Raw genomic sequence first — 115343 nt, forward strand, 5'->3', positions numbered from 1 at the left:
GCCTGCCTGCGCTGATGGTACTGCCCTTTTGAGGGTGGGAGAGTAAGTCGATGCCACTTTTTAAAAGCCCATACATTCAGTTGTGTGGGCTTTTTTTCGTTTATATTGGTTCATATACCCTCAAAAGGAGCCCTTTAGTACGCCAGAATTACGGCGCAAGATCGCCATTCCTCCTCTTCACAAACTGTGTTATCCCTTGAACGAATGATGAAATAGTTGAAAGTACTGCTTATGTGATACACCTCAGAAAGTTGATTTTAATTGCTTAACCGGTTTAAATCCAATCTTCCCGTATTGTTTTTATTCAATATCTCTTTTCCCCGCTCTGATGATTTGTTGAATGTATCTTTGACAACAATGATACGGCAGTCATGAGAATATTGTTATACTGTTTTGATTTCTAAAGGCACTCTTACCATAGAAAAATGGATTTGCAGGAACAAAACAGATGAGATGAACCAATTTTATTATTTGTGCTCGCGATACAAAAAAGCCTGGAGAGAATAATCACCGAAGCATATGACCTTTCGTGAATTCAATGAAAGGAATGCGAATGAAATTCTAAATAAGCACTGTATATCCTGCTTAAAAGAAGTCTATTTTACTTCTATTTTTTGATTGTAAATGATCTCTTGTGCGCTATTTCTAATGACTAATACATAGATTCCGGTCGAAACAGTGTTTATGTCAACGCGTGTTTCCTGCAGGCTACTTGCTTTTGTTGTCAGGATCTCTTTACCGACTACATCTATAAGAGAAATTGCAATATCAGAAGAAGAACCGGAAAAAGAGGAGATTGTGAGCTGATCACTGGCAGGATTGGGGTACACAACGATTTCCAGGTTGTTCCCTACTGTCTCAATTGAAACCAATGGATTGGTGCTAAAGTCATCATTGGAACTAATGTAGGGTTGATCTTTACCCATTCGGATAGCAAAAATACTTGATCCACCTGGACCAATATCTTCATTGTATCCAACGGCAATCGCACCATTATTGTAAGTTGTGATGATTTCTCCCAATACCTGAGTGGATATGTATTGCACTGTACCTAACGTTGAGAAGTAGTCTCCGTTATAGGTAAAAGAAAAGAAAAACAAGTCTTCTTTTCCATAAGAAAATTCACCGCTATTGGACGTACAAACGGCAAAACGCCCGGAGGAATTGTGCGTGGTAATACCGACTCCTGCTTCTTTATTATTGTTCTGAGTTGTTGAGTGAATGATAGCTCCGGATGCATCTGTAATAAGTACATATAATTGAGATTGATCAAGAGAAGCATTTATTTTTCCTCCCACTCCATAAATTTTTTGACTGGATAAGTCTATTTCAAGATCTGCTATTTCGTAATGATAGTTATCACCCGATATATGATTCCATAATTGCGTACCATCGTCTTGCATTCTGGTTAACCAAGCCTGTTTGAAATTCGTGAGATTATTATAGAAATAACCGCCGATAATGAATGTCGAGTCGTCAAACATTTGAATGGTTAAAGCATTATCGTTCCCCGGATTTTCAATCTGTTCTTCCCAAAGGACAGTTCCGTTATAGTCGATCCTTACAATATAAATATCCGTTAGCCCGTCAGCGGTATTATTGGTTTCTCCAACAAGAATCAGCCCGTTGTCAGCTGTTAATGCCATGTCGTGCATCCGTTCCCAACCACTTGTCCCATAGGTGTTAAACCATTCTTCTGTTCCATTCTCACTAATTTTCCATAGCGCAAAATCATAGGCTCCGTTTCCGGATGAATTGGTATACCCGCCTACAAAAAATCCATCGTTTGCGATGTGTTTTACCCTTCTTCCCCAATCCGTTTCAGATCCGCCGTAATGGTGTGACCAGACATAATCTCCCAGGCTATCAAGCTTCAGTAAAAACATCTGGGAAGGACCATCCTGAAAACCGGAAGAGGCCCCGGTAATAACGTAGCTGGAATCTGGTAATTCAACGATTCCTTGTCCGAAGTCATATCCGTTACTTGAATATTGCTTGTAGAAATTAGATTGACTGTATCCCGATCCGGAAAGCAGTAAAATGATTAAAAGCACTGATAATTTCATGATCTCATTTTTTTAGTTGTTAAAACGATAGCTCAAACTCAGTGAACCTCCATAGCCTTTTCCTAAACCAATTGCTCCGACAACGTCACTTGTTGCCAAACCAATGTTGAACTGTTTCCAGGCCCCTTGTGCATATAGATTTGCCCGGAAACCAGTGTAGCCTCCATATGAGACACCAATTCCCATCCGGAACCATTTTTTACTTCTGTAATGTGCACCGGCATACAGCATCGGAATAGCCCCGTTTTGAATATAGACTCTCCCTCCGTAAAAAAACTGGAACATTTTGGTGTTGTGTTCATCAATGATTTTTCCGATTTGTACAGTAAAAGGAAGCGCGATGGTTTTAGAGACCGTATCTCGTTTAAGCCCCAATTCATCGCCGATATTTTTTCCTTCTCCAAAGATTGTTTCTCCGTTTGTTAAATTGGATATTGTATATCCATCGTACTGAATAAGTGTATCCATGGAGTAGCGGACAATATTCTTGTTGATAAAACCGACACCTAAATTCTGGATGGAAAATTGTAGGAAAGAAGGTTTTTCTTCAGGCCCGAGTTTAAAAAAGAAGTTTGCATCTACCCCTACACCAATTCCTTTATAATAAGGCCCCGTTGAAGTAATATCTGCACGACCACCGGTTAAAAGTAATTCGGCTGCAAAACCGGACTCATCCTGCTTAAAGGAAGCATCGCCGAGGTAAGCACCGATGTAATTTGTGATTCCATAGATATTGAGTGAAACACTTGATTTACTTTTTCCGTCAATCAAACCGAATCCTATTTTATGTGCGGTAGTTGTTCCCACAACCATATTCGACAAATCTATTTCCGACCCCAGGTAAGGTTCATTCCCACGAAACATGAGTCCGAACAAGCCATTTGTATAGCGCGCAGCACCACTGGAAAACATACCCGCTTTTACTATAATCCCCCAATTTTTGGTTTTAAAAGGTTGGATACTGTAATTTATATATTCCAGTGTCGGTTCTGCATAAAACCCGATTCTGTTCAAGGATCGCTGTTTCCCGTCTAACCGAGTAATCAGATCATTCGGAATTTCTCCTCCGAAAATGAAATAATTTGTGAGTTTATTTGAAACAGACGATGCTGCAAATTCTCCGGATCCAACCAGATTGATTTCATGTTTTCGCTGTAATGTATCGTAATTCAGGGGTAAAAAATTTTGTGCTGTTGAGGAAAACAGTACAAAAAATAAAAAGATAAAGCCAGCAAACAGACGCATCATCATATCAATTCTCAAAAAGGTTGTATTCAATGGTTAACAAATTGTTTTATATGAAAACTATTTACTCAAATGACAGATGATACAAGTTTTCATAGTTTAAACGTATTCCGGATTTAATCCGTTGGCTAAAATAGTTATTTTTTGTTCATCTGATTGTGGGGATATAAAACAAAAAAGGGGACACATCGTCCCCTTGTACTTATTGCTAATATTGGATTACCTGATTAGGTTGACATGTCCGGTAAATTGTGATTGCTGACTTGAAGTCCGTCCTTTCACATCAATTTTCCAGGTGTATGTTCCGTCCTGACATAATTTGCCGTCAATACCATACTTTCCGTTCCATCCTACATTCGTATCGTGTGACTCGAAAATAACCTCTCCCCATCGGTTAAAGATCAGTAATGTATAATTGTACGGATCAAATCCTGTTGTGAAGATTGGTTTGAATGTTTCATTGTAATCATCTCCATCCGGTGTAAATGTATTCGGAACGTAGAATAACAACTCTTCTTTCAATGTTACAGTCGCGTAAGCCGTATCCACACATCCCGCAGGAGTTGATGCAACCAGCATTACCTGGTAAACACCGGCAAAATCATTCGGGTATTCGTGGTATGGAGAATGTTCATAGCCAGGTGCTGTTCCATCTCCGAAATCCCAATAATAAGAGGTTGCACCGGATGATTCATTAATCATTTGCGTTTCCCAGTCATAAGTTGTCAACTCTGCCGGCTTAGGGTAGAAATCTGCGATAGGATTCGCTTCGACACAAACATAGTTATTGATTGTTAAGCTATTGGTACATCCTTCCGGTGTGCTAACAACCAGTGTTACATCGAAGCAACCAGGGACATCGAATACCGAAGAAACAGATCCACAACCTTGCAGTACTTCACCATTCCCCAGATACCATGTACAGTTTGTCAGGTTTCCGGTAGAATTATTGGTAAAGGTTGGTATAACAGGGCTACAGCCATATAAATTGATTCCGTCGATATCCATTACCGGGATCGGCACGACATTTACAGTAATCTGATCGGTGTTACGACAACCATTGTGATCCGTTCCGATTACAGTATACGTAGTTGTATCAGTAGGGGTGAACGGGACGCCGTTTGTCACTCCGTTGTCCCACTGATATGTTTGCGCACCCGAACCTGTCAGTACGATTGGAACACCTGCACACACCGGGAAGTCATTTCCTGCGGAAACGTTCGGCAAAGCATGAATGGTAACAATGGTCGATACATTTTGTGTTTGTTGACAGCCCAATGCACTTCCCTCCTGGATATTGGTAATTGTATAAATAAATGTACCCGTGGTCCCTGTAGAAACAGGGAATGTAACCGTTGAACCGGTAGAAGTAGCATACTGTGTTGCTCCTCCGTTGATGTTGTAGGCGAATGTATATGGTGCAGTACCTACAGAACCGGTAAATACAACTTCAGGAAGAACAGCATCCATGTGACATGCCTGAACAGGGTTCGAAATAGATGCAACAGGAAGCGGATTAACAGTAATTGTTTCCGTTAAATTTAAATCCTGGTTACATAAACTTGCAGGATCCATCACGTTTGTCAGCGTATAGACGTACGTTCCCGGAACAGCTGTTGATTGAGTAACTGTTGCACTATTGGACCCTGAAGTGGTAATCGTCTGTGTCGGACCTCCGTTGATCGTGTAGCTGTAGGTATACTCTCCGGAACTGTTCTGACCGGTAAATGTGATCACAGGCGCTGCCGCATCCTGACAAACCGTTACGGTACCTCCTATTGTTGCAGTTGGCATCAGATTCACAACAACGGTTGCAGTACCGGATTGTGTCTGGAAACATCCTGTTGTAACATCCATTACAGAGATCAATTCATATACATAAGTTCCTCCGACACTTGTAGGAACGTTAACCGTTACACTCGGAGAACCGGAAGTCATAATCGTTTCATGAACACCCCCGTTGATGGTATAAGTAAACTCATAATCGGAAGTGCCGTAATCACCGGTGAATGTGATTTGAGGCTGTGCATCGTTCTGACAAACAGTCGTTGACCCGTAGATTGTTGCTGCAGGCAATGGGTTGACAGTGATTGTCTGTGTTTCATTGATGTTCTGATTACAACCTGTTGCAGGGTCAGCAACGTTCAACAGTTCGTAAACATACGTTCCCGGAACATTTGTAGGAGCGTTTACAGTGGCTTGATTGCTTCCTCCTGTTGTTGTAATTGTTTGAGAAGACCCTCCGTTGATTGCATAGGAAAATGTATAATTCCCGCTGCTTCCGGTTCCTGTGAATGTAATCACTGGTTGTGCATCGTTCTGACAAACAACAGTTGTTCCGGTAATACCGGCATCCGGCAACGGGTTTACAACAACCGTAGACGTGTGTCCCGGACCAGTAAACGTTTGAGAACATCCGGTAGTTACATCTTCAACAGATAATAAAGTGTATTGGAATGTTCCCGGAGTCGTGGTCGCCACAGTAATTGTTGCTGTGTTTGTACCGCTGGTAGAAATTGTTTGGCTGGCTCCTCCGTTTAATGAGTAAGTAAACTGATAATCGGAAGTTCCGTTAGATCCTGTGAATGTAATAACAGGAGCGGCAGCACCCTGACAAACAATCGCATCTGTTGCAATGGTTGCGTTTGGTATCGGATTAACGACAATTGTAACGGCTCCTGTCTGATCTTGCTCACACATAGCGGAGCTGGAGGAGGAAACATGTGTCAGGTTGTATGTATAACTACCTGGAGTGGTAGTTGGTACAGGAACTGTTACCGAGTTTCCGGAAGACGTGGTTACTGTTTGAGCGGGGCCTCCGTTAATGTTGTATGTAAATGTAAATGGCGGAGGAGTCTGGCTTCCTGTAAACGTCACCTCGGGAGGAGTCGTACCGGAACAGACAACGGTATTTCCGCCTATGGTTGCTTCCGGTCCTTGTATGACTGTTATTGGGACCTGACTTGTGTTTGTACATCCGTCTGATGTTTGCATTGTGAGTGTAGCGTTGAAGGTACCCAATGAATTATAGGTATGGTTATTTGCCGTATAGGTTCCTGTAGTTTGAGGTACACCTGTTATTGTACCGGTGGAAGCGGGGGTACTTATTCCATCTCCGTAATTCCATTGATAGGAGGTAATGGTACCGCCGGTTTCTACAGTAGAGTTATTTGTAAAATTCACATTCCCCCCAATACAAATAGAGGTATTGTCTACTGAAAAATCAGCTGTCGGAACAGGGTAGATAGAAGCATTATAAGTCAATGTTGCAGAACAAATAGATCCAATTGGTAATATATTCACGGTATAAACCCCCGGAGTTGTTACCACAATCTGCTGCGTTGTTTCTCCTGTACTCCACTGATATGCCTGAATACCTTCAGAAGGAGCAGATAAAACCGTAGATGATCCTTCGCAGAATTGTTCAACCTCCATATTTTCACAGCTTACATCCACATAAGCATAGCCCCAGTGACCGGATTGAGAACAGTCTCCGACAGTGATTTCAAGTGTGATGGTTTGACCGATATAAGATTCCAACGGAACAAAAACGGAAGTCCAGTCGCGGTAAGCAACTCCTCCACCGGTAACCCACCCCGGGGCTCCGTCTCCAAAATACGAAAAGTATTGTGCACAGGAAATTTCCGACCCGCCAACAAAGACACGGGCACTGAAGAATGGTCTTTGCGGGTTTGTATGTCCCGTTCCGGGATCTTGTAAAACAGCCATATAGCTATAGGTAATAGCAGGATTACTGGCAGCTACAACAAATGTTTTCCGTAAACGGGCATACCTTGAACCTGTTCCTGTTCCATCTCCCAACATAGCAGAATTACCCCCCTGAAAAACTCTTGAAGATCCGGTATATGCATCCGTACCTCCCGATACAATAGCATGTTGACCTCCACAGGCTGTTCCTTCACTGGTTGTTCCCCCCATAGTTGCCCCCGTTACAGTTCCACAAAATGCGGTCCATCCGGTATAATCACCTGTCTCAAAGTCTGCGTTCAGACAGGCAGCTGTTTTAGGAGTGTTATCTGTATTCGGCTCTTTCTTAGGAATGAATACACCCTTACTAACCTGATCCATTTCAGAGTTGCTTGTAACTACAGGCTTTTCAAACCAATAATTGTCTTTTGTTTTTTCAATCAGTTCAATGAAAATGGTACCCAACTCATTTGTACTTCTGTTTTTGAAACACACTTCATTCACCAGGTAATTGATAAATTTTTCTTTTTCATACGAGTTCAGTTGCATGAATTCTGAAAAATCAATTTGAAAATGACGCGTGAAGTCTTTTTTGAATGAGGTATTCCTCTCAAGCTTGTCAAAAGCAACTTTCACATCCTTTGTACAACTTACTTCATGACTGGATACACATGAAGCGGTATGTACATGCTCCTGAGAAAATGAAAAATTCATTACAAAAACCGTAAGAATTATACTCAACCAGAAGTTAAGCTTCCCCCCTTTATTGACCTTGTAGTTAGTAGCCATAGTATAAAGTATTAATGAGTGTTAAAAATAGCATTATTATAAAAGTTCCCTATAATTAATACGTTAAAATATCCACCAGGTAGGTTTCAAACCTACTCTATTTAATAACTGGTATGTTCGTGGTAAATTATGGTTTAAATTTCGACGAATTAGGAGTTGCTGATAAAAGCTGTCAACTCATCCCGTTTCCTTCTGGAGACAGGAATTGATGTATTGTCCATGAGGATGATATTCCAATTTTCCCCTTTTTGGATGTAGAGTATAAAATTGATATTCACAACGTAGGAATTGTGAACGCGTATAAACAAATGCTCGGGAAGATGATGACTTCCGATGTTGGAAGAGCTGGTTACTCTCCGCTTATTGGAGGTAACAAAGGTCGTGTATTTTCCACTTGATTGGATATACATAATTTCTGCATAACTAATCATATCAATCCTGTCCACAGAATTAATAATAATTCTATTTCTATTCATTGGTAGTAAGTATTGATGGTTTGTAAGTTAACTTAAACGTCTCGTTTTAAAAGGTATTCACTGATTTGATTTAACAGTAATTTATTTTTGTCCGGAACACTTACTTTATTCATTTCTTGCTGAGCCAGAAAAAAGTAATGGTTCATCATGTCAACACTCTTATTTTTCACACCTATTTCATCAAATAGCTGCCTGGTTTCGTGCACTTTTAGTTGTCCGTTTTGCTCAATCGATAACGCATTTAGTTTCTTCAACTGCTCATCACTGGCATTTTCCCTGGCCAAAAGATATAAAATTGTTTTTTTATTTGCAATTACATCTCCTCCTGTTTGCTTTCCGAATTTATCCGGGTCCGCGTACAAATCGAGGATATCGTCCTGAATTTGAAACGCCAGCCCGACGTAAACACCAAAGTTATAAATGTGTTTCCGGTCGTCTTCAGAAGCATTTGCGATAATTGCCGCAAGTTCCAACGCACATCCCAGTAATACAGATGTTTTTAACCGGATCATCTCAATGTAATCGCTGATACTGACTGCCGTTCGTTCCTGGTAGTCCATGTCCATTTGCTGCCCTTCACAAATTTCCACAGATGTTTTATTAAATGCTTCCAGTAATAAACGTAAATTACCTTCCTGTTGTTCAAGTAACTGGTACGCTTTGATCATCAGCATATCTCCGGACAAGATGGCGGTATTGGAATTCCATTTGATATGAACGGTTTCATACCCCCTTCTTAATGGTGCTGCATCCATTATATCGTCATGGATCAGTGTGAAATTATGAAATATTTCAACTGCTAAAGCGGCGTGAATTGCTCTTTCTTTTTCCAGACCAAACAATTCCGCACCAAGCAACGTTAACACAGGCCGCATCCGTTTTCCCCCGATTTGCAGAAAATACCGAATCGGATCATACAGTGTTAAAGGGAGATCAGGAATGCTTATTTTTTTTAATTCACGCTCAACATAGGAGGTGTACGCAGCGATAAATTCCATTAATTTTTGTTGATTAAATGAAGTAAATATTCACCGTACCCACTCTTTATAAGCGGTTGCGCAATTTTCCGAAGCTGCTCTTCATTGATATAGCCATTTCTGAATGCCACTTCTTCGATACAACCGATTTTTAGTCCTTGCCGTTCTTCGATGACTTGTACAAATTGCCCTGCCTGCATAAGTGAAGCGAACGTACCCGTATCTAACCATGCAGTTCCCCGGCTTAAAACCGCAACTTTTAATTGATTTCTTCTTAGATATTCAGCGTTTACATCCGTTATCTCATATTCACCTCTTGCCGAAGGTTGCAGATTCTTAGCTATTTCGACAACGGTGTTATCGTAAAAGTACAATCCCGGAACAGCATAATTGGATTTAGGAACAAGTGGTTTCTCTTCAATTGAAATCGCACGCATTGAGTCATCAAATTCGACTACTCCGTATCGTTTGGGGTCACTGACGTGATAAGCATACACAACACCGCCGGTCGGATCATTGTTTTCTTTGAGCAATTCATCCATTCCGACACCGTAGAAAATATTATCTCCCAGAATCAGTGCAACTTTTTCATTTCCGATGAATTCTTCTCCGATTACAAATGCCTGTGCCAGGCCGTTGGGTTTTTCCTGTACTTTATACTGAAAACTACATCCCAATGAGGATCCATCCCCCAATAAACGTTGAAAATGCGGTAAATCATGTGGTGTTGAGATGATTAATATGTCCCGTATTCCGGCATCCATCAGGATAGAAAGCGGATAATAAATCATCGGTTTGTCATAGACGGGCATAAGTTGTTTACTGACTGCTAATGTTAATGGATGCAAGCGGGTTCCGGAGCCACCTGCAAGAATAATCCCCTTCATGAATGTTCGTTTTGTTCAATAACCAAAGTAACGCATTTTTTTTCATATGGAAGATGCATCAATAACTTACAAGACAGAATAAACTTGTTAAAAAGTACCACGATTTAATGAGAAAAACAAGAATGTGTTATATTTGCTTTCAGGCAATATGGAAAATACTACTTTTTGACAGGTCTATTGCCCAAGCGAATTTTATAACTAAAACTTTCAGGAAATTATGAAAAAATGGGAACTTCACAGGAAATTCAAGGCAATCGTTTTGAATTCAAAATTTACTTTTTTTACTGGTGTTTTTTGTCTTACAACAAGTATTCATGCTCAAAACTGGGAGCAACTGGTCAAATTAACGGCAGGTGACAGAGCGGCAATGTCCCGCTTCGGCCACAGCGTTGATATTTCAGGAGATTATGCAGTTGTAGGAGCTCCATTTAGTGGGAATGATGAGAATGGCGGGAATTTCCTGGATCAGGCAGGCGCAGCTTATATTTTGCACAATAATTCAGGTACCTGGTCTGTTGTTCAGAAAATTGTTGCTTCAGACCGTGCTCAATATGATTTTTTTGGTGGATCTGTTGCCATTGATGACGATTACATTGTGGTCGGTGCAAACATGGAATCCCATGATGAGACAGGTGGAAATCTCCAAAACAGAGCAGGTTCCGCCTATATTTTTCGCAATAACGGAGGTACCTGGTCACAAGTTCAGAAAATTGTAGCATCGGACAGAGCCGCAGATGATTTCTTTGGTTATTCTGTCTCCATTGATGATGATTATATCCTTGTCGGGGCATATGGTGAAGATCACAATGTCGCAGGGGTATCGATGATGTCAAAGTCCGGTTCAGCCTATATCTTTAAAAATAACTCAGGTACCTGGTCACAGGTTCAGAAAATTGTAGCATCGGACAGAGCTGCAGATGATCAATTCGGATATGCAGTAAGTATCTCCAAAGATAAACTGATTGTCGGAGCGTATACGGAAGACCATGATGTAACAGGAGGAAATGCATTGCAAGGAGCCGGATCTGCATACATTTTTGTGGACAACGCCGGAACCTGGACAGAACAGCAGAAAATTGTTGCTTCAGACAGAGGATTTGACGATAACTTTGGCTATTCGGTAGCAATCAATAACACAACAGTTGTTGTAGGTGCTTTTAAAGAGTCTGAAGATGCAACCGGAGGAAATACCATGCAGAATTCCGGGTCCGCTTATGTATTCGATTACCAATCCGGTACCTGGTCACAGACACAAAAAATAGTAGCGAGTGACAGAGATGCGATGGATTATTTTGGTGCTTCAGTTGATCTGTCTGATAACTATATTGTTGTAGGGGCTTATTCAGAAACAGAAGATGAGCAAGGACAGGATAGCTTGTTTATGGCAGGATCGGCATACATCTTTAAAAATGAATCTGGTGTCTGGCAACAAGAACAAAAGATCGTTGCAGCCGACAGAACGGCTGATGATTATTATGGATTTGATGTAGCAATTACAAATACCTTTGTGTTGGTAGGGGCAGCAAGAGATTCTGAAAATGCAACAGGAGGAAGTCCGTTGAATCAGGCCGGTTCGGTATATCTTTACCGAATAGCGTGTACAACAGACAATACGGTTTCTGTGAGCGGTGGTACCATCACTGCAAACCTGGCAGGTGCAACCTATCAGTGGATTGATTGTAATTCAAACACACCTGTTGCGGGAGAGACATCCCAATCATTTACACCGACAATTACAGGAGACTATGCGGTAGAAGTTACGGCAAATGGTTGTACAACAACTTCCGTGTGTACAGCAATCAGTGTCGTTGGATTGGATGGATTAGAACAAAATGGTCTTAGCATCTACCCGAATCCGAATAACGGGATGTTTACAATTACTTCAGAAAGTGGCTTGGAGAATACGGTGATCGAAGTTTACTCGATTGTTGGAACAGTTGTGTACACAAATGCAGCAATAACAGGGAACAGCCTGACCATTGATTTGCAAAATGAGCGCTCAGGTGTTTACTTCGTAAAAGTAAATGACAGATCGGTTATAAAACTGGTGAAGAATAATTAAGACAAATATTATACAATGGTAAAGCCCCGGAATTTATTTTCCGGGGCTTTTATTTTGATAATCATCACAACTTTAACGCGATGATGTGCTCTAAAAGTCAGGTGACGAAATGGTGTTGAAATAACTGCCTGAGTGAATCAGATGAACGGGTTGAAAGCTATTTTGTATGGTGCAATTCTTTTGTTCTATCACTACAGGTCTACGAATGGTTTGTTGCGTCTTGATCAAGGGCTATACTGATAATCAGAATCTAACAGGAATCATCATCCGGGAAATATGAATGAAAGCAAAAGACAGTTGTATGAACACATATACCGACTTCAGAACAGGAGGTAAAGAAATTGTCGGGGGAGCAGCCTTAAACAGATGCAGCAGGAGGTGTATTGTCTTCCTCTGTTTTACTGTCCTTGCTGTCATCCTCATCTTCTGCTTCTGATCTGTCTAATGAGAAATGCTCCACTTCTTTGTCGTCAATTTCTAAATTGCTCCAGTCAACATCATCATCGTCATCGTACACGTCAAAGAATGGTTCCTGGAATGTTTTGGTAGACAAGCGTTTCTCCAGGCTGAGCAATACAGACGGAACCAAAATCAGGTTGGTACTGATGGCGATTAACAAGGTCATGGAAACAAGTAGTCCCAATGCCTGCGTTCCTCCGAATTCGGAGAAAGTAAATACAGAAAATCCGAAGAAAAGAATAATGGAAGTATAGAACATCCCCAGACCTGCTTCGCGAAGTGATTCAATAACACTGTCTTTTAAGTCGTGTTTACCGCTCTTGAGCTCCTGACGGTATTTTGCCAGGAAGTGGATGGAGTCATCCGCAGTAATCCCAAACGAAATGTTGAACACCAGCAATGTGGAAGGCTTCAAAGGAATACCCAACCAACCCATGATTCCTCCGGTAATGACAAGTGGAATTAAATTCGGAACGAGTGATACAAATACCATTCCCCACGAACGGAACAATAATGCCATTAACAATCCAACGGTGATGACCGCGAAAACAATTCCCCCCAGCAAACTGTCAACCAGGTATTTTGTTCCTTCTGCTGCAACAACGGCGGTACCGGTAACTGTAGCATCCATGTATTCATAGTCAATCGCTTCCCGGAGTTGCTGATTGAAATTATCTTTTTTATAATATTCCCTTATTTTATCAAAATCAGAATCGAATGCGTACTGCAATTCGTCATCTCCTTTCGAAATAATTGTTGTAAGTGTATTGTATACTTCCGGGTACGATTCCAATAATGAGTCGATATACACCTGGTTACCGGCGATTATTTTAGAATAATATTTTTCGATCGCTCCCTTGTTCGGATTCAGTATCTGATCGATCTCTTTTTTAACCAGTTCTGCTTTGTCACTCAACTCATACGATCCCAAATCCTTAATTTGTGCACGAATACGCAAGGTCGTGTTGGTTGTATCAAGCAACTCCTTCATTTTCAAGGAGCTGTTCAGGTTCGTCAGATCAAAATTATCGATGTATGTCTTGAGTCGGACTTTGTCCCGGTTGTTGAATATTTCATATTTATCGGGATTGTTCCCGTAATAGGCCATATTGATGACTTTAATGAAATCAACCATGGAAATGCTTTTGGAGAATAGCGTGTCATCTGCATACCTCTGCTGGATAGCCTCTACTTTTTCCAGTGTCGACTTCTTAAACAAGCGGTTTTGCGCCTTGTAGTTGATCATTACTTCAAACGGGATGGATCCGCCAAAGTTATCTTCAATAAATAAGATGTCTTTTAAAATCTGGTGATCCTTGGACAAGTCGCCGGTAATGTTTCCGGTAGCACGGACTTTCATCATTCCCCAGAGGCTGAAAACCAATACAACCGCGGTTCCGATATACACCCACTTTCGTTGCTTTTCTACAAGGTAAACCATTCCGTTGAGGAATTTTACGGCTAATCCCCGATCCAGGTGGCGCAGGTGCTTGTTACTTGGTTTTTGTGTCAACGTAGATACAATCGGTAAGATACAGATCGACAAGACAAACAATACCATAATATTCAGTGCCGCGATCAAACCAAATTCCATTAATTTATCGGAATTGGTGAATACCAGCGTGAAAAACCCCAGTGCAGTGATGACGTTGGTAATAAATGTTGCGGTACCGACTTTCCCGATAACGCGGGTCAAAGCCTTAATTTTGTTACCGTGTGACTTGATCTCCTGGTGGAATTTGGTCATCAGGAACACACAGTTCGGCATTCCGATGACGATCATCAACGGAGGAATCAGGGCCATGAGAACGGAAATGTGGAATCCGAACAGGGCAATACTTCCCAGGGACCAGACAACGGCAACAGAAATAACAATGTTACAGATCAGAACGACTCTGAGTGACCGGAAAATTAAATAGGTTAAAAGTGATGTTGCAAAAATGGCCAGACCGATAAACAAGTACATTTCGGTAATGATCCGTTTACTGATCACAACACGGATGTGTGGAAGCCCTGCGAAGCGTATTTGCCCGAAATCTTTTTCGTACGATTGTGCGAGCTCTTCAATTTCCAGGATGACATTTGCCTTTTTCTGATCGGAAAGAAACTCTTCCTGGACATTGATCATCATCAGGGAAACATGCGTACTGTCATTATATAAAATGCCATTATAAATGGGCACACGCTTGACTTCTTCTTCTATCTGCTGAACCGATTTTTCCTGGAAACGGGTGTCTGAAAAGATTTTTCTGACTTCAAACTCTTGTTTTTCAATATTGTTTTCTACAGAATAAAGCGTCGCTTCTGAAATAACACCTTCAACACCGTCAAAGGTTAAAATGGAATCACCCAGTTTTTTCCATTTCAGTAAACGGTCTTCTGTATACAGTGAGTCTGTTTGAATGGCTAAAACCAATGCGCCACCGTCTTCCCCAAATTGTTCCTTGAATTTGACATAATCAATTTTTGCAGGAGATTCTTTGGGAAGAATAAAACCATACTTGTTATCTAACTTTAATCCTGTAGCTGCTTCATAACCGAAAAACACAGTCAATAAAGTAATGATTCCAATGATCAGGAATTTATTTCGTAAAATGATATTCGCAAGTAACTGCCACATATTACCTATTTCTTCATTTTTTTAACAGAGGGGGCAAAATTACTGAATAAGAAATTCGTATGCAACCCATCTTCGTTTTTATTTACAATTGACTCTTTTTACCCGCTTCGGTCAAGAGCGGTAAAAACGAAAAACCCCATAACAAACGTGTTGTTATGGGGCAAATATCTGATAGGATTACTGGCCTTGAGTACCTCCTGCTTGTTGTCCTTGCTGTCCTTGCTGACCGCTCTGTTGCGCCCCGTTTGCAGGTTGCTCCGTTTGATTTGTTTCAGCCGGAGGTGCCTGAGTAAAAGACTTTGTTCTCAACGTCATGATGATACTCAACACAGCGATTAAACCAGCCAATGACCACGTTGCTTTGTCAATAAAGTCATTTGTTTTCTGAACTCCTCCGATTTGTTGCGCCGCTCCGAAGTCCGAACTTAATCCTCCTCCTTTCGGATTTTGAATAAAGACAATAAAGATCAGCAAAACACTTGCGATAATGATCAGTATAGTTATTAAATCATTCATGGTATTATGTATTTAACTTTTTATTTAATTCTTCAATTTGGGTTGCAAAGAAAACCTTTTTTTCTGGAAAAATCAACATTAATTGTTGATAAGCATAAATTGCCTTTGGATAATTGCCCTGGACAGCAAAAATTTTCGCGAGTGTTTCACTGACAGGAAGCTGTGATTCATCTAAGCTTTCCTTTGCTTTCTTTGTTGGATTGAACAGTTCATTCTTGTCTGTTCTGTCCTCAAATAATTTTTCATTCGGAGCCGAAATTTTAGGCTCTTTAACAATGAATTGGTCAATTAATGACGTTGGTTCCGGTTGTTCTGTCTGTGCAGCATTGCTCTTTAACCAGGACGTAAAACTCCGGGCTGTTCCCGTTTGTTCTTCCGTTGTTTTTGGAGAAGGTAGTTTAGTTTGAGACAGTGCGGCAATCAGTTTTTGACGCTCCTGTTCCAACGCATCTTCTTCCGCTTTTTCTGATTGCTGAAGTTTGGCCTCCTCTGCTTCCAGTGAGTACATTTCTGCACCGATATTGAGTGATGTCAGTAATTCATCCGGCAGGGAAGGAAGTTCCGTAGATGCAGCTACTTCGGGCGTGCTGTCAGTAACCGGTATTTCTGCTTCCGGAAATGGTTTCTGCTGATCATTTTCTGTCTGTTCTTCGGATACTTCTGTTGAGGTAAGTTCCGAAATAATTTCTGAAACAGGGGGGATATGGGTAGATTCTGTTTCAGGAATGATTGTTGTTGTGGTAACGGTTTCCTGCTGTTTTTCGCGTGAATCATTTTCCGGAACAGCTGTTGCCGTTACGGATGGTGAATGGTGGAGCAGTTCGAAGAGCACTGCCCTGTCTGAAATGCGGTAAGCGAATTTTTGCAGTTCACTGTCCAGTCGCACATCATTGGTTTGTGCCAGTGTTTTCAAATACAGCAACGGGAACACCTGCGAATAAGGATACGTTTCACAAAGTATTTTAAGTGAATCAATATCTCCGGCAACGCAAAGCTCGGGTTGTTTAATTCGTGCTGCTATTTCGTTCAGGTTCAACATTACCAGTTGGATAGAATTTGGTTAATTACATCCTGTACAATTTGTGTATTGATTTCCGACAGAAGCTGTGATTCAATGGAAGAAATATCCTGACTTGAATTGTAATCAGCGAAACGCGTGCTGACGACTTTCATCTCATGTGTGTAATTGTCATTCGGACAATCGAAATAGATATCCATCGTAGCGGAGACCGTTAAGCGGTTTTGAGCGGCGTTATCTCCTTCCTGCAAGGCGATCGGGCTGACAACATAATTGGTAATCTTCCCGGTGATGGTCACCTGCGGTTTCGTATTTTCCCCGGAAAGTAACAAGCGTGTATTGTTTTGAATCCCGGATTTAATCGCCTCTGTTAGTTCAATCGGATAATTAATCGGTGCATTCGGAGCTGAATTTTCCAGCGGATCCATTTGAAAATGCTTTAAGCAGGCGTGAAGTGAACCGGTATCGTTGAAGGATACACTCGTTGGCCAGCAGGAAGTCAGGCCGGTAGTCAAGAGAAGTACTATGATACTTAAAACTCTCATTCTCCCAGGTTGTATTCTTTGATTTTCCGGTAGAGCGTACGTTCGGAAATACCCAATTCCTGCGCCGCATATTTGCGTTTCCCACGGTGCTTCTCCAATGCTTTCCGAATCAGGTCTTTTTCCTGATCTTCCAGTGAAAGAGATTCTTCCACGACTTCATGGACTTCAAATGCCTCATCTTCTTCTTCCGCGTGGTGATGTCCATAAGGAACTTCCTGTACAACCGGTTTTTCAACAACGGCAGGAGCAATCAGTTTTGCTGTTTCGTATGGAGCTGTTTCCACATCGGCATACAACCGATTGATCAACTCAGCCTGATCTCCGCTTACGGTGAAGTTTCCTCCCTTGTTGATGATTTCAACTACCAGTTTCTTCAATTCGGTCAGGTCCTTTTTCATGTCGAAGAGGAACTTGTACATCAATTCCCGTTCACTGATGCTTTCTTCCGATTCCCGCTGTGCAGGCATATTGGACTTCGGTTGAATCGATGGCAGGTATTGTTGTAATGTACGTGTGTCCAGTTCCCGCTCTGTTTCAATCACGGAAATTTGCTCCACCACATTCTTTAACTGACGAATATTGCCCGGCCACGCATAATGATTGACCATTGCAACGGCATCGCTTGTGAGGCGAATGGTTGGCATCCTGTACTTATCCGCAAAATCACTTGCAAATTTGCGAAATAATAAATGAATATCTTCTCCTCGTTCCCTCAAAGGGGGAAGCGATACGGGAACAGTGCTCAAGCGGTAATACAAATCTTCGCGAAATTTCCCCGAAGCAATGGCATTCTGCATATTCTCATTGGTTGCGGCGACAACCCGTACATTCGTCTTGAGTACTTTAGAAGAACCGACACGCAGAAATTCTCCCGTTTCCAGTACACGCAATAGCCGTACTTGTGTTTGCATAGGCAATTCCGCCACTTCATCCAGGAAAATAGTTCCGCCGTCTGCTACTTCAAAATACCCCTGGCGGTTTCCTGCTGCTCCTGTAAATGATCCTTTTTCGTGACCGAACAGTTCCGAATCAATCGTTCCTTCCGGGATTGCTCCGCAGTTGACAGCAATGTATTCTTTGTGTTTGCGCGCACTCAGGTTATGAATCACCTGGGGAATGATTTCTTTACCGGTTCCGCTTTCTCCTGTTACCAATACCGAAATATCAGTCGGAGCAACTTGTATAGCTACTTCCAGCGCACGATTGAGCATCGGAGCATTTCCAATGATCCCAAAGCGTTGTTTTACTTGTTGCAGCGTCATATTGAATGATGGGTTAGAAGTCAATAATTATGTGCCGGTTCGCACACCGAAACAACCTCGCCTTTCAGCGTTGCAGATGTACAATCGGTAATTTTCACCAGGATGTATTGTCCTTTTTCAAAAGCTCCTTTCGGGAAAATGACCATGGAATTTCTTCCGTCGCGGCCGCACCATTCTTCATCTGACCGCTTGGATTTTCCTTCTACCAGTACTTTTTTCACTTTTCCGATCTGCTGTTTGTGCCAGAAAAGCGAAGAAGCCAATTGCAGGTCAATGATTTCATTGAGGCGTTTTCCTTTCACATCTTCGGGAACATCGTCTTTAAAACGACGTTCAGCCAGTGTTTTTGGTCGCTCGGAATATTTAAACATGTACGCAAATTCGTACTGCACCTCTTTCATGAGGTTCACTGTATCCTGGTGTTCTTCGTCTGTCTCACCGCAGAATCCGGTAATGATGTCTGTTGAAATGGCACAGTCCGGTACAATGCGACGAATTGCTTCGATGCGCTCCAGGTACCATTCACGTGAATATCCTCTGTTCATACGTGCCAGTACTTCCGTATTCCCCGATTGAACGGGTAAGTGGATGTACTCACAGATGTTTTCGTATTTGGCCATTACTTCCAATACATCATCAGTCATATCTTTTGGATGGGACGTTGAGAACCGAACGCGCAGATCCGGAGATACCAATGCCACCATTTCCATTAGCTGTGCAAAATTAGTGGTGGGTTTTCCTTCTTCCTTCACTTCTCCTTTGGAGGTTAAATTCCACCGGTAACTATCTACATTCTGTCCCAGTAAAGTGACTTCGCGGTATCCTTTTTCAAATAAATCCCTGCATTCCTGTACAATCGTTTGCGGATCGCGTGAACGCTCACGTCCTCTGGTAAATGGAACAACGCAGAACGAACACATGTTGTCGCATCCGCGCATGATGGTAACAAACGCGCTTACTCCACCGGTATCCATTCGTACCGGAGAAATATCCGCATACGTTTCTTCCCGGGAAAGTAATACGTTGACGGCACGTTGTCCGGAGCCAACTTCTTCAACAAGATTCGGGAGATCACGGTAAGCATCAGGTCCGGCAACTAAGTCTACCAATTGCTCTTCCTCCAGCAATGATTTTTTCAATCGCTCGGCCATACAGCCCAGAATCCCGACGACCAGTTCGGGCTGATCTGATTTTCGTTTTTTAAATTCAGTCAGACGGTTTCGTACACGTGTTTCCGCATTTTCACGGATCGAACAGGTGTTGATCAATACAACATCTGCCTCTTCGATGTTACGAGTCGTGATATATCCTTCGTTGGTCATGATAGAAGCGACAACTTCACTGTCAGAAAAGTTCATCTGACAACCGTAGCTTTCTACATACAACCGCTTTCCGTTGGCAGCCGGTACAGCGGATTCAACAACCGTTGCTTCTCCCTGGCGACCTTCGTCAATTACTTTATTTTGTTCAAAATCCATTCTACAATCAAACTAGTGTGCAAAAATAGTAATAATACCCATCACTCTGCCAATTTGTCACACTTTTGTAGTGATTTAACGATTTTTTTGCAAAACGGGCCGACTGAATCAATGTGCAGTCCGGAAGTAGAAAAAATGCCTATTTTTTCAGGAAGCGAAGTTCTTTAAATACATCTGTGTATGCGCCGGCTTCCTTGTCAAGGCTATAGATATTGAGAAGAACGGTGTTCTCATTTTTCCACTTGATGCCATTGATCTGGTCTGTAATCATGTAGTCACCATCGGCAACTTCTTCAAAGAGAGCGATTTTGAATAATTCAGAGAAACCGTTTTCTGAAATGGAGTACAAGCACAATTGGTTACTGGTGAGCAGGATTAATTTTTTGTAATCCGGAGAAAGTACAGGAATCCCTTCCGCGAGTGCTTCGCTGTATGAATAGGACGCCCAGCTGATTTCCGTTCCGTTTTTTCTGCTTACCAGCATGTAGCCACTTGTTTGCTCGTAGGAATACTCTGATTCTGCTGGTGCGTCTTCCCAATAAATCAGGTAAGCGTCGATTGTTTTCAGGTATCCCTGGAACTGGTGTGATCTTCCTTTTAACTGGTAACCTGCAAGGTAGGCCATCATCGGACTCATTGCCTCAAAATAGTTAGAAGAAAAGTATGATTTCGTTGTTCCGTTGGACAAATTCACAGTAAGAGACGTATCGTTCTTAGAAAAATACTCCTGGTATTTTTTTTCAACAGCAGTTACTGATGAAGCGTCAAAAAGACCGTAACGAATTCCGGAATAGTCGGGATTAACCGGGAAACTATCACCGGGAGTAAGTGTGATCGTGTAGTTGTCTGTTGTGTATGTCTCCGCTAATTGCCGTGTTTCAATATCCGCATAATAATTGTAGTCGGACAGGTATTCATAATCTGATAGGTATTCTGATTCCCCGCTGTAATTCGGATAGAGCGACCCATCCTCCAGCAGCATGTAATCTGATTTGGAAACTTTGTAGTATTTTTTTGTTTGCTTTACTTTTTGCTGTGCAAATGAAGTTCCGGTTGTTAAGACCAATCCGGCAGTGACGGCAAATAGTGCAATTGCCGCTGTGAATGTTTGTTTAGGTTGTGTCATGTTTATTTAGGATAAAAAATTAGTATGCATCAATAATTTCAATGTCAAAGATCAGGATTGCATCTTCGGGAATTTCACCAATTGCTTGCTGTCCGTATCCCAATTGTGGCGGACAAATAATGGTTGCTTTTCCACCGGGTTTGAGGTAATAGGCGATTTCCCGCCATCCGTGAACCAGGTTTTTCAGAGTGAGTTCTGTCGGTTCTTTTTTCTCATCAAATACTTTTCCGTTGAGTAATTTCCCTTTGTAAATAGCAGAAATAACGTCCGTCGGCTTGATGAGATCTCCTTCCCCTTCGTTCTGAATGTTGTAGTAGAGCCCGGACTCGGAGCGGGTCATATCCAGGTTGTTTTTTTTAACGTATGCTGCGATTTTCTCATCAAATGTTTTTAGCTCATCATCGTTGTATCTCCCACAGGAGAAAAATGTAAGACCAACCAGCAATATCCAAAATAGATGCTTCATGTTATTTATTTTCGGGTACAAAGATAATGATCAGGAAGATTCGTAGTACTGAAAAGATCAGAAGTATACCGGTGTCAGGGTATATCCTTGTTTTTCCAGTAAACGCAAGACCCCCTCTTTTCCTCCCAGGTGCCCTGCACCAACGGCAATAAAGGTCTTTTTCTTTTTAATGAGTGCTTCAATTTGAGGGATCCAGTTGTGGTTGCGTTTGTCCAGCAATTCTTCCGAAGATTCCATCATGCTTCCTCCCTCGTTGATAATGTACTGGTACATTTCATCGACATTCTGTTTGAGGTAATAGTCAAACAAGGTATCAAAGGAGTTCGTGTCTGTTTTCTCTTCGCGGACCACATCCATTACCATTTCCCTCTGCTGTAAAGAATCCATGTTGTCGAACAGTGCTATTTGCTGGGCCACGGTTTCCAACCCTACCACCGGTATTTTTTGCCCGTTAGCAATTGCCTGAATGGTCAGGTCATAGGATTCAATTTCGGAGATCATTTCTTTTTGCGAAGCAATCTGAACCAATGCAAATGGTTTCATTTTACTGAATGCCATTTTAAATTGCTCCGGCTCCATGTCCAGTTTGGCTGTCGCCCACATCAAAATAGAGTCGGCCTGTTCAGGAGTGAAAAAGTCGAAGATAGTTCCCTTTTCCAACAGTAAATATTTCATGACTTCCATCTGATCTACATTTCCGATTTCCAGTACGACCTGCTCGCTGTTTTTTACGAGGTTGGTCAGTTGATCCGGGAAATAGAATTTTTCTTTGTAAATCAGGTGTACCGTACCGAAAATATAGCTGTCTTTTTTGACCTTCTTTCCTTCAATTTTCCACAATAACACATTGGATTGCGTCGGGAAAGAATCAAGGTATTGTCCGGAGACAAAACCGGTAAACAATCCGAAAAAAAGAATGAGCAGCGTTGATTGTATGTTATTCATGATTAGAGGCGTGTTAATTCAACCAGGTAATGATCGTCCTGTTCAAACAGGAGTTCCACAGAGAACCCTGTTTTTTCGGCAGCGTTTTTCAATCGTATAAAATCGACATACAGCCAATCGAACCATTCTGTCTGGTGATCCTTGTATGTCATCTGAAACTTAAAGTTGCCATAGTATTCTGCATTCAGGTCCATCCACATGGAACCGTCTTCCTCTTCATAGAGGTATTGAATATCTGTCGAATCACAAATGATTTTTCCTCCCGGATTGAGCAGTAATTTTGCATGTTCCAGAAAGGATTCCAACTGCTCTAACTTTCCCGCCAGTCCAACACCGTTCATCAGTAATAAAAGGGTATCGTATGTGGCATTTGTGTGTTCCTGAATGGTACCCTGAATGGTCGTGAGTCCGATCGAACGCATGTATTGAACAGCCCCTTCAGAGGGTTCGAGCGCGGTGACATCCAATCCTTTTTCTTTCAGTATTTTAGCGTGGGAACCTGCTCCTGCACCAACATCCAGTACTTTTCCTGCACATCTGTCTAGTGCTTTTTTTTCAAGAACAGGCATCTCTTTTCGCGAGCGGAATAAATAGCCCGATGCAATCACATCGTCTTCGCACAGATCGGAAGCGACAACAATATCCTGTGATGTTCCGGTTGCTGCAAAATCGAGGATCGCCGCACCGATCGGATCATGTTTTACCTGCATGGATTAATAGTCGTCGTACTCATTGAATGAAGAATAGTCTTCATCGTTGTAATCGTCATCAAAGTCGTTGAATCCGAATTCATCGTCTTCTTCATCTTCCCCGAATTCATCAAATTCTCCGGCAAACATACTGTCATTATCGTCTCCGGAACGGGAATCTTCCCTCGGGGCGTCACCTACCGCCAGCGCTACAAGAGGATGGGCAGGCGTTTCTTTTTCGTAACCGACTAATTCCAACAGGAAAATCCACATTTTGATGAAGTCGTAGACCAGGATGATTTTCTGGTCAGGTGCTTCGATGTATTCACGAACAAATGTTTTCGCCATGACCGGAGTTGCATTTTCTTCGTCTCCGAAACTCATGTCTTCCAGTGTGATTTCCTGACCCTTGTCCCATTCATCATTTGACATGTAAAACGATGCCATCTGATCGCCTTTGAATCCAAAAGCCTGAATGCTGATTTTATATAAATCTTCGAAACTTGCCGAATCAGGGATAATGATATCTCTGAATATTTCCGTATTTTCTTTGGAATCCAATAAAACTCTAAATTTCAATCCTGCCATGACATTAATCTGAATATTGGGATAAAAATAATCAAAAAACCGGAGAGGGACCGGAGAAAATGAATTGTTTTATATTTGTCCTTTGTATGCAGAAGCGAGTTGCCATATTGGAAATCGGAGGAAGTCACGATGAGTGTATTCTCTCTCAATTGATTGGATTGAAAGCCGCCAATTGCTGGATTGTTTTTTGCGGTACGCGTGAAATGCTGAAAAAAAACAGTCAGTTTGAGTACTATATTGATGCGTTCCATGAAGTGAAATTACCCCGTTCCACATTCGGGGATTTTTTTGAGATGGTCCGGTTGAATAAATGGTTTTCAGCCAATGCGATTGATATCGTGATTGCCAATACGGCACAGGGAGGACACATCCGCAACTTGTGTCTCACAGCACGACCAAAAGTGAAGTTCTTCGGGATTATCCACACCATCAAAATGTTGAACGGAAGCTTTACACAATCGCTGATTTCCCGGAAAATCAACCAGTATTTTGTATTGAATGATACACTCAAAAAACGCGTTAAAGAAAAGCCGGGCATACAGATTCATTCATTTTATCCGTTGAGTTATCCGCATTTTGACCAACAGGAAGCGAAGTCAGCGGGAGAATTTCGGGTAGCAATCATCGGGGGAGTGGAGAACAGACGCAAAGACCTGGCTGGTTTTTTAGCCATGGCTCAGACAACTCCGAAGCATGTTCAGTTTTATTTCCTGGGCAAAAGCAATCCCGGATCGGATGAGGTGAAGGTGTTTGAACAACGATTAGAAGAGCTGCAGTTAACCGATCGGGTGCAGTTGTTTCACGAGTTTGTATCGGAAGAATCATTTGATGCCTGTCTTCAACAAACAGATGCCATTTTTCCGTTGGTTCATCCCGGAACACCGAGTGCTGATGAATACTTTTCACGACAGATTTCAGGAGCAATCAATATCGCATTTTCGTACAAGATTCCAATGATGATCCACGAGCATTATCAGGATTGGGAAGACTTTCAGTCGGGAGTTGCCTTTTATAATTTAACCAATTTTCCGGGACAATTTTCTACTTTTTTATCAGATCACCAGGAATTGAAACAGCAGCTTGTGTCCAATCCGAAATTTTCTTCTGAAATTCAAAATCAACAGTTTGCAAGGGTCGTGTTGCAAGGCTGAGAAATTTAAAATCAGTATAAATTAATGGCATTTCCAAGAAAGTAGTGAAATTCTTTGCCGGATCGGATTATTTATATACTTTTACGGCAATTATTACTCAAAATAACACGAACATGAGCGTTTTTGGTATTGTATTGTTTTTGATTTTCGGAGGGATGGCATTTTGGTTGCTGTTATTCACATTGGGATTCATCGTTCCGCTTTGGATTACATTAGGAATCAGAGAAAAATTGCGTCCGAAACGAATTTTTGAAGACAACGACGAAGAATAATCTTCTGAGACAAAGATATAGTGAAGCCTGATTAGTACTAATCGGGCTTTTTTTGTGGAGAATAAATTGTAATTTCGTCTCCCATATAAAAAACAATAAATAGCGATTCATGATACATACTTATGTAAAGCAAACAATCATTCCTCTAACTCTTTTAATAATCATAATGATTGCTAATGATGTGTTTGGCTCTCCTATTATTGAACCTCAGAAATTATATACGAAGCAAGTATCAAATTTTGAAGAAAATAAAGGGCAGATAACAGGCGTAGATGCAGACAGAGTCAAATTTAGTTTCAATACAGAAAATCTGATGGTATTTTTACTTGATAATAGTATCGTATACCAATTTCGAAATGATCAGAAATATGATTCGCAGAAAAAACAGAAAAAAGAAGACGAATATTTAGGGCTATATGACTATGATCAGGAGTATTTGACTGAAACGTATCGAATGGATTTAGAGTTAGTGGGAGCTAATCCTAATGTATCTATTAGCGCAGAAGGGAAAAGTCATGACTACACTAACTATTACAATCGTGGTGTCATGAAGGTTCACAATTTCACAAAAGTTGTGTATAAAAATATTTATCCGCATATAGATTGGGTAATATATTCCTCTAATAACAAAATAAAGTATGACTTTATAGTACATCCGGGGGGGAATTTGAAAGACATTCAGTTTAAAACCAAATGGGTAGAAAAAATAGAGATCGATGAAATTGGGAATCTGATTCTGAGCAACAGATTAGGATCCATTATAGAAGAAAAACCAATTAGCTTTCAAGGATCAAATACGATAGCAACCAAGTTCATTTATATAAATGATGTAATTTCCTTTGGTGTGGCTGCTTATGATACACAACAATGTTTGACAATAGACCCTCTGGTAGACCATTGGGGGACTTATTATGGAGGTTCAGGAAATGAGTACGGAGGTACTTGTGTGGTCGATCACGAATCAAATGTTTACCTTGGAGGGAATACAATGTCAGTTACGAATATCTCTTCCGGTGGCTATCAGCAGTCATTGGGAGGAAATATAGATGCTTTTTTAGTTAAATTCAATTCAAATGGACAGCGATTATGGGCCACCTATTATGGAGGTGAGGGAAATGATACGGCGAGCTCATCCGTCATTGATCAGTTTAATAATGTATATATTGTTGGATCAACAAGTTCTACAAGTGGTATTGCAACAAGTGGGAGTCATCAATTGTCTTTTGGGGGGCAATTAGATTGTTTTTTAGCGGTATTTAACTCCGAAGGGGAGCGACTTTTGGGAACTTATTATGGAGGTAGCGGAGAAGACCGTGGATTAAGTTGTCGTTTGGATGGATCAGGAAATATCTATATAGCTGGATATACGATGTCGTTATCGGGTATTGCAAGCGGAGGTCACCAGAATAATCACATGGGAGGAGGTTATGATGCTTTTTTGGTTAAACTAAATTCTAGTGGAACAAGAATTTGGAGTACTTATTATGGAAATGTTGGAGGAGATTATGGATTCACATGTGATATTGATTCAAATGATGATATCTATTTGGCAGGAATGTCTTCGTCAGATAATATGGCAACATCAGGAAGTCACCAAAGTATAAGGATGGGGAATTCAGAAGGATTTCTGGTGAAATTTAATGCAAATGGTGTGCGCCAATGGGCCACCTATTATGGGGGAACAGGAACAGAACAAATCTATGGAAGTTTTATTGATCAATCAGACAATATATATATATCCGGAAATTCTGGCTCTTCGCAAAATATTTCTACTTCAGGATCCTATCAAGAGGTATTTGCAGATGGATTCAGAGATGCCTTTTTAGCAAAGTTTAATAGTGATGGTGTACGTCAATGGGGAACGTATTATGGAGGAACGGAATTAGATATGGGGACTTCTTGTACGGTTGATGTGTTCGGGAATGTCTATTTGACCGGTTATACAGCATCAACGCAGGGGATCGCATCATCGAATGCTTATGTTCAAACATCTGCAGGAAATACGGATTGCTTCTTGGCTAAATTTACATCAGATGGACAACGATTATGGGGTACCTACTATGGTGGGCCAGAAGGGGAGGATGCACGTTATTGTGAGGTAGATGATTTTGGACGTATTTTTATAGCAGGATATACTTCTTCAGAGTTGAATATTGCTTATTCAGGACACCAGAATACCTATGGAGGAGGTAGCAATGATGCCTTTTTAGTAAGATTGGAGGACTGTAATACAATTTCATATCTTACAGAGATAGCTTGTGAAAATTATTATTGGCCATTATCAGGATTGAATTATACAGAATCCGGAACCTATATGCATACAATTCCTAACATTGCCGGATGCGATTCTACTATTATTTTGAAACTAATCATTAAACATCCTTCATTCACAGAAGTTACAATTACAGAGTGTGATAGTTACTTATGGTCTGTAAGTGGTGAATCGTATACAAATTCTGGAATTTACACGGATACAATTGATGTTGGCGGATGTGATTCAATCGTAACACTAAATTTGACATTAGTCAATTCATCCTCATCAACTATTATTGAATCAGGATGTGATAGTTACTTATGGGAGCAAAATAATCAAACATACACTTTTTCAGGAATTTATACAGATACCATCGAAAATATGTTTGGATGTGATTCAATTATCTTTTTAGATTTGACTGTTAACTTGAGTGAGGAAATTGTAATTAACCAATACGCCTTGGATAGTTTTACTCTGAATGGACAAACGTATACACAATCGGGGACATATACACAATTACTGACGACTTCTGAAGGGTGTGACAGCACCATTGTATTGAACTTAACAATTGGTTATGTTGGTATGGATAATTTAATAGGAAATTCTATTTCTGTTTTTCCAATTCCGGTATCAGACTACCTTTTCGTTAAAAGTAGTTCAGAAATGCTTATAGAACAATATCAATTAATAGATATAAATGGAAGAATTATTCTTTCTGGGTTATTACAAGACTCTGAACAAATAATAGATACGAAGTCAATTACTCCAGGGTTTTATATCTTAATGATTAATGATATGGGGGGAATTCGAATAATAAAACAATAAAGAAGAGATTCCCTTTACTCTTCCGTAAACAAACGCTTCAGATTAACGGCATCCTTCGGTTTCATTTTTCCTGCAAGGATCAGACTAAGTTCTTTTCTTCGCAATGCACCCTCAAACCGGTGTTTTTCTTCTTCTGTTTCAGGAACCAATTCAGGAACCTGGATCGGACCGCCATTTTGATCCACGGCAACAAATGTGTAAATCGCCTCGTTGCTTTTGATACGTTTTCCGGTCACGTGATCTTCCACAAACACATCGACAAATACTTCCATCGAAGAGGAGAATGCTCTTGACACTTTGGCTTCCAATGTGACGATGGATGCATGCTGGATGGGTTGATTGAACGAAACATTGTTCACCGATGCCGTTACGACCACCCGACGACAATGACGGTGTGCGGAAACGCTTGCAATCACGTCCATCCACGCCAGTAACTGACCCCCGAATAGATTTCCAAGGGTATTGGTGTCGTTGGGCAGAACAATTTTTGTAGTGACAGACAGGGTTTCTTTTGCGGTACGTGCTTTCATCGGTTGGGAATTTGGTGCAAAAATAGTGATTCTTTAAACGATTGCGTTTCGTTTTAACAACATTTTTACAGGGAAATAACTTGCAAGAAAACTGAGTGAACTTACCAGGAACAAGATTAGCAATCCGTCTTTGACAGTAAGCATGATGGGAAATACTTCTCCGAATGAATTGGGCATTTCCAGTAATCCGAATTGCAGTTGAAGAAAACAGATCCCATAGCCCAGGATGAGTCCGAATATAATTCCTTTTGCAGCAATCAGTAATCCTTCATAGAAAAATATGCGGAAAATAAGTTGACCGTCTGCTCCCATACTTTTGAGAATGTGAATGTCTTCTTTTTTCTCGACAAACAACATGGTCAACGAAGCAACGAGGTTGAACGAAGCGAGAATGAAAATAAAGACCAGGATCACAATCACAATCAATCGCTCGGTTTTACTGGTTTGGAAGATGAGTTCATTTTTTTCGTCGTTGGTTTTTACCGTAAACTGGTTGCCCAATTGTTCTTGAATCGTCGTTTTGATCGCATGTTTCTTAGACGGGTCTGTCACATCGAGGTAGATTGCACTCAACTCATTTTCAGCATAACCCAACAATTCCCGTGATAGTTCAATCGGAACCACCATTGATTCTGCATTTACTTCGCGGTTGAAGTTCATTCTTCCGACAATCGGTACAATACGTGTTTGAAACGGATTTTTCCCCACACTCATTTTCATGTCCCGCTTGGGGCCGTATATCATAACGGATTCTCTGCCGAATGCCTGAGGAATGTACCCGCCCAATTTATCCAACAGGGACGCTCCGATGATACCTACGGGTTCCTGATTTTCATAAAGAGCCGGGAATCCGTCCACCATGTGCGCAGACATCCGGGACATCATCAAAAACGTGGAATCTACACCAAAAAGAGTGGCGTTTGCCCATTTGTCTTCGTGTTTGATCACAACGATTTCTTCTGTGGCTTTGGTGTATTGCTTCACTCCAGTTGTGGACCGTAACTGTTGAAAGTTGATCTCGTTCTCAAAAAAAGTCTTGGTTTGAGAAGAACGTATAGTAATCGGTGCGTCAAAGTCCGAATACAATTTTTCAATCATCTTTTCAATCCCGTTGAAAGCGGATAGCAAGATGACAAGAGATGCTGTGATAATGGTAATTCCAACAACGGAAATCCGCGTAATGATGTTGATTACGTTTTTCTTCCGTTTGGAAGACAGGTACCTTCTTGCTATGTAAAAAGATACGTTGATAACCTTATTTTTTCAACAGATCTTCGATCTTCATTGCATAATCCAGGGAATCATCAATGAAGTATGCAAATTCGGGAATTTTACGCATGTTTTTCAGGCGTTTTCCCAATTCTCCGCGAATCGTACCGGAATGCAACTGGATATTTGCCAGAACATCTTTTTTATCGGGACCGGCAAAAATGCTCAGGTAACAACGTGCCAATGATAAATCCGAAGTGATGCGTACCTGTGTTACGGAAACCATCGCCCCCAGACAAACTTCTCGTGCATTGCGTTGGAAAAATGTCGATAATTCTTCCTGAATTACCCCTTCAATTTTATTTTGTCGAATTGATGCCATGGTGCAAAGGTACAATTTGTTCCTTACATTAATGCATCTATTTCCCGAATAGAAAACCCGGTCAGTGAAATAAAATATCCGGCCGGTTTGTTCGATTTCATTACAGGAAGTTGTAATTTTGTTATTCAAGCAGTAGAGAATACGATGGAAGAAATAGTCAATAAAGTAAAAAACAGCGGGCTTCTTCAGAAAGATCTGGCGGCGTATAAACCGCGCATGCCGTTTTACGAAATTGATATCGCTGAGCAGCTGTGGCAGGGATTAATCCTCAAAGAAAAGGATTACAGGGCATGGTTGAAAGAGCACGATTGGTCAATGTATGACAACGGCGCTGTCTGGATTCATTGTAGCTCGGAAGCGATTGTTCCGGCGTGGGCATTCATGTTGATCGTCTCCAAACTCACTGAGAGAGGAATTCCTTCAATTGTCGGGAGCAAGCAGGAGTTAGAAAAAATGCTCATTAAAAAAGCAATCGAGCAGGAGGATCTGAGTCAATACCAGGATGCAATGATGATTGTGAAAGGCTGCTCTGACATCCATTCGATTGAATTTGCAATGTCAGAATTTGTTGCTCATTTTCAAAAAGCTGCCAAATCGATCATGTTTGGCGAACCGTGTTCAACCGTTCCGGTGTTTAAACGCAGTAAAAAGGCAGAATAAACCACATGTCTAAGGAGACAACTAAATTACAGAAAGAAGAAGCACGGGAAGCGTTCAAGAAGAAGGTGTATTCTATCATGTTCGAAACATCTACTCCCCAGGGAAAGAAGTTTGACCTGTTGCTATTGGCAATGATCGTTTTCTCGCTGTTTATTCTGATCATTGAGAGTCTTCCGAGTCTTTCACCGACAACCCGGTTGGTTTTTTACATCCTTGAGTGGATTTTATCGATCATTTTTGTAGGCGAATACCTGTTGCGGATTTATGTTTCTCCCAAACCGATGCAATATGTGCTGAGCGCATGGGGAATCATTGACTTACTGTCCATTCTTCCGGTATTGCTGCTGGCATTTACCGATTCTGTTATTTACTTCCGGATTATCCGGATTCTGCGCCTGATTCGTATTTTTCGCATTTTCAGGATCAATCAATTCACCCGGGAAGCTTACTCATTGTACAATTCACTCATCGCCAGTGTTTATAAGATTGCGGTGTTTATGTTTTTTGTGGTGATGCTTGCAATCATTATGGGTGGACTGATGTTCATGGTAGAAGGAAAAGAAAGTGGCTTCGATTCCATTCCGGAGAGCATTTATTGGGCGATTGTAACCATCACAACGGTTGGTTTCGGCGATATAACGCCGCTTACGGATGCAGGAAAAGCGCTGGCATCCGTCATGATGCTGCTCGGTTATGCGATCATTGCCGTTCCGACAGGGATTGTTTCGGTGGAAATGTTCAAGCAACGGGAACTTGAAAGTAAGCAGGGAAAGCAAAAATGTCCTCAGTGTGACGCGGAAAATAGCTCAAAAGCAGTTTATTGTAATCAGTGTGGGAATAAGTTGGTTAGTGGAGAGTTGAAAGTGAAGAGTTGAAAATTGAGAGTGATTTTAGGTGAGAATAGACAGTGAGAAAGTTGGGATGTAATAGTATTACGATGTACATCGTTAAATACGACCTAATTTTTGTTTGGTTGTTTTCACAATTGATGCAAGTATTTTTACTAATTCTTCTGCTTCCTGATATAACGAAGAAAATTTTTCTTCAGAAAGGTAATCGGTTTCTTTTAGTAAGATAAGCCAGTAGAGCGTTTCATTCGCTTCCTTGAGAGAGATGTTCATTTTGTTTAAGAAGTCTGCTTTTGATTGTGCATGTTCTGCCTCTCTGACCAATGCCCCGATAGCTGTACCACTTCTCAATAGTTGTTTTGAAAGTACAAACTCTTTGTATTCTTTCGTAATCTGTTGATACAATCTAATTATTGATACAGCAAAAGAGAGACTTTTATCCGAAATACCATTTTTCATGATATAACAACACTACTAAAATCTACTTAAAAAAAACAATTAAATATTTGATTTTCAGAAACAAAACAACTGACTTTTTAATTTTTAACTCCTCACTAACCCCCTTTCAAATAGTAACCCCACAATACGCCCGGTCCCAATCTTTCCACACAGGTTCGTATCCCCGTTCCGAGATAATTTTGGCAATTTCAACAGCCGGACGTTCGTCACTTACCTCGAATTGCTCCAATGATTCCGGTTCTGTTGAATATCCTCCCGGATTTGTCTTTGACCCGGCACTCATCGTTGTTACACCCAGTGGAATCACATTGTCTCTGAATGTTTCATTTTCACGTGTTGAAAGCGAAATTTCCAGGTCTTCATTCCAGATGCGATAGGCACAGATCAGTTGCAGTAAATCCCGGTCTTCCATAATGAAATTCGGTTCAATGATTCCTTCTGCGGGTCGCAGCCGCGGAAATGAAACTGAATATTTACTTTGCCAGTAGGTGCGTTGCAGGTAATCGATGTGCAGGGCGTTGAAAAAACTATCCGTGCGCCAATCTTCCAATCCCAGTAAAACCCCTAATCCCATTTTGTGAATCCCAGCTTTCCCGATGCGATCCGGAGTGTTGAGGCGAAAATCAAAATTCGACTTCTTTCCTTTCGGATGGTATGCTTTGTATACATCACGGTGATACGTTTCCTGGTAGACAAGAACAGAATAAACACCAGCGTCGTGTAATTGATTGTATTCTTCCTCCGAAAGCGGTTGTACCTCAATTGAAATATTGGAAAAATGTGCTTTGATTTGTTGAATGGACTTAATAAAGTAATGCATGTTCACTGTGTGATTCGCTTCTCCGGTCACCAGTAGAATGTGATCAAATCCTTCTTTTTTGATCACGGTAATTTCCTGTTCAATTTCAACCGGATTCAATGTTTTCCGGGGAATTTTGTTGTCCAGGCTAAAACCGCAATATGTACAGATATTGTTGCACTCATTGCTGAGGTACATCGGAGCGTACATCTGGATGGTTTTTCCGAAGCGTTTCTTGGTTAGTGCATGGCTCATCTGTGCCATCTGCTCCAGGTACGGAGCTGCGGCTGGGGAAATAAGTGTGGCGAAATCGTCTATGTTGCGTTTCCGTTTTGCCAATGCCCGTTCAACATCTGCAGCCGTCGACCGATAGATGCGGTTCTGTACCTCGTCCCAGTTGTAGGTGTCAAATAACTGTTGAAACGTTGTTTGCATACCAATTAATCGTTTAAGAAGGAAGTCAACGGACTGGAAGCGGATGCACCTGCAACAGTAGGAGCCAATTGTGCTTCGTATGCTTTTCTCCCGGCAATGACTGCCAGTTTGAAAGCCTCTGCCATTTCCCGCGGGTTTCCGGCAACAGCAATTGCTGTGTTGACCAAAACAGCGTCCGCACCCATTTCCATTGCTTTTGCTGCGTCTGAAGGAGCTCCGATTCCCGCATCGACAATCACCGGAACTTTGCTTTGCTCAATGATAATTTCCAGGAAATCAACTGTTTTTAATCCTTTGTTGCTACCAATCGGTGAACCCAACGGCATGACAGCTGCTGTTCCGACATCCTCCAATCGTTTGCACAAAACAGGGTCAGCGTGAATGTAGGGTAGTACAACAAATCCAGCTTTTGCCAGTTCTTCTGTCGCTTTCAGTGTTTCAATCGGGTCGGGGAGTAAGTATTTCGGGTCGGGATGGATTTCGAGCTTGACCCAGTTTGTTCCCAATGCTTCACGCGCTAACTCGGCAGCAAATACGGCTTCTTTTGCATTACGTGCTCCGGAGGTATTAGGTAGCAGGTGAATAAAATCATGCCCTAAATGCGCCAGTAAGTCATCGGTATCTGTTGTCAGGTCTACGCGTTTGAGCGCAACGGTTACCAATTCACTTCCGGAAGCTAAGACCGCTTCTTCCATTTGGTAGGAAGAACCGAATTTTCCTGTTCCCAGAAACAGGCGCGATTTGAATGTTTTGTCTGCAAATTTGAATGTATTCATCTCTTTTTTATTGTGGTAAAAGATCTTTTACCTGTATGTTCGTATGTGTTAATAATCCTGAAACGGCAATTCCGTAAACTCCGGTTTCGAGGATGAAGGGTATGTCTTCCGAACGGATTCCTCCGATGGCATAGATTTTTGCTTGTTTTTCTGCAACCTGCAACTGTTTGGAAATGGATGTATATCCTTCCAGTCCCAGAACAGGACTCAGGTTGTCTTTTGTTGAGGTAAACCGGAACGGACCCAATCCGATGTAATCACATTGCTCGTCGATGCGTTGCAATACATCCTGAAAAGTATTTGCTGTCCCCCCGATGATTTTATGTTCTCCCAGTATTTTTCTTGCTTCAGCAATACGGGTATCATCCAATCCGAGGTGAATGCCGTCTGCATCAATTGTTTTTGCCCATTCCACGTAATCATTGATGATGAACGTTGCTCCATGTCGCTTGCACAATTCTTTTACGCGCATCGCGACGGGCATGAATTCCTTTTCGGATACATTTTTCCACCGCAGTTGAATCCATTTGCAACCGTTTTCCAGCGCGTGCTGAATGTTCTTCAGTTGCTCTACGGATGTGTTTCCCTGAGATATGTATTGTAGTTTGTTCTGCATTCGCTATAATTTTTTATCGGATGACCGCTCTTCCAGATTGCTCCCAGTAAAGCAATAGCATCAAAGCCATTTTCCATAACGGGTTGTATATTTTCTTGCATAATTCCTCCTACTGCCACCAATCGTGTGTGGAAATTGGTTCGTTTATATACTTCTTTCATCAAATCCAGATCGGAACGATATCCTTCTTTCGAAATACTCGGGAAAACAGGACTCAGAAATGCATAACTGAATTGCTCCGAAAGTTGGTTAAATGCCTCGATGGAATGAATGGAGGTCGACAAAATAAACGGTGAACAGGTCTCCCACTTGGTTGTTTCCATCCGTTTTGTCTCAGGAAAATGCAAGCGATTGATTCCGTATGCCTGTGCCAATTCATGGAATTGGTGTAACACTAATCGATCCCGGTATTTGCTGTTGATTTGTTGAATCAAAGAACGATATCCTTCTTCCGTATAATCCGGTTTCCGAAGATGAAACAATTCCAATCCTTCATCAAACAAGTGGTTGATGATATCCGTTTCGTTAGCGACGAAAACAGGGCTGGAAATGATGATGGGAGTCATGCTGTGATCACTATTTATGGAAATCCTCCCCCTTTAGAGGGGGATCAAGGGGGGAGGACTGCCAAAAGTTACAAATAAAGCTGTTTTCCTTTCTCGATGAATTCTTCTGATTTTTCCAACATTCCTTGTTCTGCCGTATCGCGAATTTCCTGTGTGATTTTCATCGAGCAGAATTTCGGTCCGCACATGGAGCAGAAATGCGCAACTTTTGCACCGTCGGCAGGAAGTGTTTCATCGTGGAATTCCCGCGCCGTATCCGGGTCAAGAGATAAATTGAACTGGTCTTCCCAACGGAATTCAAAACGTGCTTTACTCAATACATTATCGCGGTATTGTGCTCCCGGATGCCCTTTTGCCAGGTCAGCGGCATGTGCTGCCAGCTTGTAGGTAATTACTCCGTCTTTTACGTCTTTTTTGTTCGGTAATCCCAGGTGTTCTTTCGGAGTTACATAACAGAGCATGGCGCAACCGAACCAACCGATCATAGCCGCTCCGATTGCAGATGTGATGTGGTCATAACCCGGAGCGATGTCTGTTGTCAATGGTCCAAGTGTGTAGAAAGGAGCTTCGTGGCATTCTTTCAGCTGCTTGTCCATATTTTCCTTGATCATGTGCATCGGCACGTGTCCCGGACCTTCGATCATAACCTGCACATCGTGTTTCCAGGCAATTTTTGTCAATTCTCCCAACGTTTCCAATTCAGCAAATTGAGCAGCATCATTGGCATCGGCAATTGCTCCCGGACGTAAACCGTCTCCCAGTGAGAAAGCAACGTCGTATTTCTTCATGATTTCACAAATCTCTTCGAAATGGGTGTACAGGAAATTTTCTTTGTGGTGAAACAAGCACCATTTTGCCATGATGGAACCTCCGCGGGATACAATTCCCGTAACACGGTTGGCTGTGAGGTGAATGTAGCGCAATAAAACACCGGCGTGAATAGTAAAATAAGAAACTCCTTGCTCAGCTTGTTCGATGAGCGTGTCGCGGAAAATTTCCCATGTAAGGTCTTCAGCCACTCCTTTTACTTTTTCCAATGCCTGGTATATCGGAACGGTACCGATCGGAACCGGAGAATTGCGGATGATCCACTCGCGCGTCTCATGAATGTTTTTCCCCGTTGACAAGTCCATGATCGTATCTGCTCCCCAACGGCATGCCCACACTGCTTTTTCTACCTCTTCCTCAATGCTTGAAGTAACGGCACTGTTTCCGATATTCGCATTAATTTTTACCAAAAAGTTGCGCCCGATGATCATCGGTTCGCTTTCCGGGTGGTTGATGTTATTCGGAATGATTGCGCGACCGGCTGCAATCTCGTCACGGACAAACTCCGGTGTAATTTTGTTTTTTGGTGTATTGGCACCGAAACTGTTTCCCTGGTGTTGGAAATCCATGCCTTTTGTTGCTTCATTTAATTGTTCGATGCGTTGATTTTCGCGGATGGCAATGTATTCCATTTCAGGAGTAATCATTCCTTGCTTCGCATAGTACAATTGTGTTACATTGGCTCCTTCTTTTGCACGTTTCGGTTTATGGTTGTACTGAAATCGCAGGTGATCCAGTTTTTCATCATTCAGACGCTGCTGCCCGTACTCGGAGGTAATTGTATCGAGGACTTCCACGTCTCCTCTGTCCAGAATCCATTGTTCACGCAAACGCGGAAGTCCTTTTCGCACATCAATTTGAATGTTTTCATCGGTATACGCACCAGAGGTATCGTACACGGTGATCGGAGGGTTTTCTTCGATTCCTCCTTTACTTAATTTTGTCGGGTGAAGTGTAATTTCCCGCATGGCCACCTTGATCGGGTGAAGTGTTCCGTCCAAATATACTTTCTTTGAATTTGGAAAGGGTGTTGTTGAAATTTCCTGATGAGTACTCATATCTTATGATTTTATGATTTTTTTGACGTTATGACTTTTTGATAGTATGACATCGTGACTGTTTTGATTTTACACATGATTATCCTCCTTGCGTTGCGGTGATAATTAACACAGTGGCATTTTCTGTGAGCAATGTGCTTGTCCAGTTTGATTTCGGAACAATGGAGTCATCAATGGCAACTGCAATTCCGTTTTGACGTTGTGGAAATTCCAAATCCAGCAATTCCTGAACGGAAAGTGTCAGTTGGTCGTACTTTTTTTCCTGGTTGTTGACGATTAATTTCATTCCTGTTGTTGTTTTAATTTACTTTAGGAATGACATGTGAAAAGGTATAGAACATACCTGTGTGTCGTTCACTTTTCCCTACGTCGGTATGAGCCGAATCAGGTTCAAAGGGTAAACTCTCAGCCTGTTTCCAAACAGACACCCCTAAAGTTGAAACAAATATACGAAAATTTATAAACGTGCTACTGACCGGATTTTTTCTTGAGCAAAATGAAGTTTTCATTCTGAACAATTACCTCCCATTCAGGCGAATGTGTAAGCCGATCTATTTCTGCATCAAATTGTTCCTGATTCAATGGGTATGTTCCTTCTTTAGGTGAAAGAAGGATATATGCTGCATCCTTGACAATCGGGAATTGATAGATTGTCGGTCGCAGGGCTAAGTGTGGTACAAAGCAGGCATGTGCGCTCACAACGGCATCAGCAGGAATTTCTGTGATCAATTGATATGCTTCCCCGATAGGAAACTCCCGTTTGTAATGGTTGGCTTGATACACCCGAATCCGGGATTTTTCAGAATAGATGATGGATCGATCCATTGACCGGACGGAGCAGACAAACGCAAGGAAAATGCTGGCGAGCGCTGCAATTACCCGAACTTTTTTCCGTTTCCATGCAGCGATGGTTTCAAAAGTACCGATCGCAAAAATGGGTGCGAACTCAATGGAATATTGATAATTGATACTCCACATCACCGGATTGTCGTGGTATAATTTCTGACCGATAATCGGCAGTAACATGAGCAGGTAAACAGGTCTGAACAAACACAAAAAACCGGAAAGGATTAGGAAGATCCACAGTTCAGTTTTCACATAATTAAATTCGGGAGATGTCGTATGGTTAACGAAGAGTAAACGCAGACTTTCAATCGGATGACTAACAATATACCTGAGTGCCTCTCCGGCATTTGTCCCCAGCTTACTGTAATGAAAGTGCGGGTATTTTCCGGCATTCGACAAAGCAGGCATTACGTAGCCGGTGATGACAACAAAGTAGATGGCGGAAAACAGAATGACTCCGATCAGAAAATAACGCAACCGGATGTCTTTGTAGTACCGGATCAACAATCCGATGCCGATAAAAATCATCCACAGTGGTAAATTTTCTTTTCCGATAAGAATCGCCAGTGTAAGTATAGCGGCACGTATTAGTTGACGTTTGTCCACTGCCAAAAACAGCCATGGAACAAGCATCGATGCGACAACATTACTGTGATAATCAAATGAAAGTGCGGAATAGATCCCAAAAAACACCAGGAAATAAGCGAGGGCATAATTCTTCAGCCCGGAATCAGGGAACCGGTGTTCAACCAACCGGTAAATTCCTATCGCCCCGATGAGGATGAAGACAATCTGAACAATCAGTAGGGTATACGTCCCGAATACATAAATCAACGGAGAAAAGAGAGGGAGGTATAAATCAAAATGATCGGCAAGAATGTTTTCAGGCATTTCTTTAAATACAGAGCTGTCATTCCATGAAAAATGAGCGTAGTCATACAAGGCATTGGTATACAATCCAAGATCCAGTGCATAGGTCCGGAAACAGTAATGATTAACAAGAGAAATCAGTGCGAACATCAATGCAGCTGCCGGAAGTGCCATCCACAAAAAAGGTGCTTTTCTGATATGTGTCTTTACCTGTTGAATCATCCGGGGTCCATGTGTTATGTTATTTCTTGCGGTGTAAAAGTAAGGTTAAATTTCATATGCTATTCCCGAAGAAGTGCTTTATAATGAGAAAGGATACAAAGCCGGCGATTGGAAATTAAAAAAACTGATGTATATTCAACCTCATGAAACAGGTCTATTTTATACTCTTGCTACTGATTTTAACAGCGTGCTCCGGCGGGTTGAACAATCATAATAAAGGGAATGATCACCAGAATCTGGAACCAAATGTCTTGAATCTATCGGCCATGTACAGCGACGGAGAAAAGATCATCTCGTTTCCGGTATGGTTCAATGATTCCATTATCAAACGGAGAGGCATTCGGGCGATTGAGCGCACGTTTTACTATGAAACAGCCGATTCTACTGAGGATGGAGCTGCAGTTACACCGGATAAGAAAATTACTTACTCATTCACAAAAGACGGATTGTTGCAAACCATGCAGATAGGAAATTATTATGACAACCGGTTAATCAGTACCATCCTGATCAGTTATTCTGACCACCAGGAGGTAACAGGATTTGCGAAGGTTAAACTCAATGAGGAAATTCGAAAAGAAGACTTTGCATATTACGAGTTTAAGCAATTGCAACGAACTAAAAGCCTGGTAAGTTTTGAGAGCACGGCTTCTTCCAGAAAATTATTTGTTGTTCCAAACTCCAAAAACTGGAAGTCACTGACCATCGATACATTATGCCGACCGGGTAAAGATGATATCATTGCCTGGGGATCGATGCGGCATCCTGAAAAAATATACAGTGTGCAGAACCTGGTTGAAGAAAGCAATGTGCGGGAGTTTACGTATGTTGAAGGAGTACTCAAACACATTGACTGGACCGATGACCCGTTTAAAATTCACCGGACATTCCGGTTTGATAAAGAGGGTATTTGCACCGGATTTGTTGACTCGACCTTTAGTATGGGGGATTTTGTTGCTTCCTCCAATTACGATTTTGAACTCAAGAACGGTTTACCTGTCAACGTAGTAAAAGAGGTAAAACGGGGCGAAATCGAACGGGTAATATTCAAAGAAACATTTGAATACATCTATGATGCGAAAAAAGCCGGAGATTAAACCGGCTTTTCTATCAGATTTTGTTGTTTCTTTATTTTTAATTGATTTTCGCGAAACCTGTAAATGACTGTAATACTTCCGGAATCACAATGCCGTCTGCTGTTTGGTGATTTTCCATCAACGATGCCATGATTCGCGGCAATGCCAATGCGGATCCGTTCAAGGTATGCGCCAGCTGCGTTTTCTTATCTGCCGTTTTGAAGCGCAATTTCAACCGGTTGGCCTGGAATGTATCAAAACGGGATACAGAAGATACTTCCAACCATTTTTGCTGCGCCGCAGAATACACTTCAAAATCATAGGTCATTGCAGCTGCGAAACCTGTATCACCTCCACAGAGACGTAAAATACGGAACTGCAACCCTAATTTTTCCAGCAATCCCTTGACATGTTCCATCATTTCTTCCAACGCTTTTGCTGTATTGGAAGGATGCTCAATGCGTACAATTTCTACTTTGTCAAATTGATGCAGGCGGTTCAACCCTCGTACATCTTTACCGTATGAACCTGCCTCACGACGGAAGCATGGTGTATACCCGGTCATTTTGATTGAAAAATCCTCCGACGGAAGGATCACATCCCGATAAATGTTTGTCAACGGCACTTCGGCAGTCGGAATCATGTACAAACCGTCTTCCGGAATGTGGTACATTTGTCCTTCTTTGTCTGGCAGCTGACCTGTTCCGTAACCGGATGCTTCGTTAACAACGTGCGGTGCGATGTATTCTGTATACCCTGCTTTTTCAGCCTCAGATAAGAAGAAATTGATCAGTGCCCGTTGTAATTTCGCTCCTTTTCCTTTGTAGAACGGAAATCCTGCTCCGGTTACCTTTACACCCAATTCGAAATCAATCAGGTCGTATTTTTTAGCAAGATCCCAGTGAGGAAGAGCTTCAAAATCATACACAGGCGTTGTCCCCGCTTCAAAAACCGTTTCGTTGTCCAACTCATTTTTTCCTGCTTTTACCAATTCATTCGGTACATTCGGCAGTTGGTACATCAGTTGCAGAATATCTTTATCCAGTTGATCAACAGTTGCCTTTAGTGCTGCTTCACGATTTTTCAGTTCGGCAACAGCTGTTTTAGCGGCTTCGGCTTCTTCTTTTTTTCCGTCTTTCATTAAAAGCCCGATGTTTTTCGCATGCGTATTCATTTCCGAAAGAATCGAATCCAGGTCTGCTTTCCCTTTTCTCCACTGCTCATCTTTTTCCAATAATTCATTGATGATCGGTTCAGCATTGAAATGTCTTTTTTTCAGTCCTTCAATAATCGCTTCTTTCTCTGTACGAATACGTGTAATTTCCAACATGATGCTTTAATTTTTGAGGAGCAAAATTAAGTATATAAAATGAAAAAGAGCACTGCGAATCAAAAGAATTAACTTTTTATGATCACAGTGCTCAATGTTTGTTAAACTCTAAAATCAGCTTATCTTTTTTCTAATGCTAATTTTTTGCTGTCAAATGCTTTTTTAATGATTACAGGGTAAGTTGCTCCAAATTCGACAATACACCACTCTCTAAACTTTTTCACTTCCTCAGCATCTGTAATCCATTTCAGAGCCTTGTATAACTCCTTTTGAAATAAAAACGCATCAAAACTTACCTTTTTAAGGACTTTTTTTGTGAGTTCCAACATAGCTTTTCTAGTTTTTCAAGTTTGTTACACGTCTAAATTAGATAACTTTTTTGAGCTTTCCTATATTAAAATTGTTAAAAAACCTTCAATTAAAAGTTATATCCGACTTTCAATGAAGTAGTTGTTCCCAATGTTAAACGAGAAAAGTACTGATCCTGCGCGTTATAAGATTTGAAGACTTCTTCTTTTTTATCGTTCAGCAGGTTGGAAATCTTCAATCCGACACTCCAGTTGTTATTTTTACCGAATTTTTTGTTGGCATTGAAATTCAGACTGTGGAACGGAACGGTATATACATCCGGCCGGTCGACCATTCCTACATAGATCAATGTAGATCCCTGTACGTTGTAGAATACCCCGACTTCAAATCCTTTCCAGAAACCGTTTTCACCGCCATTATAAGAAAATCCTGCATTGACAACGTATGGAGCCTGACCGGCCATTTTTCTGTAATTCTTGATTGTTTCTCCCTCACGTGCATTGGCTACACGGCTTTGTTTTTCCGTTTCGCTGAACTGAATTCTGGACTCTGTTACTGTTACATTGGAGATAAAGGAAAAGTCTTTTACTTTTTCAGAAATAAATCCAAGTCCTAAACGGATTTCCAACTCTCCTCCCAATACTTGCCCGTCACCTACGTTTCGCGGCTGGAATGAACCTGCTTGTGAAGAATATTGAACAATCTCAATCGGGTTGAAGAACTTTTTGTAGAATGCGCTCACCGAGATGGTTTGATCAAGCGACGGGAAAATCTCCCATCTCAAATCAAAGTTGTGAATATCCGTACTCCTCAGGTTTCCGTCCCAATAAACAGTCCCTGTTCCGTTGTCTTCGTCTTTAAACAAACCTCCGATAAATGTTCTTCCCGTAAGCGGGTCAACGATTTCTGCATACGACATCTCCTTGAAGGAAGGGCGTGCAATGGTTTTGCCGTATGCAAAACGAATGTTTTGCTTCTCCGTTGCTGCAAATACAAGGTTGAGTGAAGGGAACAGTCCCAAATCATTCAGTACGATGTCATTGTTCAGGATGTTGTATCCCATCTGGTCTCTTCCGGTGTATCGCTGAACATAGTTTTCCGCTCTCAGTCCGATGACTGTTTTCAAGCGTTTAAACGGGCTGATTTGTGCTGAAACAAAACCGGATGTATTGTTCACATTTGATGTAAACTGGTTTGGATTGTTTGGAAGGAATGTCGGTTCAACGGTTGTTCCTTTGGAGATGTCACCGTTGTACGGCCATAAATTTTCAGGAGCAAATAATTCGTCCGGGTTTCCTGTTAAGTGGATGTTTCGAACGTTCACCATGAATGTTCGGATGTTGAAATCGCGCTCTTTGTACGTATGACCTCCTCCGAATTTCAATTCTCCTTTGCTTCCAAACGCATTGAACTTCCAGGTTGCATCTGCTTTTCCTGCCAGGTTGATCTCCTGTAATTCTCTCCAGATTCGTTCCGGGAATCCTGATTCCGTACCGATCGATACTCCTGCTGTTTGCGTTCTGTAGCGGGTGAAACGCACATCCGGGTCTTCAATGGTAGAATAGGTAGGGGACAATTTCCATTCTGTCTCCCATCGTGAATTTTTCCCGATTTCATGCTTTCCGATCAATTGCGCGTTTGTCATTCCTCTCTGACTGTATTCCAGGTTGTGCTGGTATGCTGAGAAAACCGATCCCTGGTCATTTCCTTCATAGTCGAAAATTCCTGATTTGGATTCTCCGTTTTGGAGGTGCAAAATGTTAAAGGTATATTTTGATTTCAATGTCTTGATTCCCACACCTGCCATTGCGCTTAACATAACATTGTTGACCCCGAAAGAACCTTTCTGGAATTCCCGCATGTTCATTTCGTAAACAGATGAATTGGCACTCAAACCATACCGTCCGTATTCCGCATCTTTGAAAAATTCGGTACTGTTGCTATACGACAACATGAAGTTGTATCCCACCGCACTTTTAGCCAGTTTTTTCTGATCTCCGAATGAAAATCCAAGTCCGAAATCCATCATACTCATTTGTTGAATGGCTCCCATGTTCGCATTGAACTTACTCAACACTTCTTTGTAACGTGTTGCGTCCGGTCCGTCCGGATTTCCGATGATTTTCGCATAGAACGGGATATTGTTTTCTGCCGGAATGGTGCGCAATCCGTCATCGAATCCTAAAAAGTCTGTTTTTCCCCTGCTTTGAGTCAGGTAGTTTTTATTAAAGTGATAGTTAGGGTTGTATCCCATGCTGATGGAAACATTTCCCTGTTTGTTGTCCGGGAAGTTTTTCAGTGAAATATCGATCACACCACCGGCAAAATCTGCAGGAAGATCTGCAATGAATGATTTGTTGACAATCATATTTTCAATGATACTTGTCGGGAAGATATCCATTTGCAGGGTGTTTTTATCCGGATCCAGCCCGGGAATGTCCATCCCGTTCAATACGGTTTTATTGTACCGGTCACCAATTCCGCGGATGAAGACGTATTTCCCGTTGGAAACAGAAACTCCGGGAACACGTGTCATTGCTCCTGCAGCATCAGAATCTCCTATTTTCCTGAAACTCGCAGCTGAAATTCCGTCAATGGCATTTGGAGCTTTTTGTTTAAGAACCAAAACAGCTACATCCGTATCCACTCTTCTTGTCGCACTGATTGTTACCTCTTCTACCTGTGTTACTGCTTCCCCCATTTTAATGACCGGTAACACGCTTACTTCCCCGCTTTTTACTTCTACATCTCCCATTTTCAATGTATCGTACAGAAAGGAACTGAAAATCAGTTCATGTTTTCCCGGATTAAGTGCCAATTCGTACTTTCCGTCCAGGTCGGATACGCAACCGGTAGAGGTACCGGAAACAATGATACGTACTCCTGAAGCGGCTTCACCGGATGCCGCTTCGATAACAGATCCCCGGATTGTACCATTTTGAGAAAATGCTGCAGTAGTGGCAGTGAGGATGAAAGATACCGAAAGAATAAAATTAAATTTCATAACTGTTTTGTTCACGATGTTTCAAAAGAAAATTCCTTAAAACGACCTAAACTCGCAGCGTTTACTGCGAGTCCGGGTCTGTTTTTTTAGTTATATAATACGATGTCGGTTAACATTAGAAGTTTAATTGACCTGCGACAGAAGCCCAAGACCATCCGGAGAAAGCAGATGTAGTTGCACCTACTGTATTTGCTCCCTGGCTTACGCTTGTAGCGTGTGCATCTGTTCCGTTCAGGAAGATTGCGCTTAATGCAACTCCGGAAGCAGGAGTGATTTGCAGGTTTTCAAATACTAAATCACCATTTGCAAAGTTTGTTTGTGTTGCTGTTCCTGACAAAGAAAGATCACCTTTTCCTGCAGTTGCCGGATCAGGGAATCCGAATGCGTAGATATTTTTGAATGTTCCTCTTGCTCCGTCTCTGAAATCACCGATTTCTGAATCAGCACTTCCTTTGATTGTACCGTTTTGTACGGTGTGGCCAGCCAAATAAGCTCCTTCAGGCCCGTCGATTTCCAACGCGTGATCTGTCGGGTTCGAACCAGGTACACAGATAACTACGAAATTATCCAACGTTCCTGACCAAGCCTGGTCTGTATCGATTGCGTCGTCACTTGCATTCCAAACAACCGCATTTTTTACGTTAACAGATCCACCGAACCACTCGATTCCGTCATCCTGATTACCGATTACTTCAATGTTTTCAATAACTGTTCCGTTACCAACACCACCAAGTGTCAACCCGTTGATTTCGTTTCCTTCTCCAATGTTTGCACCACCGTGACGGATAGAAATGTATTGAATGGTACCTGAGTTATCAGCCACGTTGTTTCCTCCGTACAATCCGTTCGGATCAGAAGCAGGAATTCCTTCGATTTGTGCTGTTTCAGCATCAGCAGAAATAGGAGCATATCCCAAAACGATTAAACCACCCCACAATCCGTTCATTGTCGGATCCAGGTTCGGGCTCGCGATTTGTCCCGGCTGAATTTCGTCAGCGATTGATGTAAATATAATTGGTTGAGTAGCTGTTCCTGAAGCATTCAATTTTGCTCCTCTTGCAATGATCAAAGCAGTAGCATTTGCTCCTGTACCAGCTTCACCTTTTACGATAACTCCCGGTTGAATTGTCAATGTTGCTCCGTTTGTAACAGCGATACGGCTTGTTAAAACATATACTTTTCCTGTTTCCCAGGTTGTGTTAGAAGTGATGTTAGAAGATACTTTGATTACATCCTCATCTTCTGATTGCGCGTACTGGCAAGAACCATCATCTTTTTTTGCTTTTTCATCATAGTTGGTTGCCGTAGCATCTGTACAACCTTCTTTTTTACATGATACAGCTGTCATAGTAAGTGCTGCACCTAATAACAACGTTCCGATTTTCATTTTTGTTGTTTTCATTTCTTTACATTTTTTGTTGATGCAAAGTTGGTGTAAGTCCATCGGAAAGGTGTTTTCTATAATTTATTTATAGGTAAAGTTTCTATTAACAAAAACGGTTTACTAAAGAGAAAATCCATCGCAAATCCCTTGTGTTTCCGGTGTTTTCCTGAAAGTTAATGTTAACTTAACATGTTTTCAAACAACGAAAAATCTTAGCTGTCTACTTTTGTTTCAAAATTCATGTGTATGTACTTGCAATTAAGGTTGAAATATCTGTTGGTATTGCTGCTGTTTCTGGCACAGCCTGTTGTATATGGATCTGTTGCGGAGAATCCCGGAAACAAGAAGGTCATTGAAGATGATTCTATCCGGAAAATCGTCAATATTACTGCTGTTTCGAAACCGGAAGGGTTAAAATTAAAATGGACGATCAACTACGATGTGTATGAATCTGCCAAGGCCCATGACTATACAATAGCGATCCGCTACATTCAAAAAGATGATTTAAAAAAAGACGCTCCCCGCTGGACAGTGATCAAAGCTGTTCCGCTGGAACGTACCGATTACAGAATTGAGCAGCTGGAGAAAAATGAAGATTATAGCTATTCCATCGGACTGAACACCGGAAAAGAGATCATGTGGTCGAAGGATTATCCTGCCCGGACGGAATTACCATGGGGAATATTTAAATTCATCGTCCTGATCGGTTCACTCGGACTGTTCATTTACGGAATGAAAGTGATGAGTGAAGGGTTGCAGCAAGTACTTGGATCCAGGTTGCGAAATCAGCTCGGGTCCATTGCATCCAATCAATTGAAAGGAGTGTTGGCCGGGTTCAGTATCTCTTCCATCATTCAGTCTTCCACCGTCACCGTTGTCATGGCGGCATCGTTTGTAAATGCCGGGATCCTTACACTGATTCAGTCTGCCGGAGTGATTATGGGAGCGAACATCGGTACAACGATGAAGGCGTGGTTTATTAATTTGCTGGCCTTTGAGATCGATCTTTCCAATTACGCGCTGTTTATTCTTGCATTTGTTGCCCCGTTATTATTTTTCGGAAAAAAACGCTGGAAACCATGGGTAAATTCCATTTTCGGATTCGTATTCCTGTTTATGGGATTGGGATTCATGGTTGAATGTATGCCTGAAGATATTGCTGAATTCCCGTTTATACAAACCCTGCTGGCGTATGGGGAAATCCCGGTGCTGGGTGTGTTGTTGTTTGTGTTGATCGGTGCGTTCATTACAGTACTTGTTCAGTCTTCTTCCGCGACAATGGTATTGACGATGGTGCTGGTCAACTGCGGTCTTTTACCGTTTGATGTCGCCGTTGCGATCATTCTGGGAGCAAACCTGGGAACAGTTGTTGCGGTTGAGATGGCGACTTCAACAGGCAATGTACATGCCAAGCGCTCTGCCCGGATTCATTCCCTGTTCAACGGAATTGGCTTTATCTGGGCTTTGTTGTTGTTACCGTTTATCATCCAGGGTATTCAATGGTTTATGCTGAATATTGGTTGGGGTGACCCGATCAATGCACCTGTGGAGCATGCAAATTCCGGCTTGGTGTTGTTTCATACCTTATTCAACCTGATCAATACGTTGTTGCTGATCGGCTTCATTCCGCAATTGGTAAAGTGGTCGGAAATGACGGTAAAATCAAAAGGAAAATCAGATGAGGTCTTCCACCTGGAGTTTATCGGAACAGGTATCCTGAGTACGGCCGATTTATCCATCCTGGAAGCGAAAAAAGAAATTGCCAAATTCGGAACACTTACACAACGAATGTCTAAGATGACGCGTTCGCTGCTCTATGAGAAAAATACCAACCAGATTGAGAAAATCCTGACGCGGATTGAAAAGTACGAAGACATTACCGACAAGATTGAAATCGAAGTAGTAAAATACCTCAATAAAATTGCCGAAGGAGATCTGACGGAACACACGGCTATGCGCATCCGGGGAATGAACAGTATGGTCAATGATTTGGAACGGATCGGTGATATTTTCTACCAGATGTCAAAAACCATTGAGCGAAAAACGGCAGAAAAGCTGTGGTTTACACCGGAACAACGCAACAACATTGCTACCATGTTCGATGCGGTGGACGAAGCGTTGATCATCATGTGTGAAAACCTGACGGCACACCACGAAAAAGTGAGCCTGGACAGTGCGATTGCCGCGGAACGAAAGATTGATGAAACCCGCAACAAATTACGCAAGGATTACCTCGAAAGTTTGTCCAATCAGGATCCGAATTTCAAAGCGGGAATGATTTATAATGATTTGTTCTCTTCGCTCGAAAAAGTCGGAGATCACATTATCAATGTCTCAGAAGCGATTGTAGGGAAGGTGTAGATTATTTTTCATTCAATTCATCCACCATCCAGTACGGATTTTCAATAAATTGTTTCCAATGTACACGTGCCTGTTGATCAATCGGTGTCAGGTGTTGGATCTGGCGGCGGAGAAAGGGCTCGTGATAGGAATCATTTCCTCCTGATGTTCCTGTTTGTTTGCGGTTTTCAATGGATTGCAGGCTTTTACAGATTTTGTGGTAGTAAATGATAAAATTGATGCACGTTGTTAACTGTCCTGCCGTAATTACATCACGTATTTTTTCTTTTCCTTTTTTATTGAGGGGAACCCATAGTGTTGTTTTCATCCCGGATGCGGAGGTGCAGATGTCCCGGATGGTTTCAGTAGGTTCACCCACACCCAGATCAAAGAAAGAAACTCCCCGGATGTTGGCTTGTTGATCCGTCGGATCGGGATGTTTTAAATCGTAAATGGCAGTTGAGAAGCATTTGTGGACGTACATCCTGTTTCCGAATAGCTCCTGGTAATGTTTGTTGCGCAAATGTTTTAAGAAGATACTTCCCACCATCAGGCTCACCGAGTTGGCGCGGTTGATAAACAATTCCGAAACCGCATTGGGTGTGAGTACATTCATCTTTGTGACTTTTCCGATCCCTACTTCATTGGTATTGGCGGCCTTCCGGATGAATTGTTTGGCATAGGTGAGAATGAATGTCGCCAGTGTAAACAGTGTCAGCAACCCGGAAATTATTCCCAGGGCTATTTTGCTTTGGTGAACAAACGGAATAAAAAGTGCAATTGCCAGCAGTAGATTGGTGATCCACGTGAACCGGTAAATTGAAATCATTTTGAGGTTTCCGATAATTGGAATCCGCTTTTCTTTTGTCGGTTCATATCCCGAAATATCCGGTGAAGCAACATCGGCTACGATGATGAGGTCGAGTAATTCTTCTTTTTCCTTTTTACCGGCATCGTACAACAGAATGGAATCAATGCCCTGGTTATCGACGATCCCACCGTCCATCAGACTAACCACTTTATCCCGGTCATCGCGATGAATAACAGAAGTTGAGCTGATATACGGACCCATGTCAATGCTGATGGGTTCAAATCCCCCCGGGAAACAGGAAGATGCCGCAAGAGGAATCCCCAAAGGCATGGGTTTGATCAGATCGCGATCCAATTTGTAGTAATGATTTCCGATCCGGTGGCGGAGATGGGACAGTTGTGCAATGAACCGAAAGGGAGTTCCTGTGTTGAATTCCGTGGCATTGATACAGGTAAACTCCAGGTGTGTATCGTAGATTCCCGCACTGGTTTTTTCCGGTAAAACGGATGCAAAGGTGGCGTTATCAAACAATTTTTCGGTATACACGCGTGCAAATCCTTCGATCAGGCTGTTTTTAAATCCCGGACTGACAAAATTGGAGATTCCGTCGTTGACCAGATCCTCTTCTGTAAGAAAAGTAAACAAGCGTTGAAAATAGAGTGTAAATATTTCATTCCGCTTTGCGGATTGTGCATAGGAAAGACCGGTGATGCTACCGCCGGAGACGGTAGAAATCGCTTTCACCTGCTTCAAAAGTGGTTGTTGTGCCAATTCCAGCTTCTCCAGGTAGCTCAACGCCCCCAGACTGTATGCCGAAGCCCGGTACCCTCCTCCTGACATGGTTACTCCAATGTTCATCTTACTGCCTGTTTGTACTCAATGAGCGAAAAATCGTTTCAGACAACAGGATTAAACCCTGCGATCTGCTCCATTTTCCGATGATAAATGTCCGCTACTTTTTTATATCCCTGGCTTTTCAGGTGAATTTCGTTGTCCCACATGTTGTCATCCGGAAAAACACCTCGCAGGTCAATGTGGTGAAAGCGTTCGTAAGCAGCGTCGAGTTCCTTTAAAATACCGTTGAATCCGTCCACTAATTTTTTGATGATCGGCTCCTGTTCTGTCTCCCTGTTTAAAATGTTTTTCTTAGCAAAACCGGGAAGTACCCATGGCCCTGAAATTCCCAGGTAGGTCGTTCCGTTAGGTTTGGCGTAATCGTATCCGTCCATCAGGATGTCAATTCCCGGATCGACTTCCCAGATACGGATCAGAAACTGCTCAATCGCATTTTTCATTACAAGCAGGTTTTGATTGTAATTCGTTTCTTTGAACAGTTTGAGTCCGGAATTTTTATGATTTAAATATTGTTCAAACTCACTTCCGACGACATCATTTCCTCCGGCACTGAATAAAACAAAACGCGGATTGTAAATGCGAACAGAGGTTAGTACTTCCTGTAAACCTCGATCTCCGTTATTGATCGCAACGTTTTTCCGAATGGAATACTCGCTTCCGAACACCATGTTTTCTAATGTGTCTCCGTGCTTACTGTGCCGTTTAATGGCATATCCCATCTTTCGCAAATGATCGATGATGTCTTTTGTGAGTGGATAATCAAACCAGGAATCACCTTCCACAACTAGTTTTTGTTCGTGTTTTGTTTTTTTTGACAACAACATCATTTCCGATAGTTGTTCCAGTTCCATTTTTTCTTGTGCGAGTGTAGCCATGTTTAGCGTTTAAGTAAGAAGTTATTCTGCTCAACAAATATAAAAGAAGTGTTGAGTCGATCAGCAAGTAGAATCACCTGTTTTACACACGAGCTAATCTGTGTGAAAATACATTAAAAATATGAAATATGGAAATGAAAATCTATTTCAGACATTTAAAATAATCAAATGGCTCCAGGCAGGAATTGCATTGATAATGAGCTTTGCAGGCAGTGCTGCCGAACTGGGAAATCATACGTGTATCCGTGGAGTGACAGAGCGGACATTCAATCACCGGAGGGTCGGCAAACAGGACGCTTTTATCGACTTCATCTGCTGGGGGTGCAATACCATATTCTTTTAATTTGATACGTCCTTTTTCAGAGATCCAGTCGGTTGTCCAGGCAGGTGAAAGCACCAGCTCTACTTCCACCTGATCAATACCTTTAAATTTTAAAACCTGTTTGATATCTTCTTCAATTACCTGCATGGCGGGACATCCGGAATACGTCGGAGTGATTACAATTTTGACCTGATCTCCGTTGGTTTTCACCGAACGAACAACGCCCAGATCAACAACCGTAAGCACAGGAATTTCCGGATCTGAAACTTCTTCCAGCCATTGCCATATTTGTAATTCCGATACCATGACTACCAGGTGATTTTCTGTTGTCTCTTATGTAGAGCGAATTGTTCGCTTACCCTTTTTTGTTTACCACTTCATTCCCGGGTAGGCGCGTTGCATGTATTGCAATTCCGCCAGAATGTATCCCAGGTGCTCAGAGTGAAGTCCTGTTCTTCCTCCCTGCTGTTTCCAGCCATTTTGAGGAATGCTCAAGGTTGCTTCTGTCAATACATCCGTTACCGTTTTCTGCCATTCTTCGCGGATTGGAATCAATGACGGAATCACGTTTTCTGCCTGTAACGCTGCATCTACCTCATTTTCGAAGAACAATTCATCTGTATAGCGCCACAAGGTGTCTACTGCATATTGTGCTTTTTCATGCGATTCTTCGGTTCCGTCTCCCAAGCGGATTACCCATTCGGATGAATGCTTCAGGTGGTATTTTGTTTCTTTTAATGACTTTTCCGCAATGGCAGCAATTTGGGTGTCTGAACTGTTTTGCAATGCCTCGTACAACGGTTTTCTGAATGCATCGAACAAAAATTGACGCACCATTGTTACAGCAAAATCTTCATTGGGCTGCTCAACTAACAATACGTTGCGGTATTCCCGTTCATAACGAAGGAAGGCCAACGCATCGGCATCTCTTCCGGTATTTTCTACCTTTGCCGCATACTCGAAAATGGTTGTTGCCTGTCCGATAAAATCCAACGCCATGTTTGTCATCGCGATGTCTTCCTCCAGAATAGGTCCGTGACCACACCATTCCGATAACCGATGCCCGATGATCAAACTATCATCGCCTAAACGAAGTAAGTATTCAAATAAATTCTTGTTCATTTTGTATAGCTAAAGGATTACATGTGAGAAATTCCATCGGGAACATCGTAAAACGTAGGGTGACGATACACCTTGGAATCTGCCGGTTCGTACAGTGAATCTGCTTCACTTGGATCGGAAGCAAATACATCATTGGACTGTACCACCCAGATACTGATTCCTTCTGAACGACGTGTATATACATCACGCGCATTTTCAACAGCCATTTGAGCATCTGCAGCACGTAAACTTCCTACATGTTTGTGACTCAATCCTTGTTTACTTCTTATGAATACCTCCCAAAGAGGCCAGTTTGCATTCGACATAGCTAATTAATATTCTTATTGTTCGATTAAGCTCTTTTTTCTTTATTTCTGTTCGCGCGTTTCTCTGCATAGGCAGCAGCAGCTTCGCGTACCCACATTCCGTTTTCTTTTGCTTTTCTGCGGGCATCTACACGGTCTTTATTACACGGTCCGTTTCCTTTGACTACCTGCCAGAATTCATCCCAGTTAATTTCGCCAAACTCATAATGTCCTGTTTCGGTGTTGAATTTCAGATCAGCATCCGGAATTGTCAGACCGATCATTTCAGCTTGTGGCACGGTGATATCAACAAATTGCTGACGCAATTCGTCATTTGTCTGGCGCTTGATTTTCCATCTCATGGATTGTTCCGTATGCTTGGATTCGGCATCATTCGGACCAAACATCATCAATGCCGGCCACCAGAAACGGTTCAATGCGTCCTGTGCCATTGCTTTTTGCTCGGGAGTTCCGTTTGCCAGTGTTGTCATGATTTCAAATCCCTGACGCTGATGGAATGATTCTTCCTTACATACACGTACCATTGCACGGGCGTAAGGTCCGTATGAACAACGGCATAAAGGAACCTGATTCATAATCGCGGCACCGTCTACCAACCATCCGATGGCTCCCATATCCGCCCAGGATAAGGTCGGATAGTTAAAAATAGAGGAATATTTCGCTTTTCCGGAATGGAGGTCATCAATGGTTTCCTCGCGGTCTGCTCCCAGTGTTTCCGCAGCGCTGTATAAATATAAACCATGTCCCGCTTCATCCTGAACTTTTGCCAGCAAAACGGCTTTTCTTCTCAGGTTGGGCGCACGTGTAATCCAGTTTCCTTCGGGTAGCATTCCTACAATTTCCGAATGCGCATGCTGTGAAATCTGACGAATCAAGGTATCACGATAAGCATCGGGCATCCAATCGCGGGGTTCGATCTTGATGTCATTATCAATTTTCTCCTGAAACTGACGCTCTAATTCTTCTATATTATTTTCTTTCATAGCCTTTTGAGTACACCACAAATTTAGGGAAAAATGTTGTATTTTCATCTATGTTTTCAGATCAAATGTTCCATCCTTAACACAAACAACGGTTTTGGTTAGTAATATTTTGAGGTTTGGTAGCAGAAAAAAGAGTTACAGTGTACCTTTTTTAATAACAAAGCAGGATGTCAAATAGTAATGGACCACATAGTGCATGTAGTAACTCACTTCGTCAGTTTTTGAGATTACTGATTGAGTCATACGTTAAACAACACTATGTTTTTCTATGTGTTTCAGAGAATGAATTAAAACCGCATAGTACACAATAGGTACATAGGGATATTCGAAGTAGGTAAGTGACACATAGAAGCAAACTTCGTTAGCTTTTGGAATTACTACTGTTTTGATGATGTAGTTGTTTCTGATTCATCTATTACACAATCCTAATGTTTTTCTACGTGGTTCAGAGAATGAATTAAAACCACATAGTGCACATAGGTACATAGGGATATTCGAAGTAGGTATAGTGACATATAGAAGCTAACTTTGTCAGCTTTTTGGGTTACTGTTATTTCGTATTCAAGGGTTAAACAATTTATATAATGAATTGACTATGTGTCACTATTCAGTACATATCCTCTATGCTTTTCTATGTCTCTATGTGGTTAAAGGAAAAAATGCATAGAAACAATTGTATGATAGTGTTCTGTCAAAATTGTGGTAAGTCCGTAAACAACTCGTTGATGTATGTTTTTTGCCCGTCTTTAAAAATATTACAGCAATTAAAATTGATCAAAATTCCTTTTGGAGCTTTTAGTAGTTTCATATATGTCAGTAGTTGAGCTTCTGAAATAACATTTAGATCTTGTACGGACTTTAGTTCAATTACAATACTGTTTTCAATGAATAAATCACACCGGAAGTGAATATCCATTTCCTTTTCTTTGTATATGACAGGAATTCTCATTTCAGTCTGATAATTAATATTTCTGGAAGTTAATTCATGTTTCATACATTCATGATAGATTTTTTCAGTTAAACCTCTTCCCATTTCTTTATGAACTTCAATAGCACAGCCAATTATTTCATACGTCAGATCATTTAATTGTTTTTTGGTCATGGTTGGTTTTTATTATTAAGATAATCAATAGTTTAAAAAATAAAAAGAGTTTGACTCCCTGATTTTAGGGAAAAATGACAAACCACATAGGACACATAGTTATAATAGGTAAAGGTTTGGAGTAGGTATAGTGACACATAGTAGCTCACTTTGTGGGCTTTGGGATTACTATTGTTTGTTCTTTCGTCCTCAAGGGAAATTACCAATTATTTGTTTTTTATACGCCTCAATTCATACAGTGAATTGACTATGCATCACTATTCAGTCTATATACCTATGCTTTTTTCTATGCCTCTATGTGGATAAAAGAAAAATAGCAACATATATTTTCGTAATAGGTTTGTTTTTAAATAATTATTTATTTTTAATTCAATTCGTGTAATGAATTGACTATATGTCACTGCTTGGCCTGTTGCCCATAGCTTTTCTATGTCTTTATGTGGTTAAAAACAACTATTCCGTTCCATCCTTAACACAAACAACGGTTTTGGTTGGCATTTTTACATCTTTTTTGGTAGTAAATGATTAAATTCGCCGTCAAATCATGTAGTTGAAGAAAGAATTATGACACCAAAATTTCATACGCTAAAAGTTAAAGAAGTCAGGAGAGAAACGAAAGATGCTGTTTCTATTGCATTTGATGTGCCAGAAACGTTGCAAGCTGATTACACGTTTATTCCGGGACAATACCTTACGTTGAGAACAGTCATAGATGGAGAGGATATTCGCAGATCTTATTCGTTGTGTTCTGCTCCGTTTGAAAACGAATGGCGTGTGGCGGTAAAACAGGTAGAGGGGGGGAAATTCTCTACGTTTGTCAACACGGAATTAAGAGCAGGTGATGAATTACAGGTAATGACGCCAATGGGGAATTTCCAATTAAAAGCAAACCCGATCGCACAAAAATCCTATGTTTTATTTGCCGGTGGTTCGGGAGTGACCCCGATTTTATCAATTTTGAAGGAAATTCTAACGCATGAGCCGTTAAGTGATATAACATTTTTTTATGGGAACAGGGACTTTGCGTCCATTATTTTCAGAGAGGAAATTGAGGCGTTGAAGAATTTATACATGACCCGTTTGCGTGTTATTCATGTATTGTCTCTTGAAAGCTTAGGAAACAAAATCCAGAAAGGATTGATGGACAGACAAAAGTGTGAAGACCTGCACAATGCTTTTCTGAAAGGGTGGAATATATCCGAAGTATACGTTTGTGGTCCGGAAGTCATGATGCTGGCTGTGAAAGATAGTTTTGAGAAATTGGGTGTTGCAAAAGAAAACATATTTTTTGAATTGTTTGCTGCTTCCACACCCCCGAAAAAGAAAGAAGAAACGAGTAACATACCGAAAGTGAACGCCAATGTGCAAGTGATTTTGGATGGAGATACATATGATTTGGCAATGGATGCAAGTGAAACGGTTTTGGATGCGGCCTACAAAGCAGGCGCAGATCTTCCGTTTGCCTGCAAAGGAGGAGTTTGTTGCACATGTAAGGCGAAGGTACTGGAAGGTGAAGCACGGATGGATGTCAACTATGCACTGGAACCGGACGAGGTAGCTGCTGGTTATATTTTGACGTGTCAGGCACGTCCTACTACTGAAAAATTAGTAGTTTCATTTGATGATTAAATCATGGGATTTTTAGGAAAAATATTTAAAAAGGAATCGGCAGTAAAGATTCCGAGAGGCTTTTACAACATTCCTGTTCAACAGGTCAACCGGTTAACAAAAGACGCGGTGGAAATTGTGTTCTCCATTCCACAGGATTTGGAAGAGACGTTTGCATTTAAACCAGGTCAGTACCTGACAATTTCAATCGAAGTTGACGGAAAAGAAGAACGCCGGTCGTATTCAATTTGCAGTGCGAAAGGAGTTGCATTGGCCATTGCTGTGAAAGAAGTGGAAAAAGGGAAAGTTTCGACTTACTTCAACCGACAGTTGAAAGCCGGAGATGCTGTTTTTATCTCAAAACCGGAAGGCCGCTTTTTACTAAACGATGCGAAAAAAGTGGTAGCAATTGCAGCAGGATCGGGAATCACGCCGATCATGAGCATGGCACATGAAATCGAAAAAATGGATGATGCTTCCATGAAACTGGTAGTTGCCAATAAAACAGAACAAGATATTTTGTTTCGTGAACAGTTGCGTCAGCTTACGAAAACAGAAGCACGTTATTTCCTCACTCAGGAGGTGAAGGAAGGGTTTGATCAGGGACGGATTTCCAAAGATGCATTCATGGGAATTATCAAGGAAGACCTGGGGATTCTCCGCTCGGATGGATTCTATATCTGCGGACCGGAAGAAATGATTCATGACGTGAAAGCAGCGCTTGAATTGTTCGGAGTTCCGGCAGACAAAATTCATTACGAATTGTTTACAACAACAGCAAAATCAGATCCGGCACCGGCAGCACCAACAGATTTTAAAGGAACCACAAAGGTAAAAGTCATTCTGGATGATGAAGCGCACGAGTTTGTGATGAACAGCAACAAAACGGTTCTGGATGCTGCTTCTTCTGAAGAAATCGACGCACCGTATTCCTGCAGGGGAGGAGTTTGTTCTACCTGCCGTGCAAAAGTATTGAAAGGTTCCGTTCGCATGAACCTGAATTATACCCTTACAGACAAAGAAGTAGAACAAGGATACATTCTTACCTGTCAGTCGCACCCGACCAGTGAAGAATTAATTATTTCATACGATGAGTAAGACAGTTGTAGTGGTTGGTGCATCCCGTGGAATCGGAAAGGCAATGGTGGATTTATTCGCAAAGGACCCGTCTGTTACAATTTACGCATTGGCACGTGATGAGGAGAAAATGCGGAAGGAATTTGCGGCGCATTCTAATGTGCACTGCAAACCCTACGATTTATCCGTTGATGACTGTGCAGATCAGCTGGAACACCTGCTTGCGAAAGTAGAACACATTGACGTGCTGATCAACAATGCCGGATACCTGGTCAACAAACCGTTTGAAGAATTAAGCCACCGCGATTTTGCACGATCATACCAGGTCAATGTGATCGGAGTGATGCAGACCGTTCAGGCCTTACTTCCGAAAATGGAACGAGGAGCACACATTGTCAATATCAGTTCCATGGGTGGTTTTCAGGGGACGGTTAAATTTCCGGGATTAGCGGCTTATTCTACCTCGAAAGCAGCATTGGTGAGTTTTACAGAATTGTTTGCCGAGGAATTCAAACACACGGAAATAAAAATGAACTGTCTGTGTCTGGGAGCAGTTCAAACAGAAATGTTGCACGAAGCATTTCCGGGATATGAAGCACAGATTTCCCCCGAACAAATGGCAGCATACATTTGCAATTTTGCATTGACGGCCCATCAATGGATGCACGGAAGAGTGATTCCGGTTTCGTTGACAACACCCTGATTTTTTTCGTACATTCGTCCTTAGCAGAATTTCCGATCAGTGATCGCATGATAACGGACACCAGAAATTGCCATGAGAAAGATCATTCACATCGATATGGATGCGTTTTTTGCCTCGATAGAACAGCGGGACAATGAAGTATTCCGGGGAAAACCGTTGGCAGTCGGCGGTTCCGGATCCAGAGGTGTGGTGGCTGCTGCCAGTTATGAAGCCCGAAAATTCGGAGTACATTCAGCAATGTCGTCACAGTTGGCAGTAAAAAAATGTCCGCACCTGATTTTTACACCACCCCGGTTTCATGTCTATAAAGAAGTTTCCAACCAGATTCGTTCGATCTTTTTGGAATACACCGATCTGGTGGAACCGCTTTCGCTGGATGAAGCATTTTTAGATGTTACCACCAATCACAAAAACATTCCGTACGCCATTGATGTGGCAAAAGAAATCAAACAAAAAATTCTGGAAAGAACACAGTTGACGGCATCAGCAGGCATTTCAATCAATAAATTCCTGGCAAAAATAGCTTCCGATTACAACAAACCCGACGGATTGTATGTCATCGGACCAAAAAGAGCGGAAAACTTTACAGAAACGCTGAAGATTGAACGGTTTTTCGGAATCGGGAAGAAAACGGCAGAACGCATGCATGCCATGCAGATTTATACCGGCCTTGACCTGAAACAAAAGTCGGAAGAATTTCTGGTGCAACAGTTCGGGAAATTCGGAAGACTCTACTACCTCAATGCCCGAGGGATTGACAACCGGATTGTAAATCCGAACCATGTGCGGAAATCACTCGGGGCGGAGCGGACATTTCTGGAAGACACGGATGATCTTACCATTTTACATGCAGAATTGGAGAAAGTTGCAGATGACTTGTTCCGAAGAATGAATAGGACGGCATTCAAAGGAAAAACCATCACATTAAAAGTAAAATTCAGCAATTTCAGTACCATATCGCGCAGTAAAACACTGCCTTCACCACCGGAAAATTATTCGTTCTTACTGCAAACAGCGAAAGAGTTACTTGATCACGTACCACTTGAATTAAAAATCAGGTTGATCGGATTGTCGGTAAAAAACAATGAAACGGACGATGCCTACCCGGAAGACCCCGGAACAATGGTACAACTCAAAATTCCTTTCGAAGAAGACAAGGGTTAATTGACTTTTGATGAATTAATTATCTTTGACAGTGATGAAACAGTGGTTTGTAGTAACAGGAATGACAGCAATACTCTTTTTGCTGTGTGGATTGGCATTTTCTCAGAAAAAACAGTATCCACCCGTTCCGTTTGATACGATTTTATATATGGGAAAACAACAGTTTTTATCTACGTCTCCTGCAGCCGAAACTTCACGAATGAATGTCATTCTGATCGTTGCAGATGACCTGGGAAAGCACGATTTGTCCGTTTATGGAAATCCGTATATCAAAACGCCCAACATTGATCGGTTGGCCAATGAAGGAGTACGGTTCAATACCGGCTATGCAACTGCTGCTGTTTGTAGCCCCTCCAGAGCCGGATTCCTGACCGGAAGATACCAGCAACGATTCGGATATCACCTGCAACCTCACCCGCGGTACCCGAAAAACAAACTGGAATTGTGGGCATTCAAGCACCTGATTAATACCAGTTACCTCGTGCCGGAAGAGTATGGGGTGTATCCAAAAAAGCAAGAAAACAGGATGGGGCTGCCTTCCTCGGAAATTGCCATTTCGGAATTGCTACAGCACAATGGTTACCGCACAGCATGGATCGGAAAGTGGCATTTGGGATATCAGGAACCGTTGCTTCCGGTCAATTTCGGCTTCGATTACCGATACGGATGCTACGAAGCATATACCTTGTTTGCCGATCCGAAAAATCCGGAAATTGTCAATGCGCCAATTAAGGAATTTACAGATAAGGTCATTTGGAAAGGAGGACGCAAAGATGCATGTGCCATCCGGGAAAATGAAGTGGAAATCGAGGAGAAGGAGTACATTACAAATGCATTTTTCAACCGGGCAAAGCAATTTATAGGATCAGATAAAACAACACCTTTCTTTGTATATTTGCCGATTACCGCACCGCACACACCGTACCAGGCTCCGAAAGCCATTTATGATCAGTTGAGTCACATTCCTGAACACAACAAACGGGTGTATTACGCGATGATTGTTGCGTTGGATAATGCGATAGGAGGGTTGATTGATTTTCTGAAAACAACCGGACAATACGAGAATACACTCATTATTTTTACCAGCGACAACGGCGCTGCTTTGTATAGTGAAACGGTAGATAATAAACCATTGAACGGCGGAAAAATGACACTCTTTGAAGGTGGAATTAATGTCCCGTTTATCCTGCATTGCCCCGCTTTGTTTTCAACATCTGCTGTCGTTCAGGAACCGGTCAGTTTATTGGATATTTTCCCGACAATTACCACTGCTGCGGGGCTGGAACTACCCGATGATCGGACATACGATGGAATTTCTTTGATCGGGGATCAGGCTGACAGCATTGCCCCACCAGTGAAAAGAGAATTGTATTGGTATTCGGATTACAACTCTGCTATCCGGATCGGAAATGCAAAACTGCTGGTTAATACGCGGGATCATACGGTGGATTATTTTGATCTGCATGATGATCCGGGAGAATTGAATCCGTTTCCGGAACATCCGGAAGTACATTTTCTACACCAAAAATTGGAATATTGGAAAGCAACAATGCCGTCTTTATACTGGCCGCGCATTATGAACTACGAGATAAAAATCAACGGGAAAACATACCGATGGGCCGTTTAGTACTATTTCTTTTTTTCTGCTCGGCAACTTGTTTTGCTCAGCAGCAGAATGACCTGATTCGCATAAAGGGAGGAAGAATCACAATCGGAACAGTGGAACAGCCGGATGCTCAACCATTATTTGATGTGCATGTCACCCATTTCCGGATGCAACGCTACGAAGTAACGAATGCACAATTCTCGGACTTTGTAATAAAAACAGGTTACCGCACACGTGCGGAAAGAAACGGAGGCTCTTATGTTTTTGATCCGTCATTGAGAAATGATTCAACAACTTTAATCGATGCGCCGTGGTGGCGATACACACAGGGAGCAAACTGGAAACATCCGGAGGGAATCGCCTCAGATATTGCCGGAAAAGAGAACCACCCGGTTGTGCACATCGCTTATGAAGATGCCTGTAGCTATTGTGAATGGTTGGGTATGCGCCTGCCGACAGAGGTAGAATGGGAGTATGCTGCGAAGAAAAATGGAAATGAGGTTCTCAAAAATATATGGCAGGGATCGTTCCCGGAATATAATTCTGCAGAAGATGGTTTTGAAAGAACTGCCCCGGTAGGAAGTTTTCTTGCCGGGAAACTGGGGTTGTTCGACATGCCGGGAAATGTGTGGGAGTGGTGCCGGGACCCTTATCATCAGCATGCGTATACATTTGCAAAAAAGTGGAAAGTCGATTCCTCACAACCGCTTGTGCCGAACTATTTTGATGAACAATCTCCTCATGAAGAAACGCGGGTCATTCGTGGAGGTTCTTTCTTATGTGCCGAAAATTACTGTAAAGGTTATGAACCGGCTCAGCGGATGCGTTCTTCCGTCAAGATGACCTTTTCACACATTGGATTCAGGTGTGTCAAAGGGAAGTGATTACTTCCCGGAGAGTAAAAACTCGTATGCCTCCTGAATTTCCAGAAAACGCTGATTGGCCTGCTTCTGTTGTTCTTTGGATTCATTCACATACTTATCGGGATGGTAACGTTTTACCAACTGCCGGTAGCGTTGTTTGATTTCTTTTTCATCAGCAGATTCATTCACACCGAGGATATCGGCATATTTTTTTCGCTGTGAAACACCAGTAGAACCAGATGCTGTACGTTGCTGTTCCTGGTTATTGGCGTGTGTTGCCCTTTCTTTTTGATAGAATAAGATGCATTCTTCCAGAAAGGCTGCTTCCAGCTGAAGATTTTTTGTAAAAACTTTTAATGCCGTATATTCTTTTGGTTTTAGAAGTTTATCAATGTGACAGAGCCCGACTAAAAACTGAACGAGTTGCTTTTTTTGCTGTTCGCGTGCATGTTGGTTGACCCAGTTAACAACAGATACCGGTTCTATCGGGTAGTGAAAGTTACGGTCAATGATATCATCAAAGTGATCTGGTGAACCTTTGAACTGCCGGATGAAAAAGGATCTTAAATAGGCAATCTTTTGCATTTGATGATACCGGTCAATGGTAATCAGGTAAACGGTAAGACAGGAATATGCTTCCATCAGATGTGCCGTTGTGAATGTTAAATCAGCAGGGAATATACCTTTTCTCCAGATGCGTATTTTCCAATTTTTGTACCAGATGTATCCAACAAAAGCAATAATCGGGATTGCGAATCCGATAATGATTTCCCATGTTTTATCTGCCTTGGAAGCTTCATAACGGGAATATTGTTGTGTAGACATGATTGAATCAATCAGGTGTATGAGTAGATCGTCTTCCAAGTTAATGTATTAATATTGAACCTGGGCACTAAATTATAAAAAGGAGTAGATAATAGTAGCATTTGACGGCTATTTAAAAAAAACACCTCCATGAAATTTTGGTATACATGGAGGTATTCAAGATAAGGTGACACAAAAGTTGTGTTAACTACGAATATTAACTCTCACTAACAGAGCAACTAATGGAAATGTTTCCGTTATCTTTACTTAAAGTCGATTCATTTTGGCTGCAGCTTGCCTTCACGTCATCTTCTTTTGCTTTTTTGAATGTGTACGTTTCCGTTACCTCATAATACGTGTTATTGTCGCCATCTCCTTTTCCCGTACATTGGCACGTGTAGTCTTTTTTACATGAAACGAGTAACATCATTCCTCCCAAAAGAGCGAAAGTCATTTTTAATCCATTTTTTTTCATAAAAATTCGGTTATATAATAATTGATTAATAAAGTGCTAAGTTAGACCATACCGAAAAATACCTCTGTTTTTTTGACAGACAAAAGGTAGACATCCGAGATACGTGTTAAAAATCAAGAAAATACTGTGCGTGATTTACTAAGAAAAACCAGCGACCAACCCTGATAATTTACTTTTTTCACCTTCAAATTACTGTAGGGAATAATGATGGGCATTGAAGTGAAAGATAGGTTAATAAAAAACCCGGCAAATTTACATGCCGGGTTTTTCAATAAGATATGAATGAAGAAATTATGCTTCCTCTACAACGAATGAATAACTTTCCATGATTTGGTTCGCCAACAGTTTTTTACATGCTTCTTCTACTTTCTGCGCAGCAACGTCTTTTGAATCAGCTTCAACAAATAAACGGATATGACGTCCGATACGCACACCATCAATTTCAGGCAACCCGATACTTTTCATGCTGTTTGTAACTGCTTTTCCCTGTGGATCCAACAATGCGTCCAACGGCATTACGTCTATTTCTGCTTTAAATCTCATGCTGCGTGTTTTTTTCGTTTATTTTCAATAACTGATAAAATCAGGTACAAAATTATAATAATTGGAATAGCCCAGGCAAATAAAATCGGAATTAATATCAAACAACACCCCAAAAAGATAAATTTTATCTCATTTCCGTTCCATTTGAAGTGCTTAAATTTCAATGAAAATAAAGGTAACTCTGCAATTAATAAAACCGACATGAGTGTCGTAATTGAAATCAGTACCCAGGGAGTTAGCACAGTGTTTAAAACGTTATTTTCTATCCCTGCATTGTAATAATACGCGATCAACAGTGGAAAGGATGTAAAGAAAATGGTATTGGCAGGTGTCGGTAATCCGATAAAACTCTCCGACTGGCGGGTGTCAATGTTGAACTTTGCCAGGCGAAACAAAGAGAAAAACGGAATAATCAATCCGGAAAAACACAGGTAATTAACAGCGCTCCAATCTCCGCTGACAATCGGGGAGAAGAAAGCAGTAACGCTCATGAACACTTGTTCAGACAAAGAAAGGTCATATTTTATACTTAGCCCTCCCTGCGTTTGGATGATCAGTAATACACAGACCAGAATCCCGGGAGCAACGCCAAATGTAACCATATCAGCAAGTGAATCCAACTGTTTTCCCAGCTCACTCATTTGGTTGAGTTTCCGTGCGATGAAACCGTCCAGGAAATCCAGAACAGCAGCCAGGTAAATAAGATAGCAGGCGATTTCCAGCTGACCGGAAAACACCATGAAGATGGATGAAATACCGCAAAGGAGATTTCCTGCGGTCATTAAATTGGGTAAATTGAACATTTCGTGTGCTAAAATACACATTTACATGTGTCGTTTTCAACGAATAGATATATTTTTGTGCGATAAATTGAATAAATAGACCTGTCAACACAATTTTTTTAAAAAAAGGATGTTAATAGTCAGGTGAAAATTATACTTATGACTCATCGTATCATTGCTTTGGCAATCATCCTGTTATCAACTACTGCATACACGCAGACGGTTGCACCTAAATACTCCAATGAGTTTTTAGCCATTGGTGTCGGTGCAGATGCACTTGGACTGGGAAATGCTGTCGTTGCCAATACCGGGAACGTGATGTCAGGCTATTGGAATCCTGCCGGATTGACCCGTGTTGATAAGTGGCTGGACGTCGGGTTGATGCACAGCGAGTATTTTGCCGGAATTGCGAAGTATGATTACCTGGGATTAGCACACAAAATTGATCAAAAAAGCGCCATTGCCTTTTCAGCCATCCGTTTCGGTGTGGATGATATTCCCAATACAACCCAATTAATCGATAACAACGGGAACGTTGACTACGATAAAATCACCACGTTTACAGCTGCAGATTATGCGTTTTTACTGTCTTATGCGCGAAAGCTGAAAGTGGAAGGACTCAGTTTGGGAGGTAGCTTTAAAGTCGTGTACAGAAAAGTAGGGGATTTTGCCAAAAGCTGGGGGTTCGGACTGGATGCAGGGTTGCAGTATCAACGCGGGCAACACTGGAAGTTTGGCGCTGTACTTCGCGACGCTACATCTACCTTTAACGCCTGGATGTTTACATTGGATGACGCTACAAAAGAAGTATTTGAGCGCACCAACAACGAAATACCGCAAAACGGACTGGAATTAACCATGCCGCGTTTGATCATCGGTTCGTATGCCAAATATCCGTTGGGGAAAAAAGGAATTTACTTTGCCGGGGAAATCAATGCTGACATTACCACGGACGGTCGCCGGAATACAGTAATTCGCTCAGGGGTGTTTTCTGTGGATCCGAAGATGGGAATCGAATTCGGGTTTAAAAATTATGTTGCCGTACGTGCAGGAATCACCAATATGCAATTCGTGAAGAACTTTGATGATAGTAAATCCTTTAACGTTCAGCCGAATATCGGAATCGGATTAAACTTAAAAAGCGTATATTTGGATTACGCATTTACAGATATCGGTGATGCCTCCGTTGCGTTGTATTCACATGTGGTATCGTTGCGTGTTGTATTGAACAAACCCAAATCGATGACCAAATGATTCGACTGCTACACAACACTATTTTCACTGTTTTATTGGTACTGTTCATGTACCCGGATGTGGCGTTTGCCCAATCGTACGGGAATGAGTGGATCAATTTCAATCAACGTTATTATAGTTTTCCTGTAGCACACACCGGGTTGAAAAGAATCAATTACGACGACCTGAACAATGCCGGTATTCCGGTCGGTTCATTTTCACACCAGCAAATTCAGCTATTCGGCCGGCAGAAAGAAGTTCCGATCTGGGTAGAAACCAACGGAGACGGAACCTTTGATTCGGGAGATTACATTTTGTTTTACGCAGAGCGCAATGACGGTTGGCTGGACTCCATGCTGTACCTCGATCCGTCAAAAGCTGCAAACCCCGCTGTTAGCTTGTTCAATGACACGATTTATTATTTTTTTACGTGGAATAACCAAACCAATAATTTACGGTTTACAGAAGAATTGAGCGCCGATTATGCCAATTACACACCAGTAAATTATGTATGGGATAAATACGAACAAGGATATCAAAACTCATACCTGGAGGGAGAACGATTACAATCCCTTTTGTCCAGCGCATTTTATGTGGCGGGAGAAGGATATGGATTGGCGCAGGTAAACGGAGTCAATGGATACAACCTCGATCTTACGGCCCAGACACCGTATCCCTATACAGCTCCCGGAAGCCCGAACGCACGCTTCAAAGGGTTGGTGACGACAACAGCAAGTTCACCGGTCGCTCAGAGTGGTGATCCGAATCACCACACCCAATGGAGAATTAACGGACAATTAGTCTATGACCAAACCGGGTTTGGTTGTATACAATTCAAAGCAGATCTGCCGTTCTCCAGTGCGGGAATGACACATACCACAGACCTGGACTGGACAATTGTCGGGGACCTGCCGGTGGAGACCATGTATCAATCCCTGACATATTGGTCGATCGATTATCCAAGAATCCCGAACTTCAATGGGGCTACACGATTTAAAATCCGTGTAGAAAACGGTTCCCAGGCAAAGAATCGCATAGACTATACGGCATTGGGAGTTGCAAATCCCGTTATTTTCAGTTTCGGATCTTCTCCACGACGTATTTATCCGCAAACCAACGGCGGGTCTCAGGTAATCCTGTTTCCCAATAATTCCGGTGAAAATTATTCGGAAATTGTAGCACATGACCTCAATAGTGCGCAAATAATTACCGGGTTTTCTCCTGTTAATACAACAGGTTTTTTTACCGATTATGCCAATTTAAGTCATGAACGGGCGTACATCATTGTGTACCATCCGAGTTTATACCCGGCTTCAAATCAGTACAGAATGTACCGCCAGAGTATCAGCGGAGGTGGCTACAATGTGGTGATGGCCAACATAGAAGAGTTGTATCTCCAGTACGGGGGAGGAATCAAACAACACATCAACGGAATCCGGAGATTTGCACTGCATTCATATGATTTGTCTACACAAAAACCGGAGGCGTTGCTGTTATTGGGGAAAGGATTGTATCCGACCATTGCCAGGGGGAATGCATTTAGTCAAAACCTGATTCCGACATTCGGAGTTCCCGCTTCAGATATCCTGATTACATCCAACTTGCCCGGAACATCATTGTGGAAGCCACTCATTCCGACAGGTCGGCTCTCTGTTAATACGGAAGCGGGTATCCTGAACTACCTGGATAAGATTACAGCATATGAAAGCAACCAAAATCAGAATGATGTCTATGATACACCAAGTAAAGACTGGCAGAAACACATCATTCACCTGATTGGCGGAACCGACTTATCCCAGCAAGCGTCCTTTAATGCACAGATGGAGATTATGAAAATCAAAGCCGAAGGAGACCGGTTTGGTGGAAAAGTACACACCTTGAAGCGCGAATCAGATGATCCGATTCCTCCGACTCAACTGCAGGACATTATGACCCGTATCGCGAATGGAGTTTCGGTGATGACCTATTACGGACACAAGGGGGTAACCAATTCCGGTTTCGAAATCAACCTGGATGACTTACAAAACTGGAACAATACGAACAAATATCCGTTGATGATTGCCAACTCGTGTTATAATGGAGACCTTTTTGAGTTGGGATTGGGCTCTTCTTCCGAATACTTTGTCAATACGCCGAACCTGGGTGCAATTGGTTACATTTCTTCCGTAAGTACGGGATTTCACCCGATGGTAGGAGTTTACAGCAATGAATTGTACAAGCAATTCACGCGGATTTCTTATTCTGAATCGATTGCTAAAAATATGTCGAATGCAATTGATACCCTGGAGTCTCCGGGGAATATGTATATGGAGGTAACAGCGACACAGATGTTATTGAACGGGGATCCGGCATTAAAAGTCAATTACCACAACCGGCCTGAGATCGAATTACTGGAACAAAACATTTTCTTCAAACCGGATTACGTCGATTTGAATACAGACAGTATTGAAATGCACATTGCCCTGAAAAATCTGGGGAGCTCTATTATTGATTCATTCACCATCGAAATCGCCAGAAATTTTCCGGGAAGCGACATTGATTCAATCTACCATGTAAAAAGAGGGCAGCTTCATTATACAGACACAATAAAGATTAAATTTCCGTTACAACCGGGTATTGCTGCCGGATTAAACGTATTTGATGTAAAAGTGGATATTCCGAGCTTTATTCCGGAACAATACGATGAGATTTACAATAACCAGGTGATTAAGAATTATTTTCTGAACCTGGACGGAATCGTTCCCGTTGTTCCCTATGAATTTGCGGTTGTCCCCTACGATACAATTACATTGAAAGCATCGACAATTAATCCGATTGCCGAATACAATACGTATCGTTTCCAGATTGATACAACAGATTTGTTCAACAGTCCGTTCCTTAAAAACGCGGTTGTTTCAGGATTGGGTGGCGTAAAAGAGGTCAAACCAAATCAATGGAATAGTCCGTTGCAACTACAAGATAGTATGGTGTATTTCTGGAGGGTTGCTGTTGACGAACCAAACCCGTTGTGGAAAGAAAGCTCATTTCAATACATTCAAGGAAAATCCGGATGGGGGCAGGATCATTTCTTTCAGTTTAAGAAAAACACATTCTCAAATGTCAATTACGTGCGTGCGGACCGCTTAAGGGAATGGAACCCGGATTCAGTTTTACTATCAGTTGATGTATATCCGGATGTATCATTGGAGAACGCGTATTACATCAACGGAACTCAAATGGATTATGGTGTTTGTACATGGACACCACCGCTTCATGTGGTTGTCATTGATCCGATCACCTTTGAACCGTGGGGAACTAATTACAATGGTGCCAATCCTGATCACGACTTCGGAAATGTATTGTGCAGGGGGCGGGTAGAGAAATTTTTTATCTTCAACCAGGATAATCCGGCACATCTTCAATCGTTTCAGAACATGGTGCTAAATGAGGTTCCGGATGGTCATTACTTATTGATTTATGCTCCGATCATGGGATATTACAGTTCTTGGAATGCATTGGATTCTGCGAACATGTACCAGACATTTGCCGCATTGGGTTCTGATAGTATTATTCCCGGCCGTCCAAATCATCCGTTCTCCTTTTTTGTAAGAAAAGGATACCCGAATACGGTGGTTGAACGGGTGATTGACCCCACAACCGGTGCAGGTTCCGAAAATGGTTACGCATTTATTCACATGGAAGCATACATGCCGACTTCCATCACACAGGGACAAGAGATATCTACGCTGATCGGACCGGCGATGAGGTGGGGAAATGTCTACTGGCGGCAGGAAAGTATTGACCCGATCAACAATACGGATACGACCCGCTTGTTGATTCAACCGTATACCTGGAATATGATCCCGGGGCCACCTGTAAACGTGCTGTTCAATAATAACGATTCATTGCTCAACCTGCAGGGAACGATCAACTCTCAACAGTATCCTTATATACGACTGCGGGCAAATTACAAAGATACAACCAATTATACTCCCGCGCAGGTTGACAGCTGGCACGTGTTGTATGATCTGGCTCCTGAAGCGGCAATAGACGGAACAAACGGATATTATTTCAGCCATCTGAATGACAGCATTTACGAAGGAGAATCTCTGCGATTCGCAACAGATATCCGCAATATCTTTGATATTGATATGGACTCACTCCTGGTAAACTATTGGGTGCAGGATAATAACAATGTCAAACATTTCATTGACTATCCGAGACAAGATTCATTAAGAGTAGGACAAACATTGAGGGATACAATTACGTTTTCTTCCGCAGGTCTTTCAGGGTTTAATTCCTTGTGGGTTGAAGTCAATCCCTATGTTAACGGCAGCATGTACGTCAAAGACCAGCCAGAGCAGTACCATTTTAACAATATGTTGCAGATTCCGTTTCGTGTAAACGGGGACAATGAAAATCCTTTATTGGATGTCACGTTTGACGGAAGGCACATTCTCAACGGAGACATTGTCAATCCCAATGCAGAGATTCTGATTACACTAAAAGATGAAAATCCATATATGATTATGGATGAACCTTCCGATACGACACTGTTTGGAATCTACCTGACCGATCCGGCGGGAAATCAGAAGAGAATACCGTTTGTAGACGGGATGGGAAATACGGTAATGCAATGGCTTCCGGCGGAGAGTACACACAAACGCTTTAAGATTATTTATCCCGCTGCCTTTACAATGGACGGAAAATACAGGTTATTGGTGCAGGGAGCTGATAAAAGCGGAAACCTTTCGGGAGATTTTCAATACAAAGTGGATTTTGAAGTCATCCGCGCGTCGAGTATCACACACATGATGAATTATCCGAACCCGTTTTCTACCAGTACCCGTTTTGTGTTTACACTCACGGGAACAGAAGTACCGGATGATATTATTATCCAGATCATGACTGTTTCCGGAAGAGTAGTACGTGAAATTACCGAAGACCAGTTAGGTCGCATTTACATTGGAAGAAACGTCACAGAATATGCATGGGACGGCCGCGATGAATTCGGAGACCAGTTGGCAAATGGTGTTTACCTGTATACCGTAAAAGCGAAAATCAATGGAGAAGACATTGACCACCGGGAATCAGGTGCAGATCAATACTTTAAAAAGAATTTCGGTAAAATGTATTTGATGCGATGAGCATTTTACGTGTGGGAAAGAAAGATATTCTTCCGGGAGGATCTTCGGTGTAAGCCAACAGAAAAATATCTTCTTTTGACCAGGTTGAAATCAGGTAAATAAACGGGTCAATTTTAATTTTTTACAAACTTGTATTTGAAGATACAATAGATGGCTCTGAATCCGTCTCTCCAACCAATTTTCTTCCCTTCCTCATAGGTCCTTCCGTAATAAGAAATACCTACTTCATAGATGCGGATTTTAGGAATCCGTGCAAGTTTTGCTGTGATTTCGGGTTCAATTCCGAAGCGATTTTCACGGATATGAATTTCTTTGGCAATCGATGTCCGGATCAATTTGTAGCATGTTTCCATGTCCGTTAAGTTCAGATTGGTCATCATATTGGAAAGAAATGTCAGGAATTTATTTCCGATGGAGTGCCAGAAGAACAGAATCCGGTGGGGGTTGTGTCCCACAAAACGGGAACCATATACCACATCCGCATTGTCCATGAAAACGGGTTTTAACAATAAATTGTATTCAGCGGGATCGTATTCCAGGTCTGCATCCTGAATCAGCATATATTCTCCGGTACATTCTTTTATTGCCCGATTGATCGCAGCTCCCTTTCCCTGGTTGCGTTCCTGTGAAAACAACCGAATATTCATTTCAGGGTTTTCCTGCATATAGGCGTTGATTTTTTCTACGGTGTCGTCTTTGGAACAGTCGTTGACAATCACGATTTCTTTTTCGATACCATGAACTAATTCTACTTCTTTTACCCGGTTTAGAATTAGATGAATAGTAGCACCTTCATTGTACGCAGGAATAAGGATTGACAGTTTTTGAATATGCATGAACTTGAATTAACGAGCCTAAATTTAATTAAAAAATGTAGAAAACGTGATTCCCTCAATTTTTAACGGTTGATTGACATTGGATACGGCAAATCGGATCTGTGTGATATCCTGTGATTTTTCCGGTAATTTAAACCGGAGAACTACATCATCGCCATATTGACTATGAAAGACATTGTGGCTGTTTTCACTTACAACCTGCTCCATAGAATCTAATAGTTCAATGACAATAAATTCACGATCAGCCTCCCGGTTCAAACGGAATTTTATTTCTCCACCAGAAGCAAGGGTGTCCGGCGACGGAATGTTAAACGTCTGTACATAGAACTGTTGCTGAACAGCCGGTATGATGATCTCTTTTAATAATAACCGTTCAGATTGTATATCTTTTATTTCAGGGGAAGAACGATAGAAATACCAGCTGTATTTTTCATCGGTAATCAGGAATGATTTCCAATAAAGCTCTTTATTCATTCCATCCAACAAAATAATTGCTTTTACATATTGAAAGGTTTGAATCTGCATGAGGACAACAAGTAGCGGCAAGCTAATTACAAGGATCCCCTTCATTGCATACTGTCGTTTTGAAAAAACAGGAAGCAATACCAGAATAAACGCGCCATAAAAGTCAATCATCGGTCGTTGTCCTATACTTCCTCCGTACGACCATGAATGCCAGGATGAAAGGACATATACCACAATTAAAAAAGCCAATAAAAATGCAATTGCCTGGTAGTATATTTTTTTGTAAACCCAGCAAATTAATCCGATGATAAAGACCAGTAACCACCAGGGCGTCCACAGAAAAAAACCTTTTTGGTAACTGAATAGAAAGTCAACGAAACGCGGATGGGTGAAATCAAAGCCTTCTTCTCCATAGCTGTAGTTAAACGGGTTTCCTGTCTGAAGGTAGGAAATGTAGAGTTGAATTGAAACAATGACACCATAACAAACGACGCCAAAAAGTAATGCATAATAATGCTGCGTAAATAAACGTTGAATGTTGCGGATAAATTCAGATAGGTGATCCGTCAATAGAGGGGTGAAGATCAACACCAACAGGTTAACCGGCCGAACGATTGTAATGAACCCAAGTATGACCAGGGAGAGGAAGAGGTAATTCGATTGATTGGTAATAAAATATTTTCTGACGGTATACATCAACCAGCTTATCAGAAAGAATGAATAAACATGACTGTAAGCGGAATCATAAACGGTATAATGCAAAAGGGGGGTAGCGAATAAAGTGGCTATCTGAATGAAGAAAATCCACCATCCGTTCATGTTATAGGTTTGAAGCAACAAACGAATACAAACCATTCCTAAGAACATGTAAAAGATCGCAGCATACCAAATGGCTCTCTGATACGGCAGGGAGAATCCGTCATCAGGATGTATGCTGTCGGCTTTTGACGAAGTGAAATGCGCTACTAAGAAAAACGGACTTTGAAACAATGCTGTACCAACGAAATATTTATTGATCCGCAGACCATTTTCCTGGTATTTGTATAGCAGCTTATTGTGTTCAATTTCATAGTATTCGGTTTGTAATGTATCTATGTATGCAAGATGGATGTCATCATAGATAAATAAAGCGGGTAAGTATTCATAATAACCGCGTCCGTCCGCGTTAATAAATACCTCTTTTTTGTCGGGATTTTTTTTATAAAGAAAATTATTGTAGCTAATAAGCAGAATAAGTACAATCAGTAGTTCTTTAAAAAACTGAAATTGAACTATTTTTTTTAACATTTGAAGTTAAAATCAATCGATCTTCATCTCCGGAACAACATCCGGAACAACCAGATCTCCTTCTGTTTTGGAAACGATTTCTTCAACGCTGACACCCGGAGCGCGTTCCAGTAAGTGAAACTTGCCTTCCTTTATTTCAAGTACAGCCAATTCCGTAACTACTTTTTTAACACATCCTACGCCGGTCAGAGGAAGTGTACATTCCTTCAGTATTTTTGATTCTCCGGCTTTATTGGAATGCATCATGGCTACAATGATATTTTCCGCTGAAGCAACAAGGTCCATTGCTCCTCCCATTCCTTTTACCATTTTTCCCGGAATTTTCCAGTTGGCAATGTCTCCGTTCTGGGAAACTTCCATTGCCCCAAGTACAGTTAATTGTACATGCTGCCCGCGAATCATTCCAAATGACAATGCGGAGTCGAAAAATACAGCTCCTTTTCGTGCAGTAATGGTTTGCTTTCCTGCATTGATCAAATCAGCATCTTCCTCTCCTTCAAACGGGAACGGTCCCATTCCGAGAATTCCGTTTTCAGATTGAAATTCTACTTCAATCCCCTCAGGAATGTAGTTTGCAACCAATGTCGGGATACCAATTCCAAGATTGACATACCATCCGTCTCTCAATTCCTGTGCAATGCGTTTTGCAATTCCATCTTTGTCTAAAGCCATATCACAAAGTAAATAATTATTTTAAAACAAATAGTTCGACTTTTCCATTATGTAGTAAAAAAGGCATTTTTTTCTGATTCCACAAGTAAACAATCAGTTGACTTGCGTCGGGATGTGTATAGGGAACGACAATTCCATGATGCAGATTTCCGGGTTGATTGTTCCATGTCTTCTTTAGCCAATCCAAATGGATGTTTTCCTGGTTTAATTCTTTTCCTGCCTTATCTTTTTGAGAAACAACAACAGAAGCGACAAACGGGGCAGCATGTGCATCAATGGTTGCAGTGATGCATACAAAAACCGGACATCCTTTCAGAGAGTCGGGCAATTCAAACGAAAATAAATTAAAGAACTCCTCATTGGAGTGATTCCAGTTGCTGATGGTGTCCTGCCGGGATATCAATTTTCGCGTTAACGGAATAGATCTACGATACAGATTCAAATTGTTATCAGGTACAGTATTTACCTGTGTGTAAAGCGTCCGGAAATTAGTAGGTAATTTGCGCGAAATGTCGACAATCTGATAATCACAAATAGTATCTACCTGATCGGAAACCAACATTTGTGAATAATGTCCTCCTCGTTGGTGATTCATATACGCCCAGCACAATCGCTGCATTTTGTATCCTCCGATACTTGGTAATTCTGCGGGATTTTTTTCCTTCGAAAAGCGATCAAAAAACGCAGCGGGAGGATTTTCGCTCATCGGGAAAATCGTAGTGCTGATATTGATGTGTGCTATGAAATGAATCGGGAAGTAAACTAACGGCAGGATGCACCAGGATGCATTTTTGATTCCAGATACTATTGCATCATTGATTACGAAGGTAAACATGAACATTAAAAACGGAAATAAATAGAGCGCAGCCCTGTCTTCCGGAAAGTTAACATGTAAAAGATACCGCATGGCAAAAATAGCGGCAATAGCGCCTACAAACAGGTAAGAGAAAAAGAAAGACGGGCGATGAAGCAACTGTTTTCTGTAACCGTTTGCTTTTACAATCAAAAAAAGGAGCCCTGCTAATAAGCCGCAGATAAGCAGAGTATAAACAACGGCCATCCAATCCGCATAACTACCAATAAAATAGGTTGACAACGATTGGCCTGTATATTCCCAAAAACCGGATGTACCACCATAATATAACGCACCACGTGTTTTCAGTTCAAAGCTGTACCAAATCAACGGGTAGAAGAGGAGTAGGGAAGAGAGGAATAAACCGATTGTTACACAATAAGATTTTACTGATTTTTCAGATAACAGTGCAACAATCAGCACATAAAAAATCATTAAAAAGGAAGGAGTTAATAAGGTCAGGTTGGCAGAAGTCGCCAGAAACAATGTGAAAATCACCAACGCAAATAACCATTTTCCCGGGTGTTTCAGGAACCGCAACAGAAAAAATGTTCCAGCCATCAGTAAGGCCATGGACAATCCATATCCCCGTGTTTGCCCGAAATATTCGAACAAGTAATGTGCCATGACGAGGGATAGAAAAAATCCCCATTTGATAAATGATTTTTTGATTGTCACAGCAACACCCCATGCCGCCCAGAAATACAGGACGAACGCCAGTAAATTAGGCAGCCGGAGAATCCATGGTTCATTACCGAGAAGTTTATAACAACAGTAAGAAAGGAATGAATTCAGGATGTGATTATTCGCATCCCAATGCACATCGGGAGGAAGAAAAGATCCGGTTTGAATGTAGTAAAAAAACGTTGCCGACTCATCGTGTTGAATCGGCAAATAAACTGTTCGTATCAGCAAGTATGAAAATAATGCAACAAAAAGCGTCCAGACAATATAGGATTGTGAACCTGCAGACCGCATTATCCCTTTTTTCGTGTTGTACGTTGCTCGATCCGTTTTTCAAATTTTTCTCCTTGAAAGATGCGCTGAACGAAAATTCCCGGAGTATGAATGAAGTTCGGATCTAATTCTCCGGCAGGAACCAATTCTTCTACTTCCGCAATCGTAATTTTTCCGGCCATCGCCATCATGGGATTAAAATTGCGGGCAGTTGCTTTGAATACCAGGTTTCCTTCCGTGTCACCTTTCCATGCTTTTACAATGGCAAAATCAGCGGTCAACGCTTCTTCCAGGATGTGAGGCTTTCCGTTAAATACACGCACTTCTTTTCCTTCTGCGATTTCCGTTCCGTATCCTGCCGGGGTAAAAAATGCAGGAATTCCCGCTCCACCCGCTCTGCATCGCTCCGCAAGGGTTCCCTGAGGAATCAGGTCTACCTCCAGTTCTCCGGAAAGCATCTGCCGTTCAAATTCAGCATTTTCTCCGACATATGAACTGATCATTTTTTTGACCTGTTTCCCCTGTAAAAGCAAACCGAGTCCGAAATCATCAACACCTGCGTTATTGGAAATACATGTCAGATTTTTCGTTCCCATTTCCACCAGCCGGGCAATTGAATTTTCCGGAATTCCGCACAAGCCGAATCCTCCGACCATTAATGTCATTCCGTCTTCAATACCTTTCAGGGCTTCTTCTACATTTTTTACAACTTTATTCATGCTGTTTTCTTCAAACGTTCGTGATCTATTTAAAAATATCTAATCCGGGGTCTCCGCCCGCGTTGGTATTATCACCTGTACAGGAGAATGCATTCGGATCATAAGTTGCCGGAGCAGCAAAGTCTGCCTGTGTCAGGTTAATTTTAGGATCTTTGTACACCTTCTGCATGTAGTATCCGAAGATCGGAAGGGCCATCCGCGCACCTTGTCCCCATTCCATGGATTGAAAGCGCACTTGTTTATCTTCGGCACCTACCCATATTCCCGTAACCAAATCCGGTGTGAGCCCCATGTACCAACCATCTGCGTTTCCTTGTGTTGTTCCCGTTTTTCCCGCCATCGGAGCAGTAAGTCCTCCCCACGGTCTCCAGGACGCACGCAACGAACCTCCCGTACCACCGTTGACAACACCCTTCATCATTTTCAGTGTTTCGTATGCTACGTTTTCGTTCATTACTTCTTTCGAATATCCTTCTTCACTGTAGATAACATTTCCGTTGCGATCTTCGATGCGCAGGATTGACACCGGCCGGTTATAAATACCATTATTGGCCCACATTGCTTGTGCACCGGTTATTTCAAATAAAGACAAGTCCATAACACCCAGACACATGGAAGGTACTTCATCTTCCGGACGCAGATTAATATCCAGATCTTTCAGCAACTTTGAAATGGTTTTCGGACCTGCATATCCACCCATCATCGACATCACGGCCACTGTTCCCGGGTTATTGGAATTTTGCAATGCCCAGGATACGGTTTTCCCTACCGGAATATCTCCGCTCGGACACCATTTACCTGTAATTCTTCCGTGTCCGTCCTCTAAATCTACACAGTAGGGCATGTCTTTGTAGACAACACATGGTTTTACAACGCCCATTGCAAGGGCAGTTCCGTAAACGAAAGGTTTGATGGTCGAACCGACTTGTCGTTTCCCTTGTTTTACGTGGTCGTATGCAAAACTGGTAATATCAGCACCTCCGACCCATGCTTTGATAAACCCTGACTGCGGTTCAATGGAAATAAGTCCGGCATGCAGGAATCCTTTGTAGTAACGAATGGAATCATTTGGCGTCATGATGGTATCTTTTGTACCATTCCAGGAAAAAACAGACATTGGGACTTTCACATCAAAAGAAGCCATGATTTCTTTTTCACTCAATCCTTCTTCTTTCATTTTTGCATACCGGTCGCTCCCTTTTCGTGCGCGTTTCATGATGCTTTCAATCTGTTCATCGGAAATCGGGGTCCCGTTGTAAGAATCCGCAAACGGAAATCGCTTTCTGCGTTTGTTATTTTTGTCAAATTCAGGTTGTAAATCTGATTTCAAATGACGCACAAGCGCTTCTTCTGCATGTTGTTGCAGGTCAATATTGATGGTCGTGTAAATTCTCAATCCGTCCTGGTACAAATCATACGGAGTACCGTCTTTCTTTTTGTATATCAGTTCTCCGTTTTCATCTTTTGATTTGAAGAGCTCGGTTAATTCTTTTCTCAGGGACTCTCTGAAATACGGAGCGACACCTTCTTTGTGGTCAACGACCTGATAATCGGTAACAATTGGTTCGTTTTTCAGCTTGTCGTATTCTTCCTGCGTGATTTTATGCGTGATGGCTTCGTTTCCTTTCTCACTGTTTTTCAGCCATTGCATCAAAACCTGGTTTCTTCGCTGGTGAATCAATAAACTATCCTCTTCCCGCGCTTTACGGATATCTGCAGCGGCTACTTTTTCTGCCGGGATTCCTTTATTTGCAGCGATCCGGGATCGGTAATCTTTTACCTGGTAGGTACGGGGGTTATACAGTGACGGATTTTTCACCATTCCGACAAGACAAGCAGCTTCACTTTTGGTCAATTCATTTGGCTTTTTGTTAAAATATACTTTCGCAGCATTCTCAATTCCGACAGCATTGTACAGGAAATCAAACTGGTTCAGGTACATCGTAATGATTTCTTCTTTTGTAAATCGTTTTTCCAGACGAACGGCGATGATGTTTTCCTGCGCTTTTTCATTGATCCTTCCGAATTTACCGGTTCGCGGAACTTCCTCTCCTGCCAGACGTGCCTGCTTTTCCCGTTCCCTCTTTTGCAACGTAAACAACAATTTTGCCAATTGCTGCGTAATAGTAGAAGCACCTCCTTTGCTTCCCATGTTTACCACAGCCCGCGTAAGTCCCTTAAAGTCAACCCCGGAGTGCGTCATGTATCGTTCATCTTCTGTAGCGATGAGTGCGTTGGTTACAAACGGAGAAATTTCTTTGTATTCAACGGTGGTACGATTCACTTGCCAATACCGGCCCAGCTCTGTTTTTGAATCATCTGCATAAATAATCGAAGCCAGCATTTCCGGTGGATTGTCAAGCATTTCAACGGACGGAAGGTCGTCTTCAGACTGAAAAAGGAGTAACAAGGTGATCACCAGAAAGGGGGATAGTCCTCCTAACCAGAACAATAGGTACAATCGTTTTTTTGTTTTATCGCTGAAACTTGCGGTATCTTTTTTTGAAGACATAAACGGCTGAATAATTTTGATGTAAAAATAATGAAAAAAAGATTGTCTACCAGTGCACGGCAATTTTTCCGATTGATTTCCCGGATTCCAACAGGTTGTGTGCCTGGTGCATTTCTGCGTAACTGAAATCTCCTCCGTTTTCAGTTGTCAGTTTTCCCTCGTGGTACAACCGGATGACTTCTTGCATACACCATTGAAGAACCAATGGTTTATTATCAGCAATTTTCAGCATGTTCACACCAATCAGGCTTTTTGACTGCATCATGAGAAATACCGGGATGCTCACACCCATTTTCCGGAGAAAGTTAAGTTGCGAAAGCATTCCGAATTTTCCTTCAGCGAGTTGTGAACCTCCGAATAAAAAAATCCGGGAACCAAATCCCAGTAATTGCTTATCTGTTTTAAATGTATCTCCTCCAATCGGATTAAAAGAGACGTCCAGTTTTTTTGAACCAATGATCCGTTCAACAGCTTGCGCGTAATTTTCATTCCTGTAATTGATCGTATAATCAGCACCTAAAGACAGGCATTTTTCCTGTTTTTCTTTGGAGCTTACTTTAGCAATGACAATTGCCCCGGCATGTTTTGCCAGTTGAATCAATAAGGTTCCGACGCCTCCTGCGGCGGCATGAATCAGTACATGCTCACCTGTTCGGAGAGGAGAAATATAATTGGTCATGTAATACGCAGTTACTCCCTGGGTGGCAAGTGCCAAGGCATCATTTACCGGCATTTCCCCTATTTCTGCAATGGCATCTTTTGTCGTAACGGCATGTTTTGCATATCCGCCGAACCGAGTGAAGGCAACCACTCTTTTTCCGATCAGGGACGTATCAGCCGAACTCCCTGTTTCTATGATTTTGCCAACCACTTCATACCCGATGACACATGGAAACGGAGGGGCTTCCCTGTACAAACCGCGACGTGCCATTACATCTGCATAATTCAGCCCGAATGCTTCTGTTGCAATTAAAATATCATTTTCCTTGAGGGCAGGCAATGCAACTTCCGAGAGCCGGAAAGCTTCTTCAGCGGTTCCCTTTTTTGTCAATAAAAATGCTTCTGTTTTCATGACTTAATTTTTACCGGCTACAATAACGACAATTTCTCCTTTCGGGGGATGTTGTTCATAGTATGATTTCACTTCCACAGCTTCACCCCGTTTATATTCTTCAAATAATTTGGATAACTCCCGGACGACACATACGTTGCGGGAAGAACCGAAAAATTCTTCGATCTGGCCGAGCAATTTGACCAATCGGTGTGGTGATTCATAGAAAATAATGGTTCGTCCTTCTTCTGCCAGTAATTTTAACCGGGTTTGTCTCCCTTTTTTATGTGGAAGAAAGCCTTCAAACACAAATTTATCACACGGAAATCCGCTTGCAACCAATGCGGGAACAAATGCTGTTGGCCCTGGCAGACATTCGATGTCAATGTCATTTTTTACGCACTCGCGCACCAACAAAAATCCGGGATCAGATATGCCGGGAGTTCCGGCGTCAGATACTAAGACAGCGAGGTTGGAAGCATTTATTTTGTCAAGGACATGTTCCAGCGTTTTATGTTCATTGTGCGCGTGAAAAGGCACAACGGTGTTACTTATTTCAAAATGGGCAAGTAATTTTTTAGTCACACGGGTATCTTCCGCCAGTATAAAATCTGCTTCCTTCAAAAGCCGTATAGAACGAAGCGTGATGTCCTCCAGGTTGCCGATGGGAGTCGGGACTAAAACAAGTTTTGGCATGTCTGATTGTTTTATGAATGCGAAGTTACCATTTTATAGTGACTAAAAACAGACTCTATATTTAAAAACTAATATCGGTTACCCAACCATTTCGGGTAATTATTCGTTTATAAGGTATAGAGGAATAAAGTAAAGAAGATTTTGACAAATTCGATTCAATTTTCTATCTTTACCCGTTGATTAATTTAAAAGAAGGTTTATGAAGAAGATTTATTTGACAATGTCTGTTGCCCTTTTTGCTATAACTGGTTTTTCACAGAACCTGAGCATTAAGGATAATCAGTCAAAAAATGCACACCGTTTAGTGGAGACAGCTAAAAAGGCTGTGACTAACAATGGCGCTGAAAAAGCCACTTATTTGCAAGAAAATTTTGATACCTGGCCATTGACAGGTTGGGTAATTCAAAATGGTCCGGCATCTACGGTAACAAACCCAACTCAAACATGGCATCAATATGCTACAGGAAACCCGGGAAGTTCTGCAGGGATTTTATATGTAAACAGTGTAGATGTACATGATCAGGAGTTGATAAGCCCTGCGGTTGTATTACCAGCAGGAGGAAGCTACCGTGTTGCGTTTGATTTTAGTACAAGTGTTTATTGGCACGCTACAACATTAGGAGGGCTTTATGACAATGCTGATATCACGTTAAGAGTAACTACTGATGATGGCGCTACATGGTCAAACATTCTTTGGCAAGAGGATAGCATTCCGTTGTTAGATGCTTCTTATTCAAATGGATGGGAAACATATGTATGGAAAAGAGCATATGTAAATGTTTCAAGTTTTGCAGGTCAGACAATCAAAGCTAAATTTACATACAAAGGGCAAGATGCTGCTCAGTTTAGCTTAGACAACGTGTCTATTGAAGACATTCCTGCAAATGATTTGGCTATCCGAAATGGTTGGGCCGGAGACATCGTTAATGCGTACGATTATTCTAAAGTGCCGGTTGGACATACGGTACCGGTTGTTGCCGGATTGTCAATTGCAAACCTGGGTGCACTTGCGCAAAATGATGTGAAAGTTGCGTTGGATATTGAGCTTTCAGGATCAGTAGTATATACAGACACATTGTTGGCAGATATTCCTGTTGGTAGTGTTGATACGTTCTGGTTCACAACAACGTACAATCCAACTGCTATAGGCGATTATACTGTTAAGTTCTCTATTCCGACTGATGAAGTACCGGGAGACGAGCAACGCGATGTCGCACTTAGTACAACAGCTAATACCTATGCAAATGATTTCGGATCAACAAACATCTATCGTTTTGACCAGGATGATAAAACATCTATGGGGGTTTTATATGAAATCAAATCAAATACATTCATGACAGACATCCAGGTAGATTTTGAAACCGGAACAACTGAGAACAACGAGGTTGCAATTGAAGTGTTCCAGGTAGGAGCCAATATTCAGGATTTAATTTATGTAAGCGACTACATTTACAATGTGGAAACTGCAGTGATTGGAAATGGATTGACGACGATTCCTTTAGATGCACCATTAGCATTGACAGCTGGTGAAAGATATGTGATTTTGGTTACTAAATACGAAGGTCCGTCTCGTGTATTCTTAGGAGGAAGCCCTGAAGGAGATGCAGATAACTCAACTGTTTGTTATGGACCATTCGGATCCGGAGATGCGGTTAACTATTACATCGGTTGGGGATTCACTCCTGCAATCAGAGCAATTCTTAACCCTTCAGCATCTGTAACAAATGTTGCAGGATTGGAAGGGGTTAAAGTATACCCGAATCCATCTGAAGGAGTGATAAACGTTTCTAACGATACAAATGTTGAAAATACAATCGTTGTTACAGACATCGCTGGTAAAGTGGTTGCGACTAAAGTTGCTTCTACAGCTACAACAATTGATTTAGGAAATTTCGGAACCGGAATTTACCTGGTTGAAGTGGCAAACCAAAATGGTAAAAAAGTAGAAAGAGTTGTGATCAAATAATTCTTTTACGCATACAACAATTGAAAGGCTGTCTGAAAAGACAGCCTTTTTTAGTTTCTGAAAAGACAGTTCGACCACTGTGAAACGAAAGTAAAAGACATGGTACGATTAGATTACTGCAGGCTGTGTGATACGGAATGAAAGACAAGATTTATCAAATAAGCAGGGAAGGAACCGAACCGTTCTGTTTCGACTACAGTTGTGTTTACAATATACGGGACTCATTGTTTCATAACTACGAATACACGGATTATTCATTGAAGTTCATTTATTATATCTATATCATTTTGCGTTCTGCTATTTCTTTTTGATTCGTATAAATCTGTGGAAATAGTTTGACCTTTACCATACCTGCTTGTAAAAAAGATGACATCTTGACACTAACAAAAAAATCCCTCCTGAAACCAGAAGGGACTTTACTTATGTAAGAAAAATAAGTTCTTATGAATTCAGTGCTTCTGCACCACCAACAATTTCTAAGATTTCATTGGTAATGGCAGCCTGACGTGCTTTGTTATAAGACAATTTCAACGATTTCTGTAATTCTTTCGCGTTGTCCGTTGCTTTGTGCATTGCAGTCATACGTGCACCGTGTTCAGCTGCATTTGAATCCAATAATGCTTTGAACAATTGAATTTTTAATGATTTCGGAATCAAATCTTCTACAATCTCTTGCTTGGAAGGTTCAAAAATATAGTCCGCTGTTGCAGCACTGTTTTCTTGCTCGTTCTTTACAATCGGTAAGATTTGTTCTGTAATCACATCCTGCGTCGCCGCGTTGACAAATTTATTGTACACAACAACTACTTTATCGAATTCTTTGTTGACAAAACGTTTCATCAAGTCATTTGCAATGACAGCAGCATTGTCAAACGAAAGTACGGAGAAAATATCTTCAACGGGAGCGATCTCGTCGTTGATGTAATAAAACTTCGACTTCTTGTACGTGTCTTTGATCTTTTTTCCCAAACAAAGTACACGTGGATTTTCAGCTGCATATTCAACATTCACCAGGTGGTTTACCCGCTTGATAATGTTGTTGTTGAAACCACCACACAATCCTCTGTTAGAAGTTACAGCAATGATCAACACATTGTTTACAGTTCTGCTTTCAGCGTACGCATTGTCAGAAATATCCAGTGTTGCACTCAGATTCCCTAAGATTTCCTGCAATTTTTCTGCATACGGACGCATTTGAGTAATGGCATCCTGTGCACGCTTTAATTTTGCCGCAGAAACCATTTTCATGGCAGAAGTAATCTGCATGGTTGACCCGACGGATGTAATTCTGTTACGTATTTCCTTTAAACTTGGCATAACTCTGATTATGAATTATCGGCTATTAAGTGATTTAACACGTTGATAGCCGATAATTATTCAATTCATAATTCAATTAATATTTTGAAGCGATCTCTTTCGCAACTGTCGCTAATACATCTGTATCTGCGTCTTCGTATTTACCAGCTTTCAAACGAGCCAATACGTCTGCATGTTTTGCATCCAGGAAGTTCAAATATTCTTTTTCGAACTCTTTCACACGTGCAACAGGAACATTTTGCATCAATCCTTTTGTTCCAACGTAAATGATTGCGATTTGCTTTTCTACAGACATTGGATCTCCTTCGCGTTGTTTCAGGATTTCCACGTTTCTTGCTCCTTTATCCAATACAGATTTAGTAGCAGCATCCAAATCAGAACCGAATTTTGCAAACGCTTCCAACTCGCGGTACTGTGCCTGGTCTAATTTCAAGGTACCAGCTACTTTCTTCATGGATTTGATTTGTGCGTTACCTCCTACACGAGATACGGAGATACCTACGTTGATCGCCGGACGGATACCTGAGTTGAACAAGTCAGACTCCAGGAAGATCTGTCCGTCAGTAATCGAAATTACGTTTGTAGGGATGTATGCGGAAACGTCTCCTGCCTGTGTTTCAATGATCGGCAATGCTGTCAAAGAACCTCCACCTTTCACTTTTCCTTTCAACGATTCCGGTAAGTCATTCATTTGTGCAGCGATGCTGTCATCAGCGATGATTTTCGCAGCACGTTCCAACAAACGGGAGTGTAAGTAGAATACGTCTCCAGGGTATGCCTCACGACCCGGAGGACGACGCAATAACAAAGAAACCTCACGATAAGCTACCGCTTGTTTTGATAAATCATCATAAATGATCAATGCAGGACGTCCTGTGTCACGGAAATATTCTCCGATCGCAGCACCTGTCATCGGTGCGTAGAACTGCATTGGTGCGGGATCAGAAGCATTTGCTGCAACGATTGTTGTATACGCCATTGCTCCTGCATCTTCTAATTTCTTAACAATTCCTGCAACGGTTGAACCTTTTTGTCCTACCGCAACATAAATACAGTAAACAGGTTCACCTCTGTCGAAGAATTCTTTTTGGTTGATGATGGTATCGATACAAACAGTTGTTTTACCTGTTTGACGGTCACCAATAACTAATTCCCGTTGCCCACGTCCGATCGGAATCATGGCATCAACAGCTTTTACTCCTGTTTGCAACGGCTCGGTTACCGGCTGACGGAAAACTACTCCCGGAGCTTTACGCTCGATCGGCATTTCAAACAATTCTCCTGTAATCGGTCCTTTACCGTCAATCGGGTTTCCTAATGTGTCAACAACGCGACCAACCATTCCTTCACCAACTTTCACAGAAGCGATACGTCCTGTACGTTTTACTGTGTCACCTTCTTTTACTTCAGTAGTACGACCCAATACAACGACACCTACGTTGTCTTCTTCCAGGTTCAAAGCGATTCCGTTGATTCCTCCGTTGAATTCAACTAATTCACCGTATTGAACACCGTTCAAACCGTAGATACGAGCAATACCGTCACCGATTTGAAGTACAGTTCCAACTTCTTGTAATTCCGCTTCAGAACGGAACCCTGATAATTGTTCTCTTAAAATTGCAGATACTTCTGCTGGTTTTACCTCTGCCATGTTTGTAAGCTTTACTTTGATGCCGTGGTTAAACGGATTATCTTGTTAAACGTTGTTTTAAATTATTCAATTGGCTAGCAACGGATGCATCAATTTGCTTGTCATCCATTCTAACAATAAACCCACCGATCAGGGTAGGATCAATTTTTTCTGTTATTTCCAAAGTTCCGGAAACACTCCCTTTCACTTTTTCTACAATTTTGTTCTTCGTTGTTTCACTCAACGGAACGGCTGAGATAATTGTCAGCGGTGTAATTCCTTTGTACTTGTTCACCTGATCCTGAAAAGAAGCAGCGATTGCTGACAGCAATACTTCTCTTCCTTTCTTCGTAATCAATTCAATGAACATCCGGCTGATTTGCTGAAACTGACCGAATAATTCATTAAAGATAGCGATTTTTTTATCTGAATTGATAATCGGGGACTGAACAAGCAGTTGAAATTCACGTGAATCGTTAGAAACAACGGAAAGATAGTTCATATCATTCAATACCGCATCCACCTGGTTTCCTTCGATTGCCAGGTCTAACAGTGCTTTTGCGTATCTTGATGCTGCTTTCGTACCTTTCATTGCAATTAATTCAAGTTAATTTCTCCAGCCAATTTGTCTGCCAATGCTTTTTGTTTCTCATCACTGGACAGGTTCTCACGAACAACTTTCTCCGCAATTTCAATTGAGAATGCAGCCATTTGTGCTTTCAACTCAGCAATAGCCGCCGCCTTTTCTGCATTGATGCTTGTACGAGCACTTTCCAATACTTTTTCAGCTTCTTCTTTTGCTTTGTTTTTCGCATCATCTACCATTTTATCAGCAGTAGCTTTTGCGTCTTTGATCATCGCGTCACGCTCTTTACGCGCCTCTTTTACTAACTCTTCATTTTGTGCAGCCAACAATTGCATTTCTGCTTTTGTTTTTTCAGCCAATTCCAACGCCTCAGTAATTTTCTGTTCACGTGTATTGACCATGTTTAAAATCGGCTTCCACGCAAATTTTGTCAAAATGAATAACAAAGCAATGAAAACAAGCCCTGTCCAAAATAATAATCCTAAATCCGGTGTAATTAAATCCATTTTATATCTTGTTTTGTTTTTAACGATTCAAAAATATCGGTTTGCAACCAACCGTTGCAAACCGATAAGGCTTCTTAAAGACCAAGGAAACCAACAACAACACCGAAAAGAGCAACCCCTTCGATCAATGCCGCTGCGATAATCATAGCCGTTTGAATTTTTCCTGAAGCTTCTGGTTGACGTGCGATAGCGTCCATTGCTGAACCACCGATTCTACCGATACCCAATCCTGCTCCTAATACTGCAAGACCCGCTCCAATTGCTGCTACTGTACCTGTCATTTTACTTTATTTTGAGTTAAAAATTTACGTATTTAATTAGTGGTGGTGTTCTTCTACAGCTGCTCCGATAAACAATGCAGATAACATTGCAAACAGGTATGCTTGTAAGAACGCAACCAGGATTTCCAACACGGAAATGAACAATGCCATTGGCACTGACAATGCTCCCCATGCCGCATTTTTATTGATAAAGATAATTCCGATGAATGCCAAAATAATTACGTGACCTGCCGTAATGTTTGCAAACAAACGAATCATCAACGCGAATGGCTTTGTCAGGATACCAACTACTTCAATAGGAATCATGATAATCAACAGCGGAACAGGTACTCCCGGAGTTGCGAAAATGTGGTGCCAGTAATTTTTATTTCCTGAAAGAACGGTTGCCAATAGCGTACAAACAGCTAAAAAGAGGGTGATTGTAATGTTCCCCGTTAAGTTCGCACTCAACATTGGCACCAACCCCAATAGGTTACCAACCAGAATAAAGAAGAAAATTGTCAGTAAGTACGGAACATATTTCTTGTAGGCATGTTCTCCGATATTTGCTTTTGCTACATCATCACGAACAAAAATAACCAGTGGTTCAATGAATTTGGCAACACCTTTAGGGGCAATTGCTCCATTCTTTTTGTAATAACGTGCTGTACCAATTGCTAAAAGACACACAATAAAAGAAACTAAAAACAATACAAATACGTTCTTTGTTATTGAGAAGTCCATTGGTTTCGCGTTGTGCGGGTGGCTATCTTCAAATTGTAATTCACCGTTTTCCAGTTTGTAAATCTTCTCATGGAAAATAGCGTATCCGTCAGCAGGACCAACACCGGCAACGTAATGAATTTCTTCATGTGTTTTGTGATCCACAGCAGTTTTTAATTCTCCGTGGTATAAATGGCTGGAAGAAAAGGTCTTTAATCCTCCGTCCATTAAGATTATCGGTAAGTAAACAGATGTTCCGTTATGTGCATCTCCCCACAGGTGAATTTCATGTGCATCCTTGATGTGGTGCATGATCATTTCACCAATGTTGAAGTCTTTTTCTACATACCCGTCCACTTCATCGTGTCCGGCATACAGTGCATTAATTGAAAGAACTGAAAAAACAGTTAAAACCAGTGTGTTGAACTTGTTGAATAATCTCATTGTAATTTCGTTTTGAAAAAAAGCCTTCAAAATTTGGCGCAAAGGTATGGAAACTTTCTTAAGTAGGAGTATGAATACCAATAAAAATTTTAAGATATTTCAATATTATTTACTTTTCCTCAGCACCGAGGCGAATGAGTAACAATGAATGGAAGATCATCAGGACGACAAAAACAGAAACAAATTGTAATCCAAATGATTTTAGATGAATATTTGCCTTGTACCAGATGGCTGCAATGATCGAGAGAATCGTTAGCAACTGAAAGGTTGTCATCAGCATAAATCGCTGCGCAAAAGATTCCGGATTTTTCTTTTTTCCTACTGTAACGATAGCTGCTCCGCCAATAAACAGAACAGGGATAACGATGTTGACGAGTAAAAATAATTTCATTGGTAGTTGAATCAGATGTAAGGCGTGCAAAAGACCATATGCGACAAGAACAATTGATACAGCACTCATCAGGTACAGGAAATAACTATTTTTTTTCATCGTTGCGTTTACTCATTTTTATTGCTTCCCGAATGACCAGCGTTAGTCCTGCAGCGACTCCGAAAAGCGTCAGTCCAAGTGTCCACCAAGGAGTCTTCAATTTGTATTTTTCATCCAGGAAGTTACCCAACCAGGCAAATCCTGCAATGATGACCCCCATTTGAATCCCGACGGTTGAGAAGCGTGCAAAGGTGTTAAAATTTTTCTTATCCGGCTGATTTTTTTCTGAATCCATGGAGTAATATTAATCCGTTTTACCCGAAAAATAAGAAAAAATCAGATGGAAGGGATCATATTCCCATAAAATCTTTCGGACATTGGTAGCGACGCATTCTGCTTTTCTTAGAACGGTATTTTTGGAACATATAGCGGTCATCCCAATCGTAAATAAGAGAAATTTCATGTGATCCGAACGAAGCGGAACGCAGTTGTGAAACGGTAAAATCAACACTGTACATTATTTTAAAGGTCTGTTTGCGCTGAGAAGGGAGGTTTACACCAAAATTCATGATGAATGAATCAAAGCGATAGGCACGGTAGAATAATCCTTCATTGCGTAACCAGATTCCAACGACTAACGGACGTTTGATGACAGAAAAACCGATTGTTGCTGTCTGAAATCTACCTTGATTTTCATAAATAACAGACGGGGAGATGATCGTTTCATTGAGCAAGATCGCCGTGTTCAAGTACCCGACAAACTTCATTGGAAGTGCGTCGCCGACAATCAATCCTTCCTTGGGTTGTGTGAGGTGGAGTGCAGAAAATCCAACTGTTGCCATCAGTTTTTTATAAGCTCCTCTTTTCCGGGATTCATGGTTAAAACGCATCGAAATCCCGGAACCAAAATCTGCATATACAACGCTGTTGTAATTCGGAGCCATAAACTGCGTTGTTCCTACTTCGCCATACACTTCGTGGTAATGATCGGAAAAACGCAATTTTGACCAATCAATGTATTTATTGACAATTCCCCCGTTCACACCTACCTGCAACATAAAGTTCCGAGTTTCAACAGGACGGTACGCATACGTCATATATCCACCGGAAGACCGGAGTAAAGCTTCCCCGGCTACGTCTGTATAGGCATTAACGGCGAATGCCAGCTTGGGAATGACCTGTCCCTCAAACGAAGCAGAAAAGGTGTTGAACTTCCCGGGGACCGGAGCCCATAAATTGCGCGCCTGAACTTTGACGGAATACCCATTATTTAATGCAATCATTCCCGGGTTGTAATAAACCGGGTTGTTATAAAATTGTGAGAAATTCGGATCCTGCGCGTTGACTTTTGTCGCTACAGCAAGGAATATGGTCAGAGATGTGAGTAATTGTTTCATTGCTTAGCGGATTACGGTTACTGTTCCTGAACGTTTCATTTTTCCTTTCGGATAGTCTTTTCCTTCCCAGACGCTCTCATCTTCGAAAATAGCAGCGATTTTCCAGACATAAGCGTCCTGCTGAACGGGTGCTCCTTTATAGGTTCCGTCCCATCCTTCCACCGGGCGACCATAATCATCCAGAAGTGTCGATTCCCAGATCAGATTCCCCCAGTCATCATAAATCTGAATGTGGTATTCTTTCAAGCCGATTCCTTTTGGCAGGAAGTGAGAAACTTCATAACTGCCATGTCCGGGATAAACAGCATTCGGAACAAACAGGTTGTGAATCATCGGGTTTTGAACCAGAGATGTGACGGTATCGGTACAGCCATTTGCATTCGTAACGATTAGCGTTACATAAAAATCACTGTATTGATAATAATTATATACCGGACTGTCTTCCGTTGAACTGTCACCATTTCCGAAATCCCACAGGGAAGAAGCGTAATCCTGAGATTGATTGGTAAAGATAACCGTGGCAAGTGTGACGTCTTCGTCGTTGGTAATGTATGAAAAGGCGGCGTCGGGTGCCGGTTGAATATCTATCGGTACGGAGGAGGTCAATACAGCTGAGCATCCTGCGTTAGTGTAAACCGTCATGGATACAATGTAAGAGCCGGCAGTCGTGTAATGATAGGTTACATTTTCACCGGAAGTAATTGTACCGTCTCCGAAATTCCATACAACGGAATCAGTATAGAGACTGGTTGAACTGAACACAAGATCTGCATGCTCACACCCCAATAATGCAGGAAGCGTAAAAGCAGGAACCGGAGACTGATGGATAATAATTGTCCGGGAAATAGTGTCTGTACATCCGAATTGATTAGAGGCGATCAGTTCCACAGTATATGTCCCGACTGCCTGGTAAGTATGAGCCGGATTGACAAGCAAAGAGGTTGTTCCGTCGCCAAAATCCCATTGATACCCGACAGCTCCCGAAGATAAATTGCTGAATTGTACATCTTCATTTGGTCCGCATAGCAGAACAGGTTGTGAAGAAAAATCTGCTATAGGAAACGGATTGACATTGACATATTGTGTTGTTGTATCCATACATCCGTTCAGACCTTGTACAATCAGCCGGACAACAAAAATTCCCGAAGAGGTATAGGTATGTTGTGGATTGGCGTTGGAGGAACTGTTTCCGTCCCCGAAATCCCAAGTAGAATAAACGTGTCCGGTACTTTGATTCGTAAACTGAACAGGCAATGGAATACAACCCGTCTGAGGTGTAAGGTCAAAGGCTGCAACCGGAGGGGTGTTTACCTGGATCGTTTCCGTATGTGAAGTGGAACAAAATCCGTCGGGAGAAGTTCCACTTAATGTAACCGTATATATTCCCGGGTTGGAATAGGAATGAACAGGGGTGGAAAGATTGGATGTGTTTCCGTCCCCGAAATTCCAGACATATCCCATCATCGGATCGGATTCATTCACAAACTGGAAAGGTGAAAATACACAAACAGAATCCGGTTGATAACTGAAACCGATTGCAGGCGCGGTATACACATTGATTGTCACGGTTGTAGTGTCATAACTGCAACCATTGTTGACCATCAGTGACACGTGGTACGTTCCCGGCTGTGTATAGGTATGCGACGGGCTGTAAGCAGAAGTGAAATTTCCGTCGCCCAGGTCCCAATTGTAATTGGTTCCTCCTAACGTATACTGTGTAAAATTGACGGTTAACGGAGCACATCCTTGTGTAACACTTGTGTTGAAGAAGGGAATCACATTGTTCGGCACAACAGTGATCGTATGATAAGCAGTGTCTACACCACATTCATTGCTGGCAACCAGCATAATTGTATAACTTGTCGTATCCGGATCGGCAATATAAACAGGTAACTGGAAAATAGAATCCGCATTTGTGCCCGTTGTTCCGTTTCCGAAATCCCAAAAGAAATCATCCGGTAATCCGTAACTGGTATTGGCAATGACAGGTGTCCAGGGAGAACAAAAACTATTGTATTCTGTTCCGAACAAAGCAACAGGTTGCGGCATCACAATAACCTGTTGCTGCGTAGATACTTGTCCGCAATAATTGGTAACGGTTAATGTTATCGTATACGTTGTATCTGCAAGTACCCCGGCAGGATACGTAACAGCAGGCGGATGCTGATCTGTAGATGTAGTTCCGTTTCCGAAATCCCACAAATAAGTTACATCCGGCCCCGTTGAATTATTCTGAAAGGATGCTGTTAACGGTCCGCACAATGAATCAGGGGTTACGGAAAATACAGCAACCGGAGGAATGTATACATCTATTGATTGCGTCATTGAATCCACACATCCATATTGAGTGGTGATGATTAATTGTACCGGATAGGTTCCTGACGATGTGTACGTATGCAATGGGCTATTGTCTGTGGATGTCGCTCCGTCTCCGAAATTCCATACGGATTGATCAACAAGTGTGCTGGTATTGGTAAACGGAACGTTTGTATTCAGACAAACAATCGGATCAACCGTAAATCCGGGAACAGGTAACGGGCGAACAATTGTTGTCAGATCATTGCTATTTGTACAACCTGTTGCCGGGTTGGTATACGTATAGGTGATTACAAATGAACCCTCTCCCGCAACAATCGGATCAAACAAACCTGCTGTTCCGTCTGTAATTCCCGTTCCGGTAAATATGCCTCCATTTGGTGTTCCTGTGAGGGTAAGCATCGGCTCGGAAATACACAATTCGTGATCTGCTCCGGCATCGACTATCGGTAACGGATGAACAGTAAACAGCATTGTGTCTCGTGTTAGGCAGTTTCCTGCACCATTTGTATATACCAGTTCATACGTTCCGTCCGTTGCAATGGAAAAATTCCCCCCCGGATCTACATTGATTCCCGACCATGTTCCTGTTGCCGGTTGTCCGGTCACCTGGATTGTGCTGTTGTCAATACATGCTTCAAGATCTAAGCCTGCATCTGCTGTTGCCGGTTCTACAATGGTAACGATCTTATCATCCGAATCCTGGCAACCTGTTGTCGAATTCACAACGGTATAGGTTACAGTATATGTTCCGGTAGCATTTGGTGTAAAAACGCCGGTCGTTGAAATCGATGCTCCCGACCAGGTTCCCCCTGCAATCGTCCCTTCAAATTGTACTCCGATCGGTTGATTACACAAGGTTGTATCACTTCCTGCATTTACTGCAGGCAATGGATTTACGGTCACTGTTGCCGTTGTGGTTGCTGAGCATCCGAACGCATTGATTCCGGTAATGCTATATGTTGTGGTTGTTAAAGGGCTTGCTGTCGGATTGTCACAATCGTCACATGACAAACCAGTTGCGGGAGTCCATGTGTATGTTCCTCCTGTTCCCGCACCAGTTGCAGTTAAGACAATAGATTCTTCCAAACAAATGACTTCATTGGAAGCGGTAATAACAGGTTCAGGGTGAACAGTAATCGTAACGGGTGTAACGGTTTGACAGGTTCCTGCTCCGATGGTGTAGTTGAGAGTATGTGCTGCTACTCCTGCTGTTACCGGGTTAAAATTCACACCTGAAACGCCTGTTCCTGACCAGGTTCCTCCCGCAGGATTCGGAGCAAATAATGTATTCAGATTCACAATTCCTTCATTGACACACACTTCAATACCAGTATTGAAAACAGGGAATACAGGAGGCGCTACGGAAATCAGTACCGTATCTGTATTTTGGCAACCTGTTGCAGTAGTCGTGAAAGTGTATATGATCGTTGCATTTTCTGTTCCGTTGGGTGTAAATGAACCCGAAGCAGTTATGTTCGGACTGCCCGACCATGTTCCACCTGCCGGAGTACCCGTCAATTGTACTGAAATTGGCTGATCACATAAGTTTTGATCGCTGCCTGCATTCACAACAGGGAGTGGATTTACAGTTACCGTTGCACTGGCAGTGTTCTGGCATCCGGAAAGCGTAACTCCTGTTACCGTGTATGTTGTGGTAGCAACAGGTACAGCATCTGAAGTTGCACAGTTGCCGCAGGATAGCGTTGCAGCAGGTGACCAGGTATAGGAAGTAGATGCTTCTGAACTTGTGACGGAAATAGAGGCTGTTTCTCCGAAACAAATTACATCTCCTGTTGTTGTCAGGTTGGGAACGGCATTTACTTCAATCGTTGCTGTGTCGCTGGTTGTACAGGTACCACTCCCATACGTATAAATAATTTCATGTTGTCCGACACCTGCATTGAGCGGATTAAATGTAGTACCACTCACACCTGTTCCACTAAATACACCACCTGTTGGAGAAGCATTCAAGAATGTTCCGAGAACGACAGCAGCGTTATTTACGCACAAACTGTCCAGCGGAGTGATTGTTGGTGTAACCGGAGCAGAAACGGTGATGACAACGGTATCGGAACGCCCACATCCTGTTGTGGGATTTGAGTAAGTATACGCCAATGAAACAATCTCTTCTCCATTTGGAGTGAACGTTCCTGTCGGTGTTACATTCGGACTGCCTGACCAGGTACCTCCTGCTGGTGTTCCTGTGAGGTTAAACGGAATCGGTTGATTACACATCACCTGATCGGCCCCTGCATTCACAACCGGAAGCGGATTCACTGTTACCGTTGGAGTAGCTGTGGAAGAACATCCGAATTCATTGGTTCCGGTAATGGTATATGTTGTTGTTGCTGTCGGATTTGCTGTCGGGGTGTCACAATCTGTACAAGACAAACCGGTTGCGGGAGTCCATGTGTATGTTCCTCCAGTTCCGGCTCCTGTTACAGAAAGTCCTGTTGTTTCTCCTGCGCAAATGATTGCATCCGTAGCGGTGATGACAGGTTGCGGATGAACAATGATATCGACGGTAGATGATACCAGACATGTTCCCGAACCATAATTATAACTCAAGGTATGTGTTCCTGCTCCTACCGTTGCAGGATTAAAATTGATCCCTGAAACACCTGTTCCCGACCAGGTTCCACCTGCCGGATTCGGTGCAAAAAGTGTAGTTAGATTTGCACTACCTGAATTGATACAAACAGAAGGAGTAGGGTTGAAAACCGGAACAACAGGAGGAGTAACGGTCAGCAACAATGTGTCTGAATTTTCACATCCTGTTGTAGGATTGGTATAACTGTAGACAATGTTAGCTGTTTCGGGACCATTTGGAGTAAACGTTCCTGTCGGTGTTACATTCGGACTACCTGACCAGGTTCCGCCTGCAGGCGCTCCTGTGAGGTTAAATGGAATGGGTTGATCACAGACTGTTTGATCTGGCCCTGCATTCACAACCGGAAGCGGATTCACGGTGACAGTACTTGAAACGGTAGCCGGACAACCGTATGAATTGGTTCCGGTAACGGAATAAGTGGTTGATCCCGTCGGACTGACCTCGGGATTCGGACAGTTCGTACAAGAGAGCCCCGGGTTGGTAGTCCACACAAAATCAACAGGTGGAGTCGCTGCAGTTGCATTCAGCTGAACGGATTCACCTAAACAGATGGCAGGATTGTTAACCGAAAGCACCGGAATCGGATTGACGGTCACAACGACCGTATCTCTTGAAAGACAGGTTGGGGAGGTTGAGGCTGTCAGCACATACGTAAAATTGACCGGAGCAGTTCCTGTATTAACAGGATTTGCAGTCACACTTGATTGATTGGAAGCGGACAAATTTGTTGCAGGATTCCATTGATAGCTCACTCCTCCAACAGGGGCACTTCCGATAGGTGCATTTCCGCCGGAACAAAAAGCGGCATCCGGACCGGCATTTGCGACAGGAGGTTCATTGACAATCAATGGCCTGCTTGCATTGACAGTCCCGCAAGCATTTGTCGCTGCTACGGAAATCGTATAACTTCCTGCATCGGGGTACTGAATACTCCCTGGTACCTGAGTGGTAGAATTTCCCGGTGTTCCTGACGGAAAGCTCCAGTTATAATTAGTGACAGGTGCATAACAGTCATTCGCAGTCACGGTTGGGTTAATACTTTCCCCCTCACAAATCGGACCGACAGCAGGAAGTGTAATGCGTGGAACATCCTGTGCCTGGATAACCGTACTTTCGTAAAACGTACCACATGTATTGGTCATTTGCAATCGCAGGGTATAGTTTCCGGGAGATGAAAATGTCAGTTGAGGTTCCCAGGAAGAAGTATTGGTTCCGTTTGCATACGCCCAGTTTTGAGTCGCCGGGCAAGACGTATTGTAGTTAGTCATTTGCCAGTTGATGCTGTACTGACACATGTTGGAAATATCGCTGTTGTTTACTACTGTTGATGTAAACGGGATACAACCAACAGCAGGATTCATTGAAAATTCAGGGTTCGGAACGGCTTCAATACAAATCACGCGGGAAAGTGTATGTGAACCACAGGCATTTTGAGTGGTAAGTGTAACGGTGTATGTTCCGGGAGTGGTGTACACATGTGTAGGATTGCTTTGAATGGGAGAAAATGTGGTAATCGTACCGTCTCCGAAATTCCATTGATACAACGTAGTTGACTGGCAGGAAGAATTAAAACCGGCAGTTGAACTGTTGATAAACTGAACACTTGTATTCACACAAGCTCTTGGCGGAGCGGTAAAATTAGGCTGTGGAGCAGTATAGACACGAATGGGGTTGATACTTGCAACAGACAAATCACATGGATTTTCTGCCTGGATGATAAATGTAAATGCATTTCCCGGTCTTCCGCAAGACGTGGCGGTATAGGTGTGACAAATTTCAGGAGGAAGGCTGGCATGCTGAATGGTGTCAATGGGGGAACCGTCTCCGTAATCGATGATATAATAGGTTGAAGGGTGATTGGTTGCATAATTGGACAGGGGAAAGCACAACGTAATCGGTCCGCATCCTGTTGTTGCTCCCGGATTGGCGGCACCGATAGCGGGGTTGGTAATGTTGGAAACAACGTAGTGAGCTGTATCGGCACATCCGTTGGCAGTACTGACAATGTAATACATGTCAAAAATATCTGCTGTTGTGTAGGTATGTGATGTTCCTCCGGTTGGCGGAGAAGTACTGTTAAAATTCGCAGATCCGTCTCCCCAGATGATCTGGTAATTTGTTCCGGGATGTGTCGTCATGTCGTAAACCGTCATGTTGAAATTGGTACCATCGCAGTTCTTGTAATCTGCGAGCGGATCAATCAATGCTGCTTGTGGAAGACTGTTGATGGTAACCGGTTGTGTCGTTGTTGTCTGGCAACCGTTGACATCCGTTACGGTCAATGCCACATTGAATGTTTCATTGGTGGTTCCGTAGGAAACAAATTCCCGGATTACATTCGGAGCGGTGGATGTATTGGACACACCGGATGCGGGATTTCCGAAATTCCAGGAGTAGCTGTTGCCACCTACAACTGAATTGGCAGCAAAAGAGACGGGAACATTTGCACACACGTTGTTAGGTAAAAAAGCAAATGAAGCATCCGGTAAGGGATTGACAATCACCTGAACATTATCGGAAGTGGAACATCCGTCTTCATCTGTGATTGTTAATGTGTAAGTCGTCGTGATTGTTGGTGAAGCAGTTGGATTGGGGCAATCAGCACAACTCAATCCCGTGGCAGGAGACCAGGAATAGGTCAGAGTTCCTGTACCGGAAGAAGATCCTCCGAGTGACGCAGATCCTCCGGAACAAATAGTTGCGTCTGATCCTGCATCTGCAGTGCATTGCGAAAATAAATCAACGACCGAAAAAATTCCAACAAGCGTTGTAAGGAGTAAAGAGTATTTGTTCATGTGTAGTTTTCTACCGAGCTAGTTTTCGATGCTAAAATACGTAAAACAGGAAAAGAATGGATATGAAAGTGAAAAAATATGGCATTTTACGTACGTGGTTGTTGAAAATTAAAAAGGGCCTCAACCTATTGTGTTGAAACCCTTTATGATGCATTCGAATTTGATTCAAATCCTGCAGTTACTTATTGTGTTCAATGACAAATTTTAATACTTTTTCCATCAGGTGAACTCTGTCTTTCCCCATGACATTATGCGGGTGCATCGGATAAGGGAAGAATTCCATCTGAATCCCCAGGTCAACGAATTTCTTTACCAGTGCTAAATTGTGTTGCATCACAACAACATCATCAACCGTTCCGTGAATCAATAACAATTCATCTTTCAGGTTTTTGGCATGTGTCAGCAAACTCGCCTGTTCGTATCCTTTTTCATTTTGTTCCGGGCGGTCCATGTAGCGCTCACCGTACATGATTTCATAATATTTCCAGTCGGTTACAGGTCCTCCGGCAACACCACATGTAAACACATCCGGGTGACGCAACAACAACGATGTGGTCATAAATCCTCCGAATGACCATCCGTGAACGGCGATTCTGTTTCCATCTACATACCCAAGTGATTTCAGGTAGTCTACTCCCGACAACTGATCTTCCATTTCTACCGTTCCCAATTGACGGTGAATCTGCGACTCAAATGCAAATCCTCGTTCTGCAGATCCGCGGTTGTCAACAGTAAACACCAAGTATCCTTGCTCTGCCAGCCAGTTCATCCACAACGAAGCACCATCGTACCATGAATTGGTGATCATCTGTGCATGTGGTCCTCCGTAAACATATACGAGTACGGGGTATTTTTTAGCAGCATCAAAATTGCTGGGTTTGATCAGACGTGTGTACAATTTTGTTCCGTCTTTTGCCGTGATGGAACCGATTTCCGTTGTTCCGATTTTGTAATCCGCCAATGGATTGGCTGCCGTGGAAATGTGTTTTGCCAGCTTACCTGTCAATGTATAGATGTTTGCTTCAAATGGCGTTGAATGGTTGGAGTAACCATCGTAAAACAATGCCCCGTTGGAAGAAACCGCAACATCGTGTGTTCCTTCTGTTTTGGTCAACAATGTTTGTTTTCCTTTCAAATCAACTGTGTATACTAACGTATTCAATGGATTTTCTCCGGTTGCTGAAAAATAGATTTTCCCTCCTTTTGCAGTCAAGATATCTTTTACCACAAATTTATTCGCGGTCAGCTGACTGATTAATTTCCCGTTGAAATCGTAGTAATACAAATTGTTGAATCCGTCTTTTTCCGAAATCCATACAAAGTTGTTGGAAGTTGTGACCGGGAAAAACGCCGGATGTTCCGGTTCTACCCATTTGTCACTTGTTTCTTCCAGCAAGGTGCGGACAAATGCTCCCGTATTGGCATCGTATACATTCAACCACATGTGATTCTGATCGCGGTTTACTTCTGCAATGACAACATAATTATTGTCCGGTGTAAATGTTACATTGGTCAGGTAATCATCTGAAGCTCCTTTTGGGGAAATATACACGAGGTTTTTTGTTCCCGTATTGTAAATTCCCACCTTTGGTTTTTCTGATTTTTGTCCGGCCATCGGGTACTTGATGGATTTCAGCGCACCAGGAGTTTCAGTAATGTCCAGTAATGGATAATCGTGTACTTCTGTTTCGTCTTTCTGATAAAATGCCAGTATTTTCCCGTTTGGCGACCAGAATAAACCACCTGAAATACCAAACTCACTGCGTGCAATTGCTTGTCCGGAAACGATATTTTTATCCTTGAAATTGGTTACCTGAACGGCATTGTCTTTACCAAGAGAAATGTGCACATTGTTTTCAATCGTATACGCTACATAGTTTGAAGCAGTAGAAACCAGTGCGTTTTCCCCGTTTTCAGCTATCGTGTTTACTACCGAAACTGTTTTTGTTGTCGGGTTTACTTTCACGAAGTCCTGCTCGTTATTGATCATGAATTCATTGGCATTCAACCATTCGAATCCGGAGAACCAACCGAACTTGACACCTGCCAGTTTGTTGACATCTGCAATGGACATCCAGTCCTCATCACTTTTTGCCCCCACACTTGATTTTGCCAGTGTCACATATCCTTTCAAATACGTGTATTCCGTTTTTTCCGGAATCCACTGAAAGAAAACCGGTTGTTCCGGATAAAATTTGCGGTACTGCTCCGTTACAGCTTCCGGTAAAGTCAAATCCTTCTGACCAAAGGAAACTGACCCGATCAATAAAAATAAAAAGAAAGTTATTTTATTCATGTTGTGATTATTTGAATTCTACAATTATTCGTAACCAAGTATTTTGCCAGAAACTTACGGTTTCAGATCTTCTGCCAACCACTTAAAAAATTCCCGGTGCCATACCAATCCATTTTGCGGACTCAATACCCAGTGACCTTCGGTCGGAAAGTGTAAAAACCGGCTTTTAATTCCTTTCAATTGCGCTGCCTGATAGGCTTGCATTCCTTCCGCTTCCGGTACCCGGAAATCAATTCCTCCGTGGATCACCATGATTGGAGTATCCCAGTTTTGTACGTAACGGTGCGGAGAGTTTTTTGCATACATTTCCTTATTGGAAGGATCCCAGTACGGTCCTCCGACATCCCAGTGTGCAAAGAATAATTCTTCCGTCATTCCGTACCAGCTTTCCAGGTTGAACAATCCGCAGTGTGCAACAAATGTTTTGAAACGTTTTTGATGGACACCCGCCAGCATGTATACGGAATATCCTCCGTAAGATGCACCGACTGCACCCAGACGGTTTTTATCGACGTATGGTAATTCCGTAGCTGCATCAATGGCAGATAAATAATCGGTGATCGGTTGCCCGCCCCAGTCTTTTGAAATGGCATCGTTCCACTCTTGTCCGAACCCGGGAAGTCCGCGACGGTTGGGAGCAACAACAACATATCCTTGCGATGCCATCAGCATCAGGTTCCAGCGGTACGAAAAAAATTGACTCACCTGACTTTGAGGGCCTCCCTGACAGTACAACAATGTCGGGTATTTTTTATTGGCGTCAAAATTCGGTGGTAATACCATCCACACCAACATGTCTTTTCCATCGGATGTTTTCACCCATTTTTCCTGAACAGTTGGTTTTGCCAGTTTGCTTAACAATTCCGTATTGGCATTCGTAAGTTGTGTGGCAGTTGTTGTAACAGCTCCTTTTTTCCCTTTGATCACTTCAACAGCAAAATATTCAACCGGAGAAACCATTGATTGGCGTCCTGCATAGATAAAATTACCGAAAGGGGACAGACTGATGTAATCGTGCTGTCCGGTTGTCAGTTGACGGATTTCACCACTTGCCAGAATTACCTCAAACAATTGCTCCGTTCCTTTTGTCGGTGCGAGAAACAGAATTTTGCTTCCATCCGGGTGCCAGGCGTAATCCGCAACTGTAATGTCGGTCTTATGTGTCAGGTTTTTAATTCCCCCCGTAGCTGTTTTTACAAGAATGTCGTTTTTATCTGCTTCAAATCCATTGCGTTCCATACTTAACCATGCTAAATCTCCTTTGGAAGAAAATGCAGGGTGATTGTCATATCCCTGGAAGTTGCCGTCACAGGTAATACAAGATGTTGCACCGGTTTTCAATTCAACCCTGTACAGTTCACTGTTGGTGGAAGTTGCGAATGCTTTCCCTGCCATTTTTTTCGTTGAATAGACCACTGCCTGGTTATCAGGTGTGAATGTGACACTCCCCAAGCCACCAAATGGAGGGAGTGCAGCATTGTATGCTTCGCCTTTCAGTAAATCGGTTCCTTCACCACTGATTTTCCCGTTTGCAACAGAATAATAGAACAGGTGATCTACTTTGTAATCGTCCCAACTGGACCAGTGACGGTACAACAAGTCGTTTTCCACACGTGCGTTAGCTTTTGGCAGATCCGGATATTCTTCGTTGATTGTTTTACGGATCTGTACCGATTGTAACGTGATAACGGTTTGTTCGTCGGAAGAAATTTTAAATCCGTCTATTCCTTTTATGTCCGAAACTTTTGATTTATTCGAACCATCCGCATTCATTTTCCAGATATCGACGTTCCCACTTTCTGTTGACAGAAAGTAAATCGTGTTCTTTCCGGCCCATTGCGCTTCAAACTCTGAAAATAGAGTAGCGGTCAACTGTTTTGTGGTCTTTGTTGCCAAATCAATGACATATAGGTCTGCATTGCCCTTGTTTTCCGCAACATTTACCGTTGTCTGGGAATACAGGAAATACTTACCGTCCGGTGAAACGGTGCCTCCGCTCAATCGTTTGAAATCCATCATTCGCTCCGGAGTGAGAACTTCCTGAGCATTTGCCATCATACTACTGCACAAGGCGACAAATAAAAACTTTTTCATTGCAATCAGAAATTTGAGGTGTGAATGTAGTGAAATTTTTATAAACCGGTATTTCTTCATGATGAGCAGACAATGGGTTGACCACATCTATACACCGTTGAACAGGAGATAAATTAGGATGTTCGCGTTCTTTTTTGTATATTAAATGCAAATCAAATTTTATTAAAACCATATTCCAATGAAATACATAATTATATCTTTTTTATTGTCAGTCCTTTTTATTTTTCAGGGAACTACCCATGCACAAAACCTTGTTCCCGTAGAGTCGACGATTGAACATGCTGATAAATTGCGCCCATGCTTATTGGTTTATGTCGACCCGGAGCCGAAAACGCTTAAAAAGGCCTGGCGGGATTTTCTAAAAGAGAAATACGATTTTAAATTAAAAGGTATCGGATTTCTTTCGAATAAAGATGTGTTGAGTGCAAAGAAAGTAACGCTTCCGGCCATTTCTCCGAATGCATTGGATTTTTACACCGAGATTGTACCAGATGCGAATGGATCTCAAATGAAAGTATTTGCTTCCTACGGATAGGAAGTATATATTGATCCGAATGAGCATCCCGAGGCATTTCAACAATTGAAGACGATTTTTTCAACCTTTCTTCAAACATACATTCCAAATTATTACCAGGAGTTGGTAGATGATACGGAAGATGTTGTAAAAGATTTAATGAAGGATCAACGAAAACTGAAGAAATCCATCACAAAAGATGCAAAAAAGGTTGAAAAGTTCACGGCAAAAATCAAGGAATTGAACGAAGCCGTTTCTGACAATCAAGCAGAGTTGATAGAGGTGGAGGAAAAGTTATCCAACCGGACATTAAAGCTGGAAAAGTACAAACTGAAATTGAAGAATGTGATGCCTTAATGGTGTTATAGTTAGTGTTGTTTAACATACGAAAAATCCATCTTCTCCACACTTTTTTCCGCTGCGGCTTTGACGACATACCGCAATTTTTCAATGACCTCGCTTGGTTTTCCCCGTTCAAAGAGACTTGCCAGCCACACCAAGGTTCTCAGTATTTTACTCTTCGGTTTGGCCAGATTTTGCCCGAGTGCTGCAATGGATTGATCCCGGGTTTGGATGAGTGAGTTGTCTTCTTCCGCAACGTGCAGCATGCAACCGAAGTACCAGGCACCTGTTCGCGCGATGTCAATGCTGAAAGTCGCCAGTTTATCTTCATACCCTTTTCCGAATTTTTGCACCAGCCAGATCATCGGGGAAACTTTACTCAGGTCCTTTTCTACTTCATCCACGAGTGAGGCCAGGATGGAATTAATGGTGTCAAAGTCGTGGAGAATTCCTTCGATACAGGGCTGTTGTTGCATGGTTTCATTCGTAGCGATGCCCAGATCCAGGTTGATGTGCGCATTGATTCCCAACAGCATGTGTTGCAAGATGATGGTAGACGTATTTTTTGTTGCTTCAAATGCCACTTCCCAACTTTGTGTGGGTGTTTTGTGGTTCGTCCATTCCTGCCATGCATGGATGTAGCGCGTAGCGAACAGAATGTCCAACCGCTCCATGCGTTTTCCGTCTTCAAATTCCCCACGTTCAATTCCTTCCTTAATGCGGCAGGTAACCCGGTGGTATAAAACGGCAAAATAACCAATCCGGCTGTTGTGCCGGATGCTCCATTCAATGATGTTGTTGAGTTCATCAATTACCTGGTCAATGGATGTAATCGGTTGCTGGAGTTGTGTTGTCAGTGTCATTCAGGTGAATTTATCTGGCAATACTACCAATAATTATCAATTGATTTTCAGGTGTAAATACCTGTTTTTTATCTTGCTGAAGATGTCCTCCTCCTCAATCCTCCTCCAAAGGAGGAAGTAGAGAATTGCAATTTTTTTATATGTTAATGCATATAAAAGTAGATTTAAAAAATAAATTATATTCTTTTACATATAATTTAGTATATTTGTTTGTTACTATATTTAAAAGCATATAATGAAACAGTTAGCAGTATTTGTCAAAGAACGTAGAAAAGAGGTCAATCTTACTCAGGAGGAATTTGCAGAACGTGCAGGTGTAGCACTTACAGTTATTCGTAAAATAGAGCAAGGTAGAACAAATTTGAATATGGATAAGGTTAACCTGGTGTTAAGTATGTTCGGTCACGAATTAGCTCCGGTAAAAAGTAATGATATTGAAGTGTGAGACAAGGAAAAGTATACTACAAAGATCGCCTGGCAGGAACAATCACTGAAACCAATGAAGGGGAATACGTATTTCAGTACGATCTGAGTTATGTGAAAGAACATCCCGAAGATTTCATTACGTTTACCATGCCGGTAACCGATAAACCCTATACAGAAAAACGATTATTTCCTTTCTTCGAAGGTCTCATCCCGGAAGGTTGGCTACTGGACATTGCTGCTAAAAGCTGGAAAATAAATCCGAATGACCGAATGGGATTGCTCCTCGCATGCTGTAAAAACTGTATTGGAGCAGTAAGTGTTGAACCAATACCTGCAGAAGATGGCGAATAAATGTTTGTATTGTTATAATCCCGTTGACTCACATCAGGATTTTCACGAAAAATGTGTTATGGCATTCTTTGGAACTTCCTCCTTGCCCACAATCGACTATTCATTGGATCAAATGGATGAATTGGCAAAAAATGTCGTGGAAATGAGTGTAGCGGTTCCGGGTGTCCAGCCCAAACTGTCTATGTCAGTTGTAAAAGCAACAAAAGAGAAATCAGGTGCCCGATTAACCGTCGTTGGTGCATTGGGTGGAAATTATATCTTCAAACCACCTTTGGATCGGTTTCCTGAAATGCCTGCAAATGAACATGTCACCATGCGGATTGCAGAAGCGTTTGGAATTCGCGTAGTTCCTTCCTCATTGATTCGATTGGCTTCCGGAGAATTATCTTACATCACCAAACGTGTCGACCGAATGGAAACCGGAGAAAAGATTCATATGATTGATATGTTTCAAATTACGGAATCATTTGATAAGTACAGGAGCTCCATGGAGAAAGTCGGCAAAGCGCTGGATAATTACTCCAGTAACACACTCCTGGATAAGATTTTTTACTTTGAACTGGCCTTATTTTCGTTTTTAACAGGTAACAATGATATGCATCTGAAGAACTTTTCAATGATTGAAGGTTCATCCGGATGGATATTGGCTCCAGCTTATGATTTGTTGAATGTTACCATTGTAAATCCTGCGGATCATGATGAGTTGGCTTTAACATTATCCGGGAAAAGAAAGAAATTAAGAAAGGATCATTTTGTAAATCTGGGAACAGGATTAGGATTGACAAAAAAACAAATAGACGGAACTTTTAAACGAATGATCAACAACTATTCAAAAGCATTGGAATGGATCAACCGTTCCTTTCTGTCGGATGAAATGAAATGTGCTTATAAAGAAGCACTGGAAAAGAGGTATGCGCAGTTAGAGTTACACAGATAAACATCTCACCTTCATTGAGGATGTCATCTATTGTTTCAATAAGTCGATTTAAAATTTTGATGAAACCGTACACACATCAAATAGCATCTATTGCCACTACATACAACGGATTCGTTAATGCTTCCGCTTTTCCTGTTTTTGAACGGCATACAACATCTACCTGCGATACTCCCAAAATCGGATGTAAAGGTCCCCATTTGACGCGGTATTTTGTTTCCTGATACAGTAATTCCTTATTGTCTACCCACCAGATGAGCATATTGGCTTGGGTATGTGCAATCAGACTTTCAAACAATTCGGTCAATAGGACCGGATCATTGTCTTTTATCCAAACGGAATCGGGGACAACAAATGTATGTTTTTCCGGATTGACCAACCTGTTTAAAACAGGGAGTTTGCTCACTAATTTTGCTTTCTGTTCACCCCATTTACCGCCTAAGCTTTCAATGCGCCAATGAGCCGTTGAGATTCTTGAAAAAGCAACGATTTCTCCCTGTTCATTTTCAATGACAGCAAACGGATCTTTATCCAGATAGTACTCGAAAAAGAATGCATGGTGCTGAAACACCTGGCAAATGCGTTGCTGCATTTCATTATCTGTAGCGTCAATGATCTTAAATCGGGAAGATTTTCGGGCAAACAACCGGCTGAATGTTTGTGTGGAAAGCTGAGCTACCGTTTGGAAATTGAAATTCCTGCTCATCCATTTACTTCGATCATTTTTCGGATCAATGTAGGCATATAAATGGCTGACGTCATTTCCATCCACATCACCTTTGATTGCTGACTGGAAAAAGCGTTCTATTTCCGTTTTCAGTAAGCTATTGCTTTTGTCTTCCGTTTTTGTATCCGTAGATCGCTGGAGACTTGTTCTGAATGCAAAATAGCGGATGTACCAATCTTGGTTTCGTCGGCAAAAGGTGATGTTGCCCAACACTTTTTGCTGTCGCTGTATGTAAAAAAATAAAGGATGATCTATTTGTGTTACGCGTTTGGCCGTATCTAAATGTTTGTAGCGTACACCTGTTGTTCCGAGTGTCACCTCCGTCAAGAGATCGACGATTTCGGGATTTGGTTTTTCAGATAATTTAAACAAGTTAGATGACCACATTTTTAATAGGAATAACTCAACGGAGTGAACAACACAACCAAATTTAGGATTAAAATATCATTTGTTAATGCCCCAGTTACATTACCTTTTTTCCTGTTTTATCAATAACGATCCATTCTCCGTTAAGTTTTACTCTCCCGAAACCTTCCCCGAAGTCCCAAACTTCATCGTATTGAATTGGAATAACTTCTTTCCCTGTTTTGTCAACAAAGCCCCATTTATCATTTAGTTTTACAGCAGCAAATTCTCCACTGAAACCCCGTAATTTACTATATATCAAAGGAATTACTTCGTTTCCTGTTTTATCGATAATACCAAATTTATCGTTTAGTTGTACAACTGCCAAGCCGTCATAAAAATACCCTACATATTTGTATTTCAGTGGGATGATTTCTTTCCCTGTCTTATCCACAAACCCCCATTTACCATCCAATTTTACTGCCGCTAAACCATCTGAAAAATATTCTACTGTGTGATATTTCAATGGAATGATTACTTCTCCCGTTTGGTCGATAAAACCATATTTACGACGTTGTTCTTCCTTGTCAATAATCGCAGCTCCTGCCAAACCTTCCTGAAACTTATCTGCGCCGTCATATTTCAACGGTATTATTTCTTTGCCTGTTTGATCAATGTAACCATATTTCCCATTTAACCTTACTAGAGCTACACCTTCGGAGAAATCATTAGCATCATCATATTTTCCGGAAACGATGATGTTTCCGGTTTTATCTTTGAGGCCATATAGGTTATTCGTATCTTCAAAAATTTCCTGTGCTTGTAATGCAATTATGTCTGACAGTATCAAACAAGCTATAAGTACTGTTTTTTTCATATTTTCAAAATGAATTAAGACAATTATGCTTCTGGTTCGTAATATTTTAAACAATACTACTTGTTTTCATTGCCGAAAACAAATATCTTATTTTTTAGGAATTTTCAGGAAAGATAATACAATAAAAAAAATCCCCGGTGAAAACCGAGGATTTAATCTGTTGTCCCACTAGGGCTCGAACCTAGACTCTTCTGAACCAAAATCAGACGTGTTGCCAGTTACACCATGGGACAGTTTCACAACGTTCCCTCAAAACAACAGTGTTTTGACCTAATTGCGGGGGCAAAGCTAACAATAAAATTTAATTCTACAATAACCTTGACCTAAAAAAATGAAGATTTCTCTTACAATTTATTTACCTGATCGTACAGCTCGTCTGTTTTGCTCTCAAAATCAGCATAAATAGACTTGAAATCCGCTTTTGATTTTGCCTGGCTGATTCTGCTCAATAATTCGTCCTGAACGGTTGCTGCTGCATCAATGATTTTGTTACTGGCCTCTGCTTTGCTTTCGTTGAACAATTGAACGGAGTAACTTTCCTCAACAATGTCAAAAATAACACTGTTTACGATTTTCTTAATATCTCTTTTATTTGCCATGATTGTTTGTTTTGACCGTGCAAAGGTAATGAAAAGTGCGATGGTTTCAAAATTCAGTGACAGAGAAACAAAAAAGGGAATACAAAACATGCATTCCCTTTCTCTTTATACCGTCAGACGAAGATTAATTCGCCTCTGTTTTTTCCGGTCTCGGCAATAAAACTTTACGGGACAATTTCCATTTTTTCGTTTTCGGATCTTTTCCGACAACTTTAAACTTCAATACGTCTCCTTCTTTTACTACATCTTCCATTTTCGCTACTTTCTCCCATGAGAACTCGGAAATGTGAATCAACCCGTCTGTTCCGGGAAGAATTTCCACGAAACATCCGAATTCTTTGATTCCTTTTACTTTTCCTTCGTACTCTGCACCTTCTTCAACCTGAGGAGGGAAAGCAATCAATTTAATTCTGCGAATTGCTTCTGCCATGTCATCTCCGTTGTTGGACATGATTTGCACACGACCTTCACCTGTTGCCAACTCTTCGATGGTAATGGTTGTTTTCGTGTCTTTCTGCAATTGCTGAATGATTTTTCCTCCAGGTCCGATAATTGCACCGATGGTATCGTTCGGAACGTTGAATGCTTCGATACGTGGTGTATGCGGTTTGAAATCAGGATTTGGTTGAGCAATCGTTTCAATGATTTTATTCAAAATATGTAAACGTCCTGCTTTTGCCTGATTCAATGCTTTAATTAAGATTTCGTAAGGCAATCCGTCAACCTTGATATCCATCTGGCAAGCAGTGATTCCTTTTGCGGTACCACATACTTTGAAGTCCATGTCACCTAAGTGATCTTCATCTCCTAAAATGTCAGAAAGAACGGCAAATTTACCCCCGTCAGCAACCAATCCCATTGCAATTCCGGATACAGGTGCTGTGATTTGAACACCACCGTCCATCAGTGCCAATGTTCCGGAACAAACCGTTGCCATGGAAGAAGAACCGTTGGATTCCAAAATTTCAGAAACCAGACGAATCGTGTATGCGTTATCAGCAGGTAAAACCGGTTTCAACGCACGCAATGCCAGGTTTCCGTGACCGATCTCACGACGGGAAGTTCCTCTGATCGGACGTGCTTCTCCTGTTGAGAACGGCGGGAAGTTGTAATGCAACATGAATGGAACAGTTCCTGCGAACGTTACATCGTCAATCATTTGCTCATCCATTTTTCCTCCCAATGTCAATGACATCAACGCTTGTGTTTCTCCACGTGTAAAAATCGCAGAACCGTGAGCGGATGGCAAGTAATCTACTTCTGACCAGATCGGACGGATTTCATCAAATTTACGTCCGTCCAGACGAATACTTTCGTCCAACATTACAGTACGAACCGCTTTTTTCATTGTTTCCTTGAAATAAGGGCCGATGAACGGGCTGTATGTTTCCAGTTCTTCTTCTGTAAACTGAGCTTTGAACTCTTCTTTCACAGCATCAAATAATTCGGCACGCTTTTCTTTAGAAGCCAATCCCTGACGCGCAACAGCACAACATTTTTCGAATGCAAAATCGTATAATTTTTTACGGAATTCTTCGTCGTGTGTTTCGTGTGAATATTCTCTTTTCGGGTTTGCTGCAGGGATTTCAGCAGCTAAATCCAACTGGAACTGACAGTGTTTTTTAATTTCTTCGTGAGCTAATTTGATTGCTTCAACCATTTCTTCCTCAGAAATTTCTTTCATTTCACCTTCTACCATGTTGATGTCCTTCGCAGTACCGGCAACAATGATATCAAAATCGGATACTTCCTGCTCTTGCAATGTTGGGTTGATGATCATCTGACCATTAATACGACCGACACGTACTTCGGACATTGGTCCGTTGAACGGAATGTCAGAAACCGCAATTGCAGTTGAAGCGGCAAAACCTACCAATGCATCCGGGCTATTGATCCCGTCATACGAGATCAATTGCATCATTAATTGCACTTCTGCGTGATAATCATCCGGGAAAAGCGGACGTAGCGCACGGTCGACAATACGCATCACCAGGATTTCCCGTTCAGAAGGACGTGCCTCTCTTCGGAAAAAACCTCCGGGGATTCGACCCGCGGCAGCGAATTTTTCTTTATAGTCTACAGTTAACGGAAGGAAATCTACCCCTTCCTTTGCTTCTTTGGCAGCTACTACTGTTGCCAAAATCATGGTGTCGCCCATTCGTAACACTACCGAACCATCGGCTTGTTTAGCCAGTTTTCCCGTTTCAATGGAAATTTCCTTTCCTCCGGTAATGATGGACTTTTTGATTCCTATATTCATTTTTTATTTATTTACAAATTAACGAAAAAAGGGACATCCGACCGAAATCGATGTCCCCTCTTCAATAAATTTACTAACGTAAGAATTAACGACGTAATCCTAATTCTTTAACGATAGAACGGTATCTTTCGATATCTTTTTTCTTCAAATAATCCAAAAGACTTCTTCTCTTACCAACCAACAATTGCAGTGCGCGTTGCGTTGCGAAATCGTGTCTGTTTTTCTTCAAGTGCTCAGTCAAGTGCGAAATTCTGAATGAGAACAATGCAATCTGACCTTCCGCTGAACCTGTGTTTGTTTCAGCACCTCCGTGTTTAGCGAAGATTTCTTTCTTTTTTTCTGTATTTAAATACATGCCAATATTATTTAATAATTATTATGTAGTCCACTTTTGGACGGCACAAAGATAGAGATAAGAATTGAATAAATCACAAAAAGATCAAAAATGTTTGCGGATTGTTCCGCTAAATGAACTTATTTATCAATAATTTGTCGTTACATTTGTCTCAAAATTTAAAAGAATGAGTGAAGAATTAAATGCGGTTAGTTACTGTGTAGGAATGAGTATCGCAGAGAGTCTGATGCAGCAAAATCTTGGCAATCTCTCCATTGATGTTTTTTCAGAAGCAGTTGAAGATGTGTTCCAGGGGAAAGAATTGAAGTTTACACCGGAACAAGCAAACGCAATCATCCAACAATATATGCAGACTGCAATGCAGCAACAATTTGCTGTAAACAAAACAGCGGGAGAGGCTTTCTTGTCCGAAAACTTTAAAAAAGACGGGGTGAAAACCACGCTTACAGGGCTGCAGTATGAAGTATTAAATGAAGGAGAAGGTGCGCATCCGGGCCCAACATCCCAGGTGACAGTACATTACCACGGAACATTGATCGACGGAACGGTATTCGACAGTTCCGTTCAGAGAGGGACACCGGCAACGTTTGGTGTGAACCAGGTAATTCCGGGATGGACGGAAGCATTGCAGTTGATGCGGAAAGGTTCAAAGTACCGTTTGTACATCCCACAGGAATTAGCGTACGGATCCAATGCTCCGGGAGGAGTAATCCAACCCTATATGGCTTTGATTTTTGATGTTGAATTATTAGATTTTAAATAAGATGAAAAAAGGATTTATGTTCGTGTTGCCGGTTGCTTTGTTGCTGGCATGCAGTGGAGAAAAACAAGAAGAAGTAGTAACCTTCGAATCGGAAAAACAAAAATTGTCGTATGCATTGGGGGCTGATTTCGCAGCGCCGATTGTGAATGCCGGACAGGAAGCAGCTATCCTGGACTTAGGTGCATTGGCTGTTGGTTTTGAACAATCATTGAATGACAAAGATTATTCATCGTGTCAGGAAGTGGTAGTGGATGCATTTGGAATGAATTTCATGAACCCGGATTCTACGAAACGGGTAGCAGGATCTGAGTGTTTCGGAAAAATGAACGGTTCACGTTTGTACCAAATGTTGAAAGAAGTCGACCAATTACAGAATTTTGACATGAAATACCTGGCAATCGGTTACCGTGATGCGTTGAATCAACGCGATACGATTCTGGACAAAGGCGAGCGTGCTTCGTTGCTGACAAAATTCCAGACGGAAGTACAGACCGCGCAAGTGAAAAAAATGAAAGAACTGGACAAGCCGTTTCTTGATAAAGCGAAAACACTGGCAAACACACGTACAATTGACGGAGGAATTGTGATTGAAACAATCCAGGAAGGAAAAGGTGGTTCCCCTGCAGTATCCGATGAGGTGGTTGCACACTACATCCTTACAAGCACAGCAGGTGATACGTTGGAAACATCTTTCGACAGAGGACAGCCGCTGACGATCGGACTTCAGTCGGTAATTCCGGGATGGACAATGGCATTTCCGCAATTGAAAAAAGGAGGGAAGTACCGCTTGTATATTCCGTCGGAACTGGCATATCAGAACGGTGCATTGTGCTTTTATGTTGAACTGATCAACTACGGACCTGTAGGGACAACAGCAAAAAAATAACCCACATAAATAAAAGCATCTCAAACCCCTGCGTCGTACCGTTCGATGCAGGGGTTTTTGTTTTTTCAGACTTTTTGGAACCACAAGGGTTGAGATTCATATTTTTAATTATCTTTGGTTTGCTACATAAAATGCTATCTTTCATGCGAAAACAAATCTTATTGGTATGCTCAGCTGTCTTTTTACTGGGTACAGCAACCGGGCAGGAAGAAATTAAAGTGCTCACACAAAGTGAACTGGACGCCTTAAAAAGCCAGATGCCCCTGGAGGCTGAAACAGCTTACAACGAAGGAATCGTTGCGTATCAATCCAAAAATTATCCCCTTGCTGTGGAAAAATACACACAGGCGATCAACGCGTACGCAAATTTTGAACTGGCTTATTTTAACAGGGGATTGAGCCATGCCGCCTTGCAGCAACAGGAACAGGCCATTGCCGATTTTCAGAAAGCAAACGAATTGAATCCGGCAAATCACGCGGCTTTGTATGAAATCGGGTTGATTTATTCCGATAAAAATGATACAGAAAATGCGTTGAAATATATCGGTGATGCAATCAAAGCTAACGATCAGGAAGTGAAGTACCTGTACAAACGTTCACTGCTTCTGTTTCAGCAAAAAGAGTACGACAAAGCTCTGGAAGATCTGAACAAGATCATCAAAATCGATCCGTCTTTTGCGTTTGCCTACAATGACAGAGGTAGTATCTACAAAGAGCAAAGCAAATTGGATGACGCCATTGCAGATTATAAAAAAGCCGTTACAATTGATAAAACTTTAAAGGTCGCACACAACAACCTGGGAACCGCTTACCGCAAAAAAGGACAATACGATCTGGCAATCGGAGCGTACAATGCAGCAATTGCGCTGGACAAAGATTTTTACCTGGCTTACAACAACCGGGGATATGCCAAGTATGAAAAAGGAGATTATGCCGGAGCACTGGCAGATTTTGATGAAGTAATCCGAATGAAGCCGGATTATGCATACGCTTACAATAACAAAGCATCCGTTTACCTCAAGCAGGAAAAATACAACGATGCGGTGAAAACTTGTGATCAGGCAATTAAACTGAACCCGGAGTACGGATATGCCTATTACAACCGCGGAATTGCGTATGAAATGTTGAGAAACGACAAACAATCCTGCCAGGATTGGTCAAAAGCTGCCGAACTGGGGATCGATGCCGCAGGGTCTTATTATTCAAATAACGAGTGTTATAATTTCTAAGCTACAACTATGAAACAATTTTTAACGATACTGACAGCGATCCTGTTTACAGGAATCTTATTTGCACAGGTAGACACGCCGTTTGATAAATCTGCTTTCAAAGAAGACAAAGACGGATTGAAAGAAGCGGTAAAAAACATTGAACAGGGAGATAAATTTTACCTGGCGCAACCCTTTGCCGACTATAAATCAGCACTTCCGTTTTATGAAAAAGCATACAGTTTTAATCCCAATAATGCGGAGTTGAATTATAAAATCGGAATGTGCTACATCAACACAAATTTCCGGACACGTTCATTGCCGTATTTTGAAAAAGCAGTGAAGCTCAACCCGGCTGTCAACCCGGAATTAAAGTATTACCTGGGATACAGTTATCACCTGCATAAAAAGTGGGATGACGCGATTAAGTATTACAATGAGTATGCTTCTCAGAATGCGAATGTGAAAGGTTCCAATGTGGAATTATTAAAAGAAGCGACCAAAAAAATTGCAGAATGTAAGTCAGGGAAGAAGCTGGAACAGACACCTGTGCGTGTGTTCATTGACAATATGGGCGCAAATATCAATACGGAATACCCGGAATACTGTATGATCATGAATGCCGACGGGTCGGAAATTTATTTTACTTCCAGGAGAAATACCACAACAGGAGGAGGAATAGACGAAATCAACGGCGGGTATTTTGAAGATATTTTCCATGCGAAAAAAGAAGGGAACGGATGGTCGAAAGCGACAAATCTGGGTGCTCCGATCAATACAAAAGGACACGATGCGACGGTGGCACTGAGCCCCGACGGATCTAAAATGTTGGTGTACATCGACGATAAAGGAGACGGAAATATCTATGAAAGTATCCGGACAGGTGATGCGTGGAGTAAACCAAAGAAGATGGATGACATCATCTGTTCTCCGTATCATGAATCTTCAGCATGGTACAGCAACGACGGAAAACGCCTGTACTTTGTTTCCAGTCGACCGATCCCGGGGAGTAAGGATAAAATGGAAAAAGACAAGGATATTTACTACGTAACGTGGGATCCGGTGAAGAAAAAATGGGACAACCTGGTGCGTTTACCGGATAATATCAATACACCTTATCACGAAGACGGATTGTTCATTCACC

General features: G+C 41.9%; 95 protein-coding genes, 1 tRNA gene and 1 riboswitch (1 of these 97 running past the window's edge). Of the genes, 26 read left to right on the plus strand and 70 right to left on the minus strand.

The window, feature by feature from the left end:
- Window positions 1–596 precede the first annotated feature (596 nt).
- The 6 genes from H9Y05_RS07160 to rfbA form a co-directional block, all read right to left on the minus strand.
- A complete protein-coding gene (locus H9Y05_RS07160; RefSeq protein WP_163489660.1) occupies window positions 597–2066 on the minus strand; it encodes a T9SS type A sorting domain-containing protein in 1470 nt (489 codons plus the stop codon).
- Between the two features lie 12 nt (window positions 2067–2078).
- Window positions 2079–3344 (minus strand): hypothetical protein, encoded by a 1266-nt coding sequence (locus tag H9Y05_RS07165; protein ID WP_163489661.1) that lies wholly within the window; start codon window positions 3342–3344, stop codon window positions 2079–2081.
- A gap of 186 nt (window positions 3345–3530) precedes the next feature.
- The gene (locus tag H9Y05_RS07170) at window positions 3531–7808 is read right to left on the minus strand and encodes a PKD domain-containing protein (protein ID WP_216713904.1); all 4278 of its coding nucleotides are present in this window, start codon (window positions 7806–7808) and stop codon (window positions 3531–3533) included.
- A gap of 149 nt (window positions 7809–7957) precedes the next feature.
- Window positions 7958–8284, minus strand: a complete 327-nt coding sequence (locus H9Y05_RS07175) for a LytR/AlgR family response regulator transcription factor (protein ID WP_163489663.1) — start codon at window positions 8282–8284, stop codon at window positions 7958–7960.
- Between the two features lie 32 nt (window positions 8285–8316).
- Window positions 8317–9282 (minus strand): polyprenyl synthetase family protein, encoded by a 966-nt coding sequence (locus tag H9Y05_RS07180; RefSeq protein WP_216713905.1) that lies wholly within the window; start codon window positions 9280–9282, stop codon window positions 8317–8319.
- Window positions 9282–10148, minus strand: coding sequence for a glucose-1-phosphate thymidylyltransferase RfbA (gene rfbA, locus H9Y05_RS07185; protein WP_216713906.1), 867 nt, complete (start codon window positions 10146–10148; stop codon window positions 9282–9284). The genes H9Y05_RS07180 and rfbA overlap by 1 nt, the downstream gene beginning before the upstream one ends.
- A gap of 217 nt (window positions 10149–10365) precedes the next feature.
- Here rfbA and H9Y05_RS07190 point away from each other — a divergent pair, with 217 nt between their 5' ends.
- Window positions 10366–12210, plus strand: coding sequence for a T9SS type A sorting domain-containing protein (locus H9Y05_RS07190; protein ID WP_216713907.1), 1845 nt, complete (start codon window positions 10366–10368; stop codon window positions 12208–12210).
- Between the two features lie 358 nt (window positions 12211–12568).
- Here H9Y05_RS07190 and H9Y05_RS07195 read toward each other — a convergent pair whose 3' ends face one another.
- The 11 genes from H9Y05_RS07195 to H9Y05_RS07245 form a co-directional block, all read right to left on the minus strand.
- On the minus strand, window positions 12569–15289 hold the full coding sequence (locus H9Y05_RS07195) for an efflux RND transporter permease subunit (protein WP_216713908.1): 2721 nt from the start codon (window positions 15287–15289) through the stop codon (window positions 12569–12571).
- Window positions 15290–15466: 177 nt separating this feature from the next.
- On the minus strand, window positions 15467–15805 hold the full coding sequence (gene secG / locus H9Y05_RS07200; protein WP_163489668.1) for a preprotein translocase subunit SecG: 339 nt from the start codon (window positions 15803–15805) through the stop codon (window positions 15467–15469).
- Window positions 15806–15809: 4 nt separating this feature from the next.
- The gene (locus tag H9Y05_RS07205; RefSeq protein WP_216713909.1) at window positions 15810–16844 is read right to left on the minus strand and encodes a hypothetical protein; all 1035 of its coding nucleotides are present in this window, start codon (window positions 16842–16844) and stop codon (window positions 15810–15812) included.
- Window positions 16844–17251 carry an LPS assembly lipoprotein LptE gene (gene lptE / locus H9Y05_RS07210; protein WP_216713910.1) on the minus strand — a complete coding sequence of 136 codons (408 nt, stop codon included), beginning with the start codon at window positions 17249–17251 and terminating at the stop codon, window positions 16844–16846. The genes H9Y05_RS07205 and lptE overlap by 1 nt, the downstream gene beginning before the upstream one ends.
- Window positions 17252–17364: 113 nt before the next feature.
- The gene (locus H9Y05_RS07215) at window positions 17365–18630 is read right to left on the minus strand and encodes a sigma-54 interaction domain-containing protein (protein WP_163489671.1); all 1266 of its coding nucleotides are present in this window, start codon (window positions 18628–18630) and stop codon (window positions 17365–17367) included.
- Between the two features lie 20 nt (window positions 18631–18650).
- A complete protein-coding gene (miaB, locus tag H9Y05_RS07220) occupies window positions 18651–20108 on the minus strand; it encodes a tRNA (N6-isopentenyl adenosine(37)-C2)-methylthiotransferase MiaB (RefSeq protein WP_163489672.1) in 1458 nt (485 codons plus the stop codon).
- Window positions 20109–20247: 139 nt separating this feature from the next.
- Window positions 20248–21234, minus strand: coding sequence for a hypothetical protein (locus H9Y05_RS07225; RefSeq protein ID WP_163489673.1), 987 nt, complete (start codon window positions 21232–21234; stop codon window positions 20248–20250).
- 19 nt (window positions 21235–21253) lie between these two features.
- Window positions 21254–21700, minus strand: a complete 447-nt coding sequence (locus H9Y05_RS07230; RefSeq protein ID WP_216713911.1) for an FKBP-type peptidyl-prolyl cis-trans isomerase — start codon at window positions 21698–21700, stop codon at window positions 21254–21256.
- A gap of 57 nt (window positions 21701–21757) precedes the next feature.
- On the minus strand, window positions 21758–22645 hold the full coding sequence (locus H9Y05_RS07235) for a TraB/GumN family protein (protein WP_216713912.1): 888 nt from the start codon (window positions 22643–22645) through the stop codon (window positions 21758–21760).
- 2 nt (window positions 22646–22647) lie between these two features.
- A complete protein-coding gene (locus tag H9Y05_RS07240; protein ID WP_216713913.1) occupies window positions 22648–23355 on the minus strand; it encodes a class I SAM-dependent methyltransferase in 708 nt (235 codons plus the stop codon).
- 3 nt (window positions 23356–23358) lie between these two features.
- Complete coding sequence (locus tag H9Y05_RS07245; protein WP_216713914.1) at window positions 23359–23922, minus strand: plasmid pRiA4b ORF-3 family protein; 564 nt, start codon at window positions 23920–23922, stop codon at window positions 23359–23361.
- An 86-nt stretch (window positions 23923–24008) separates the two neighbouring features.
- Between H9Y05_RS07245 and H9Y05_RS07250 the strand changes: the two genes are divergently transcribed.
- From H9Y05_RS07250 to H9Y05_RS07260, 3 genes are all read left to right on the plus strand, one after another.
- The gene (locus H9Y05_RS07250) at window positions 24009–25073 is read left to right on the plus strand and encodes a glycosyltransferase (RefSeq protein WP_163489678.1); all 1065 of its coding nucleotides are present in this window, start codon (window positions 24009–24011) and stop codon (window positions 25071–25073) included.
- Window positions 25074–25186: 113 nt separating this feature from the next.
- Window positions 25187–25345: a hypothetical protein gene (locus tag H9Y05_RS07255; protein WP_163489679.1), complete on the plus strand. Its 159-nt coding sequence runs from the start codon at window positions 25187–25189 to the stop codon at window positions 25343–25345.
- A 109-nt stretch (window positions 25346–25454) separates the two neighbouring features.
- Window positions 25455–28424, plus strand: a complete 2970-nt coding sequence (locus H9Y05_RS07260; protein WP_216713915.1) for a DUF7948 domain-containing protein — start codon at window positions 25455–25457, stop codon at window positions 28422–28424.
- A 14-nt stretch (window positions 28425–28438) separates the two neighbouring features.
- Here H9Y05_RS07260 and H9Y05_RS07265 read toward each other — a convergent pair whose 3' ends face one another.
- From H9Y05_RS07265 to rbfA, 3 genes are read right to left on the minus strand one after another with little or no spacing between them, the layout of a single operon-like run.
- A complete protein-coding gene (locus H9Y05_RS07265) occupies window positions 28439–28954 on the minus strand; it encodes an acyl-CoA thioesterase (protein ID WP_163489680.1) in 516 nt (171 codons plus the stop codon).
- A 33-nt stretch (window positions 28955–28987) separates the two neighbouring features.
- Window positions 28988–30205, minus strand: a complete 1218-nt coding sequence (locus H9Y05_RS07270) for an FtsX-like permease family protein (RefSeq protein ID WP_317170290.1) — start codon at window positions 30203–30205, stop codon at window positions 28988–28990.
- A gap of 4 nt (window positions 30206–30209) precedes the next feature.
- Window positions 30210–30545 (minus strand): 30S ribosome-binding factor RbfA, encoded by a 336-nt coding sequence (rbfA, locus tag H9Y05_RS07275; protein WP_216713917.1) that lies wholly within the window; start codon window positions 30543–30545, stop codon window positions 30210–30212.
- Between the two features lie 87 nt (window positions 30546–30632).
- Between rbfA and H9Y05_RS07280 the strand changes: the two genes are divergently transcribed.
- Entirely contained in the window at window positions 30633–31205 is a 573-nt protein-coding gene (locus tag H9Y05_RS07280; RefSeq protein WP_163489683.1) for a DUF2480 family protein, read from the plus strand.
- Between the two features lie 5 nt (window positions 31206–31210).
- Window positions 31211–32080 (plus strand): ion transporter, encoded by an 870-nt coding sequence (locus H9Y05_RS07285; RefSeq protein ID WP_163489684.1) that lies wholly within the window; start codon window positions 31211–31213, stop codon window positions 32078–32080.
- A 72-nt stretch (window positions 32081–32152) separates the two neighbouring features.
- Here H9Y05_RS07285 and H9Y05_RS07290 read toward each other — a convergent pair whose 3' ends face one another.
- From H9Y05_RS07290 to H9Y05_RS07325, 8 genes are all read right to left on the minus strand, one after another.
- Window positions 32153–32512, minus strand: a complete 360-nt coding sequence (locus H9Y05_RS07290; RefSeq protein ID WP_216713918.1) for a four helix bundle protein — start codon at window positions 32510–32512, stop codon at window positions 32153–32155.
- A 106-nt stretch (window positions 32513–32618) separates the two neighbouring features.
- Entirely contained in the window at window positions 32619–33746 is a 1128-nt protein-coding gene (gene thiH, locus H9Y05_RS07295) for a 2-iminoacetate synthase ThiH (RefSeq protein ID WP_216713919.1), read from the minus strand.
- Between the two features lie 5 nt (window positions 33747–33751).
- A complete protein-coding gene (locus H9Y05_RS07300; RefSeq protein WP_163489686.1) occupies window positions 33752–34522 on the minus strand; it encodes a thiazole synthase in 771 nt (256 codons plus the stop codon).
- Window positions 34523–34529: 7 nt separating this feature from the next.
- Window positions 34530–35138 carry a thiamine phosphate synthase gene (locus H9Y05_RS07305; protein WP_216713920.1) on the minus strand — a complete coding sequence of 203 codons (609 nt, stop codon included), beginning with the start codon at window positions 35136–35138 and terminating at the stop codon, window positions 34530–34532.
- Complete coding sequence (locus tag H9Y05_RS07310; protein WP_216713921.1) at window positions 35093–35704, minus strand: thiamine phosphate synthase; 612 nt, start codon at window positions 35702–35704, stop codon at window positions 35093–35095. Before H9Y05_RS07310 ends, H9Y05_RS07305 begins: the two co-directional genes overlap by 46 nt.
- A 68-nt stretch (window positions 35705–35772) precedes the next feature.
- Window positions 35773–37590: a phosphomethylpyrimidine synthase ThiC gene (thiC, locus tag H9Y05_RS07315; RefSeq protein WP_163489689.1), complete on the minus strand. Its 1818-nt coding sequence runs from the start codon at window positions 37588–37590 to the stop codon at window positions 35773–35775.
- 79 nt (window positions 37591–37669) lie between these two features.
- A complete protein-coding gene (gene thiS, locus H9Y05_RS07320) occupies window positions 37670–37876 on the minus strand; it encodes a sulfur carrier protein ThiS (RefSeq protein ID WP_216713922.1) in 207 nt (68 codons plus the stop codon).
- 58 nt (window positions 37877–37934) lie between these two features.
- A riboswitch (TPP riboswitch) is annotated at window positions 37935–38032 on the minus strand.
- A 26-nt stretch (window positions 38033–38058) separates the two neighbouring features.
- Window positions 38059–39528, minus strand: a complete 1470-nt coding sequence (locus H9Y05_RS07325) for a DUF2079 domain-containing protein (protein ID WP_216713923.1) — start codon at window positions 39526–39528, stop codon at window positions 38059–38061.
- A gap of 143 nt (window positions 39529–39671) precedes the next feature.
- Here H9Y05_RS07325 and H9Y05_RS07330 point away from each other — a divergent pair, with 143 nt between their 5' ends.
- A complete protein-coding gene (locus tag H9Y05_RS07330) occupies window positions 39672–40622 on the plus strand; it encodes a hypothetical protein (RefSeq protein ID WP_163489692.1) in 951 nt (316 codons plus the stop codon).
- Window positions 40623–40659: 37 nt separating this feature from the next.
- On the opposite strand, the gene serS is transcribed toward H9Y05_RS07330, so the two are convergent.
- The 4 genes from serS to H9Y05_RS07350 all read right to left on the minus strand — a co-directional run bounded on the left by serS (window position 40660) and on the right by H9Y05_RS07350 (window position 46646).
- Complete coding sequence (serS, locus tag H9Y05_RS07335) at window positions 40660–41931, minus strand: serine--tRNA ligase (RefSeq protein WP_216713924.1); 1272 nt, start codon at window positions 41929–41931, stop codon at window positions 40660–40662.
- Between the two features lie 119 nt (window positions 41932–42050).
- Window positions 42051–42260 (minus strand): hypothetical protein, encoded by a 210-nt coding sequence (locus H9Y05_RS07340; RefSeq protein ID WP_163489658.1) that lies wholly within the window; start codon window positions 42258–42260, stop codon window positions 42051–42053.
- Between the two features lie 89 nt (window positions 42261–42349).
- The gene (locus H9Y05_RS07345; RefSeq protein WP_216713925.1) at window positions 42350–45244 is read right to left on the minus strand and encodes a TonB-dependent receptor domain-containing protein; all 2895 of its coding nucleotides are present in this window, start codon (window positions 45242–45244) and stop codon (window positions 42350–42352) included.
- 115 nt (window positions 45245–45359) lie between these two features.
- Window positions 45360–46646 carry a hypothetical protein gene (locus H9Y05_RS07350; RefSeq protein WP_216713926.1) on the minus strand — a complete coding sequence of 429 codons (1287 nt, stop codon included), beginning with the start codon at window positions 46644–46646 and terminating at the stop codon, window positions 45360–45362.
- Window positions 46647–46874: 228 nt separating this feature from the next.
- Between H9Y05_RS07350 and H9Y05_RS07355 the strand changes: the two genes are divergently transcribed.
- On the plus strand, window positions 46875–48989 hold the full coding sequence (locus H9Y05_RS07355) for a Na/Pi cotransporter family protein (protein ID WP_216713927.1): 2115 nt from the start codon (window positions 46875–46877) through the stop codon (window positions 48987–48989).
- A 1-nt stretch (window position 48990) separates the two neighbouring features.
- Here H9Y05_RS07355 and H9Y05_RS07360 read toward each other — a convergent pair whose 3' ends face one another.
- From H9Y05_RS07360 to H9Y05_RS07390, 7 genes are all read right to left on the minus strand, one after another.
- The gene (locus H9Y05_RS07360; RefSeq protein WP_216713928.1) at window positions 48991–50637 is read right to left on the minus strand and encodes a patatin-like phospholipase family protein; all 1647 of its coding nucleotides are present in this window, start codon (window positions 50635–50637) and stop codon (window positions 48991–48993) included.
- 38 nt (window positions 50638–50675) lie between these two features.
- On the minus strand, window positions 50676–51509 hold the full coding sequence (locus tag H9Y05_RS07365; protein WP_216713929.1) for an SGNH/GDSL hydrolase family protein: 834 nt from the start codon (window positions 51507–51509) through the stop codon (window positions 50676–50678).
- Between the two features lie 142 nt (window positions 51510–51651).
- Window positions 51652–52137 carry a 1,2-phenylacetyl-CoA epoxidase subunit PaaD gene (paaD, locus tag H9Y05_RS07370; RefSeq protein WP_163489698.1) on the minus strand — a complete coding sequence of 162 codons (486 nt, stop codon included), beginning with the start codon at window positions 52135–52137 and terminating at the stop codon, window positions 51652–51654.
- Between the two features lie 63 nt (window positions 52138–52200).
- Complete coding sequence (gene paaC / locus H9Y05_RS07375; protein ID WP_216713930.1) at window positions 52201–52953, minus strand: 1,2-phenylacetyl-CoA epoxidase subunit PaaC; 753 nt, start codon at window positions 52951–52953, stop codon at window positions 52201–52203.
- Window positions 52954–52970: 17 nt separating this feature from the next.
- The gene (paaB, locus tag H9Y05_RS07380; protein ID WP_163489700.1) at window positions 52971–53258 is read right to left on the minus strand and encodes a 1,2-phenylacetyl-CoA epoxidase subunit PaaB; all 288 of its coding nucleotides are present in this window, start codon (window positions 53256–53258) and stop codon (window positions 52971–52973) included.
- Between the two features lie 26 nt (window positions 53259–53284).
- The gene (paaA, locus tag H9Y05_RS07385; RefSeq protein WP_163489701.1) at window positions 53285–54241 is read right to left on the minus strand and encodes a 1,2-phenylacetyl-CoA epoxidase subunit PaaA; all 957 of its coding nucleotides are present in this window, start codon (window positions 54239–54241) and stop codon (window positions 53285–53287) included.
- A 691-nt stretch (window positions 54242–54932) separates the two neighbouring features.
- Window positions 54933–55343: a GxxExxY protein gene (locus H9Y05_RS07390; RefSeq protein ID WP_216713931.1), complete on the minus strand. Its 411-nt coding sequence runs from the start codon at window positions 55341–55343 to the stop codon at window positions 54933–54935.
- A gap of 564 nt (window positions 55344–55907) precedes the next feature.
- On the opposite strand from H9Y05_RS07390, the gene paaE reads away from it, so the two are divergent.
- From paaE to H9Y05_RS07420, 6 genes are all read left to right on the plus strand, one after another.
- Window positions 55908–56972 carry a 1,2-phenylacetyl-CoA epoxidase subunit PaaE gene (gene paaE, locus H9Y05_RS07395; RefSeq protein WP_163489702.1) on the plus strand — a complete coding sequence of 355 codons (1065 nt, stop codon included), beginning with the start codon at window positions 55908–55910 and terminating at the stop codon, window positions 56970–56972.
- Between the two features lie 3 nt (window positions 56973–56975).
- Entirely contained in the window at window positions 56976–58049 is a 1074-nt protein-coding gene (locus H9Y05_RS07400; protein WP_163489703.1) for a 2Fe-2S iron-sulfur cluster-binding protein, read from the plus strand.
- Entirely contained in the window at window positions 58042–58731 is a 690-nt protein-coding gene (locus H9Y05_RS07405; RefSeq protein WP_163489704.1) for an SDR family NAD(P)-dependent oxidoreductase, read from the plus strand. The genes H9Y05_RS07400 and H9Y05_RS07405 overlap by 8 nt, the downstream gene beginning before the upstream one ends.
- A 72-nt stretch (window positions 58732–58803) precedes the next feature.
- Complete coding sequence (dinB, locus tag H9Y05_RS07410) at window positions 58804–59895, plus strand: DNA polymerase IV (protein WP_205729509.1); 1092 nt, start codon at window positions 58804–58806, stop codon at window positions 59893–59895.
- A gap of 34 nt (window positions 59896–59929) precedes the next feature.
- Complete coding sequence (locus H9Y05_RS07415; protein ID WP_216713932.1) at window positions 59930–61522, plus strand: sulfatase-like hydrolase/transferase; 1593 nt, start codon at window positions 59930–59932, stop codon at window positions 61520–61522.
- Window positions 61510–62385, plus strand: coding sequence for a formylglycine-generating enzyme family protein (locus H9Y05_RS07420; protein WP_216713933.1), 876 nt, complete (start codon window positions 61510–61512; stop codon window positions 62383–62385). The genes H9Y05_RS07415 and H9Y05_RS07420 overlap by 13 nt, the downstream gene beginning before the upstream one ends.
- On the opposite strand, the gene H9Y05_RS07425 is transcribed toward H9Y05_RS07420, so the two are convergent.
- The 4 genes from H9Y05_RS07425 to H9Y05_RS07440 all read right to left on the minus strand — a co-directional run bounded on the left by H9Y05_RS07425 (window position 62386) and on the right by H9Y05_RS07440 (window position 65010).
- Window positions 62386–63189 (minus strand): DnaJ domain-containing protein, encoded by an 804-nt coding sequence (locus tag H9Y05_RS07425; RefSeq protein WP_163489707.1) that lies wholly within the window; start codon window positions 63187–63189, stop codon window positions 62386–62388.
- Between the two features lie 196 nt (window positions 63190–63385).
- Window positions 63386–63643 (minus strand): hypothetical protein, encoded by a 258-nt coding sequence (locus H9Y05_RS07430; RefSeq protein ID WP_163489708.1) that lies wholly within the window; start codon window positions 63641–63643, stop codon window positions 63386–63388.
- 291 nt (window positions 63644–63934) lie between these two features.
- Window positions 63935–64186: a phosphoribosylformylglycinamidine synthase subunit PurS gene (gene purS, locus H9Y05_RS07435; RefSeq protein ID WP_163489709.1), complete on the minus strand. Its 252-nt coding sequence runs from the start codon at window positions 64184–64186 to the stop codon at window positions 63935–63937.
- Complete coding sequence (locus tag H9Y05_RS07440; RefSeq protein ID WP_163489710.1) at window positions 64183–65010, minus strand: CDP-alcohol phosphatidyltransferase family protein; 828 nt, start codon at window positions 65008–65010, stop codon at window positions 64183–64185. The genes purS and H9Y05_RS07440 overlap by 4 nt, the downstream gene beginning before the upstream one ends.
- A 117-nt stretch (window positions 65011–65127) precedes the next feature.
- On the opposite strand from H9Y05_RS07440, the gene H9Y05_RS07445 reads away from it, so the two are divergent.
- Both H9Y05_RS07445 and porU2 read left to right on the plus strand, forming a co-directional pair.
- A complete protein-coding gene (locus tag H9Y05_RS07445; protein ID WP_163489711.1) occupies window positions 65128–66222 on the plus strand; it encodes a putative type IX sorting system protein PorV2 in 1095 nt (364 codons plus the stop codon).
- The gene (porU2, locus tag H9Y05_RS07450; RefSeq protein ID WP_163489712.1) at window positions 66219–71327 is read left to right on the plus strand and encodes a putative type IX secretion system sortase PorU2; all 5109 of its coding nucleotides are present in this window, start codon (window positions 66219–66221) and stop codon (window positions 71325–71327) included. Before H9Y05_RS07445 ends, porU2 begins: the two co-directional genes overlap by 4 nt.
- A gap of 113 nt (window positions 71328–71440) precedes the next feature.
- Here porU2 and H9Y05_RS07455 read toward each other — a convergent pair whose 3' ends face one another.
- The 8 genes from H9Y05_RS07455 to rsmI are packed head-to-tail and all read right to left on the minus strand — an operon-like array spanning window position 71441 to window position 81375.
- The gene (locus H9Y05_RS07455) at window positions 71441–72163 is read right to left on the minus strand and encodes a glycosyltransferase family 2 protein (protein ID WP_163489713.1); all 723 of its coding nucleotides are present in this window, start codon (window positions 72161–72163) and stop codon (window positions 71441–71443) included.
- A 24-nt stretch (window positions 72164–72187) separates the two neighbouring features.
- Window positions 72188–73915 carry a hypothetical protein gene (locus tag H9Y05_RS07460; RefSeq protein ID WP_216713934.1) on the minus strand — a complete coding sequence of 576 codons (1728 nt, stop codon included), beginning with the start codon at window positions 73913–73915 and terminating at the stop codon, window positions 72188–72190.
- Between the two features lie 12 nt (window positions 73916–73927).
- Entirely contained in the window at window positions 73928–74587 is a 660-nt protein-coding gene (locus H9Y05_RS07465; RefSeq protein WP_163489715.1) for a CoA transferase subunit B, read from the minus strand.
- 16 nt (window positions 74588–74603) lie between these two features.
- Entirely contained in the window at window positions 74604–76418 is a 1815-nt protein-coding gene (locus H9Y05_RS07470; protein ID WP_216713935.1) for a hypothetical protein, read from the minus strand.
- A complete protein-coding gene (locus H9Y05_RS07475; protein WP_163489717.1) occupies window positions 76418–77116 on the minus strand; it encodes a CoA transferase subunit A in 699 nt (232 codons plus the stop codon). Before H9Y05_RS07475 ends, H9Y05_RS07470 begins: the two co-directional genes overlap by 1 nt.
- 25 nt (window positions 77117–77141) lie before the next feature.
- On the minus strand, window positions 77142–79628 hold the full coding sequence (locus tag H9Y05_RS07480) for a transglycosylase domain-containing protein (RefSeq protein WP_163489718.1): 2487 nt from the start codon (window positions 79626–79628) through the stop codon (window positions 77142–77144).
- A gap of 46 nt (window positions 79629–79674) precedes the next feature.
- The gene (locus H9Y05_RS07485; RefSeq protein ID WP_163489719.1) at window positions 79675–80700 is read right to left on the minus strand and encodes a quinone oxidoreductase family protein; all 1026 of its coding nucleotides are present in this window, start codon (window positions 80698–80700) and stop codon (window positions 79675–79677) included.
- 3 nt (window positions 80701–80703) lie between these two features.
- Entirely contained in the window at window positions 80704–81375 is a 672-nt protein-coding gene (rsmI, locus tag H9Y05_RS07490) for a 16S rRNA (cytidine(1402)-2'-O)-methyltransferase (protein WP_216713936.1), read from the minus strand.
- A 199-nt stretch (window positions 81376–81574) separates the two neighbouring features.
- Between rsmI and H9Y05_RS07495 the strand changes: the two genes are divergently transcribed.
- A complete protein-coding gene (locus H9Y05_RS07495) occupies window positions 81575–83341 on the plus strand; it encodes a T9SS type A sorting domain-containing protein (RefSeq protein ID WP_163489721.1) in 1767 nt (588 codons plus the stop codon).
- 441 nt (window positions 83342–83782) lie between these two features.
- Here the strand turns inward: H9Y05_RS07495 and atpG are convergent, their stop codons facing one another.
- The 12 genes from atpG to H9Y05_RS07585 form a co-directional block, all read right to left on the minus strand.
- Complete coding sequence (gene atpG, locus H9Y05_RS07500; protein WP_163489722.1) at window positions 83783–84658, minus strand: ATP synthase F1 subunit gamma; 876 nt, start codon at window positions 84656–84658, stop codon at window positions 83783–83785.
- Window positions 84659–84734: 76 nt separating this feature from the next.
- Window positions 84735–86309: a F0F1 ATP synthase subunit alpha gene (atpA, locus tag H9Y05_RS07505; protein ID WP_163489723.1), complete on the minus strand. Its 1575-nt coding sequence runs from the start codon at window positions 86307–86309 to the stop codon at window positions 84735–84737.
- A gap of 37 nt (window positions 86310–86346) precedes the next feature.
- Entirely contained in the window at window positions 86347–86880 is a 534-nt protein-coding gene (gene atpH / locus H9Y05_RS07510; RefSeq protein ID WP_163489724.1) for an ATP synthase F1 subunit delta, read from the minus strand.
- Window positions 86881–86885: 5 nt separating this feature from the next.
- Window positions 86886–87380: a F0F1 ATP synthase subunit B gene (locus H9Y05_RS07515; RefSeq protein WP_163489725.1), complete on the minus strand. Its 495-nt coding sequence runs from the start codon at window positions 87378–87380 to the stop codon at window positions 86886–86888.
- Between the two features lie 74 nt (window positions 87381–87454).
- Complete coding sequence (atpE, locus tag H9Y05_RS07520; protein ID WP_163489726.1) at window positions 87455–87661, minus strand: ATP synthase F0 subunit C; 207 nt, start codon at window positions 87659–87661, stop codon at window positions 87455–87457.
- A 36-nt stretch (window positions 87662–87697) separates the two neighbouring features.
- Window positions 87698–88807, minus strand: a complete 1110-nt coding sequence (gene atpB / locus H9Y05_RS07525; RefSeq protein WP_163489727.1) for a F0F1 ATP synthase subunit A — start codon at window positions 88805–88807, stop codon at window positions 87698–87700.
- Window positions 88808–88916: 109 nt separating this feature from the next.
- Window positions 88917–89297 (minus strand): hypothetical protein, encoded by a 381-nt coding sequence (locus H9Y05_RS07530; RefSeq protein WP_216713937.1) that lies wholly within the window; start codon window positions 89295–89297, stop codon window positions 88917–88919.
- Window positions 89284–89532, minus strand: a complete 249-nt coding sequence (locus H9Y05_RS07535) for an AtpZ/AtpI family protein (protein ID WP_163489729.1) — start codon at window positions 89530–89532, stop codon at window positions 89284–89286. The genes H9Y05_RS07530 and H9Y05_RS07535 overlap by 14 nt, the downstream gene beginning before the upstream one ends.
- Before the next feature lie 55 nt (window positions 89533–89587).
- On the minus strand, window positions 89588–90634 hold the full coding sequence (locus H9Y05_RS07540; RefSeq protein WP_216713938.1) for a PorP/SprF family type IX secretion system membrane protein: 1047 nt from the start codon (window positions 90632–90634) through the stop codon (window positions 89588–89590).
- A gap of 3 nt (window positions 90635–90637) precedes the next feature.
- Window positions 90638–98359 carry a PKD domain-containing protein gene (locus H9Y05_RS16540; protein ID WP_317170286.1) on the minus strand — a complete coding sequence of 2574 codons (7722 nt, stop codon included), beginning with the start codon at window positions 98357–98359 and terminating at the stop codon, window positions 90638–90640.
- Window positions 98360–98537: 178 nt separating this feature from the next.
- Window positions 98538–100655 (minus strand): S9 family peptidase, encoded by a 2118-nt coding sequence (locus H9Y05_RS07580; RefSeq protein WP_216713939.1) that lies wholly within the window; start codon window positions 100653–100655, stop codon window positions 98538–98540.
- 54 nt (window positions 100656–100709) lie between these two features.
- Window positions 100710–102749: a S9 family peptidase gene (locus tag H9Y05_RS07585; RefSeq protein WP_216713940.1), complete on the minus strand. Its 2040-nt coding sequence runs from the start codon at window positions 102747–102749 to the stop codon at window positions 100710–100712.
- 178 nt (window positions 102750–102927) lie between these two features.
- On the opposite strand from H9Y05_RS07585, the gene H9Y05_RS07590 reads away from it, so the two are divergent.
- Both H9Y05_RS07590 and H9Y05_RS07595 read left to right on the plus strand, forming a co-directional pair.
- Entirely contained in the window at window positions 102928–103284 is a 357-nt protein-coding gene (locus tag H9Y05_RS07590; protein WP_163489734.1) for an uL10 family ribosomal protein, read from the plus strand.
- A gap of 45 nt (window positions 103285–103329) precedes the next feature.
- Complete coding sequence (locus tag H9Y05_RS07595) at window positions 103330–103620, plus strand: hypothetical protein (protein WP_163489735.1); 291 nt, start codon at window positions 103330–103332, stop codon at window positions 103618–103620.
- An 11-nt stretch (window positions 103621–103631) separates the two neighbouring features.
- Here the strand turns inward: H9Y05_RS07595 and H9Y05_RS07600 are convergent, their stop codons facing one another.
- Entirely contained in the window at window positions 103632–104468 is an 837-nt protein-coding gene (locus tag H9Y05_RS07600; protein ID WP_163489736.1) for a DUF5995 family protein, read from the minus strand.
- Window positions 104469–104703: 235 nt separating this feature from the next.
- On the opposite strand from H9Y05_RS07600, the gene H9Y05_RS07605 reads away from it, so the two are divergent.
- From H9Y05_RS07605 to H9Y05_RS07615, 3 genes are read left to right on the plus strand one after another with little or no spacing between them, the layout of a single operon-like run.
- Entirely contained in the window at window positions 104704–104913 is a 210-nt protein-coding gene (locus tag H9Y05_RS07605; protein WP_163489737.1) for a helix-turn-helix domain-containing protein, read from the plus strand.
- Window positions 104910–105245 (plus strand): HipA N-terminal domain-containing protein, encoded by a 336-nt coding sequence (locus H9Y05_RS07610; protein WP_163489738.1) that lies wholly within the window; start codon window positions 104910–104912, stop codon window positions 105243–105245. Before H9Y05_RS07605 ends, H9Y05_RS07610 begins: the two co-directional genes overlap by 4 nt.
- A 58-nt stretch (window positions 105246–105303) precedes the next feature.
- On the plus strand, window positions 105304–106182 hold the full coding sequence (locus H9Y05_RS07615) for a HipA domain-containing protein (protein WP_317170288.1): 879 nt from the start codon (window positions 105304–105306) through the stop codon (window positions 106180–106182).
- 76 nt (window positions 106183–106258) lie between these two features.
- Here H9Y05_RS07615 and H9Y05_RS07620 read toward each other — a convergent pair whose 3' ends face one another.
- The 6 genes from H9Y05_RS07620 to rpsO form a co-directional block, all read right to left on the minus strand.
- Window positions 106259–107293: a hypothetical protein gene (locus tag H9Y05_RS07620; RefSeq protein ID WP_216713942.1), complete on the minus strand. Its 1035-nt coding sequence runs from the start codon at window positions 107291–107293 to the stop codon at window positions 106259–106261.
- A gap of 76 nt (window positions 107294–107369) precedes the next feature.
- Window positions 107370–108128 carry a WG repeat-containing protein gene (locus tag H9Y05_RS07625; RefSeq protein ID WP_216713943.1) on the minus strand — a complete coding sequence of 253 codons (759 nt, stop codon included), beginning with the start codon at window positions 108126–108128 and terminating at the stop codon, window positions 107370–107372.
- Window positions 108129–108288: 160 nt separating this feature from the next.
- A tRNA-Gln gene (locus H9Y05_RS07630) sits at window positions 108289–108361 on the minus strand.
- Window positions 108362–108472: 111 nt separating this feature from the next.
- Window positions 108473–108727: a hypothetical protein gene (locus H9Y05_RS07635; protein WP_163489741.1), complete on the minus strand. Its 255-nt coding sequence runs from the start codon at window positions 108725–108727 to the stop codon at window positions 108473–108475.
- 124 nt (window positions 108728–108851) lie between these two features.
- Window positions 108852–110987 carry a polyribonucleotide nucleotidyltransferase gene (locus H9Y05_RS07640; protein ID WP_163489742.1) on the minus strand — a complete coding sequence of 712 codons (2136 nt, stop codon included), beginning with the start codon at window positions 110985–110987 and terminating at the stop codon, window positions 108852–108854.
- Window positions 110988–111072: 85 nt separating this feature from the next.
- Window positions 111073–111342, minus strand: coding sequence for a 30S ribosomal protein S15 (gene rpsO, locus H9Y05_RS07645; protein WP_163489743.1), 270 nt, complete (start codon window positions 111340–111342; stop codon window positions 111073–111075).
- Window positions 111343–111508: 166 nt separating this feature from the next.
- Here rpsO and H9Y05_RS16465 point away from each other — a divergent pair, with 166 nt between their 5' ends.
- From H9Y05_RS16465 to H9Y05_RS07665, 4 genes are all read left to right on the plus strand, one after another.
- Window positions 111509–112105 carry an FKBP-type peptidyl-prolyl cis-trans isomerase gene (locus H9Y05_RS16465; RefSeq protein WP_163489744.1) on the plus strand — a complete coding sequence of 199 codons (597 nt, stop codon included), beginning with the start codon at window positions 111509–111511 and terminating at the stop codon, window positions 112103–112105.
- 1 nt (window position 112106) lies between these two features.
- Window positions 112107–112991 carry an FKBP-type peptidyl-prolyl cis-trans isomerase gene (locus H9Y05_RS07655; RefSeq protein WP_163489745.1) on the plus strand — a complete coding sequence of 295 codons (885 nt, stop codon included), beginning with the start codon at window positions 112107–112109 and terminating at the stop codon, window positions 112989–112991.
- A gap of 143 nt (window positions 112992–113134) precedes the next feature.
- Window positions 113135–114220: a tetratricopeptide repeat protein gene (locus H9Y05_RS07660; protein WP_163489746.1), complete on the plus strand. Its 1086-nt coding sequence runs from the start codon at window positions 113135–113137 to the stop codon at window positions 114218–114220.
- 9 nt (window positions 114221–114229) lie between these two features.
- A protein-coding gene (locus tag H9Y05_RS07665; protein ID WP_163489747.1) for an OmpA family protein crosses the window boundary here: on the plus strand, window positions 114230–115343 show its 5' portion. It continues 1004 nt past the right edge of the window; only the first 1114 of its 2118 coding nucleotides appear in the window; its start codon is at window positions 114230–114232; its stop codon lies beyond the right edge, outside the window.

Origin of the sequence: Taishania pollutisoli (assembly GCF_014518315.1) — a bacterium.
Taxonomy (GTDB): Bacteria; Bacteroidota; Bacteroidia; order Flavobacteriales_D; family Crocinitomicaceae; genus Taishania; species Taishania pollutisoli.

What these genes read in the sequence shown, in the direction of transcription:
- serS (WP_216713924.1), bottom strand. Translation starts at nt 41,931, where the DNA reads ATGTTGGAAATTACACGTATTCGTACAGAGAAAGAAGCGATTATTGAA.
- H9Y05_RS07405 (WP_163489704.1), top strand. Translation starts at nt 58,042, where the DNA reads ATGAGTAAGACAGTTGTAGTGGTTGGTGCATCCCGTGGAATCGGAAAG.
- H9Y05_RS16540 (WP_317170286.1), bottom strand. Translation starts at nt 98,359, where the DNA reads ATGAACAAATACTCTTTACTCCTTACAACGCTTGTTGGAATTTTTTCG.
- H9Y05_RS07430 (WP_163489708.1), bottom strand. Translation starts at nt 63,643, where the DNA reads ATGAAAAAAAATGGATTAAAAATGACTTTCGCTCTTTTGGGAGGAATG.
- rsmI (WP_216713936.1), bottom strand. Translation starts at nt 81,375, where the DNA reads ATGCCAAAACTTGTTTTAGTCCCGACTCCCATCGGCAACCTGGAGGAC.
- atpE (WP_163489726.1), bottom strand. Translation starts at nt 87,661, where the DNA reads ATGACAGGTACAGTAGCAGCAATTGGAGCGGGTCTTGCAGTATTAGGA.
- rbfA (WP_216713917.1), bottom strand. Translation starts at nt 30,545, where the DNA reads ATGGCATCAATTCGACAAAATAAAATTGAAGGGGTAATTCAGGAAGAA.
- H9Y05_RS07190 (WP_216713907.1), top strand. Translation starts at nt 10,366, where the DNA reads ATGAAAAAATGGGAACTTCACAGGAAATTCAAGGCAATCGTTTTGAAT.
- H9Y05_RS07475 (WP_163489717.1), bottom strand. Translation starts at nt 77,116, where the DNA reads ATGAATAAAGTTGTAAAAAATGTAGAAGAAGCCCTGAAAGGTATTGAA.
- H9Y05_RS07465 (WP_163489715.1), bottom strand. Translation starts at nt 74,587, where the DNA reads ATGGCTTTAGACAAAGATGGAATTGCAAAACGCATTGCACAGGAATTG.
- H9Y05_RS07445 (WP_163489711.1), top strand. Translation starts at nt 65,128, where the DNA reads ATGACTCATCGTATCATTGCTTTGGCAATCATCCTGTTATCAACTACT.
- H9Y05_RS07515 (WP_163489725.1), bottom strand. Translation starts at nt 87,380, where the DNA reads ATGGATTTAATTACACCGGATTTAGGATTATTATTTTGGACAGGGCTT.
- H9Y05_RS07420 (WP_216713933.1), top strand. Translation starts at nt 61,510, where the DNA reads ATGGGCCGTTTAGTACTATTTCTTTTTTTCTGCTCGGCAACTTGTTTT.
- H9Y05_RS07400 (WP_163489703.1), top strand. Translation starts at nt 56,976, where the DNA reads ATGGGATTTTTAGGAAAAATATTTAAAAAGGAATCGGCAGTAAAGATT.
- H9Y05_RS07160 (WP_163489660.1), bottom strand. Translation starts at nt 2,066, where the DNA reads ATGAAATTATCAGTGCTTTTAATCATTTTACTGCTTTCCGGATCGGGA.
- thiH (WP_216713919.1), bottom strand. Translation starts at nt 33,746, where the DNA reads ATGCAAACAACGTTTCAACAGTTATTTGACACCTACAACTGGGACGAG.
- H9Y05_RS07470 (WP_216713935.1), bottom strand. Translation starts at nt 76,418, where the DNA reads ATGCGGTCTGCAGGTTCACAATCCTATATTGTCTGGACGCTTTTTGTT.
- H9Y05_RS07340 (WP_163489658.1), bottom strand. Translation starts at nt 42,260, where the DNA reads ATGTTGGAACTCACAAAAAAAGTCCTTAAAAAGGTAAGTTTTGATGCG.
- H9Y05_RS07365 (WP_216713929.1), bottom strand. Translation starts at nt 51,509, where the DNA reads ATGGCTACACTCGCACAAGAAAAAATGGAACTGGAACAACTATCGGAA.
- H9Y05_RS07330 (WP_163489692.1), top strand. Translation starts at nt 39,672, where the DNA reads ATGAAACAGGTCTATTTTATACTCTTGCTACTGATTTTAACAGCGTGC.
- paaE (WP_163489702.1), top strand. Translation starts at nt 55,908, where the DNA reads ATGACACCAAAATTTCATACGCTAAAAGTTAAAGAAGTCAGGAGAGAA.
- H9Y05_RS07325 (WP_216713923.1), bottom strand. Translation starts at nt 39,528, where the DNA reads ATGATTCAACAGGTAAAGACACATATCAGAAAAGCACCTTTTTTGTGG.
- H9Y05_RS07540 (WP_216713938.1), bottom strand. Translation starts at nt 90,634, where the DNA reads ATGAAACAATTACTCACATCTCTGACCATATTCCTTGCTGTAGCGACA.
- H9Y05_RS16465 (WP_163489744.1), top strand. Translation starts at nt 111,509, where the DNA reads ATGAGTGAAGAATTAAATGCGGTTAGTTACTGTGTAGGAATGAGTATC.
- atpB (WP_163489727.1), bottom strand. Translation starts at nt 88,807, where the DNA reads ATGAGATTATTCAACAAGTTCAACACACTGGTTTTAACTGTTTTTTCA.
- H9Y05_RS07655 (WP_163489745.1), top strand. Translation starts at nt 112,107, where the DNA reads ATGAAAAAAGGATTTATGTTCGTGTTGCCGGTTGCTTTGTTGCTGGCA.
- H9Y05_RS07605 (WP_163489737.1), top strand. Translation starts at nt 104,704, where the DNA reads ATGAAACAGTTAGCAGTATTTGTCAAAGAACGTAGAAAAGAGGTCAAT.
- purS (WP_163489709.1), bottom strand. Translation starts at nt 64,186, where the DNA reads ATGAGATTTAAAGCAGAAATAGACGTAATGCCGTTGGACGCATTGTTG.
- H9Y05_RS07625 (WP_216713943.1), bottom strand. Translation starts at nt 108,128, where the DNA reads ATGAAAAAAACAGTACTTATAGCTTGTTTGATACTGTCAGACATAATT.
- H9Y05_RS07390 (WP_216713931.1), bottom strand. Translation starts at nt 55,343, where the DNA reads ATGACCAAAAAACAATTAAATGATCTGACGTATGAAATAATTGGCTGT.
- H9Y05_RS07360 (WP_216713928.1), bottom strand. Translation starts at nt 50,637, where the DNA reads ATGAACATTGGAGTAACCATGTCAGGAGGAGGGTACCGGGCTTCGGCA.
- H9Y05_RS07245 (WP_216713914.1), bottom strand. Translation starts at nt 23,922, where the DNA reads ATGGCAGGATTGAAATTTAGAGTTTTATTGGATTCCAAAGAAAATACG.
- paaD (WP_163489698.1), bottom strand. Translation starts at nt 52,137, where the DNA reads ATGGTATCGGAATTACAAATATGGCAATGGCTGGAAGAAGTTTCAGAT.
- H9Y05_RS07300 (WP_163489686.1), bottom strand. Translation starts at nt 34,522, where the DNA reads ATGAATACATTCAAATTTGCAGACAAAACATTCAAATCGCGCCTGTTT.
- H9Y05_RS07440 (WP_163489710.1), bottom strand. Translation starts at nt 65,010, where the DNA reads ATGTGTATTTTAGCACACGAAATGTTCAATTTACCCAATTTAATGACC.
- porU2 (WP_163489712.1), top strand. Translation starts at nt 66,219, where the DNA reads ATGATTCGACTGCTACACAACACTATTTTCACTGTTTTATTGGTACTG.
- thiC (WP_163489689.1), bottom strand. Translation starts at nt 37,590, where the DNA reads ATGAGTACTCATCAGGAAATTTCAACAACACCCTTTCCAAATTCAAAG.
- H9Y05_RS07640 (WP_163489742.1), bottom strand. Translation starts at nt 110,987, where the DNA reads ATGAATATAGGAATCAAAAAGTCCATCATTACCGGAGGAAAGGAAATT.
- H9Y05_RS07240 (WP_216713913.1), bottom strand. Translation starts at nt 23,355, where the DNA reads ATGCAGGTAAAACATGATCCGATCGGTGCGGCGATCCTCGATTTTGCA.
- H9Y05_RS07600 (WP_163489736.1), bottom strand. Translation starts at nt 104,468, where the DNA reads ATGACACTGACAACACAACTCCAGCAACCGATTACATCCATTGACCAG.
- H9Y05_RS07620 (WP_216713942.1), bottom strand. Translation starts at nt 107,293, where the DNA reads ATGTGGTCATCTAACTTGTTTAAATTATCTGAAAAACCAAATCCCGAA.
- H9Y05_RS07415 (WP_216713932.1), top strand. Translation starts at nt 59,930, where the DNA reads ATGAAACAGTGGTTTGTAGTAACAGGAATGACAGCAATACTCTTTTTG.
- paaA (WP_163489701.1), bottom strand. Translation starts at nt 54,241, where the DNA reads ATGAAAGAAAATAATATAGAAGAATTAGAGCGTCAGTTTCAGGAGAAA.
- H9Y05_RS07585 (WP_216713940.1), bottom strand. Translation starts at nt 102,749, where the DNA reads ATGAAAAAGTTTTTATTTGTCGCCTTGTGCAGTAGTATGATGGCAAAT.
- atpA (WP_163489723.1), bottom strand. Translation starts at nt 86,309, where the DNA reads ATGGCAGAGGTAAAACCAGCAGAAGTATCTGCAATTTTAAGAGAACAA.
- H9Y05_RS07485 (WP_163489719.1), bottom strand. Translation starts at nt 80,700, where the DNA reads ATGAAAACAGAAGCATTTTTATTGACAAAAAAGGGAACCGCTGAAGAA.
- H9Y05_RS07345 (WP_216713925.1), bottom strand. Translation starts at nt 45,244, where the DNA reads ATGAAATTTAATTTTATTCTTTCGGTATCTTTCATCCTCACTGCCACT.
- rpsO (WP_163489743.1), bottom strand. Translation starts at nt 111,342, where the DNA reads ATGTATTTAAATACAGAAAAAAAGAAAGAAATCTTCGCTAAACACGGA.
- secG (WP_163489668.1), bottom strand. Translation starts at nt 15,805, where the DNA reads ATGAATGATTTAATAACTATACTGATCATTATCGCAAGTGTTTTGCTG.
- H9Y05_RS07535 (WP_163489729.1), bottom strand. Translation starts at nt 89,532, where the DNA reads ATGGATTCAGAAAAAAATCAGCCGGATAAGAAAAATTTTAACACCTTT.
- H9Y05_RS07195 (WP_216713908.1), bottom strand. Translation starts at nt 15,289, where the DNA reads ATGTGGCAGTTACTTGCGAATATCATTTTACGAAATAAATTCCTGATC.
- rfbA (WP_216713906.1), bottom strand. Translation starts at nt 10,148, where the DNA reads ATGAAGGGGATTATTCTTGCAGGTGGCTCCGGAACCCGCTTGCATCCA.
- H9Y05_RS07590 (WP_163489734.1), top strand. Translation starts at nt 102,928, where the DNA reads ATGAAATACATAATTATATCTTTTTTATTGTCAGTCCTTTTTATTTTT.
- H9Y05_RS07495 (WP_163489721.1), top strand. Translation starts at nt 81,575, where the DNA reads ATGAAGAAGATTTATTTGACAATGTCTGTTGCCCTTTTTGCTATAACT.
- H9Y05_RS07580 (WP_216713939.1), bottom strand. Translation starts at nt 100,655, where the DNA reads ATGAATAAAATAACTTTCTTTTTATTTTTATTGATCGGGTCAGTTTCC.
- H9Y05_RS07425 (WP_163489707.1), bottom strand. Translation starts at nt 63,189, where the DNA reads ATGTCTACACAACAATATTCCCGTTATGAAGCTTCCAAGGCAGATAAA.
- H9Y05_RS07205 (WP_216713909.1), bottom strand. Translation starts at nt 16,844, where the DNA reads ATGTTGAACCTGAACGAAATAGCAGCACGAATTAAACAACCCGAGCTT.
- H9Y05_RS07355 (WP_216713927.1), top strand. Translation starts at nt 46,875, where the DNA reads ATGTACTTGCAATTAAGGTTGAAATATCTGTTGGTATTGCTGCTGTTT.
- paaC (WP_216713930.1), bottom strand. Translation starts at nt 52,953, where the DNA reads ATGAACAAGAATTTATTTGAATACTTACTTCGTTTAGGCGATGATAGT.
- miaB (WP_163489672.1), bottom strand. Translation starts at nt 20,108, where the DNA reads ATGGATTTTGAACAAAATAAAGTAATTGACGAAGGTCGCCAGGGAGAA.
- H9Y05_RS07460 (WP_216713934.1), bottom strand. Translation starts at nt 73,915, where the DNA reads ATGTTAAAAAAAATAGTTCAATTTCAGTTTTTTAAAGAACTACTGATT.
- H9Y05_RS07350 (WP_216713926.1), bottom strand. Translation starts at nt 46,646, where the DNA reads ATGAAAACAACAAAAATGAAAATCGGAACGTTGTTATTAGGTGCAGCA.
- H9Y05_RS07480 (WP_163489718.1), bottom strand. Translation starts at nt 79,628, where the DNA reads ATGTCTTCAAAAAAAGATACCGCAAGTTTCAGCGATAAAACAAAAAAA.
- H9Y05_RS07660 (WP_163489746.1), top strand. Translation starts at nt 113,135, where the DNA reads ATGCGAAAACAAATCTTATTGGTATGCTCAGCTGTCTTTTTACTGGGT.
- H9Y05_RS07255 (WP_163489679.1), top strand. Translation starts at nt 25,187, where the DNA reads ATGAGCGTTTTTGGTATTGTATTGTTTTTGATTTTCGGAGGGATGGCA.
- dinB (WP_205729509.1), top strand. Translation starts at nt 58,804, where the DNA reads ATGAGAAAGATCATTCACATCGATATGGATGCGTTTTTTGCCTCGATA.
- atpG (WP_163489722.1), bottom strand. Translation starts at nt 84,658, where the DNA reads ATGCCAAGTTTAAAGGAAATACGTAACAGAATTACATCCGTCGGGTCA.
- H9Y05_RS07225 (WP_163489673.1), bottom strand. Translation starts at nt 21,234, where the DNA reads ATGACACAACCTAAACAAACATTCACAGCGGCAATTGCACTATTTGCC.
- H9Y05_RS07635 (WP_163489741.1), bottom strand. Translation starts at nt 108,727, where the DNA reads ATGGCAAATAAAAGAGATATTAAGAAAATCGTAAACAGTGTTATTTTT.
- H9Y05_RS07310 (WP_216713921.1), bottom strand. Translation starts at nt 35,704, where the DNA reads ATGACTCCCATCATCATTTCCAGCCCTGTTTTCGTCGCTAACGAAACG.
- H9Y05_RS07615 (WP_317170288.1), top strand. Translation starts at nt 105,304, where the DNA reads ATGGCATTCTTTGGAACTTCCTCCTTGCCCACAATCGACTATTCATTG.
- H9Y05_RS07260 (WP_216713915.1), top strand. Translation starts at nt 25,455, where the DNA reads ATGATACATACTTATGTAAAGCAAACAATCATTCCTCTAACTCTTTTA.
- H9Y05_RS07530 (WP_216713937.1), bottom strand. Translation starts at nt 89,297, where the DNA reads ATGAAAAAAAATAGTTATTTCCTGTACCTGATGAGTGCTGTATCAATT.
- H9Y05_RS07250 (WP_163489678.1), top strand. Translation starts at nt 24,009, where the DNA reads ATGCAGAAGCGAGTTGCCATATTGGAAATCGGAGGAAGTCACGATGAG.
- paaB (WP_163489700.1), bottom strand. Translation starts at nt 53,258, where the DNA reads ATGTCGAATGCAAACTGGCCTCTTTGGGAGGTATTCATAAGAAGTAAA.
- H9Y05_RS07230 (WP_216713911.1), bottom strand. Translation starts at nt 21,700, where the DNA reads ATGAAGCATCTATTTTGGATATTGCTGGTTGGTCTTACATTTTTCTCC.
- H9Y05_RS07265 (WP_163489680.1), bottom strand. Translation starts at nt 28,954, where the DNA reads ATGAAAGCACGTACCGCAAAAGAAACCCTGTCTGTCACTACAAAAATT.
- lptE (WP_216713910.1), bottom strand. Translation starts at nt 17,251, where the DNA reads ATGGATCCGCTGGAAAATTCAGCTCCGAATGCACCGATTAATTATCCG.
- H9Y05_RS07305 (WP_216713920.1), bottom strand. Translation starts at nt 35,138, where the DNA reads ATGCAGAACAAACTACAATACATATCTCAGGGAAACACATCCGTAGAG.
- atpH (WP_163489724.1), bottom strand. Translation starts at nt 86,880, where the DNA reads ATGAAAGGTACGAAAGCAGCATCAAGATACGCAAAAGCACTGTTAGAC.
- H9Y05_RS07170 (WP_216713904.1), bottom strand. Translation starts at nt 7,808, where the DNA reads ATGGCTACTAACTACAAGGTCAATAAAGGGGGGAAGCTTAACTTCTGG.
- H9Y05_RS07455 (WP_163489713.1), bottom strand. Translation starts at nt 72,163, where the DNA reads ATGCATATTCAAAAACTGTCAATCCTTATTCCTGCGTACAATGAAGGT.
- H9Y05_RS07215 (WP_163489671.1), bottom strand. Translation starts at nt 18,630, where the DNA reads ATGACGCTGCAACAAGTAAAACAACGCTTTGGGATCATTGGAAATGCT.
- H9Y05_RS07175 (WP_163489663.1), bottom strand. Translation starts at nt 8,284, where the DNA reads ATGAATAGAAATAGAATTATTATTAATTCTGTGGACAGGATTGATATG.
- H9Y05_RS07285 (WP_163489684.1), top strand. Translation starts at nt 31,211, where the DNA reads ATGTCTAAGGAGACAACTAAATTACAGAAAGAAGAAGCACGGGAAGCG.
- H9Y05_RS07290 (WP_216713918.1), bottom strand. Translation starts at nt 32,512, where the DNA reads ATGAAAAATGGTATTTCGGATAAAAGTCTCTCTTTTGCTGTATCAATA.
- H9Y05_RS07235 (WP_216713912.1), bottom strand. Translation starts at nt 22,645, where the DNA reads ATGAATAACATACAATCAACGCTGCTCATTCTTTTTTTCGGATTGTTT.
- thiS (WP_216713922.1), bottom strand. Translation starts at nt 37,876, where the DNA reads ATGAAATTAATCGTCAACAACCAGGAAAAAAAGTACGACCAACTGACA.
- H9Y05_RS07180 (WP_216713905.1), bottom strand. Translation starts at nt 9,282, where the DNA reads ATGGAATTTATCGCTGCGTACACCTCCTATGTTGAGCGTGAATTAAAA.